This is a genomic window from gamma proteobacterium SS-5, from assembly GCA_009497875.2.
GTDB lineage: Bacteria > Pseudomonadota > Gammaproteobacteria > Chromatiales > Chromatiaceae > Magnetovirga > Magnetovirga frankeli.
On sequence record CP032508.2, the window covers coordinates 2,301,261 to 2,416,603 of the forward strand.

Here is a 115,343-nt window from a genome sequence, read left to right on the forward strand (position 1 = left end):
TGGTCGAGCAATTCGGCGTCCTGCGCTATGGTCACCGCCCCCGCGTGGGCGACACATTCAGCGGCGGCGGCTCCATCCCCTTCGAGGCCGCGCGCATCGGCTGCGATGCCTACGCCTCCGACCTGAACCCCATCGCCTGCATGCTGACCTGGGGCGCGTTCAACATCGTTGGTGCGAGTGTCGAGGCTCGTGCCGAGATTGAAAAGGAGTACAACGCGGTCGCGAATGCGGTTCGGTCCGCCATTGATGCTCTTGCCATTGAAAAAGATGCCAAAGGAAACCAAGCCAAGGCATTCCTCTATTGCCTGGAGACGCGCTGCCCCGAGTCCGGTTGGATGGTCCCGATTTCGCCGTCTTGGGTTATTTCGAAGAATGGCAATGTGATAGCGCAACTGGAGCCTGACACTGCCAACAAGAGATTCAACATTCGGGTCAAGAGCGGGGCCACCGCTGACGAGTTACGGGAGGCCGCTGCCGGGACTGTGCAAGACAGCAACTTGCACTATCAGCTTAATGGCAAGATACACCGCGTCCCTATAAGGACCCTCCGAGGTGACTTCCGGGACTCACACGGCAATTCGGGGAATCGTCTCCGCCCATGGGAAAAATCGGATTTCGCCGCTGCGCCGGGTGACGTTTTTCAGGAGCGGCTGTATGCCATTCACTGGATCGCCAAGGATTCGCTGAAGGATGCGAGGCCCAAGACATACTTCGCTGCGCCAACCGAAGCCGATTTGGAGCGCGAACGCCGTGTCCAAGCCATCGTCGCTAAGAACCTGGCCCGCTGGCAGCATGAAGGCTTGGTGCCGGACATGGCCATAGAGCCGGGCGACAAGACCGATGAGCCGATTCGAACTCGTGGCTGGACGTACTGGCATCACTTATTCAATGCCCGCCAGTTGCTGCTGTACGCCGAATTAAAGAAGCACACCAGCGCTACCATGTCGCTGAGCTTTTGCCAGATGATCAACACCAGTGCACGGCTCACACGCTGGACCGTAGGCGATGGCCCCGGCCGCAGCGGCGGTACCAAGCAGGTCTTCGACAATCAGGCGCTGAATGTCCTGTTCAACTATGGTTGCCGAGCTTCTATATACCTGCTCGACTCACTTGCCGCCAAGGTCAGTGGGTCGCCGATACCGCAAGTCTCACGGCTTGAACAAAGATGTCTTCCAGCCGCAGAAATTTCGAGCGACTGTGACATCTTTATTACCGATCCGCCTTACGCCAATGCGGTGAACTACCACGAGATCACCGAGTTTTTCATCGCGTGGCTGCGCAAGAACCCGCCCAAACCCTTCGACGAGTGGGTGTGGGATTCGCGCCGCGCACTGGCCATCAAGGGCTCGGGTGAGGATTCCCGGCGCGGAATGGTCGCCGCCTACAAGGCGATGGCGGATCACATGCCAGACAACGGCATGCAGTGCGTGATGTTCACCCATCAGGACACGGGTGTTTGGTCGGACATGGTCGGCATCTTCTGGGCTGCTGGCTTGCAGGTCGTTGCAGCCTGGTACATCGCCACCGAGACGACGTCCGAGTTGAAGAAAGGGGGCTACGTACAGGGCACGGTGATCCTGATGCTGAAGAAGCGCACTGCAGGTGATCGTGCAGGCTTCAAGCAACGCATCCTGCCAGCCGTGCGCAGCGAAGTTCAGCGTCAGATCGAAACGATGATGCACCTTAACGATGAGGTGAAGAGCAAACACGGCGAGCCCGTTTTCAACGACTCCGACCTGCAGATGGCAGGTTACGCCGCCGCGCTGAAGGTGCTGACGGCCTACACGCAAATTGGTGGTGAGGACGTGACGGCTTTCGCACTGCGCCCACGCGTGCGCGGCGAGGTCACGGTGGTCGATGAAATCGTGCAGCAGGCGGCAGAAGCAGCCAACAGCCTGCTGGTGCCTGAGGGCCTTACTGCCGACACCTGGGCCAAACTCACGGGTATCGAGCGCTTCATGCTGCGCATGATGGACATGGAAACCACCGGTGCAGCCAAGCTCGACAACTATCAGAACTTTGCCAAGGCCTTCCGCGTGGAGGATTATGCTCGGGTGATGGGCAGCATGACGGCCAACCAGGCCCGTCTGAAGCGCGTGCCCGAGTTCGCCTCCCGTGATCTCACCGACAGTACAGAGCTCGGTGCCACCCGGCTCGGTCGCTTGATCATTGGCGTGCAACAGGTATTGGCGGAAATCGAACCCCAGGCCATCGTTAGCCAACTGCAGGCCGAAATGGCGGACTTCCTCGAGGTGCGCTCACTGCTGGTGGATTTGCTGGCCTTCATCAAGCGCAAGACGCTGGAACCGGAAGTCCGTACAGCGGCAGAGATCCTCGCCGCTCGACTCAAGAATCTACGCTTTGGTGGGTGAAGGCGGCATGCAGATGCAAGAGGACTTTCTGGATGCGCACCGACGTCACTTGAGCGATGCGGGCTATCTGTTTCAAGCAGAACGTTGGGCCAATGCGGATCACCTGTATGGCATTTCAGCCGAGTGCGGATTGAAGGTTTTGATAGAAAAGCTGAAGGGCAGCTCACTCGATAGAGGCGACCGACTACATGTCATGGAAGAGAAGAAGCCAAACAATGCCTGGCTGAAGTATCAGACCTATCTTTCTGGTCACGCGAAGGCCGCCAAGCTTGCTTTGCCAACACTCAACCCATTTGCCGACTGGCTTGTGTCGCAGCGATACGCAAATCAATCGAATTTTGATCACGTTCGGGTTCAGTCTCATCAGGAAGGTGCAAAAGCCGTAGCTGCCTTGCTCAAGAAAGATGCCGTAGAAGGTTTCAAATGATTACTTTTGATCAAATTCTCCCCATCACTCGTGATGTTTTTGAAACGATTCAGAAACCTGTTTTGCAACTGGACTGGTTGATCATCAACCGCGACCTCAACGGACTGGTGCGCTTCATTGTGCCGGAACACTGCATGTCAGACGATGCGCAACGCGCCGAAATTGAAGGGGCATACCGAGTACTGGCTGAACGTATCGCCCCCCACGCCTATCCAGTCAATGTCGGCATACTGTATGAAGTCACCCGCAAGGAAGCTCTCCACGGCGCACAGGCCTTCCTGCTGGAGGGCTTTCAGAATGTTTGGGTTGTTGATCGACTGGCAAACGAAAGCACCTGGGAGTCCATTGCGGAGGTGTCAAGCGGCGTGCCCCGTATTGTGTTTTTTTCCATCAAGGGTGGGGTAGGGCGTTCAACGGCATTGGCGGCCAGTGCCTGGGCATTGGCAAGGGCAGGCAAGCGGGTATTGGTTATGGATCTCGACCTCGAATCGCCGGGGCTTTCCAGTGCCTTGTTGCCGACGGATCGCCTGCCTGAATATGGCATCACCGACTGGCTGGTGGAGGATTTGGTCAATAACGGACACTCTTTGTTGAATGACATCTATGCAACCAGCAATCTAACGACAGCTGGCGAAATCTACCTGGTGCCTGCGCATGGGCGAGATCCGGGTGAATATGTGACCAAACTCGGTCGTGTATGGATGCCCAAGGTTGACGCACAAGTGCACCATGAATCATGGTCGGCACGTTTGAACCGATTGGTCAATGAGCTTGAAGAGAGGGTTCGGCCCGATCTGATTTTTATCGATTCACGCGCTGGTATTGATGAAGTTGCCGCTGCCTGCGTAACTGACCTTGGCGCACATACGGTTTTGATGTTCGCCATTCAGGGGCGACAAACCTGGACAGGTTATCGTGCCTTGTTTGCGTATTGGCAGCAGCGCTCCGTTATTACCAAGATTCGAGATCGTCTGCAACTGGTTGCCGGATTGGTGCCGGATGATGATCGCAGGCTGGACTATCTGGCCGCTTTGCGCGCCGATGCTTATTCCCTCTTCGAAGAGACTTATGACGAAGTGGAGCCAGGTGCGGTTAGTCAATGGAACTTTGACGAGGACGATGACAACGCACCCCACACGCCGTTGTCTATTCGCTGGAGTCGGGGTTGGTATGGCCTGCTGAGCCTGCAACAACGCATGGTGCAGGTCGATGAGAGTGAAATTCAGTCTGTATATGGGGAACTAATCGAGTTTCTTAATCGATCCATTATGGGGGAGTGGCCTTCATGACGAGTCCACAAACCATCAGAGAAGCCATTATTGCTGCTCCGTTTGAGTTGGATAACACAGGGGAGATTCCACGCCCAGGAACACTTTACATCCCGCCTGCGCATCGAAAGGCGCTGTCTCAGGAGGCGGTTCTGGTCGTGGGGGCACGTGGAGTCGGAAAATCATTCTGGACCGCAGCACTGGGTGACAATGATCTGCGTCGCCAGCTCGGGGGGGCTGTCAAGGAACTGGCAAGTACGACAATTCAAATCGGGCATGCTGCAAAATCGAACAGCCGAGCCTACCCGGATAGGGAAACCTTCAAAGGTATTTTAGCGAAAGGGCATGATCCCTACGCTGTTTGGCGAACGGTAGTCGCCCGTTGGCTTGCCGCTATCGTGGGTGAATCAGTCACTGAAGATTCTTGGGTGTCTTCTGTTCGGTGGGCAGAAAACAATCCGGAACAAATTGCCCGAATTGTAGAAAAAGCCAACCAGAAATTACTTCAGAATAATCAGTCTGGACTGATTGTATTCGATGCACTGGACCGAACCAGTGATGATTGGGAGACGATGAATCACATTGTGCGAGACCTGTTGCGTGTGGTCTTGTGGCTTAGGGATTTCTCCAATTTGCGCGCTAAGGTTTTTCTTCGCCCCGATCAGCTTGAGAGAACTGTTACCACCTTCGTTGATGCTTCTAAACTACTGGCAACCCGTGCTGACCTGACCTGGGAGCGTCATGATTTGCACGCCATGATGTGGCAGCGCCTGATCAATGCGCCAAATGAGCATGGTAAGTGCTTGCGTGCCGTGGTGTGCTCCGTATTACCAACAACAGCAAAACTGAATTTTCAAAATGACGCATGGATTTTGCCGTCTGTTATAACATCTGAGCATCCTCATCAACGCCCACTTTTCGAATCCTTGGCTGGGGATAAGATGGGTAAGGATGCCAGGCGAGGCGTTCCTTATGTATGGAGCGTCAGTCACCTTGCCGATGGCCACGGCTGGACTTCACCACGCTCATTTCTGGCGGCGGTTAGTGCAGCGGCTGAAGATAGCCAGCGTTATACGGATTACCCATTGGCCCTGCATTACGAAAGCCTGAAACGAGGCATTCAAAAGGCCTCCCAAATTCGGGTGGCGCAAGTGGCCGAAGATGATCCATGGGTTACAGAGGTTATGCTCCCTTTGAAGGGTAGTAATGTTCCTCGAGAATACGATGGCATTCGTTCGGCATGGGAAGAGGCATTTCCCCAGGGTTCTGGCAGTATCTCAACCGTACACTTACCTCCTCAGCATGCGGGTAGCTGGGAAGGCGTTTGCAAGGATTTGGAGCGATTGGGGGTCTTTGTTAACCGCAAGGATGGCCGCATCGATATGCCGGATCTTTATCGTGTCGGCTTTGGACTGGGCCGCAAGGGCGGCGTAAAGCCGAAAAACTAACGACAATGGGTATCCGGCGCTTTTCTTCGCGTACCCACCGGCTGGATACCAGCATTCTGATGCAGCATCTGGTCGGTGCCAGAAGCTACAAGCGTATTGCCGGCTACTTCACCAGCTCTTTGTTCGAGGTGGCTGGCGAAGCGCTGGAGCACTTACCCGAGGTCAAGATCGTTTGCAATGTCGATATCCATCCCGATGATCTGAAGGTGGCGCAGCTACGCGAAGCCAAGATGATGGGGCGTTGGAATGAGAAGGCTATCGAAGCGGAGGCCTTGCTCAATCGAGATCGTTACCGTCGCCTCGATGCCTTTCTGCAGCAGCACGGTCAGGCGGTGCGAGTTGCGCCTGATAGTATCTGCGGCTTCGTGCATGGCAAGGCGGGTGTCATTGAGTTGGCTGATGGCCGCAAGCTGGGTTTCATCGGCTCAATGAATGAGACCCGCAGCGGCTGGCAGCGGCACTACGAGATCTTGTGGGAAGACGATTCCCCTGAAGGGGTCGCCTGGATCGAGGATGAGTTCTACTTTCTGTGGAATGCTGCGCGGCCACTGCCGCAGGTAGTCATGCGCGAAGTTCATCGGCGGGGCTATCGCCGCGAGGTGCCATTTGATGAGATCGAGGGGGATGAAGATCTCGCACCAGCGGCCCTGATCGAATCGCCTCTTTACCGCGAAGGCTTGTCTCTACAGCCTTGGCAGCAAGGATTTATTACCGAGTGTCTGCGCCACCACCAGCAGCATAAAGTTGTGCGGTTGCTGCTGGCCGATGAGGTGGGGCTCGGAAAGACGTTGTCCCTCGGCACCGCGGCCTTGACACTCTGTCTGCTGGCCGATCGAGACCAGCAGGCCCGCAAGCCGGTGGTGATTTTTGCACCGGCTACACTCTGTGTACAGTGGCAGACGGAGATGATCGATAAGCTGGCCATCCCCTGTGCACGCTGGGATACCTTGCGCAAGGTTTGGTTGGATACGGATGAGCGCGTGATCTCACCGGCAGGTCGAGAGCAGATTGTCAGGTGCCCGTTACGGATTGGTATCGTCTCCACCGGGCTGATGATGCGGGATTCGTTGGAGAAACAGCATATGCTGGGGTTGCGCTTTGGCCTGGTTATCCTCGATGAGGCGCACAAGGCCCGCAGCCGCCAGGGATTTGGCAAGGATGCCGGTACGCCAAATGAACTGCTTGCCTTCATGCGTGAGATTGCCGCACGCTCAGATCACGTTCTTCTGGGTACCGCTACGCCGATTCAGACCCAGCCCGAGGATCTGTGGGACTTGATGGGTATTCTTCACCAAGGAAAAGGTAATTTTGTTCTCGGTAATGACTTTGCGCCGTGGCATCGGCCTCCTGAAGTGCTGCTGATTTTGTCAGGTGAGCAAGAGGTGACAGATATCGCATTTGCTTGGCAGCTGCTGCGTTCACCTTTACCCCTGGTTGACTCTACCCAAGAGCCGCATGCAAGAAAGCTATTCAGCGCCATACGCCAGGACTTGGGGCTGATCAATGGGGAATGGCAAACCACAAAGACGATCACTGAGCTGACAGAGGATACACGGGAGATACTGGGGGATGAGTTGGAGCGCCGTATTTCGGGTGCGACCCTGTTCCAGCGAGAGAATCCATTGGTGCGTCACGTCGTGCTGCGCAAACGCGTCAGCCTTGAAGATGCTGGACTGCTAACCAAGGTCGGTGTTGATGTTCATCCTAATCGCCAGCTTGTCGGCGATCCCCGCTGGTTTGATGCGCTCTTTGAGGCCAACGCGTTGCGGACCCATGAGAATTTCCGTGAAGCCTATCGTGAGGCACGTCTGTTTGGTCAGGCTCTGGGCAAGCGCGGTAAGGGTGGCGGATTCATGAAAAATCTCATGGAGCAACGTATTTGCTCCAGTATTCAGGCAGGACTCAGTACTGCCAGGATGCTTTTGAAAGGCCGGACGATCCACCAAGAGGAAGATGAGCAAGAGGCCGATCTGAAGGTTGAAAGCGGTGAAGAACGTGAGGTCCTGCTCCGCCTGATCAGTCGCCTAGAGCACATTGAGGAAGATCCAAAACTCAACGCCGTTATCCACTACCTGGAAAGAGAAAAGTGGCGAGAGCTCGGGGTCATCATCTTCAGCCAGTACTACGACACGGCCAAGTGGGTCGCCGACGAGCTGGCCTCAAGATACCCTGATGAGGCAATTGGCCTGTACGCGGGTGCAGGACGCAGTCGCTTGTATCAACGTGGCGATAGCGTGACGTGCGAGCGGGAAACGCTCAAAAAAATGGTGGCTGAACATGAAGCCCGTATCATGGTCGCTACCGATGCGGCCTGTGAAGGACTGAACCTGCAAACGCTTGGTGCCTTGATCAATGTCGATTTGCCGTGGAATCCGACACGTCTCGAACAACGAATTGGACGCATTAAGCGCTTCGGCCAAAAGCGTGAAACGGTGGATATGCTCAATCTTGTGAATGAGCAAACCGTGGATGAAAAGATCTATGATCGCCTGTCAGAGCGGATGCACAATCGTTACGACCTATTCGGATCAGTGCCAGACACGATCAAGGACGAATGGATCGAGGAGATCGAAATCCTCGGGGAAAAGATGGATGAGTTTATCAATGCCCAGAAAGAGGCCACAGGTTTTGACCTGCGCTATTTGGGCACGATGGAGCCACCCGCGAAGGACTGGCGCGATTGTTCGGAGGTGCTGTCACGTCGGGACTTCGCGGTGTTAATGACTACAGCCTGGATAGGATAATGATGCTAAACGAGTGCCTAATTGAATAACGTGTGACGCAGATCGTTACAGGCAGGTTCCCCAGAGTCGCATGACCTGTGTATGTGTGGATGCCTCTACGTACGGAACCAGGGATGCCTCGCCTGTTGGGTATGAAGCCACCCCTGGTCAAGGGTCAATAGCTGAATAGCCGAGAGAACGGTCTGAACGGGCCGCAGGCCCTGGCCTTCACAGCAGCCCCCGCAGCCGATAAAGCATCTCCAGGGCCTGGCGTGGGCTCAGGTTGTCCGGGTTGAGCGCTTGCAGCTTGTCGATCACCGGATGCTGGGGCTCGGCCCTGGTCTCGGGGCCGAACAGGGACAGCTGACGGCCACCCTGTTCGGCGTGCTGCTTGGCCGATTGTTCCAGCTCGCGCAGGCGCTGGCGGGCGCGCTGGATCACCTGCGGCGGCACCCCGGCCAGCTGCGCCACCTGCAGGCCGTAGCTTTGGTTGGCCGGGCCTTCCTTGACCGCGTGCAGAAAGACGATGCCCTCGCCGTGCTCCACCGCGTCCAGGTGCAGATTGGCGATGCCGGGGTATTCCTCGGGCAGTGTGGTCAGCTCGAAATAATGGGTGGCGAACAGGGTAAAGGCGCGTATGCGGCTGGCCAGTTCCACGGCGCAGGCCCAGGCCAGGGACAGGCCATCGAAGGTGCTGGTGCCGCGGCCGATCTCGTCCATCAGGATCAACGACTGCTCACTGGCGTTATTGAGGATATTCGCCGTCTCTTCCATCTCTACCATGAAGGTGGAACGACCGCCGGCCAGGTCATCGGAGGCGCCGATGCGGGAGAAAATGCGGTCAATGGGGCCGATCTCGGCGCTCTGCGCCGGGACAAAGCTGCCGGCAAAGGCCAGCAGCACAATCAGCGCCGTTTGCCGCATATAGGTCGATTTTCCCCCCATGTTCGGCCCGGTGATGATGAGGATGCGGCGCTGCTCGTGCAGCTCGATACCGTTGGCGACAAAGGGGCTGGGGCTGAGCTGCTCCACCACCAGATGGCGGCCGGCCTGGATCTGTACGCCCGGTTGCTGCCGCAGCACCGGCTTGACCAGGTCCAGCTTCTGCGCCCGCTCCGCCAGGGCGCAGAGCACATCCAGGGCGGCCAGCCCCTCGGCGCACAGCTGCAGCGGCCCCAGCTGTGCGGCCAGTCCCTCCAGCAGATCCTCGTACAGGGCCTTCTCCCGCGCCAGGGCACGCTCCTTGGCGGAGAGCACCTGATCCTCGAATTGCTTCAGCTCCGGCGTGATGTAGCGCTCGGCCCCCTTCAGGGTCTGGCGCCTTACATAGTCCTCCGGTGCCTGATCTGCCTGGCCACGGCTCAGCTCGATGTAATAGCCGTGTACTCGGTTGTAGCCCACCTTGAGGCCAGCGATGCCGGTGCGCTCGCGCTCACGTTGCTCCAGATCCAGCAGGAACTGGTCGGCATTGGCGGACAGATCGCGCAGCCGATCCAGCTCGGCATCGTAACCTCGCGCCAGCACGCCGCCATCGCGGATCAACAGGGGTGGTTGCTCGATGATGGCGGCCTGCAGCAGCTGCTGGGTCTGCGGGTGTTGGCCGATCTCTGCGGCCAACTGCAGCAGCAGGGCCGATTGCAGTGGCTCTAGCAGGCTTTGCAGATCGGGCAGCAGGGTCAGGGCATCGCGCAGACCGGCCAGATCACGCGGCCGGGCCGACTTCAGCGCCACCCGGGCGAGGATGCGCTGTACATCGCCGATGCCACGCAACTCCTCGCGCAGCGGCTCAAAGGCATAGCCCTGCAACAGCTCCTCAATGGCCAGATGGCGCTGGCCGACGGCCTGGCTATCGCGCAGCGGTCGGTTTAGCCAGCGCCGCAACAGGCGGCTGCCCATGGCGGTGGCTGTGCTATCCAGTACCCCGGCCAGGGTATCCTTGGGTCGGCCACTCAGACTGTGGTCGATCTCCAGGTTGCGCCGGGTAGCGGCGTCGATCAGCACCGCGCTATCGCGCTGTTCCAACGCCAGGCCGCGCAGATGGGGCAGGGCGGTGCGCTGGGTCTCCTGCACGTACTGCAGCAGGGCACCGGCGGCACTGATGGCCAGGCCCTGGTCGGCACAACCGTAGCCGCCCAGGTCCTTGACCTGAAACTGGGTGCAGAGCAGGCGGCGCGCCGTGTCCGGCTCGAAATGCCAGGGTGGTCGCCGGGTCAGGCCAGCACCTTGAGGCAGGCGATCGATCAGATCGCTACTGTCGTCCAACAGCAGCTCAGCCGGATGCAGCCGCTCCAGCTCACTGGCCAGGGCCTCCGCGCCCTCCAGCTCCTGCAGCAGGAAACGGCCACTGCTCAGGTCCAGCCAGGCCAGGCCAAAGCGTTGTGTCCGCTCATCCATGCGGCCCGTCATCTGACCCTCGACCAGGGCCGCCAGCAGGTTGTCCCGGCGCTCCTCCAGCAGGGCATCATCGGTCACTGTGCCGGGTGTAACAATCCGCGCCACCTGGCGCTCAACCGGCCCCTTGCTGGTGGCCGGGTCACCGACCTGCTCGCAGATGGCCACCGACTGCCCCAGCTTGACCAGCTTGGCCAGATAGCCCTCGGCGGCGTGATAGGGGATACCGGCCATGGGGATGGGCCGCCCCGCCGACTTGCCGCGCTTGGTCAGGGTGATATCCAGCAGATCAGCCGCCCGCTCGGCATCCTCGTAGAACAGCTCGTAAAAATCGCCCATGCGGTAGAACAGCAGCATCTGCGGATATTCCGCCTTGATACGCAGGTATTGCTGCATCATTGGGGTGTGTTGCTCTTTTTTTTCTAATGAACTCATGTTGTTATGCTACTCTACTTATTGATTGCTAAGCATTTATCGTTTTTCCATCGTCTCTTGCAGTCTCATCGAGTCTCACGAAATATCATCCAGTCTCAGGAAAAAGTGTAATTTGAAGTGTAACTTTTGTTGGTGTAACTTTTCCTTGAAATGCAAAAGTTACACTTTTTCCGTTGTGTCGGACAAACTGACATCAATTCAAGAGGATGCCAATGGCAACGATACAGGGTACCAAAGCCTTGTCTTCCAGGACAGTGGAGACGATGAAGCCGGGACTCGACACGACTTGGGTCGCAAGACTCAGGTTATTCTCTTGACGCATCACCAGCACTTAGTCGATCTTGCTCGCTCGGTGCTGACGGAGGATGGTGTGCACTTTCATGAGTTAACTTGTCACGTCCCGTTCTCTCACCTTGCTCGCTACGGGCACCCAAACCCGACAGGCTTCAAGGATCCACTCACTCCATGACCGGCTTTGTCCATCTCGACCTGCACACCGAGTACTCACTGGTGGACAGCGTCATCCGCATCAAGCCCCTGGTGAGCCGGGTAGCGGCGGCAGGCATGCCCGCCGTGGCGGTGACCGATCAATCCAATCTGTTCTGTCTGGTGCGTTTTTATCAGGCCGCCAGCGCCGCCAACGTCAAGCCCATCGCCGGGGTGGATCTCTGGCTGCGCAACCCCGAGGACGAACAGAACCCCGACCGCCTGCTGCTGCTGGTGCAAAACCAAACCGGTTACCGCAACCTCACCCGGCTGGTGTCCCTGGGCTATCGCAAGGGCCAGATCCTAGGTCGGCCGCAGGTGGATCGCGCCTGGGTGGCACAGTACGCCGAGGGCCTGATCGCCCTGTCCGGCGGGCGCAGCGGCGATGTGGGCCGCGCCCTGCTGGCGGGCAATCAGGCCCTGGCCGAGCAACGCCTGAGCGGTTGGCAGGCCCTGTTCGGCGACCGCTATTACCTGGCGCTGTCGCGCACGGGCCGTCCCGGCGAGGAAGACTATCTGCATGCTGCGGTAGAGCTGGCGGCGGCCAAGGCGGTGCCGGTGGTGGCCACCAACGAGGTGCGCTTTCTCGATGGCGGCGACTTCAATGCCCACGAGGTGCGCGTCTGCATCCACCAGGGCCGGGTGCTGGACGACAGCCGTCGGCCGCGCCAGTACAGCGAGCAACAGTATCTGCGCTCACCCGAGGAGATGGCCGAGCTGTTCGCCGACCTGCCGGAGGCGCTGGAAAACAGCGTCGAGATCGCCAAGCGCTGCACCCTGGAGCTGAGCCTGGGCAAGAACTATTTGCCGGATTTTCCCATTCCCGACGGCCTGAGTATCGAAGAGTTTTTCCGCCAGGAGTCGGTCAAAGGCCTGGAGCAGCGCCTGGCCAAGATCATCCAGGCAGATGCCGCTGATGCCGAAGCCCAGCGCAAGATCTACGAGGATCGCCTGCATCTGGAGCTGGATGTGATCAACGCCATGGGCTTTCCCGGCTACTTTCTCATCGTCGCCGACTTCATCCAGTGGGCCAAGGATAACGATGTGCCGGTGGGGCCGGGGCGCGGCTCGGGGGCGGGTTCCCTGGTGGCCTATGCGCTTAAAATCACCGATCTGGACCCCATCGAGCACGATCTGCTGTTTGAGCGCTTCCTCAACCCCGAGCGCGTGTCCATGCCCGACTTCGATATCGACTTCTGCATGGAGAAGCGCGACCGGGTGATCGACTACGTGGCGCGTAAGTATGGCCGCGATTCGGTGTCCCAGATCATCACCTACGGCTCCATGGCGGCCAAGGCGGTGGTGCGTGATGTAGGCCGGGTGCTGGGTCATCCTTACGGCTTTGTGGATAAAATCGCCAAGCTGATCCCCTTTGATCTCAAGATGACCCTGGACAAGGCCCTGGAGGAGAGCGAGGAACTCAAGCAGCGCTACGACCGCGAGGACGAGGTGCGCGAGCTGATCGACATGGCCCGCTCCCTGGAGGGCCTGACGCGCAACGCCGGCAAGCACGCCGGCGGCGTGGTCATAGCCCCCGGCGAGCTGACCGACTTCGCCCCGCTCTACTGCGAAGCGGGCGGCGAGGGCCTGGTGACCCAGTTCGACAAGGACGACGTGGAGAAGGTCGGCCTGGTGAAGTTCGACTTTCTCGGCCTGCGCAACCTGACCATCATCGACTGGGCGCTGAAGACGGTGAATGCCGAACGCCAGACCCAGGGCGAGCCGCCCATCGATATCAGTGCCATCCCGATGGACGACCCGGCGGTATTCGCCCTGCTGCAGCGGGCCGAGACCACCGCCATCTTCCAGCTCGAATCCCGTGGCATGAAGGAGCTGATCAAGAAGCTGAGGCCGGACTGCTTTGACGACATCACCGCCCTGGTGGCGCTGTATCGCCCCGGCCCGCTGCAGTCTGGCATGGTGGACAACTTCATCAACCGCAAGCATGGCCGGGAGCGTATCTCCTATCCGGATGAGAGCTATCAGCATCTGTCGCTGAAGGCCACCCTGGAGCCCACCTACGGCATCATCCTCTATCAGGAACAGGTCATGCAGATCGCCCAGGTACTGGCGGGCTACAGCCTGGGCGGTGCCGACCTGCTGCGCCGCGCCATGGGTAAAAAGAAGCCCGAGGAGATGGCCAAGCAGCGCGCCGTGTTCGCCGAAGGGGCGGAAAAGAACGGTATCGACGCCGATCTGGCGATGAAGATCTTCGACCTGGTGGAGAAATTCGCCGGTTACGGCTTCAACAAGTCGCACTCGGCGGCCTACGCCCTGGTGTCCTACCAGACCCTCTGGCTCAAGGCCCATTACCCGGCGGCCTACATGGCAGCGGTGCTGTCGTCGGACATGGACAACACCGACAAGGTGGTGACCTTCATCGAGGAATGCCGCCGCATGGGGCTTAGGGTGCTGCCGCCGCACGTCAATCATTCCGACTTCATGTTCAGCGTGGCGGATGAGCGCAGCATCGTCTATGGCCTGGGCGCGGTAAAGGGGGTAGGGGAGGCGGCTATCGAGGGCCTGGTCCAGGCCCGGCGGGAGCAGGGGCCGTACAAGGATTTGTTCGATTTCTGCCGCCGTATCGACCTGCGCAAGGCCAACCGGCGGGTGCTGGAGGCGCTGATCCGCGCCGGGGCCATGGATGAACTCGGTCCCAACCGCGCCAGCCTGATGCTGCAACTGCCGATGGCAGTCAAGCTGGCGGAGCAGCAGAGCCAGTCGCGCTCGGCAGGCATGGGCGACCTGTTCGCCCTGGATGGCCCCGAGGAGGCCCTGGCACCGCCCAGCCAGGTGCTGCCCGAGCCCAGCGACGAATGGGAAGACGACCTGCGCCTGCAGGGTGAGAAAGAAACCCTGGGCCTTTATCTCACCGGCCATCCGGTGGACCGCCACCGCCCCGAGCTGCAGCAGCTGGGCTGCCGCGAGCTGGGCGGCCTGGACGGCGCGCTGGGGGATGCCGGCCCCGGCCAGCGCGGCGGGGTCAGCGTCATGGTCGGCGGTATGCTGGTAGCGGTGCGCCGCAGCCGTACCCAGCGCGGCGACATGGCCTCGGTGCTGCTGGATGATCGCACCGGCCGGGTCGAGGCCACTTTCTTCGCCGAGGCCTATGAGCAATGCCGCGACCTCCTGGTCAGCGACAGCATAGTGCTGATCACCGGGCGGCTCAGCTTCGATGAATACCGGGGCGGCCTGAGCCTGCGCGCCAGCCATGCCCAGACCCTGGAGGATGCCCGTGCCCAGCGCGCCAGCTGCCTGAGCCTCCGCCTGGATCAGGCCGACCTGGCGCAGCGCGGTATCGGCCCGCAACGCCTGCTGCAAGATCTCAGGGAGATGCTGCAGCCCTTCAGCGGCGGCCATTGTCGGCTGGAGTTTCAGTTCCGGGCCAGCACGGCCAGCGGCCGTGTCCGCCTAGGCCAGGGCTGGCGCGTCAAGCCCAGCGATGAGCTGCTCAAACGCCTGCGCCGCTACTTCGGCAAGGATGCGTTACAGGTAGAGTTCGGCCGTGCCGAGGGCAATGGCCTAGGCTAATCCCGTCATCGGTGTAACGGCTCAGGCCTCTCATTCCCTTTGATCCTAATGCCCATGGGGCGACCCCATACCCATCTGAGCCAGGTGTGGAACACCACGGGATATGAAACGTCCTGGGTGACTGGGCTTGAGGCGCAACCCATTAGCCGCCCCTAAGGCCGACCTACCCGATGGGCTGAACTTTGTGGGCCATCATGCAGTCAATGATTGGGCTTAATCAGCCGTCGAATTTGGCTTTACATTTTCCCTGGTTATGCCAAAATCGACACTGTTAACCAGTTCTAATATACCCGCTTGAGGTGGGTTTTTTCTTACTGCAATTCTGGAGAATGACCGATGAAGAAGCATTTTGCACTCCTCGCTGCTGGCGCACTGTTGGCGGTTTCTGGCATGGCCCAGGCCGAGCGTAGCGGTGAAGAGGTCTATAACGGCCCCTGTCAGGTGTGTCATGTGGCCGGCGTGGCCGGTGCGCCCAAGCTGGATGACAAGGCCGCTTGGGCCCCGCGTATCGCCACCGGTATAGATGCCCTGGTGAACACCGTGAAGACCGGCAAGAACGCCATGCCGCCCAAGGGCACCTGCATGGACTGCTCCGATGCCGAAATCCGCGCCGCCGTGGAATACATGGTCTCCAAGGCTCAGTAAGGGCTATGCGCCGGTGCAGGGAAGCACCTATCCCTTCCTTCTTTCCCCTTCCGCCGACTCCCCTGCATTCTGTTAGAATCACGCCTCTTTGCTCAGAGGTGATTGCATGACCGTTCGTACCCGATTTGCCCCCAGTCCCACCGGCTATCTGCACGTGGGCGGTGCCCGTACCGCGCTGTTCTCCTGGCTCTATGCCCGCAAGCACGGCGGTCGCTTTGTGCTGCGCATTGAGGATACCGATCTGGAGCGCTCTACCCAGGAGTCGATCAACGCCATCCTGGAAAGCATGACCTGGCTGGGGCTGGAGTACGACGAGGGGCCCTTCTACCAGACCCATCACTTCGAGCGTTACAACGAGGTCATCGGCGAGCTGATGAACAAGGGCCTGGCCTACCGCTGCAATTGCAGCAAGGAACGGCTGGATGAACTGCGCCAACAGCAGATGCAGCGCAAGGAGAAGCCCAGATACGACGGCCATTGCCGACATGCCGAGGTATCCCGGGACGAGCCCCATGTGATCCGCTTTAAGAATCCCACCGATGGCGTGGTGCTGGTGGAAGACCTGATCCGTGGTCGCGTGCCCTTCGGCAATGCCGAGCTGGATGACCTGATCATCCGCCGCACCGATGGTGCCCCCACCTACAACCTCAGCGTGGTGGTGGATGACCATGACATGGGCATCACCCACGTCATCCGTGGCGATGATCACCTGAACAACACCCCGCGCCAGATCAACATGCTCAAGGCCCTGGGTTGGGCGGTGCCGCAATACGGCCATGTGCCCATGATCCTGGGCGATGACGGTGCCCGCCTGTCCAAGCGCCATGGCGCGGTCAGCGTCATGCAGTATAAGGAGGCCGGCTTCCTGCCCGAGGCCCTGCTCAATTACCTGGTGCGCCTGGGCTGGTCCCACGGCGATCAGGAGCTGTTCAGCATCGACGAGATGGTCCAGCTGTTTGAGCTCGGCGCGGTGAACAAGTCCGCCTCCAGCTTCAATACCGAAAAGCTTAGCTGGATCAACCAGCAGTACATCAAGAACGCCGACCCCCTGCGCGTGGCCCATCTGCTCTCCAGCCACCTGGGGGATCGCGGCATAGACCCGGCCGAGGGGCCGGAGCTGGCGGCAGTGGTGGAGGCCCAGCGCGAGCGTGCCAGCACCCTGGAAGAACTGGCGCAGATTAGCCTGTTCTACTACCGGGATTTCACCCGCTACGACGAAAAGGCGGCGAAAAAGGCCTTCAAGGGCGCGGCTATCGAACCGCTGGAGCGGATCAAGGGACGACTGGCGCAACTGACGGAGTGGAACCGCCAGGCCATCCACCAGGCCCTGGAGCAGACGGTGGCGGAGCTGGGCATTGGCTTCGGCAAGCTCGGCATGCCCCTGCGTCTGGCAGTTACCGGCGGCGCGCCCTCGCCGGAACTGGACCTCACCCTCTATCTGGTCGGCCAGGGCGCCTGTCTGCGCCGCATCGACCAGGCGATCAACCACATTCAGCAGCAGGAAACCCCCGCATGAGCAGCGAAGCCCCCAAGGCCGGCAGCAACTTCATTCGCCAGATCATCGACCAGGACCTGGCCAGCGGCAAACATGACCAGGTGCATACCCGCTTTCCGCCGGAGCCCAACGGCTACCTGCACATTGGTCACGCCAAATCCATAGTGCTCAACTTCGGCATCGCCCAGGACTATCAGGGCAAGTGCAACCTGCGCTTTGACGATACCAATCCGCACAAGGAGAACCAGGAGTTTGTCGAGGCGATCAAGACCGACGTGCGCTGGCTGGGCTTCGACTGGCAGGATCGTCTTTTCTTCGCCTCCGACTACTTCGAGCAGCTGTATCAATTCGCCCTGGAGCTGATCGATCAGGGCCTGGCCTACGTCTGCGAACTGGACGCCGAGCAGACCCGCCTCTATCGCGGCACCCTCAAGGAGCCGGGGCGCAACAGCCCCTATCGCGAGCGCGGCAGCGGCGAGAATCGCGACCTGTTCCAGCGCATGCGCGCCGGTGAATTCCCCGATGGCAGCAAGGTGCTGCGCGCCAAGATCGACATGGCCTCGCCCAACATCAATCTGCGTGACCCGGTGCTCTACCGCATCCGCCACGGCGTGGTGCATCACCAGACCGGTGCTCAGTGGTGCCTGTATCCCATGTACGACTACACCCACCCCATCTCCGATGCCCTGGAGGGGGTTACCCACTCCCTCTGCACCCTGGAGTTCGAGGACCACCGCCCCTTCTACGACTGGGTGCTGGCGCACCTCAGCGTGCCCTGCCAGCCGCAGCAGATCGAATTCTCCCGCCTCAACCTGGAATACACCGTGGTGAGCAAGCGCAAGCTCACCCAGCTAGTCAGCGAAGGCCATGTCAGCGGCTGGGATGACCCGCGCATGCCCACCCTGGCCGGCCTGCGTCGGCGCGGCTACACCCCGGCGGCGATCCGCGAATTCTGCCAGCGCATCGGTGTCACCAAGGCGGAAAACCGGGTGGAGATGGGCGTGCTGGAAAACTGCATCCGCGATGACCTGGACGCCAAGGCCCCCCGCCGCATGGCGGTGCTGCGCCCGCTCAAGCTGGTGATCGAAAACTACCCGGCAGACCGGCTGGAGCTGCTTGAAGCGGCCAACCACCCCAAGGATGAAGCCCAGGGCAGCCGCCAGATTGCCTTCAGCCGCGAGATCTACATCGACCATGATGACTTCGTCGAAGTGGCCCCCAACAAGAAATGGAAGCGGCTGGTGGCCGGTGGCGAGGTACGCCTGCGCAACGCCTACGTGATCAAATGCGAGCAGGTGATCAAGGACGCCAGCGGCACCATCAGCGAGCTGCGCTGCAGCTACGACCCCGCCACCCTCGGCGCCAATCCTGAGGGCCGCAAGATCAAGGGCGTGATCCACTGGGTATCCGCCAGCCACAGCCTGGAAGCCGAGGTGCGCCTGTACGACCGCCTGTTCAATCGCCCCAACCCGGAGCAGGTGGAGGAGGGCGGTGATTTTCTCGACGCGGTCAACCCCGACTCGCTGCGGATCCTCAGCGGCTGCCGCCTGGAACAAGCCCTGGCCGAGGCCCAGCCCGGCGAACCGGTGCAGTTCGAGCGCGAGGGCTACTTCAACCGCGATCCCGAGCCGGGCCGGCTGGTGTTCAACCGCACCGTCGGCCTGCGCGACAGCTGGGCCAAGATCGAGCAGGAGCAGGCGTCTGCATAGGGCGGCCAGGTGGGAGGGCAGCTTGCTGCGCGACCTGAGAGATACTGCCAAGTCGCCCGGTACGGTCGGCCTCCTATCCCAACCCATCCCCCAAAGGGGCGAGGGGCTAATGGCCTGAGCGGTTACATCAGGAAAATTATTTCACTCTAGGACTAGACAGGAGGCGCAACCCTCTCTAAGATACGCGCTTCCTTGAACGGGGCCATAGCTCAGCTGGGAGAGCGCAACACTGGCAGTGTTGAGGTCGGCGGTTCGATCCCGCCTGGCTCCACCAAGTTTTTTATAAAAAGTCCTAAGTCCCCTTCGTCTAGCGGCCTAGGACCCCGCCCTTTCACGGCGGTAACAGGGGTTCGAACCCCCTAGGGGACGCCAATAAAATCAAGCGCTTAGCGAAAGCTAGGCGCTTTTTTTTGGGTTAAGCAAAGGGTCCTGTTCGAGCCGATTGCCGCCGACCCAGTCAGGGTTGTTGCCGTACAGGGTTAGCTCGGGCGAGAGTTCAATCAGAAAGCGTGGCGTAAAGTCCTTTAGCCAGCCGCTACTGAACCCCGTAGGCATGTTCTTATCGCCGGGCTCAACGGGGAAGGTCGCCGGGGTAGATATCGTTGGTGGCGCTTACCGCGTTGCCGACAAACCAGCAGCCAGCAAAGGCAGCTGCCAGACCAAGCCGTGCTTTCATGATGCCCTCTCGTTCGGCTATAAATTCAGGCCAGGGACTCTACCTCAAACCCCACCAAATTGCGTTGCTCCCTGCTGAATTCGATGCCGATGAGGTGAATCGGCTGCTTGAGGCTCAGATATTTTTCAGCGTAATGCTTGGCCTTCAGCTGTTCCAGCGCCTTGCCCTCCGGCGCCAACTCCACCACCTTGAACTCGAACAGCCAGACCTGACCGTTGAACAGTAGAGCCATGTCCAGTCGGCCCTGATTGGTGGCATCCTCCAGGCGAATATCGAGTCCCAGGGCGGCGAAGTGGCTGTAGAAGACGCTGGCCCAGTAGCCTTCGTACTGGGTGATGGGGTTGTTGCGGTACCAGTCGTGGGGGATGCCGGCATAGAGGCTGTGGAAGTGCTGGCGCAGTTGCTCGAAATCGCCGCTCATCAAGGTATCGTAAAGACGGCTGACTGACTCGCTGGCCAGGCTGGCGTTACCGTAGAGCCTGCTGAGCAGGGCCTCGTTGAGGGCGCTTTCCACCTCCAGATTGGGATAGCCGAGCCGGTATTCGACGCGGGCAGCGCCCACCTGACGCTGACCGTGGATGGTCAAGTACCCGGTCTGCCACAGCAGGGCCTCGGTGGCCATGTCGTCCACATCAAAGCGCGATAGCAGGGCCTCGGTGGCGTGCCAGGCGCTGATCTTGGGGCTGAAGGTCTGGCGCTGGGTGAGTACGTCGATGAGGAAGGTCGGCGTGCCGGTTTCAAACCAGTAGGCGCGAAATTGACGGTTGCGCAGTAACAACAACAGGTCGAAAGGGTTATACACCGCCTCTCCGGTCCAGTTGTAGCCATTGTACCAATCGCGAATTTGTTGCCGGTCCAGGCCTTCCAGCTCCGGGGCGAATACCTCATCCAGGTCATCTTCCGTATAACCGCAGATCGCCGAATAGCCGACATTCAGGGTGATGTCTTCCAGATTGTTCAGGCCGGAGAAGATGCTCACCTTACTGAACTTGGAAACGCCGGTGATGAAGGCGAATTTGATCTGGGCGTCGTTGTCCTTGATTACCGAGTAGAAATTGCGCAGGCCATCGCGCATCTCACGGGCCAGCTCGGGTTGGGTCAGGTTATCCACGATAGGCTTGTCGTACTCGTCCACCAGAATGACCACGCGCTGGCCGTATTTTTGCGCGGCACGCTGGATCAGCTCGGCAAAACAGCCCGGAGCGGTGGGTTGGCGGCAGCTGATGCCCAGCTTGGCCTGGTTGATGTCGAGCAATTCGCGGAACTTGGCCTCTAGCTGCGCCCGATCGCGCATCAGGCCACCGCCAAAGCTCAGGCGAATAACGGGATACTTGATGCCCCAATCCCAGTGCTCATGGGCATAGAGACCGCGAAACAGCGGCTCATTGGCCTGAAACAGCTCGGCCAGGGTATCGAGAAAAAGGGATTTGCCAAAGCGGCGTGGGCGGGATAGGAAGTAATAGCTGCCCTCTTCGATCAACTGCAGGGCAAAGGGGGTTTTGTCCACATAGTAATAGTCCTCGCCACGGATCTTGGCGAAGGTGTAGATGCCGGTAGGGAGTTTTTTGCGTTTCATGGCCCAATCATAGCACCGCATCGCCCGCTGCTGGGCCTAGGCGCCTTGACCAGGACATCTTTACAACGGCACGGCGGCCAGGGGCCGCCCTATGGGTTGTGGCGCTATGGATCGGCTATGTCTGGACTTGCTGTGAAACACCCTTGCCGTTGCAACGCATCCTGGGAGCTCCGAGCGCTGGCTCGGAGGTGAGTGTTAGCCCGGATGGAGTGCAGCGCCGTCCTGAGCCTGTCGAAGGGCGGAATCCGGGGTTGGTCCCAGTCCAGTGCGACTCGCGACGCAGCGCGTCGCCCCTGGGTACCCACGCAGCGCGTGGGCACCAGAAAAGGCCGATAGGGCGGGCCGCGCCCGCCGCTGATCCCACTACTGGTCCTACACCCAGCCGTCGAACTGCATCACGCCAGTGATGGCCGCTGCCGCCTCCTCGGACGCGGCCAACTCCACCGCCAGCCAGCCCCGGTCCAGGCTGCCGTCGGTCAGCTTGGTCTGGTAGGTACTGAGTTCGGCTGTGGTGGCCGCCCGGCCCAGGGTGTTTTGTATCAGCTGCTGGATATAGCCGGCATCGTCCAGGTTTGCCGTGTTGGCCTGCTGCTGGAAGCGGGCCAGCAGGTCGTTGGCATCGGCCTGGTCGCTATGGATATAGGCCCGCTCGGCGCTCCACTCGGCTTCGGTGGCGTTGCGGCCAAGAAAGCCCTGGTAGAGCCGGGCGATGATGGCCTCGACGCCGTTGTGCGCCAGCACCAGGGTATCGCCGTTGCTGAAGCTGAGCATTTCAATGTTGCTCAGCAGGTACATGCTGCCATCGTCCAGTCGGGTCAGTTCCAACTGACCGTTCTTTGCCTCCAGGTGCAGGTTGCTGCGCGGGGCGTTGAGGCCGAGTACGTCATGGCCGCCGCTGCCGTCGATGCGCAGGCCCAGGCCGGTGGGCAGTTCGGCCCGGTCGTCACCTGGGCTGCCGGTGACCGCGCGAATGGCGTCCAGGCGCAGGATGTTGGGGTTGTCCGCCAGCCCGGCAAGCAATTCCTCTTGGCTGAGGGCCTGTACCGACGCCGGGGCCAGATAGCGCAGGAAGGCGTCGATGATGACCTGTCCCTCGCCTTGCCAGTTTTGGATGGCTTCGGCCTCGGCCGCGGTCGGGTCGCGTCCCAGCCAGGTGCTGATCAGGTGCTGGCCCAGGGCCTCGTTGGCGCTGTGGGCCAGGGTCAGGCTATCGCCCTGATCAAACTGGAGGCGTTCGATGTCCCACAGGCGGGTGGTCTCGCCGCTGGTTTGCTGGGTGAGGTTGACCTGTCCGTTGCCGATGAGTTCGATGCTGTAATCGGCACGGTTGCCGCTGAGCAGGGCGGTATCAATGCCCAGGCCGCCGTTGAGCTTGTCTGTCCCACTACCGCCGCTGAGGCTGTCGTTACCGCTGCCGCCGAAGACGGTGTCGTTGCCTGCATCACCGAACAACTGATCCGCACCACCCAGGCTGCCGACGGTGTCCTTGCCGCCGCCGCCGCGCAGGACGTCATCGTCTTCACCCAGGACAATGTACTGGTTGTCGTCATCGGCGACGACGAAGTTGCGGCCCTCGCCCCCCGAAACCCTAACCGCGCCGATGATGATGGCGAACTCGACCTTGTCGAACTCGATCACCGTGCCCGAGGGCAGGTTACTCACGTCGATCACCAGGGCCTCCTGGCGGTTGGGGTTTTGTTCGTCGTCCTCACCGGTGCCGGTGGCACCGGTGACCCGTATCGGCTGAGTGGGTACGCTGCCGTTGGATTCGAACGTTACGGTGCGGACCGTGACCTCTTGCTCGTTCTGCACCGTGGGCACATAGGCGTCGATACCGGCCTGGAGGATCTCGTCAAACACCTGCTCCTCGTCAACCCGTGGATTGGAAGCGGCAATGAGCAGATCACGCAGGGTGCCGGCATTGGTGCCGGTGACCGATTGTGCAGTAACGCCCACGCCCACCGGCAGGCTGACCTGCAGCACGGGTTCACCGTCATTACCCTGCACCAGGGGGATGTCGGCCAGGGGTGTGGCGTCGATCTCTTCCTCGCGCTCCGGCTCGACAATGGGCACCGAGGTGGTGGTCGTGGTGCTGCCGCCGTTGTTGGTGGTGGTTGTGCTGACCGAGGTGCCATCCACGGTCTCGGTTTCCGGCTCAGGCTCGGGCTCAGGCTCAGGCTCAGGCTCAGGCTCAGGCTCGGGCTCTGGTTCCGGCGCCGGAGGGGGTGGTGGCGGTGTTGGCGGGGTTTCATCCACGTCGGTTACCGTTACGGCCAGTGTTTGCACATCGGTGCCGCCGTTGCTATCGCTGGCGGTGACTTCAACGAGGTAGCTGTTGTTGGTATCGCTGTCGGTGGGCGTCTCGAAGTCGGGGGGCTCAGCAAAGGTCAGCACGCCATTGTTGGCATTGATGCTGAACTTGGCCCGGTCTGCGCCGCCGCTGAGGCTGTAGGTGACCGTGTCGCTGTCGGCATCAGTGGCGGTGAGGGTGGTGACGGCGGTGGTGTTTTCGGTGACGTTGAGCGCTGCCGTTTCACCGCCGCCGTTGCTGGTGATTTCGGGGGCGGTGTTGGCGTTCAGGGTCAGGCTGACGGTGGAGGTGGCGGATGTGCCGCCGTCGCCGTCGGTGACGACCACGGCGAACTCTCGTGTGCCGCCGGTGCTGCTGGTGTAGCTGAGGTTTTGCAGCAGGGTGTTGACCTCGGTCGGGGTGGCGCTGGCGTTGAAGGTGATGGTGAGGGTGTTGCCGCCCTGACCGTCATTATCGGTATTGCCAACGGTGCCCACTTCGGTGGCGCCGACAAAGACTTTGTCACCCGCGACGATCGTGCCATTGGCTGTACCCTCAGCATCTCCCGCCTTGGCATTGGTGCCGTCCAGGCTGAGGTTACCATCGGTGGTGCCGCCGCTGGTGGTGGTGACGGTCAGGGTACCGGTGTTGAAATCGGCCGAGTCGATGTCGCTGATGCTGGCATCGCCATCTGCGTCCAGGGCGATGACGGTGTCAATGGCACCACTGGGGGCATCGCCGTTAAGGTTGGCCAGCACAGGAATATCGTTGGCTCCGTTGATGGCGAATTCCAGGTCCTTGGTGGCGGTGCCGCCGTCGCCATCATTGGCGGTGAGGGTGTAGGTCAGAACCAACTGTTCGCCGGCACCAAGGTAGCCGAAGGTGGTGCTGCCAGAGTCGAAACTCCAGTTCAGTGTGCCTTGGGTGCTGCTGTTGTTGATGACCGGGGTGGGGCTGACGGAGAGCATGGCCAGCAGTGTGGCGTTGTCGGGGGTGGAGGCGTGTGAGGCAACGTTGTTGCCGCCGCTGTCTTTCTGTTGCGTGGCCAACGCGGTCACGCTGACGCTGACGGTATCGGTGGTATTGGCATCGGATACCGGGATGCTGTCGTTGGCGGTCAGGGCAGCGCCCGATTGGGTCAGGCTGTAGCCCGACGACAGGTTGGCCGAGTACTGCATGGCCCGTGGGATCATCTCGGTAACCCAGGCGTTGGTGTTCTCGAAACCATCGGACACATCCACGGTGTACTGGGTGTTGTCGATAAAACCCGTTCCCGCAAACCCTGAATCGTAGTAATCGTAGCCGAGGAAGATGACGGTGCCCGAGCCGTAGGTCATGGTGGCGACCGTGGCACTGGCATCAGTGCCGTATATGGGTTTGAAGCTGGATACGGTGCCCTTACCGATGGCGTCCGTGGCACTGGGGTTGTCCAGGCTGGCCGGGCCGCCCGCGAAGGGTGTGCCGGCAGCGTTGGTGGTGTTGAGGCCCCATGTTGTCCCAGTCTCTGTCGTCAGATCCCAGCCAAAGATGCTGTTCAGAAAAGTGGTGTCATCCGAACCGCCAGTAGCAGTCATCATCATAACGCCGCCGCTGCTGACCCAATCACGAATCGTGGTTTGCGCTGAAGTCGGCAGGAACGCCGTGCTGGTTGGGTCGGCTTTCTCCATGTCGGTCATGAAGAAGAAGCCGCTGGCGTTGAGTTTGGTAGAAAAGTCTGTTGCGGCAAAGTCGGTGATGGAGGTGTCGAGGGTGTAGTCACCGCCATCGTTGATGATCTTCTGGACAATACTGGCCAGGTTGGCGTTTTCGTTGCCTGTGCCAGGGGACGAATCGGTGCCATTGAGATCGGGATAGGCGAAGACCGAGACCTGGGTGGAGCCGGTGCCAAACACCGGGTCGTACTTGGTTTCACCGTTCTGGTAGTACCGCACATCGCCGTAATATTCCCCGATGAACAGGTCTAGGTCGCCATCGCCGTCTATGTCTGCAAAGGCGGGGGTAGATTTGGAGCCGACATCGGCCAGGCCGAAGGGGTTGGTAACGGCGGTGCTGCTGAAATCTGGGGTGGTGGCATTGCCGGTATTTTTGAAGAGATACAGGTTGCCATCGTCTGCACCGATCAGGGCATCCAGGAGGCCGTCGCCATCGATGTCGGCAAACGAAGGGGAAGCCGCTTCTCCAGATGCCACGCCGCCGATGTCAGGAATCCCGAACGGCGTGCTGACCGCGGTGGTGGCGAAGGTGGGACTATTGGCATCGCCGGTGTTTTCGTAATACAGCGTAGTACCGGCATCTAGACCAACGAAAAGATCAAGGTCTCCATCCGCATCTATATCCACAAGTTCGGGTTGGCTGTAACTGCTAGAATTCGGCAGGCTAAAGGGGTTGTATGGACTGGCAGTTTCCGGCGCAACAAAGGCGGGGCTGGTCGCCGAGCCGGTATTCTCAAAATAGTGCAACCAGCCGTTGACATCTCCCAGAAAGGCATCCAGATCACCATCGGCGTCGATATCGCCAAAGGTCGGGGAGGCATTGGAGTACAGGGTCGATGAAGACAAACCGAAGACGTTGGAACTGGGCGCCGCAAAGGCCGGGTTGGTAGCGTCACCGATGTTCTCAAAAAACAGGACACGGCCCGTCGTACCCGAAAGACGGCTATCGTTTCCACCAAAGGCATCTAGGTCGCCATCGCCATCGATATCAACGAAGGTCAGATTGGGGAAGTATGCAAAGGCAGTCAAGTCAAAGGGATTGTCTTGCACCGCCTGGTAGGCCGGATTGGCCACCGGCAGGTCATTGTCGGCGATCTGCACCGAGACATTGTCGATACTCAAGCCATTGTAGGCGCCGTCGCTGCTGCTGACGCTGTGGGTAATGGCACCGAAGTGCGGGCCTTCGCCGATGCTGTCATCGACGGCGGTGACGGTGACGGTCTGCGGCGTGTCCCAGTTGGCCGTGGTGAAGGTCAGGGTGCTGTTATCGACACTGACCTGGTTGGTCGTGGTCAGGGTGATGGTGACATCGTCGGTGGGGGCGGTGTCGAGCACCAGGGTATAGCTGTCGGTGGCACCGCCTTCGGTGACCTGTACCGCGTCGCCACCGGTGTTGACCACCGTGGGGGCTGGGCTGACGGTCAGGGTCACCGTCGAGGTGGTCGAGGTGCCGCCATCGCCATCGCTCACCGCTACATCGAATGTGCGTGTCCCGGTCGTCGCGGTGGTGTAGGCCAGGTTCTGCACCAGGGTGCTGATCAGGCTCGGGGTGGCGCTGGCGTTGAAGGTGATGGTCAAGTCCGCGCCGGCCTGACCGGTTTTGGTGCCATCGACAGTGCCAACTGCGGTGGTGCCGACATAGACCGTATCCCCGGCAACCAGTGTGCCGTCTGCAGCGCCCTCCGTAGTCCCCGCCTTGGCGTTGGTACCATCGAGGCTGAGGTTGCCATCGGCGGTGCCGCTGGCGGTAGTGATAGTCAGGGTGCCGGTGTCGAGATCGGCCGAATCTGGATCGCTGATGGCCGCGTTGCCGTCAACATCGAGCGTGGTCGCCACATCGACCCTGCCACTGGGGGCTTCACCGCTGAGATTGCTCACGGTAGGCGCATCGTTGCTGGCCGTTATACTTACGGTGGTACTGCCGGTCGCTTGCGCACTGGTGCCGTCGTCAAAGGTCCAGTCAATTTGCACCGAGGCCGGCGGGGTGTCGTTGCTATTGCTGTAGGCGATGGCCTGCATCGCCTCGTTGACCAGGGCTTGCGTGGCGGAGGTGTTGAAGCTGATTACCAGGGTACCGCCGGTCCAGGTATAGGTGCCAATATCGGTGGAAGAGACGGTGACCGTGCCGCTGGCCTGACCGGCGACCATACCGGCACCCGAGAATTGATCTTCTGCCGCCGCACCGCCGTTGCGGGCCAGGGTCAGGGTTGTGCCGTCAAAGTTAGTGCCGTTGAGGTCGTCATCGGAGATTTCCACATCGGCATCGAGTATGACCGCCGCACCATCTTCGGTGTAACTGGGGGTACCGTCCAGGCTGTTAACGGTGGCGGCTGCGCCAAAGGTGGTGTCCAGGGTACCGTCGGCGTTCAGGCGGGCAATCGCCATGTCAGAACCGTTCGTTGTTGTCGCACTACCGGTGATCAATATTTTTTCACCTGAGACGGTTATATCTTTGAATGTATCCCAATCATTCGCAAAATCAATAGAGGCGATACCATCAGTGCCAAAACTGGTGTCCAGGCTGCCGTCGTTGTAGTTGTACCGCACGATTGCAAAATCGTAAGAATTGTTGCTCCAATCAACAATTATCATGCCGCCAACATAGATATGTCCGTTGGTGGTATCAACGTAGTGGGTAACGTCATCCATCCTGGTGGTTCCGCTAGTTGTAGTCAGGATGCCATCCGTATCAAAGCTTGTATCCAGTGTGCCATTGGCGTTGTATCTGGCCATGGCAAAATCGTATCTTGAAGTAGTAGTATTCAAGGTAAGGCCGGATACAAGCAGCTTGTCATCGGACATTACGGAGATATCTAGGCCGGACTCTATGACACCAAAATCTGTTTGCACTACCCCATTGGTGCCAAATGTTGTTTCTATAGCGCCTGCGCTGGTGTATTTAACGATAGAAAAACCCGGACCTCCCTCATAAGGCGCAGCCACATAGATATTGCCTAAACTATCCAGTGAAACCGCATAAATTCGGTCGCTAGTACTGGTGTTCGTGATGACCTTGCCACCAGTGCCAAACGTGTTATCTAAACTTCCATCCGAGTTGAATCTAGCCATCGCTAGTTCGTAATCACTAGTTCCGTTTTGGGTGTATCCAACAACCAGAATCTTGCCATCCGGCTGAATGACGAGATCGTTAGCGCCGTCTGTGTTAGTCGTATTATTTGTCGTGTCTCCATCAAACGCTATCTGTGCATATCCAGTGGTATTAAATGTGGTATCAAAGCTTCCATCGGCATTAAATCGGGCAACGGTAAAGTCGGTATTGGCGCCATTCGAGCTGATGCCGGAAACGACGATTTTTCCATCGGAATCAAGGGCCATGGCGCGAATCTGGTCATTCCCAAAACCCGAATCAGTAGCAATCAATGGCACGGTGACGCCATTTGTTCCCCAAGTCGTATAAAGCGTGCCGTTTGGCGCATACTTTGCCAGGGCAAAACTGTAAGAACCGCTCCGGGTTGCATTGGCCGTACTGCCTGCCAAAATAATTGAGCCGTCACTGTTGACAACCATTGCCTCAGAAAAATCGGTGGGAGTGGTATGGGTTGAGATGTTTAGTGTTGCTTTACCGGTACCGCTGGTTTTTGAGAATGTGGGGTTGGCCATGGTGATAACCTCCAGGGTTAGTTAGTCTTCAGATAGTTGAACGGATTGCACGGGAATCCCCATGCTTTTCTGTAATTCGTGCAGCAGGCGCTCGGCCACGCCCTGCGCTTGCCACTGGGGCAGCACCGCCAGCGAGCGCAGTTGGGCGCCGTCCGGGGTGCGCTCGGCAATGGCCAGGCCCACCAAGGCACCATCCACGGCGGCGGAGAGACCGAAAAGCTCGCCCTGTGGTGGCTGGCTGGCCCAGCCTTGTAGCAGGCCCGGCTGCAACAGGGCGGCGTAGGGCTTGAGGTTTCCCGGCGTCAGGTGATAGACGCGCTGGTAGAGAAGGCTTGGGGCGGCACTATCGACCGCTGGCTCTGGACGGGGCAGACCGGCCACCGGCACCGGGGTTTGGCCGGGGCGGTGAACGCTGGGTTTGGTGATGACCAGGCCGTTACTGCCTGGGAAGCTCACCAGTCGCTCGATGGCATCGTCCTGCAGGCCCAGGGCGCGGGGCTGGCGGGTGCCGGGGATGACCACCAGGTCAAACAGCTCTTCCACCAGGCTGGCGAACTGCAACCAGTGGACGATCTGCCCGCTGTTGAGGTCGATCACCACCAGGCCGCACTGGGCCGTTTGCTGATCGGCGGCCAGGCGCTGCTCAAGCGACAAGCCACCGAAGCTGGTGGAACGCAGTTGCGACAGCCCGACGATGGCGTAATCGCCGTGAAAGGCCAGGCCGCGCACAAAGCCGGGGGCGTAGGTGACCGGCACGAAGCGCTCATTGTCCAGATAGCCGAATTCGCCGCTGCCGGAGTTGAGCAGCCAGAGCTTGCCCTGATACCAGCGCGGCGAGTGGGGCATGGACAGCCCCGTGGCGACAATCTGGTTGCTGGGGATGTGCAGCACCACGCCGCCATCCTGACGGTGGTTGCGCCAGCCGGCGGCCTCGTCGGTGGCGCTGCAGGCGGTCATCCAGGTGGGCTCGCCCTCCTGCAGCGCCAGGCCGTTGAGGTGGCAGCGATCTTCGGCGACCAGCTTGCTGATGAAGGGCGGTTGCCAGATGGGCGCAAAGCTGTAGTCGGGGTTAAGGCTGGCGAGGCAACTGAAGTCGGTGTTGACGAACAGCAGCCGGCCCTCACGGTCAATCGCCACATCGTGGGCGTTGATGTCGCCGGTGATCCAGCTCTGGCGCGGCACGTAGAGGCGGTCGCCGCCTTCGTGGCTCTGCCCTGCGGGCAGGCGATTGGCCAGTTGCCAGAGTTGGTAGCGGCAGCCCAGCGTCAGGGTGTCGGTCTCGGCCTGCCAGTGCAGGCCCATGGGCTTGTCGAACAGGCGCTCCTGCACGGCCAGCCGCCCTGGCTCGTCCTTACGGCCGATGAGAAACAGACGGTTGCTCTGGTAGGTGGTGAGCGCCAGGCTGATGTTCTGCGCGGCCAGCCAGTGCCACAGGCCGGGATCGGCCTGGATGTTGAGGGCCGGCGGCTGGTGGTTGCCCTGGGGGGCGGTTGTCGGGCTGAAGTCCGATCCGGTTTTATGCCCTGCATGGGCAGCCTTACCTTCCCCAGGCCCGAGAGACTCGGGATATCTAGCACTGGCCACTGAAATTTGGCTCATCAGGGTATCGTTGTCTTAAAAAATGAATTAAACTATCTAAACAATGAGTTACGTCCTTTTTTCCGCATCGGGATAGCCTGAACGGGGCAGAATCCAATTGCCCAAAAAGCAATGTGATTGGAATGTAGCAAAGGAAACAACAGAAAGGCTGACGAAACCTGAGAATAACCGACTGATTTACATGTAAATATTTTTGTTTTACTGCAAATACAGTGGGTTACTGAAAAATATGGCAGATCACTTTAATCAAGAACCTGAGCGATGGGTGTAGCAGCGTCTTTCACTCCCGCACGCCCGATACGCCCGTTGAAACAGGCGGCCTTGCCGTGAACAGACTGGATCAACCCTTTATCGCCACCGAGGTTGCCGCCAGCCAGCCCCATGACGGTCAGGCTGCCAGGGGGCGCGGATCCATTCGCTTGTTGCGTGCTATCGCCAGTGATAGCATGAACCCATGAAGGTGGTGGTGGATACCAATGTGTTTGTCTCCGCGTTGCGTAGCCGTACGGGCGCATCGAGGGCTTTGTTGCGTGCCTGTCTGAGCGGAGGTTTGCACCCCTGCATCTCACTGGCGCTTTTTGCCGAGTATCGGGACGTCATGGGCAGAGCCGCCTTGTTCGTTGGCTGCCCGATCAACGAAGATAAGCGTGCTGCCTTGCTGGATGCGTTCTTGTCGGTGTGTCAGATGACCGAGGTCTATTACCTCTGGCGACCCAACCTCACTGATGAGGCCGACAACCATTTGATTGAACTGGCCGTTGCGGCTCAGGCAGAGGTCGTAGTGACGCATAACCGATCCGATTTCCGCCAAGGCCAATTGCGTTTTCCGGGGATACACATTCGCTCCCCCGCTGAGTTACTGAAGGAGGCTTTCTGATGTCTGTAGTCACCCTGCGCATTGCCGACGATAAACACGCCCGCTTGAAGCAGTTGGCGGCCAGCCGTCACACCAGTGTCAACCGGTTGTTGGATGAACTGGCCACCATTGCCTTGGCCCAGCATGATCTGCTGACCCAATTCAAGGCCGCCGCGCAACGGGGTGACCCGGCGGAAGGTCTGGCGATTCTGGATGAACTTGATGCCCATTTCGTCGGTACTCAGACCTAGGAACCTATCGGATTTAGGATGCACCTACTGCGCCGGTGGGAAGAACGGCCCAGAATTGTTTTAAACATTGGCCCCGATTTTTCGTTGCGGAGTAACTGGGGTCTGACCCCGATTCTCATTCGCAGTCGATACACCCCTTGAACTGGTAGCCCTTGCCGCGTACCGACTGGATCAGCCGCTTGTCGCCGCCGAGTTCGACGAGTTTTTTGCGTAACCGGCTGAGGTTGGCTTCCAGGCGGCGCATATCGTATTCTCAGGGCTGCTCGCCGAGGGCGCGCACCAGGGCATCACGGCTAACGGGTTGGCCGTCCTGCCCGGCGAGGCCCTGCAGGAGTTGGCTTTCGATGAAGGTGATTTCGCCTCCCTGGCCTTGGGGGCTAACCAGCCAGCCTGTCTGTACCTCTAAGCGCCAACAGCCGGACGAGGGTTGCTCGTGCTGCCCCAGGCGTTGCTGCTGGTTGGCCAGCACGACCTGGAGTTCCTTGAAGTACACCGGCTTGGTCAGGTAGGCATGGGCCCCGGCCTCCCAGCCTTCCACGCGCTGATCCGCTTCGCCGCGCGCCGTCAGGATGATGATGATCATGCTCGGGTAGTCCCGGCGCAGCTGTCGGCACAGGTCGAGGCCATCTATATCGGGCAGGCCCAGGTCGAGCAGCAGTATCGGCGGGGCCGGATGGCTGTCGAGCCAGTCGAGCAGGTCTTGACCCTGATCCAGGGCGATCACCTGGTAACCGAGATGGCCCAACTGATAACTGATCTCATCGCGGAAATCGATGTTGTCCTCGACGAACAGGATCTTCATGCCTCACCCCCGCTGTCGATCGGCAGCCAGAGTTCGAAGCAGACGCGATTCGTGCCCGCGTTACGCGCCTTCAGCCAGCCCTGTTGTTGCTCGACGATGCGCCGGGCCAGGTGGAGGCCCAGGCCCAGGCCGGGCTGGTTGGCGTGCTCGTCGATGCGCACAAATTTCTCGAAGATGCGCTCTTCCATGCCCGCTGCCAGGGGTGATGCCGGGTTACAGATACGCAGGCAGACGCCGTCGCGATCGCCCTGGCGCAGGGGGTGCAGGTCGGCCTCGATGCCTTCCGGGGTGAGGCTGTATTTGAGCGCGTTGTCGTAGAGGTTGAGCACGGCAAAGCTCAGCATCTGCGCATCGGCCCGGACCTGGGGGCTCCAGTCCGGCGGCAGGTCGAGCGTGATGCGCTCGGCGCCTTCCACCAGCAGGTCGAGCGCGGAGCGACAGAGCCTTCGCAGGTCAACCGATTCGATCCGTATCTGATACGCGTCCTCCCGCAGGGCACGGGCATTGACACCGACCAGCTGCATCAGGATCTCCATGCGTTGCACGGCGCGTTGGATGCGCTGGTAGCGCAGCGCCTTGTCGGGGTCGTCGTTGGCCTCCTGCTCCATCAGTTGCAGGGATTCGAGGGTGGAGACAATGATGGCGATGGGGGTGCGCACCTCGTGGCCGATCATCTGCAGGAGCTGGTCCTGTTCGCGCCGACGGCTGCGTTCCTCCTCGGCGTCATGACGGGCGATCTCGAGCTTGATGTGGGCCTCGTCGCGCTGGCGTTCCCCGAGGCGGACCTGGTAGTAGAGCGCGAGGTGGAGTGCCAGTACGTGAATCAACTGGCCGATCTGGGCGGAATAGGCCGACCAGAGGCTCGCCGGCAGCAGCGAGAAGGAGGCCAGCACATCGTTCAGTACCATGAAGGCGAACAGCAGGTAGATGCCGCCAAAGATCTGCTCCACCCGCCCCCCGCTGCGGATGAAGCGCACGGCATGGGGGGCCAAGGCCGGAAACGACAGGACCACCGCCGCCATGATCCAGGGCAGTACCCAGTGAAAAAGCCCGAAAAAGACGCTGACACTGCCGACACTTCCGGCCAGATAACAGTACAGCAACAGCATGCGCGAGAAGCGGTGGCGACGCTCCACCTTCAACAGCCGGGCATAGAAGTAAATACTCAACGCGATGTGGAGGCTGAGAAAGCCCCCGAGGAGTTGATTGGCCAGCAGGGGGTTGTCCGGTAGCAGGTACAGTCCCAGCAGGCCGTCGTAACTGAACCAGGAGAGGGTCTGAAGCAGGATGTAGCCGCAGTAGAGCAGGTAGATGGATTGCCGGATCAGCAACGCGATCACGAGGTTGTAGAGCAGGACCAGGACCATGGCACCGAAAAACAGACCGAACACCAGGCTGCTCATTACCTGGGTCTGCTCGAACGCGGCCCGTTGCGAGAGGACCGGGATGGCCGTTACCTGGCTGCTGGTCTTGATGCGTAGCAGCAACAGGGTCTGGCCTTGCTGAAGCTGTAGGGCAAACGCCGGTGTGCGATGAAACAGGGCGCGATGGGCCACCGGCAGGCCATCACCGCTGATCTGTCGCTGCATCTGCTCGCCGTGGAATTGGTAGAGCTCGACCAGGTCCAGGGTGGGGGGCTCGAGGGCGAGAACCCAGTCGGTCGGGGCATCGGCCGGGCGGGTTACTTCGACCGCCAGCCAGACGGCATCGCCGGTGAAGCCGAGGCCGAGGTTGCCGGGAAGGGCCTGGAAGCCTTGTTCCCGGTACGCGGCACGGGCCTCGGCAACCGTCCGCTTTGTCGTCGGGTCGCGGAAATAGCTCAGTTGGCCCTGGTCCAGGTCGATGCGCGGGGTGTCCGCAGAGAGCTCGACCCGGTCGGCATGGGCCGCTTGGCCCCCTAGGATGAGCAGGGCCAGGAGCAAGCCGACTGTTATCCAAGACCGCTTAGGCATGCTCAGGCGGCGCGAGCAGGGTGGTGGGGCCGGTGGTAACGCGCACCCGGCCAGGCCTCACGCCGACCGGCGTCCGAACACAGGGGGCTGGGGATGTGCGTTTCATCCGGTGATGGTATCAGCCTGAAGCTGACCGAACCTGACCAAAGCTGACAGCCCGCGCAGGCGTGTAGGGGCCGTGTTGCCTGGGTAGTTTCCGCTTCAGAAGCCCTTCTGGTAGCGCAGGGCGATCTCCCGCTGGGTGCGAAAGCCGTTTTCGACATCGACTTCCCTGGCAAAGCGCAGGATCAGTTGTTGCTTGCCGGGCAGGAACCAGGTGGCACCGAGGTTGACGCGCTTGTTCTCCGGCGGGTTGTCGAGCGCCGCGCCATTAAGCCTGGCCTCGCCGCCCCAATTCAGCTGGCCGCCTAGGTGCAGGTGAAAGGCCGGCTTGACTCGCCAACGCAGGTAGCCGGTCAGGGCCAGGGCGGGATCCTGCTCCAGCCGATTGCCGCCGTTGTAGTCGTCGTTGTCGCCGTAGAGGGTCAGCTCGGGCGAAAGCTCGAACAACCATTTGGGGGTGAGGTCCTTCTGCCAGCCGCCTGACAAGACGAAGCGCCAACGGTTCTCCGCGTAGTTGAGCAGTTGGCCGCTGTCGTAACGGCCGGTCGGGGCAATGACCATGGCGCTCAGGCCCAGATAGTTGGCGTTGTGACGATCCTTGATCGGCCACACCGTCAGCCCCAGGCGCAGATCGCCGAAGCCGGTGGTGTTGCCGCCGAGGGCATTGGCCAGGGTCACCGGCCTGGCTGACAAGTCGGCCCAGGTCAGAGCCACTACCGAGGTAGCGGTCATGCCGACCAGCTCGAAGGTGTTGACGCCCCGCATTGCAGCGATCTGGCCGGTCAGCTTGCCATCGCCCTGCTTGGTGCCCTTGGCGTAGGGCCCGACGGCGGTGCGGTCGTAGGCATAGAGGCTGAGGATGCGGTCACCCGGTTCGCTGGGGAAGTAGTCGCCGGGGTAGATGTCGTTGGTGGCGCTTACCGCGTTGCCGACAAACCAGCAGCCAGCAAAGGCAGCTGCCAGACCAAGCCGTGCTTTCATGATGCCCTCTCGTTCGGCTATGAATTCAGGCCAGGGACTCTACCTCAAACCCCACCAAATTGCGTTGCTCCCTGCTGAATTCGATGCCGATGAGGTGAATCGGCTGCTTGAGGCTCAGATATTTTTCAGCGTAATGCTTGGCCTTGAGCTGCCCCAGCGCCTTGCCCTCCGGCACCAGCTCCACCACTTTGAATTCAAATAGCCAGACCTGGCCATTGAATAGCAGCGCCATGTCGAGACGGCCCTGATTGGTGGCGTCTTCTAACCGAATATCCAGCCCCAGGGCGGCGAAGTGGCTGTAGAAGACGCTGGCCCAGTAGCCTTCGTACTGGGTGATGGGGTTGTTGCGGTACCAGTCGTGGGGGATGCCGGCATAGAGGCTGTGGAAGTGCTGGCGCAGTTGCTCGAAATCGCCGCTCATCAAGGTATCGTAAAGACGGCTGACTGACTCGCTGGCCAGGCTGGCGTTACCGTAGAGCCTGCTGAGCAGGGCCTCGTTGAGGGCGCTTTCCACCTCCAGATTGGGATAGCCGAGCCGGTATTCGACGCGGGCAGCGCCCACCTGACGCTGACCGTGGATGGTCAAGTACCCGGTCTGCCACAGCAGGGCCTCGGTGGCCATGTCGTCCACATCAAAGCGCGATAGCAGTGCCTCGGTGGCGTGCCAGGCGCTGATCCTGGGGCTGAAGGCGTGGCGCTGGGTGAGGACGTCGATGAGGAAAGTCGGCGTGCCGGTTTCAAACCAGTAGGCGCGAAATTGACGGTTGCGCAGTAACAACAACAGGTCGAAAGGGTTATACACCGCCTCTCCGGTCCAGTTGTAGCCATTGTACCAATCGCGAATTTGTTGCCGGTCCAGGCCTTCCAGCTCCGGGGCGAATACCTCATCCAGGTCATCTTCCGTATAACCGCAGATCGCCGAATAGCCGACATTCAGGGTGATGTCTTCCAGATTGTTCAGGCCGGAGAAGATGCTCACCTTACTGAACTTGGAAACGCCGGTGATGAAGGCGAATTTGATCTGGGCGTCGTTGTCCTTGATTACCGAGTAGAAATTGCGCAGGCCATCGCGCATCTCACGGGCCAGCTCGGGTTGGGTCAGGTTATCCACGATAGGCTTGTCGTACTCGTCCACCAGAATGACCACGCGCTGGCCGTATTTTTGCGCGGCACGCTGGATCAGCTCGGCAAAACAGCCCGGAGCGGTGGGTTGGCGGCAGCTGATGCCCAGCTTGGCCTGGTTGATGTCGAGCAATTCGCGGAACTTGGCCTCTAGCTGCGCCCGATCGCGCATCAGGCCACCGCCAAAGCTCAGGCGAATAACGGGATACTTGATGCCCCAATCCCAGTGCTCATGGGCATAGAGACCGCGAAACAGCGGCTCATTGGCCTGAAACAGCTCGGCCAGGGTATCGAGAAAAAGGGATTTGCCAAAGCGGCGTGGGCGGGATAGGAAGTAATAGCTGCCCTCTTCGATCAACTGCAGGGCAAAGGGGGTTTTGTCCACATAGTAATAGTCCTCGCCACGGATCTTGGCGAAGGTGTAGATGCCAGCAGGGAGTTTTTTGCGTTTCATCGGCCAATCATAGCACCGCATAGGGCGGGCCGCGCCCGCCGCTGGGCCGATTCAGCTGGGCCAGCAGCGCCCCACCTCGTCGGCACGGCGGCCACGGGCCGCCCTATGCACCACGGAATCCGGGGTTGGGTAGCAGAAAACGGGGCAAACGTCGAATCCCTCAGCCTGGCTTTCTGGGCTACACTGATTGGGAGGAGCGGGCCTACCGGTCAGGTGATTGCGGGGCGGTTCCTTGTCCGTGCAGCCGGTGTGCCGCCCCGCTCGCACCGGCCCGATTGCAGATGCCATAAGGCGCATAAATGAATTTTCTGCACGCTGATCTGAAGGATATGAGCTGCCTGATCACCTATCGCATGGTGGTCCCTGGCATCTATCTACTGGCGGCCTTGCTGGCCGGTGTCTCCCTGTATCTGAGCCTGGGCGAGATCGATCGGGATATCCGCAGCATTGCCCGCGAGCGCGGTGCCGTGCTGTTTCAGTTGGTTGAGTTGACCCGTGGCTGGAATGCCGCCCACGGTGGTGTCTATGTGCTGGTGAATGAAGACAATCTGCCCAACGAGTATCTTGAACATCCGAGGCGGGATATCACCGATCAGCACGGCCGAGTGCTGACCATGATCAATCCGGCCTATATGACCCGGCAGATCGCCGAGCTGGCGCAAAAGACCCAGGGAATACGCCTGAACATCACCAGCCTGAAGCCGATACGCCCGGCCAATCGGCCCGATCATTGGGAAGCGGAGACCCTCAGGTTGTTTCAGCATGCAGGCCTGCGCGAACGCATGGCCTATTTTGCCGATGGCGGCGGCGTCTTTCCCGGCCCGGTGCATCGCTACATGGCACCCCTGATGGTCAAGCAGGCCTGTCTGGAATGCCATGAAAAACAGGGCTACGCGCTGGGGGATATACGTGGCGGCATCTCCGTGAGCATGCCGGCGGCGGACCTGATGGCCATTGCCGGTGAACGCAAAACTCAGACCATGCTGTTGTATTTTATCGGCTTTGTGCTGATCTCCGGGCTTGGTCATCTGGTCGCCTGGCGCACCCATCACCACCTGGCCCTGTTGGAGTCGGTCAACCGGGAGCAGGTGCAGACCATCGCCGCGCGTGATCAGGAGCTTTCCGCCGCAGAGAAGGAGCGGCTGATTGCCGATACCGTGTTCCATAACGCCGCCGAGGCGATTATGGTGACCGACCGGGATAACCGCATCATCCGTGTCAACCCGGCCTTTAGCGCCATTACCGGCTATATCCCGGAGCAGGTGATGGGGCGGGACCCGCACCTGCTCAAGTCCGGTCGGCATGAGCCGGATTTTTTCGCCGCCATGTGGCTCCAGCTGGAGACCCAGGGGCGCTGGCAGGGGGAGATATGGAACCGCCGCGGCAACGGCGAGATATACATCGCCTCCATGTCGATTGCGACCATTGACCAGGCCTCGGACCTGGGCCGCTATGTGGCCACCTTTACCGACATCACCCGGCGCAAGGAGGCGGAGGAGATCATTCTGCGTCGGGCCAATTTCGACAAGCTCACCCAATTGCCCAATCGCAGCCTGTTTGATGACCGGCTGGACAGCACCCTGGCCTCGGCGCGGCGGCATGGGCGCAGTTTTGCCCTGCTCTATGTCGATCTTGACTGGTTCAAGGGGGTCAACGACGAACTCGGGCACGCCGCCGGGGATGCCCTGCTGGGCGAGGTGGCAACGCGCATGGAGGGCTGCGTGCGTGAGGCGGATACGGTGGGGCGACTGGGCGGAGACGAGTTTGCCGTGATCCTGGCGGACCTAAACCAGGCGGCGGAGGCCGAGGAGATCGCCGTGCGCATCAACCAGGCCCTGTCCCAGCCGTTCGAGCTGGCCGAGGGCCAGGCGCGTATCTCCGCCAGCATCGGCATTGCCCTCTATCCCGAGGACGGTGGCGATGAGGCCCTGCTCAAGCGGCAGGCCGACAGGGCCCTCTACGCCGCCAAGGCGGCCGGTCGTAACGGCTACAAGATGGCCCGGCAACTGGCCTGAGCCTCAGCCCTCATCGTCCTCACGGGGGGTGAAGGGGGCGCTCTTGCGCTGGTCGTAGAGCTTGAAGAAGCTGGGGCGCTTTTTCTTCTTTTGCAGGCCGATACGCCGTTTCAGCTTGAGGCCCTCACGGCGATTTTCCGGCGGGGACTCGACATCGGCAAGCAGTTGGTTGATACGCTGATCGCCCGGCGTGCGGTTGTGGAACTCGCGTACCTGCACCGGCTGGCCCTTGAATCGACGCCCATCAAGCCGCTGGATAATGCGCCGGGCGGCGTCCGGGTCGGCCAGGGACACCAGGCCATGGGATTCCTCCACGCCTTGCGCTGTATCTTGGATGTCGATGATATCGCAGGAGATCAGCCCGTCGTCCCGCCAGAAGGCGAGGGGACCAAACAGCCCCCTGCGGATAAACCGCCGTAACTCCTGTAGCGAGGTGCTGGGGGGGATATTGAGGACGATGATCTGCATCAGCTGCCTCCCTCGGTCTGGGGTGAGCGGATCTCCTGCTCTGCATTCAAAACCACCTTGGCGCGGCCGGTCTGCTTTGCCTGATACATGCGCTTGTCGGCCAGTTCCAGCAGCTGTGGCCAGTCATTGATGCCGTCGCTGAGGCGCTCGGCCACGCCGATACTGGCGGTCAGGGGTGCGCCATCGGGGCGCTGGCCCAGCCAGTTCTGGCTGAGGCGCTCCAGCACCAGCCTCACCCCGGCCATGTCGGTATTGGGGAAGATCACCAGAAACTCCTCGCCACCCCAGCGGATCACCATGTCCGAGCGGCGAAACTGCTGGCCCAGGGCGTGGGCGGCGTTGCGCAGGGCCTCATCGCCCATTTCGTGACCGTAGTCGTCGTTGATGGATTTGAACCGGTCCAGATCGACAAAGGCCAGGGCGAAGGGGGATTCCTGATCCAGGGAGAGATGAAAGTACAGGTCGATCAACTCGTTGCCTGTGCTGCGGCTGAATACCCGGGTGAGGGGGTCGTAGCTGATGCGGTGCAGCAGGGAGAGCATGAAGTTGAGCTGGATCGAGGTGGCCAGCAGGGTCACGCCAAGGATCAGGACCAGCATCCAGCCGTGGGAGATGAAGCCATATTGGCTGGGATCGCTGACCAGGACGGGGCTGACCAGGGTGGCCAGCAGCGGCAACAGGCCCAGCCCCAGGCTCTCCAGCAGGGTCAGGGGGAAGATGCACAGACCGGCCAGGGCGATAAAGGGCAGCAGGCCGTACACCTCGGCCAGATACTGTCCCCAGCCCGCCACATCCAGCCCCTGCAACTGATTCAATGCGGCCAGATAGAACAGCAGCGGGTTGATGAACAGCAGGGTGAGGCGGAACTGACAGGGCTCGCTCTGTTGTGAGTCGGTCAGGGCGAGAAACAGGAACAGCCCCGCCGAGAGCAGGCGCAGACCGGTCAGCCCCAGGGCGGTCTGGGTCGGCAGCAGGAGCCAGTCGATGGGGATCCAGGCCAGGGTGAGCAGGGCAAACAGGGCAGAGATGACGCGGATGCGCTGGTAAATCAGGATGCGCCGATAACGGCTGAAATAGGCGCTGTGAAAACGGCGGCTGAGCAGGGATGTGAGCCGCTCGGAGGAAAGCTCCGAGGCACCCAGGAGCCATTCCAGCTGTTTAATGATGAGGGCAAGGGGCATAGGGGTCTGCCAGGTCTGGATAAGGTGCTGTGCTGTATAGGGTGAGCCGCGCTCCTGGTTGATTCTAGCGCAAAATGGGCGGGAAAGCTGTTTGGCTGGGTAAAAGGCCGGCGGGACGGGGTCAGTGGCGCAGCGTGCCATGATCAAACCCATGCTCAGAACATGGCGTCAAACGAGGTATCGGTTGTTATCGATTTGACTGGACGCCCCCTATTCAGCAGGCTGCGACTGGTGCCGCAGCTTGCGCCGGGCACGGCGCTGGGCCAGGTCGTTGAGGACGTGCCAGCGCCAGAACAGGCGTACCAGGATGAAGCCGAGGGCACCGCTGATCAGGCCGCAGACCAGGCCGCCCAGCAGCAGGGGCTGCCAGATCTGGCCAAACACGGATTCGATCCATTCCGGGCTCATGCGAAAGCCCTCGATCCGGGTCGGCTCGCCCAGCAGCCAGGCACCGATGCGGTAGCAGGCATAGAAGATGGGGGGGATGGTGAAGGGGTTGGTGATCCACACCAGGCCCACCGAGATGGGCAGGTTGACGCGCAGCACTATGGCCAGGGCGGCGGAGGTGAGCATCTGCGGGAAGATGGGCAGCAGGGCGCAGAGCAGGCCGACAAAGACGCTGCCGGAGACCGAACGGCGGTTGAGGTGAAACAGGTTGGGGTCGTGGATCAGACGGCCGAATACCCGCATGATCCTGTGCCCTTTGAGGGTAACGGGGTCGGGCAGGTATTTGCGGATCAGCTTTTTGGGCATGGGACGATCGCCGGCTCGTAGGACCGACGATTAAAGCCGCTGCAGGATGGATTGGCAAGGGGTGCGGCAAAATTCAGCCATTAGCACGCAAGCCGCAAGGCACCCGTCCGCCCCTCGCCGCCGAGCAGGGCGAAGGAGTGGGGGCGCTCCCTGTCCGATAGGGCGCTACTGCCTGCCCAGCAGCGGCTTGTACTGCATGTCTTCCTGCATTATGTGCGTGTTCCACCAGTCGTTGAGGTAGGCCAGCAGGTGGGGCACGGCGTTGGCACTCTGGCTGTCCACCTCGGCGCAGAGGTGGGAGAACTGGTTGATGAAGCGGTTATGGCCTTCCTTGTGCGCGGCCAGCTGCGGGTAGCGGGCGCTGCCAAGCAGGCGCTCTTCCAGGCCGAAGTGCTCCATGATGTAGCTGTGCATTTCGTTGAGCACCCTGGAGGCGGTGGCGATCTCGCTGTCTGTCCCCAGGCAGTCAGACAATTCATTGATTAGGTGAATGATTTTCTGATGCTGCCGGTCCAGCTCATCCACCCCGACGCTGTACTGCACGGACCAACTGATGATCTTCATTCTGCGTTTTTGCCTCTGTGCCGTGACGGTGAAGCCTGCATTCAATCACTTTATGGGGATCGGTCACAAGCGGTGATGCTAGAATCTCCGAAAAACGACGATCCACAAGAACACTGAACAGGAACACTGAGCATCCATGACTATCCTGGTTACCGGCGGCGCTGGCTTCATCGGCGCCAATTTCGTCCTCGACTGGCTGGCGCAGAGCGACGAGCCCATCGTCAATCTCGACAAGCTGACCTATGCCGGCAACCGGCAGAACCTGGCGGGGCTGGAGGGCGATGGGCGGCATAGATTCATCCAGGGCGATATCGGTGAGGTCGCGGTGGAGCTGCTGCGCCGGCATGAGATTCGCGCTGTGGTCAACTTTGCCGCCGAATCCCATGTGGATCGCTCCATCCACGGCCCGGAGGACTTCATCCAGACCAACATCCTCGGCAGCTTTCGCCTGCTGGAATCGGTGCGCGGCTACTGGAATGAACTGCGCGGCACGGCGCGGGATCAGTTTCGCTTTCTGCACGTGTCCACCGATGAGGTCTATGGCTCCCTGGGGCCGGGCGATCCCCCCTTTGCCGAAGACCATGCCTATCGGCCCAACAGCCCCTACTCGGCGAGCAAGGCGGCCTCGGATCACCTGGTGCGCGCCTATCACCACACCTACGGCCTGCCGGTGCTGACCACCAATTGCTCCAACAACTACGGGCCCTTTCAGTTTCCGGAAAAGCTCATTCCCCTGGTGATCCACCACGCCCTGCAGGGCAAGGATCTGCCGATTTATGGCGATGGCCAGCAGATTCGCGACTGGCTCTATGTCAGCGACCATTGCAGCGCCATCCGCCGCGTGCTGGAGGCCGGACGGCCGGGGCAGGTCTATAACATCGGCGGGCTCAACGAGAAGGCCAACCTGGACATAGTCCAGCTGCTCTGCGACCTGCTGGACGAGCAACGGCCACGCGCCGATGGCCGCCCCTATCGTGAGCAGATCCGCTTTGTCACCGACCGCGCCGGCCATGACCGCCGCTACGCCATAGACGCACGCAAGATCGAGACCGAGCTGAACTGGCGGCCGGCAGAGACCTTCGATACCGGCATCCGCAAAACCCTGAGCTGGTACCTGCAGCATCAGGACTGGGTGGCTAATGTCACCAGCGGCGCTTATCGGGATTGGCTGAGCCAGCAGTATCAGGGTTAGCAAAAAAGGGACGCAGAGGGCGCAAAGGAGCGCAAAGAACGCAAAGGGTTACAAAAGTTGTCCTGATTACCCACAAATCTCAGCCAATCGAATAGGGCGGCCCGTGGCCGCCGAGCAACCACTAGGGGCAGGCTTCATTGCTGTGGCTTGGCGGCGGGCGCGGCCCGCCCTATGCCGCACGGCAAAGTCGACCTCCCACCAGGACGTGCACGACCAGCCAAGATAATGGTTGAGATACATGGGTAATCAGGAAAGTTGTAGCCTGGAAGCAGCACTGAGTCTGGCGAAGGCTGGAGCCCGAGGTGGCCTTGCGTAGTCATCTGGGAGCTCCGAGCGCTGGCTCGGACTTAATACCTCCGAGCCAGCGCTCGGAGCTCCCAATATAACGGGGATACAGCAAGGTTGCTGCGCGGCAACTCTCTGACAAATAAGTTAAAATAAAAAATACAATCGGCGTAATCTGCGGTTTATGAAATGAACATATTACTACTGGGAAAAAACGGCCAGCTAGGCTGGGAGCTGCAACGTGCCCTGGCACCCCTGGGCGAGGTCGTGGCGCTGGATCAGGATCGGGCGGATTTTGCCCAACCCGAGACCCTGGTGCCCCTGCTGGACCAACTCCAGCCGGGGCTGATCGTCAACGCCGCCGCCCACACGGCGGTGGACAAGGCCGAGTCCGAGCCGGAGCTTTCGCAGCGGATCAATGCGGATGCAGTAGCCGAGCTGGCGCGTTGGGCGGCCCAGCACCGGGTCTGGCTGATCCACTATTCCACCGACTATGTGTTCGACGGTAGCGCCGCAGGCTGGTACAGCGAGGAAGACGCCAGCAACCCCCTGTCGGTCTATGGCCGAACCAAGCTGGCCGGAGAGCAGGCGCTGGCCGCCTCCGGCTGTCATCATCTGACCTTGCGCACCAGCTGGGTCTATGCCAGCCGTGGCAAAAACTTCGCCCGCACCATGCTACAGCTGGCGGCCAGCCGGGAAAGTCTGTCCGTGGTGGCAGATCAGTGGGGCGCGCCCACCAGCGCCGAGCTGCTGGCGGATGTCACCGCCCTGTGCCTGTATCGGCTGAGACAGGAGGGCGAGGGGGCAGGGCACCTGTCCGGCCTTTATCATCTGGTGGCCGCAGGCGAGACCAACTGGTGCGACTACGCCCGCTTTGTCCTGCAACAGGCCCAGCAGCGGGGTACCCAGCTCAAGGTCGGCCCCGAGCAGGTCAAGGCGATCAGCACCGCCGAGTACCCCACCCCGGCGCAAAGGCCGCTGAACTCGCGCCTTGCCACGGATAAACTACGCCAAGCCTTCGGCCTGACCCTGCCCGACTGGCGCTACCATGCCGCCCGGCAGATAGATGAGTTGCTCGGTTCGTAATATCAGGACGCAGAGGACGCAAAGAAGCGCAGAGGGCGCAGAGAAGAATGAGGCATTAAGGCGAGTTTCCCTCGGAATATGAAGCCTTGCTTGGTCGCACCGGGACTCGGCGGCCCCGTAGCCCGGATGCAGCGAAGCGGTCCCTATCAGCATCCTGTCTCACGGGACACTCGCACATCCCTGTGCAGCGAAATCCGGGGAGGTGTTGCAAGGCATACGAGTGTCTGCCCAGCAGATCTTTGCACCTCCGAGCCAGCGCTCGGAGCTCCCAGGTTGAGAGGCGGCAGTCAGGTTGTTTCACAGAAATTTTTTCACGTTGCGCTCTCTGCGCTTCTTTGCGACCTCTGCGTCCCATCCAAGTTGGCCGCTCAACAGGAGACAATTGACATGAAACGCAAGGGTATCATCCTCGCCGGTGGCTCCGGCACCCGGCTGTACCCGGTCACCCTGGCGGTGTCCAAACAGCTGCTGCCGGTGTATGACAAGCCGATGATCTACTACCCCCTGAGCACCCTGATGCTGGCAGGGATCAGTGACATCCTGCTCATATCCACACCCCAGGACATTCCGCGCTTCGAGCAACTGCTCGGCGATGGTCGTCAGTGGGGCCTGCAGATTCAATATGCGGTGCAGCCCAGCCCCGATGGTCTGGCCCAGGCCTTTATCATCGGCAAGGCGTTTATCGGCGCCGATCCGGTGGCCCTGATCCTGGGGGATAACCTGTTCCATGGCCACAACTTGCAGCAACTGCTGCGCCAGGCCATGGCTCAGGAGCAGGGCGCTACGGTGTTCGCCTACCCGGTACAGGACCCCCAGCGTTATGGCGTGGTCGAGTTTAACGCCGCCGGCGAGGCCCTGAGCCTGGAGGAAAAGCCGGTCAAGCCCAAGTCCCACTTCGCCGTGCCGGGGCTGTATTTCTACGACAACAGCGTGGTGGCCAAGGCCGAGGCGCTCAAGCCCTCGCCACGGGGCGAGCTGGAGATTACCGATATCAATCGGGACTATCTGGCGGCCGGCCAGCTCAATGTGGTCAACATGGGTCGCGGCATGGCCTGGCTAGACACCGGCACCCACGAGTCGCTGATGCAGGCCTCGGCCTTTATCGAGACCATCGAGCAACGCCAGGGCCTGAAGGTCGCCTGCCCGGAGGAAATCGCCTACAGCCAGGGCCTGATCGACTCGACGCAGCTGCGGGAACTGGCCAGGCCCCTGGAGAAAAACGGCTACGGTCAGTATCTGCTGCGCCTGCTGCAGGAGGGGCCGATTCAATGAAGGTGATAGATACCGCCATCGCCGAGGTGAAGATCATCGAGCCGCGGGTGTTCGGTGATGAGCGCGGCTTTTTCTTCGAGAGCTTCAACCGCCGCCAGTTCGAGCAGGCCATAGGTATCGAGGCCAACTTTGTCCAGGACAACCACTCGCGCTCGGCGCAGCATGTGCTGCGTGGCCTGCATTACCAAATCCAACAACCCCAAGGCAAGCTGGTGCGGGTGGTCAGCGGCCAGGTATTCGATGTGGCGGTGGATATTCGCCAGGGCTCGCCCAGCTTCGGCCAGTGGGTTGGGGTGGAGCTGAACGCGGAGAACCATCGCCAGTTCTGGCTGCCGCCGGGCTTCGCCCACGGTTTTGTCGTGCTCTCGGAAACGGCGGATTTTCTCTACAAGACCACCGACTACTATGCCCCCGAGCACGAGCGCTGCATTATCTGGAACGACCCGCAGATCGGTATAGACTGGCCGCTGCCAGCAGCGCCCCGGCTCTCCGCCAAAGACCAGCAGGGCCTGAGCCTGGAGCAGGCGGAGTTGCCTTCGGCTAAACGCCATTAAGGAGATCGAAGTGAGCATGTTGACCCTGGAACTCCCCGTGGATGGATTGCCTTCAGCAGCAGAACTGCCGGACAACTTTTCCGAAGAGGCCCGTTTTCTGTTGGCAGCGAAGCTTTTTGAGCAGGGCCGTATTTCATCGGGAAAGGCAGGGAGGCTTTGTGGCATGGGACGTGTCGAATTTCTTATGGCGGCTAGCCGAGCCGGTGTGGCAGTTGTCGATTTGAGCGGCGATGAATTAGCTCGGGAATTTGCTTGATGTTGGCTGACTGTGCAGTCATCAACTCTGGGCCATTGGTGGCGCTGTCACTAACGGGGCAACTGGATCTGTTGCCGCACTTGTTTGGCCAGTTCTGGATTCCACAGCAGGTGTTTCATGAGGTGGCCGTTGCAGGCTTGGGTAAGCCAGGCGCAAGTGCTATTGGAGATGCACGCTGGTCAGCCCATGTCTGTGTGGCACCCGAACCTGATCCGTTACTGGTTGCCGAGTTGGATGCCGGTGAAGCTGCTGTCATCGCGCTGGCACGAAGCCTTACGCCCTGTTTGGTCATACTGGATGAGAAACGCGGCCGTAGAATTGCTAACCAAATCTATGGGTTGCCGGTCAAAGGTACGGCGGGGCTGTTGGTTGAGGCCTATCGACGAGGGTTGCTGGACGATGTCCGTGCGCCTTTGCTTGGGCTCAAGCGTGCGGGGTATTTCGTTTCTGACTCGGTGATTGAGGCAGCCTGTAGCGCCGCGGCACGCAAAAACTGAAGCAGCTGGATTTTGAGATCGTTCAGTTACGATTTGGCACTGCTGTCGATCAAGGCTGATTTCGATAGGGTTTGATTAGCGAGGAAAATTGACTTATCCGCCGCCTGTTGTACCATCCCGCACTTTGCCCTTTGTTTGTCCCGCCGGGTTGACAGAGGATTTTCCCTGAAATCAGACACAGAGCGGCTCGGCTGCCGGAGAGAGTATTGATGCAAGTTTCCATTGAAGCAGGTGAAGGCCTGGAACGGCGAATGACGGTTGAACTGCCCAGCGAACAGCTACAGGAGGCGGTGGACAAGAAGTTGCAGGAGCTGTCCGGTACGGTGCGCATGGACGGTTTTCGTCCCGGCAAGGTGCCCATGCGGGTGATTCGCCAGCGTTTTGGCCGTTCGGTGCGCCAGGAGGTGATGGGCGACCTGATCCAATCCAGCTTTTTTGATGCGGCACAGCAGCAAAATGTCTCGCCCGTCGCCATGCCGCGCATCGATGAACTGGACCTGGACGCCGCCCGTTATGTGGCGGTGTTTGAGGTCATGCCCGAGGTGACCCTGGCGGATATGTCCGAGGTCAGCATCAAGCGGCCCCAGGTGGAGATCACCGATGCCGATGTGGATAAGATGGTCGAACAGCTGCGTAAACAGCGCGCCAGCTGGGAGCCGGTAGAACGCCCGGCGCAGGACGGGGATCAGCTGCTTATCAGCTTCACCGGTTATATCGAGGATGAGGCCTTTGAGGGCGGCAGCGCCGAGGACGTACCCCTGGAGCTGGGCTCCGGCAGGATGATCGAGGGCTTTGAGGCAGGCCTGCTGGGTGCCTCGGCAGGGGACAAACCCAGCCTGGAGCTGAAGTTTCCCGAGGACTATCGGGTGGAGCACCTGGCCGGCCGGGATGCCCGCTTTGAGGTGGAGGTCAAGGAGGTGCGTGAGCAGCGGTTGCCAGAGATCAACGAGACCTTTATCAAGGAGTTCGGCATTGAATCAGGTGAGATGACGGACTTTCTCGCCGACATCCGCAAGAGCATGGAGTTCGAGCTGAACAAAAAGCGTAAGCAAATGATCAAGGATCAGGTGATGAACGCCCTGGCCGAGGCCAACCCCATTCAGGTGCCCGAGGCACTGGTGGAGCGGGATGCCGAGGTGCTGAAGAAACAGACCCTGCAAGACATGGCCCGTCAGGGCCAGAGCAGCGCCCTGGACCTGCCGGTCGAGATCTTCAAGGACTCGGCCAGGCGTCGGGTCGTCCTGGGCCTGCTGGTGGGCGAGATCGTCCAGCAAAACCAGTTCAAGCCAGATGCGGAACGGGTCCAGCAGGCCATCGAGGATTACACCCAGGGCTATGAAAACCCCCGGGAGGTGATCGACTACTACCGCAACAACAAGGAGGCGAGGGCCAATGTGGAGAGCATGGTGGTGGAGGATATGGTGACCGATTGGGTCCTGACTCAGGTCAAGGTAGAGGACGAGACCCAGACCTTCGATGCCTTCATGAACCCGGAGAAGGAATAAGACCATGCAGGATCAGGGCAGCAGGGCGGCTATGCCGCAGGTACAGAACCTGGGCCTGGTGCCCATGGTGGTGGAGCAGACCTCACGCGGCGAGCGGGCCTATGACATCTACTCACGCCTGCTCAAGGAGCGGGTCATCTTCCTGATTGGTCCGGTAGAGGACTACATGGCCAATCTGGTGGTGGCCCAGCTACTGTTTCTGGAGTCGGAAAACCCGGACAAGGACGTACATCTGTACATCAATTCCCCCGGTGGTTCGGTGACCGCCGGCATGGCCATCTACGACACCATGCAGTTCATCAAGCCCGATGTCTCCACCATGTGCATAGGTCAGGCCGCCAGCATGGGTGCCCTGTTGCTGGCCGGTGGTGCCAAGGACAAGCGTTTTGCCCTGCCGCACTCGCGCATGATGATCCACCAACCCCTGGGCGGCTATCAGGGCCAGGCCACGGACATCGAGATCCATGCCCGCGAGATCCTCCTGCTGCGCGACAAGCTCAACCGCATCCTGGCCGATCACACCGGTCAGGAACTGAGCGTGATCGAGCGGGATACCGACCGGGACAACTTCATGAGCGCCGAAACCGCCCAGGAATACGGCCTGATCGATCAGGTCATCAGCCAGCGGGCCAGCGTGGAGAAGGATTGAGCCTAAGCGGCGAGGTTGCATCCATAAAGGGACGCAAAGGACGCAAGGCAGCGCGGAGAGCGCAGGGTTGAAAACTGGCTTGCGTCCCGGCTTTTCCATCCAAGGTTTTCGGAAATGCGCGCAGGGTGTCACGGGTTGGATCCGGTCCTGGCGCATACCAAAGGCGGGTCATTTCCTTGCAACAGGCCGGGTAGCATTGTTTGCGGCGCGTGCTCAATGCGATATGATTCGGCCATTCCAATGACCCGGCACCCCTGTTATCGGCCCTGAACCCAGCGGCTGGGTTGGTTGCAGGCCCGGACATCACGAGGCGATCTATGGCAAACGATAAGCGAGGCAAGGAAGATTCCAAGCCGCTGTACTGTTCTTTCTGCGGCAAGAGCCAGCATGAGGTCAAAAAACTGATCGCTGGGCCTTCCGTATTCATCTGCAACGAATGCGTCGATCTGTGTAACGACATCATCCGCGATGAGTTGGAGAACGAAGAGGATACCAGCCAGGGCGCGCTGCCCAATCCGCATGAGATCAAACAGCGCCTGGATCAATACGTCATCGGCCAGTCGGCGGCGAAGAAGGTGCTGGCGGTGGCGGTGTACAACCACTACAAACGCCTGCACACCAAGACCCAGCCGGATGAAGAAATAGAAATCGCCAAGAGCAATATCCTGCTCATCGGCCCCACCGGCTCAGGCAAGACCCTGCTGGCGGAGACCCTGGCGCGGCTACTCAACGTGCCCTTCACCATCGCCGATGCCACCACCCTCACCGAGGCGGGCTACGTCGGCGAGGACGTGGAAAACATCATCCAGAAGCTGCTGCAGAAGTGTGACTACGACGTGGAGCGGGCCGAGACCGGTATCGTCTATATCGACGAGATCGACAAGATCTCGCGCAAGGGGGAGAACGTCTCCATCACCCGTGATGTCTCCGGCGAGGGGGTGCAGCAGGCACTGCTCAAGCTGATCGAGGGCACGGTCGCCTCGGTGCCGCCGCAGGGCGGGCGCAAGCATCCGCAGCAGGAATTCCTGCAGGTGGATACCTCCAACATACTGTTCATCGTCGGCGGTGCCTTTGCCGGTCTCGACCGGGTCATCCGCGACCGCTCCGAGAAGGGCGGCATTGGCTTCTCCGCCGAGGTGCGCAGCAAGGACGAAAAGGCCAATGTGGGCGAGGTGCTGGCCAATGTGGAACCGGAGGACCTGATCAAATACGGCCTGATCCCGGAGTTCATCGGTCGTCTGCCGGTAGTGGCCACCCTGGAGGAGCTGGACGAGGAGGCCCTGGTGCAGATCCTGGTGGAACCCAAGAATGCCCTGAGCAAGCAATACAATCGCCTGTTCCAGATGGAAGGGGTGGAGCTGGAGTTCCGCAAGGATGCCCTGGGTGCCATCGCCCGCAAGGCCATGGAACGCAAGACCGGTGCCCGCGGCCTGCGCACCATCCTCGAACACATCCTGCTGGACACCATGTACGACCTGCCGGCCATGGAGAATGTCAGCAAGGTAGTGGTGGACGGCTCCGTGGTATCCGGTGACTCGGCACCCTTCATCCTCTACAGCTCCAACATGGAACAGCAGGCCACGGGTTCTGACTGACCTGGCTTGAACCCAGACCGCCTGCCCCAATCTTCATGCCAATGCCAGGGCTGCGGGCCGTTCCATCGGAACGGCCTTGCCCTGGACTCATCGCACACTAGGAGTCGTCATGGGCCAATCACATAATTCCCCCCACCCGAATCAGGACGATAGCGGCCTGCTCCCCGTTCTGCCCCTGCGTGACGTGGTGGTCTATCCACACATGGTCATCCCCCTGTTCGTTGGCCGCGAGCGTTCCATCCGCGCCCTGGACTATGCCATGCACAGCCACAAGCAGATCCTGCTGGTGGCGCAGAAGAGCGCCGAGGTGGATGATCCGGCCCTGGGCGACCTGCACCGTATCGGTACCCAGGCGAACATTCTGCAACTGCTCAAGCTGCCCGATGGCACGGTCAAGGTGCTGGTGGAGGGCGGTCAGCGCGTGGGGCTGGACCGGGTGGTGGAGATCGACGGCTACTTCTGCGCCGAGATGAAGCCCCTGCAGGAGAGCCTGCGCTTCGACGAGCGTGAGTCCGAGGTGTTGATGCGCTCGGCCATCGGCCTGTTCGACCAATACGTCAAGCTGAACAAAAAGGTACCGCCGGAGGTGCTCAGCTCATTGGAGAGCATCGATGATCCCAGCCGCCTGGCCGATACCATGGCGGCGCACATGTCGCTCAAGCTGCACGAAAAGCAGCGGGTGCTGGAGATCATGGACGTGGGCGAGCGCTTCGAGCACCTGATGGCGCTGATGGAGGGCGAGAATGACCTGCTGCAGATGGAAAAACGCATCCGGGGCCGGGTGAAGAAGCAGATGGAGAAAAACCAGCGCGAGTACTATCTCAACGAACAGATGAAGGCGATCCAGAAGGAATTGGGCGACCTGGACGATGCCCCCAACGAGATCGAAGACCTGGGCAATAAGATCGAAAAGGCCGGTATGCCGAAGGAGGCCAAGGCCAAGGCGCAGACCGAGCTGAACAAGCTCAAGCTGATGTCGCCCATGTCCGCCGAGGCCACGGTGGTGCGCAACTACATCGATGCCCTGATCAGCGTGCCCTGGAAGAAGCGCTCCAAGATCAGCAATGACCTGGGTATCGCCGAGGAGGTACTGGAGGCCGATCACTATGGCCTGGACAAGGTCAAGGAACGCATCCTTGAATACCTGGCGGTGCAGCAGCGGGTGCGCAAGCTCAAGGGCCCCATCCTCTGTCTGGTGGGCCCGCCGGGGGTGGGCAAGACCTCCCTGGGACAGTCCATCGCGCGGGCCACCAACCGCAAGTTCGTGCGCATGGCCCTGGGCGGCGTGCGCGACGAGGCGGAGATCCGGGGGCACCGGCGTACCTACATCGGTGCCCTGCCGGGCAAGATCGTGCAGAACCTGACCCGGGTGGGCAGCAAGAACCCCTTCTTCCTGCTGGATGAAATCGACAAGATGGCCATGGACTTCCGTGGCGATCCGGCCTCGGCCCTGCTGGAGGTGCTCGATCCGGAGCAGAATCACACCTTCCAGGACCATTACCTGGAGGTGGATTTCGACCTGTCCGAGGTGATGTTCGTCGCCACCGCCAATACCCTCAAGATCCCCCCCGCGCTGCTCGATCGCATGGAGGTAATTCGCCTGTCCGGCTACACCGAGGACGAGAAGGTCAACATCGCGCAACGCTACCTGATCCCCAAGCAGATGAAAAACAACGGCCTCAAGGAGGGCGAGTTGATCATCCGTGAGTCGGTACTGCGCGACATCATCCGCCACTACACCCGCGAGGCCGGGGTGCGCAGCCTGGAGCGCGAGGTGGCAAAGATCTGCCGCAAGGTGGTCAAGGAGATACTGCTCAAGGACAACAAGAACAAGGTCACCCTCACCTCCAAGAACGTGGAGAGCTACCTGGGGGTCAAGCGCTTCCGCTACGGCCGCGCCGAGGAGAACGATCAGGTCGGTCAGGTCACCGGCCTGGCCTGGACCGAGGTGGGCGGCGAGCTGCTGACCATAGAGGCGGCCCTGCTCAAGGGCAAGGGGCGGCTGAATCAGACCGGCCAACTGGGCGATGTGATGAAGGAGTCGATCCAGGCGGCGATGACCGTGGTGCGCAGCCGCTCGGAGATGCTCGGCCTGCTGCCCGATTTCTATCAGGAGCAGGACATACATATCCATGTACCCGAGGGGGCCACGCCCAAGGATGGCCCCAGTGCCGGTATCACCATGTGTACAGCCCTGGTTTCGGCCTTTACCAACATCCCGGTACGCGCCGATGTGGCCATGACCGGTGAGATCACCCTGCGCGGCGAGGTGCTGCCCATCGGCGGGCTCAAGGAAAAACTGCTGGCGGCGGCCAGGGGCGGGATCCAGACCGTGGTGATCCCCCATGAAAACGAAAAGGACCTGGTGGAGATCCCGAAAAACGTCAAGCAGAACCTGGAGATCATCCCGGTGCGCTGGATCGACGAGGTGCTCAATATCGCCCTGACCCGATCGCCCCAGCCCCTGACCCAGGAGCAATTGGCCGAGGCCGAGCGGACCCTGGCGCAAAGGGGCCAGCCCACCCCCAGCGATGGGGATAGTGAAGAGATCGACTCCCTGCGCCATTGATCCCGCTGCGCGTCGGCAGGTCGTCTGTTGGCATGACCCCTGTTGTGCAGGCGCTCGGTACAAGGCCTGTTCAGGCCATAAAGCCGCATTTTCTATTGTCCAGCGGGCCTGAAGTTGTGATAATCTTCGCCTCCAGTCGGACGGCTCGGGGACAAACCCTGGGGGCGCGTTCCCAGGCCCGAGCACAGGGCATGACTGACTGCACAGTTTTTATTCAGGAATCAAAACGAGGGCCTGCGGCACTCACCAATGAACCGTTATGGGGGAAGTTAATGAACAAATCTGAACTGATCGATGCAATGGCCGAAAGCGCGGACATTTCCAAGGCGGCTGCGGGGCGCGCCCTGGATGGTCTTGTCGAGGCCGTTACTCAGGCCATGAAGCAGGGCGACACCGTCTCCCTGATCGGCTTTGGCTCTTTCATGGTGCGCAGGCGGGAGGCCCGTACCGGCCGCAATCCCCAGACCGGCGAACAGATCCAGATCAAGGCCTCGAACACGCCTTCATTTAAAGCTGGCAAAGCGCTGAAGGATGCAGTAAACTGATCTCTTCACTGCTTGGGGTGCTTAGCTCAGCTGGGAGAGCATCGCCCTTACAAGGCGAGGGTCGCAGGTTCGATCCCTGCAGCACCCACCAAGCAACAAGCCACTAGGCTGAAAGAATTCGGAGTGGTAGTTCAGATGGTTAGAATACCGGCCTGTCACGCCGGGGGTCGCGGGTTCGAGCCCCGTCCACTCCGCCATCTTGAAATCGGGGCTTCTCTAAGTAGCCCCGATTTTTTTTGTCCAAAATTCCACTTCTGATCGCGCAAGCCTGGGTCTGGCCCGGCCGGATCGGGATAGAGGTAGATAGATGCTGCAAGCCATTCGTGAAAAGGCCCAGGGCTGGATAGCCTGGGTAATCGTCATTCTTATCAGCGTCCCCTTCGCCCTCTGGGGCGTGCAGGAGTACCTGGGGATCGGGGGCGAGCCCAAGGTGGTCAAGGTCAACAACCGCGAGATCACCGAGCGCGAACTGGACAACGCCTTCCATCGTTTCCGTACGCGCCTGCGTGATCAGCTGGGGGAAAACTACCGCGCCGGCCTGATCGACGACCGCCTGCTCAAGGGCCAGGTGCTCAACAGCCTGATCCAGCAGGAACTGCTCGCCCAGCTGGCCCAGCGCCAGGGCATGAACGTCAGCAAGCAGATGATCCAGCGCGAGATCGCCTCGGTCCCCCTGTATCAGAAGGGCGGACGATTTGACTACGACACCTATCAGCGCGCCCTGCGCCAGCAGGGGATCAGCTCGGAATACCTGGCCCAGCAACTGCGCGTCGGCATGGTCATAGACCAGCTCAGTCAGGGCCTGGAGCAATCCGCCTTCACCACCCAAAGGGAACTGCGCGAGAGCCAGAGGCTGCGCGAGCAAAGGCGTGAACTGGGTTATCTGCTGTTCGCCAAGGACGAATTCATCGACCAGCAGGCGCTGGATGAGGCCGACGTGCAGGCCTATTACGAAGGCCACGCGGCAGACTTCAAGGCCCCCGAGCGGGTCAAGCTGGAATACGTCAGCCTGAGCCTGGAGCAGCTGGCCAAACAGGTGCAGTTCAGCGATGCCGACCTGCAGACCTATCTGGACAACCACAGGAATGAATTCCTCCTGCCCGAGGAGCGCCGCGTATCCCATATCCTCGTCGCACTGGAGGAGGGCGCGGAACAGGCGGCCAAGGCCAAGGCCGAGGACCTGCTCCAGCAATTGCAAAAGGGGGGTGATTTTGCCGCCCTGGCCAAGCAGCATTCCGACGACCCCGGCTCCGCCCCCCAGGGTGGCGATCTGGGCTTTTTTGGCCGGGGCGTGATGGACCCGGCCTTCGAACAGGCCGCCTTTGCCCTGGATACCGACCAAATCAGCCAGCTGGTGCGCAGCAGTTTTGGCTACCACATCATCAAGTTGCACGAGATTCGCGGCAATCGCGAGGCCGATCTGGCCGCCGTGCGTGACCGGGTGCAGAGCGCCTATAGCCGGGAACAGGCCCGAGCGCGGTTTGATGAATACTTCGAGCGGCTGGCCAACCTGGCCTATGAGATACCCGATAGCCTGGTTCCCATAGAGGAAGAGCTGGGCCTGAAGCTGCACAGCAGCGACTGGATCAGCCGCGCCGGTGGCGGGGTGGGGCCGCTGGCCTCGCCCAAGGTGATCAATGCCGCCTTCAGTGACGAGGTGCTGGGGCGCGGCAATAATAGCGAACCCCTGGAGATCGACAACGATCAGGTACTGGTACTGCGCCTGCTGGCCCACGAACCGGCCAGCACCAAACCCCTGGATCAGGTACGGCCCCAGGTAGAGCAGGCCCTGCGGCAACAACAGGCGATCCAGGCGGCGGCCCAGGCCGGTGCCCAGGCGCTGGAACAACTGCGTTCCGGCAAGACCCTGGCCGAACTGGCCGAGACAACAACTGCCCGCCTGGAAACGCCGGGGCTGATCGACCGCTTCGACGCCAAGCTGCCGCCGCGTCTGCGCAATGAGGCCTATCGCCTGCCGCGCCCGGCCGAGGGTCAGGCCAGCCACGGCGGCGTGGAATTGAGCAACGGCGACTATGCCGTCATGGCCCTGACACGGGTGGAGGACGGCAGCCTCGGCGAGCAAGACCCGGCGCTGCGCCAGGGGCTTGACCGCACACGCGCCAATCGCTACTTCGAACTCTTCGTCGCCGCCCTGGAGCGGCAGGCGGATATTGAGGTCCTCGACAAAAAGGCCCTGGCCGGTGACTGAGGCCGGTCCAAGTCCAGCCAGCCTGGATGAAGACATCCGCCGCCTGCTGCGCCAGACCCGCACCATCGCCCTGGTCGGGGCCAGCCACAAGCCTCACCGCGACAGCCATCGGGTGATGGCCTACCTGCAAGGCCAGGGCTATAGGGTGATCCCGGTCAACCCGGGCCGGACCGGGCTGGAGATCCTGGGTGAACAAGTCTATCCCGACCTGGCTGCTATCCCCGAGTCGATCGACCTGGTGGATATCTTCCGCAACAGCGAGGCGGCGGGCGAGGTGGTGGATGAGGCCATAGCCTTGGGTGCCAAGGCCGTCTGGCTGCAGATCGGCGTGATCAACCCGGCCGCCGCCGAACGTGCCCGCGCCGCCGGCCTGCAGGTGGTCATGGACCTTTGCCCCATGCAGGAGATCCCCCGCCTGGGCATGATTAGGTAGTTCAGCCCCAAGCTGGCCTGATTTCTGCATTAAGCCCTCCATCAGAACATGGGTTCAGAGGAGCGGTGATGACAAGTAAAAGCCTGATAACGATCAATGCAGCCCTGGTGCTGCTTGCCCTGCTGTTGATGCTCAGCGGTCTGGGCGGGGGCTGGGGCGGGGCCATAGCCGGCTTCGTCTTCGTGGTTGGCGGCACCTTTTTGGCGTCGGTTTCCAGTCAGTCGGCGGACAAGGTGCTCGGAGTGCTGCTCAAGGCCCCGCAGGCCTTCGATAACGCCGAACAGCGCCGCTACCGGCGCAGGACCCTGGATAGCTTCCTGCCGGTGGCAGAATGGGCGCGGCGTGGCAACGCCCGAGCGGCGGAACGCCTGGCCCGGCAGATCAACGACGACTTCCTGCGCCGTGGCGTCATGCTGGTACTGGACCGCACCCCAGAGCGGGAGATGATGCGCACCCTGCAATGGCGTATCGGCAACGAACGCGAGAACGATCAGCAAGAGATCCGCGTGATTCGCGCCATGGTTGGCTATGCCCCGGCGCTGGGCATGCTCGGCACCCTGCTGGGCCTGGTACAGATGCTGTTTGGCCTGGGCGACAAGGGCATCAACGAGATCGGCGTGGCCATGGGCTTTGCCATGCTCACCACCGTATATGGCCTGATCGGGGCCAACCTCCTGCTCAAGCCCCTGGCGGCGAAGATGGAACAGCAATCGCGGGCACGCATCTCCTGGATGTACGCCCAGCTGGAGGCCGTACTCATGCTGCGTGAACGCAGCCATCCGGTGCATATCCAGGAGGCCCTGGAGACCTACCTGGACGGCAGCCGCGACTACCCCCTGCCCAACCTGCAAGACATGGCCCCGCGCATCCGCCGCCTGATTCAGCGCACCAAGGCCGCCTGATATGAGTGCCCTGTCCCAAGCCAGCCCGGCCGACCTGGAGCAAGACCCAGAACTGGGCCATGACCCCTGGATGAACCTGCAACCTGAAGCCAGCGGCAGCGACAGCTGGATGCTCAGCTACGTCGATGTACTCACCCTGCTGCTGGTGCTGATGGTGGTGCTGCTCATGCTGCAACGGGCCGGAAACCCCGACAGCCCCCTGGACCTGCCCGCCGCACCCAGCCCCCTGACCCAACAGGCCGCAGCGCCGTTGCAGGCGGAACCCCAGCTGGAACAGCCCAAGGCAGCCAGCAGCGGGGTGAGCGACCCGCTGATTCTGGCCACTGACGAGGCCGAGGCCGACTGGCCCCTGCTCACCGAAAGCCTGCCCTTTGCCGAGCAGCCCCTGGCCGAGCCCCTGCTCACCGAAAGCCCTGCGGAGCTGGCCGAGCCGCAGACAAGGGAGCCAGGGGAGAGGCAAGCGGACCCAGCGCAAGGGCAAATCAGCCGCCCCAGCACAGCGGCCGAAGCAAAGGCCGACAGGATGCTGGCGGTACGCCCAGCCATGCAGCAGCCGCCTGGGGTCGATCTTGCCCCCCTGATCGAGGCCCTGCGCTGGAAGGGGCTGGGCAAGGGCGTCACCCTCAGTACCAACGCCACCCAGGTGCGGCTGGAGACCCGCGACAACATCCTGTTTGCCGATGCCAGCGCGGAACTGACCGACAGCGGTGCCGACCTGCTGCTGGAACTGACCAGCCTGCTGTTGCGCTACCCCGGCATCATCTCGGTGGAAGGCCACGCCGACAGCCGCCCCATCACCTCCACCGCCTTCCCCTCCAACTGGGAGCTATCCAGCGCCCGCGCCGCCAGTGTGGTGCGCTATCTGGTGGGCCAAGGGATAGACGCCGAACGCCTGCGCGCCATCGGCTACGGTGATACCCGCCCCCGCGCCGACAACGCCAGCAGCGAAGGCCGCGCCGCCAATCGCCGCGTCAGCCTGGTGCTGGAGCCAAGGCCTGAATCCCGGCTGTAATCAGCCCTCAGCCTTCAGCCTTCAGCCTTCAGCTCGGCCCCAGTCATGGCAGATCCCGCCATTCCCCTTGGATGTAGCCCTGGTTGGGGCGGTATTGGATCTTGTAGGCCATCTTGGGGCTTTGTTCGATCCAGTAACCCAGGTAGAGATAGGGCAGGCCAAGGCGGCTGGTCTCTTGGATCTGCCAGAGCAGGCCGATGACGCCGGGACTCAAGTGCGCCAGCTCGGGTTCATAGAAGCTGTAAACGGCGGACAGCCCGCCCGGCAGGTAGTCGGTAACGGCCACTGCCAGCAGGCGCTGATGCCAGCGCAGTTCCACGAAGCGGGTGGTGCACCAGTCGCTGGTCAGAAAGCGCATGTAGTCCTCGGCGCTGGGGTCGGCCATGTCGCCATCGCCGTGGCGGGCCTCGATATAGCGCCGGTAGAGCTGGAACTGATTGGGGTCGAATCGGGCCGGCAGGGGGTGTATCTCCAGCTCGGCGGCGACCCGGTTCCAGGCACGGCGCTGATTGCGCCGGGGTCGCCAGTGCCGCACCGGTATGCGCAGGGGAATGCAGGCGGCGCAGTCCGGGCATTGGGGGCGATAGACGTAACCGCCGCTGCGGCGAAAACCCTGCTCCAGCAGGGCCTGGTAGAGCCGATCATGCAAGGCTACCCCAGGCTCGATGAATTGGGTGATGGCCTGACGCTCGGCCAGGTAGCTACAGCCATGGCTGGGGGTTTGCAGCAGGGGCAGATGGGGCCTCATCTCAGTCCTGGGCTTGGCCAAGCAGGCTGAGTTCGCGCAGTTGGTTGAGGAAGGCTTGCAGCAATTCCTCCAGTTCCGTCAGACGGGGCCGGGCCTGGGAGGGGGGCAGGGCACAGAGGCTCGCGGCCCGCTGGTGCAGTTCATCGTGCAGGCGTCTGGCCTCGATATAGGTCGGAACCTGGGCGAAGCGCGATTCGCCCTCGCTGCTGAGCCATTGGCCGAAACGGCAGCGTTCGCCCAGCAGGGGCGGGGCCTCGCGGCGTTCCTGCTGGATGTATTCGCGTACCCAGCGCAGCCAGGCCCGATGCTCGGCACCGGCCTGCAGCAGGGGCATGTCGCGCAGGGGCAGTGGGCGCTGCCGGGTCCATTCCGGGAAGGGTCGCCATTGGTCGATCCAGCCGGGCAGCTGGGCCGCAGGCATGGGATGGCCTATGCCATAGCCCTGACCGATCTCGCAGTCCAGCTGCAGCAGCATCTCGCCGTGCTCGCGGGTCTCTACGCCCTCGGCGACCAGGTCCAGGGCAAAGGCGTTGGCCATGCCCAGGATGCCCTCCAGGATGGCCAGGTCGTCCGGGTCTTCGAGCATGTCGCGGACAAAGGTCTGGTCGATCTTGATGCGGCTGGCGGGCAGGCGTTTGAGGTAGGTGAGGGAGGAGTAGCCGGTGCCGAAGTCATCCAGGGCGAAGCCGACCCCCAGCGCCTTGCAGCGGTGGATGATGCGCGATACCTGATGGATGTCCTCCAGGGCACTGGTCTCCACTACCTCCAGCTCCAGCTGGCCGCGGGGTACGCCGGGATGGGCCAGCAGTTGCCGCTCCAGTTGCTCGACGAAGTCGTTCTGTTGCAGTTGCGGGCCGCTGACATTGACGCTCACCGGCAGGTTCAGGCCCTGTTTGGCCCAGCGCTCCATCTGCTCCAGGGCGCTGTCTATCACCCAGTGGCCCAGGTCCAGGCCGAGCTGGTGGTTCTCCGTCAGGGGCAGAAAGCTCAGTGGCGAGAGCAGACCACGCTTGGGGTGGTCCCAGCGCAGCAGGGCCTCGGCCCCAACCACCTCGCCGCTGCGCATGTTCACCTTGGGCTGGTAGTAGAGCAGGAATTCCTGGTTGTCCAGGCTTTGGCGCATGGCCTCCAGTTTTTCGTGCAGGCCACGGGTGTTGCGGTCGGTCTCGGTGTCGAACAGGTGATAGCGGTTCTTGCCGCTGACCTTGGCCTGATACATGGCCTGATCGGCCTGGCGCAGCAGTTGATCCGGGTCCACCTCCTCGTCCTGGGGGTAGAAGGTGACGCCGATGCTGGCGGATACCTGCAGCACCAGGTCATCGATGGCTATGGGTTCGGCGGCGGCCTGTAGCAGGCGCTCCAGCAGGGGGATGCTGTCCTCGTTGCGCTGGATGTCGATGAGTACGGCAACGAATTCATCGCCGCCCAGGCGGCCGATGGTGTCGCCCTCGCGCAGGGCGGCGCGCATGCGCTCGGCCAGGTGAATGAGGAGCTGATCACCGATGTCGTGGCCGTGGCGGTCGTTGATCGCCTTGAAGCCGTCCAGGTCGAGGAACACCACCGCCAGTTGCAGCTCGCGCCGGACCATCTGGAGCATACCCTGCTGCAAGCGGTCGGCCAGGAGTACGCGGTTGGGCAGTTGGGTCAGGGAGTCGTAGTGGGCGATCTGCTCCAGCTGGCTCTGGTAGGCCTTCTGCTCGCTGATCTCGGTGAACAGGGCGACATAGTGGCTGACCTCGCCGCGGTGGTCGCTGATGGCGCTGATGGTGAGCAGTTGGGGGTAGAGGTCACCGTTCTTGCGCCGGTTCCATACCTCGCCGGCCCAGCTGCCTTGTTGCAGCAGCTGACGCCACATGTCCTCGTAGAACTCGGCGTCGTGGCGGCCGGATTTGAACAGCCGGGTATGCTGGCCCACCGCCTCGTCGCGGCGGTAACCGGTGATCTGGCTGAAGGCCTCATTGACATCGACGATGATGCCATCGGGTTGGGTGATGTAAATACCCTCCTGGGCGTAGGTGAAGACGCTGGCGGCTAGTTTGAGCTTTTCCTCGGCCTGGATCCGTTCGCTGATGTCGTGGCCTATGGCCAGCACCCCAACCACCTCGCCGTTGCTGTCCTTGAGGGTCTTGTTGTACCACTCCACCAGGCATTTACGGCCATCGCGCAGCAGCAGGGGGTTGACCTGGCCGCTGACGTCTATGTCCGTCACCGCCAGCTGGAACACGCGCTTGATGCGCTGTATCTCGGTCTCGGGCAGGAAGGTGCTGAACCAGTCGCGGCCCTTGATCTCGTCCAGGCTGTAGCCGGTGAGTTGCTCGGCGTAGGGGTTGAGGTGGACCACGCAGCCCTGGGGGTCGAGCACTATGATGATGACCTGGGCGGTGTTGATGATGGTCTTGGCCAGGTCCTGCTCCTGCCGCAGGCGCTCCTCGGCGCGTTTGCGCTGGGTGATGTCGCGGATTGCGCCCTCATAGCCGATCAGCCGGTCGTCCTGTTCCACGCCTCGGCAGTTGATCGACAGCCAGCGTTCCTCGGCATCGGCATTCAGGCCTTGGGTCTCGAAGTTGTGCAGCTTGCCCCCGGCGCTGGTGAGCAGGCGGACAAAACGCTGGAAGGAGATCTCGCTGCTGATCAGGCGGCCTATGGGCTGGCCCAAAAGGTCCGCGGCATCCTGGCCGAAGACCTGGCGCACCGAGGGGGATATCTCCAGGATCAGGCCCTGGCGGTCGGTGCGGTAGTACACGTCTTGCAGGTTTTCGATGATATCCCGGTAATGCCCTTCGGACGCCTTGAGACGCTGCTCGGTGACACGGCGTTGGCCAATCTCCCGTTGCAGGCGCAGGTTGAAACGCCACAGCACCAGAGCCACCAGGGCCACCAGCAAGACCAGCAGGCCAATACCCAGGGTGGCGCGGAAGAACAGGCTGCGGGTGACCTTGGGGTCGGGGTCGTAGATGAAGCCACTTAGATCGAAGTCGGCCTCGGCCATGTCGAACTGGGTCATCAGCCTGGCCATGTGTTCCAGCCGACTGGGGTTGATCTGACCCACAGGCACCAGCTCGGGCAGGATCAACCGCTGCATGGTCTGGGCCTCGTACTCCAGGTGGGCGCGGCTTTTGTCCGGTTGATACTGGCTCAGGATCAGATCAATGATCTCCTCCTTGTGGCGCATGGCGTATTGCCAGCCCTGGATGCTGGCACGGCGAAAGGCCTTGACCCGTTCCGGGTATCTGCGCGCTTCCTCCCGGCTGGTGAACAGGATATCGCTGTAGAAGTCGATGCCGTAGCGGGACGGCTCCAGGGTGTGGCCCTGCAGACCACGCTCCTGCAGGTAAAAGGGCTCATTGCTGAGATAGGCATTGATGGCATCGGTACGGCCCTCGATCAGGTCGTCGATGTCAAAGCTGCTGGGCAGGATGCGGACCTCATCGGCCTCCACCCCCTCGTTGCGCAGCATGGCGAGAAAGTCCAGGTCCTCGACATCGCCCAGCATCATCACCCGCTTGCCGATCAGGTCCTTGGGCGAGCGCAGGCCGGAGTCGGCCAGGGTCAGCAGGACGTAGGGGGAGTGCTGAAAGATGGCGGCCAGGGCCAGCAGGGGGTCGCCCTTGAGGTAACGCTGCAACAGCTCGGTGTTGGCTACGCCGTACTGGGCGCGGCCCTGGAGTACCTCGTTGACCGGGCTGCGCCCCGGTACGTTGGGCAGGATGCGCACATCCAGCCCGCGCAGGCGGTAAAAGCCCTTGTGCAGGGCGGCATAGTAGCCGGCGAACTGAAACTGGTGCCGCCAGGGCAGTTGCAGGCTCACCTGCTGCTGGTGTGGGTCTTGGTGGGCAGCTAAGGCCGATGCGGCCAGGCCGAACAGCAGCAGGAGCACGGCCAAGGGCCCGGTCAGGCCGGTTGCCAATAGTGATTTCATCCGATGAGCATCCCCCGGTCGGGCCGGAACCTGAAAGTCCAGAAACATTGACTGAATGGGCCGCCAGTATAGCCTTGCGCGGGGCAAAGGTTAATCCCAAATCGACGGGTCAGGTATCCTCGGGCGGCCCCTTGTCGCGCTGGCGGCGGGTGCGCCGCCGGGGTTCGCGGTATTCGGCCAACTGTTGGATGATGCGCGCAAAGGGTAGCCGCTGGATGCCGCCAAAATGGCCGATGCAGTCGTTGAGCAGGCCATGCACGTTGGCGATCAGCACGGGGGTGGGGTCGCCGGGGTAACGGATGCGATGCAGGCCAAGCAGACCGCCCATCAGCAGGCGCATGGCCTTGGCGTGGGGCAGGGGGGTCTCTGGGCTGCGCGATTTCAGGGCGAAGCGGGCGTTCTCGCGCAGGCTGTCAAGAAACTCCCGGCATTGCTGCTGGGCCGATAGCGAGCGGCACTCCACCCCTTCGCGCTCGGCGATGCAGAAACGCGCTGCCTGAGGGCAGTGGCAGCGGTTCATCAGGATGGGTTTTTCGTAGATGCAGAAGCATTCGTTGATCTCGCGGTAGGTCTCGCGAAAGGCGTCCTGGTCCATCACTGCACCTGCTTGAAGCGGTGGATCAGACGTCGGTCGCGCTTGTTCGGCTTGCCCTGGGCCTGGGCCGGCAGGGCCTGGCGCTCGGCGCGCAGCTCTTCCCGGCGGGCCTGGCGGCTGGCCTGGCTGGCCTCGTCCTCGCTGTAGGAAAGGGCGGCCTCGGCGGCCGGGCGGCGTTGTTTGGGCAGTTGTTCCACGCGGATGTCCCAGTGCAGACCGGCCTTGCTGATCTGCAGACGGCTGCCCAGCTGCACCTCCTTGCCCGGTTTGCTGCGCTGCCCATTGAGGTGTACATGACCGCCATTGATGGCCTCCACCGCCAGCTGACGGGTCTTGTAAAACCGCGCGGCCCAAAGCCACTTATCCAGGCGCATCGTACACTCTCCAGACAGAAGACGGAGGACAGGGGACGGAAGACAGAACTTTGCGTCGCTACGCGACAGATTAGGTAAACCTGGCGCGAAGCGCCTCAGCACTCTGTCCTCTGTCTTCTGTCTTCTGTCCCTCAGGTCGGCTCTTCCCAGTCATCGTGATCGGCATTTATGCCGAGCAGCGGGTCCAGCTTGCCCAGGGAGTCCAGCTCAGCCAGCTCATCATAGCCGCCTACATGGTAGTCGTCGATGAAGATCTGCGGCACGGTGCGGCGCTGGCTGCGCTCCAGCATCTCGCGCATCAGACCCCGGTCCTGGTCGATCATTTTCTCCGCGTAGGTTACTCCCTTGTGTTGCAGCAGCTGTTTGGCGCGGATGCAGTAGGGGCAGATCTGGGTGCTGTAGATGATGACTTGGGGCATTGTTGTTATCTCCTTGGGAACTGATTGGCGAATCCTATTACCCACAGGCACAGGATTCAATCGGCTTTCAATGCGGTTATACTCGGGGCCTTTGCCAGAGGGTACGGAAGATGAGCCAGATTGCCAGCCCAAAGACCCATTACCTCAAGGACTACCAGCCCCCGGCCTACCTGATCGACCGGGTGGAGCTGAGCTTCCGGTTGGACGAGCAGTCCACCCAGGTGCATTCCGTCCTGCATCTGCGGCGCAACCCCCAGGGGCCGGGCGGGCCGCTGCGGCTAGATGGCGAGGGCCTGAACACCCTGGAGCTGCGCCTGGACGGTCGGCCATTGGTGCCTGGCGAGTATGGCATGGAGGACGGCCAGCTGAGCATCGAACAGGTACCGCAGCGCTGCCGGCTGGAGAGCCGGGTGGAGATCAACCCAGCGGCCAACACCGCCCTGGAGGGGCTGTATCTGTCTTCTGGGCTGTTCTGCACCCAGTGCGAGGCGGAGGGCTTTCGCCGCATCAGCTGGTTTATCGACCGGCCCGATGTCATGGCCTGCTACCGGGTGCGCATCGAGGCCGAGCGCCAGCGCTATCCGGTGCTGTTGAGCAATGGCAATCCCATCGAGCAAGGCGAGCTGGCGGGTGGCCGCCACTATGCCGTCTGGGATGACCCCTTTCCCAAGCCCTGCTACCTGTTCGCCCTGGTGGCGGGCGATTTGAGCCATATCGAGGCATCGCATCAGACCCCCTCGGGGCGGCGCGTGCGTCTGCGCATCTACAGCGAGGCGGAGAACATAGCCCGCTGTCAACACGCCATGGATAGCCTGATCAAGGCCATGCTCTGGGATGAGCGGACCTATGGCCGCGAGTGTGACCTGGATGTGTATAACATCGTCGCGGTGAACGACTTCAACATGGGCGCCATGGAAAACAAGGGGCTGAACATCTTCAACGCCAAGTTTGTCCTCGCCAGCCCGGAGAGCGCCACCGATGCCGACTTTCAGGCGGTCGAGGGGGTGATTGCCCATGAGTATTTCCACAACTGGAGCGGCAACCGCGTCACCTGCCGCGACTGGTTCCAGCTGTCGCTGAAGGAGGGCTTCACCGTATTCCGTGATCAGGAGTTCTCCGCCGACATGAACTCACGCGGGGTCAAGCGCATCGAGGATGTGCGCCTGCTGCGCACCCATCAGTTCGCCGAGGACGCCGGACCCATGGCCCACCCGGTGCGGCCCGAGTCCTATGTGGAGATCAATAACTTCTACACCCTGACGGTGTATGAAAAGGGTGCCGAGCTGGTGCGCATGCAGGCCCTGCTGCTGGGGCCGGAGCGCTTTCGTCAGGCCACGGATCTGTATTTTCAGCGTCACGATGGTCAGGCGGTGACCATTGACGACTTCGTCGCCTGCATGGCCGAGGTCTCGGGCCGTGACCTGGGCCAGTTCAAACGCTGGTATGCGCAGGCCGGCACGCCAGAGGTCCGGGTAGAGGCGGCATACGAGCCCCAGGCCCGGCGTTATCGGCTGCGCCTCAGTCAGGACCGGCAGCCGCCGCTGCATATCCCCCTGGTGCTGGGCCTGCTCGGGCCTGAGGGCGAGGAACTGCTGGCCGAGGGCAGCCGCCTGCTGGAGCTGACCGAGGCCAGCCAGGAGTTTGTGTTCGAGCAGATAGCGCGGCCGCCGCTGATCTCCCTCAACCGGGGCTTCTCCGCGCCGGTGAAGATCCGGCTTGACTACAGCGATGAACAACTGGGCCGGCTCATGGCCCAGGACAGCGACGGCTTCAACCGCTGGGATGCCGCCCAGACCCTGTCCCAGCGGCTCCTGCTGGGCCTGGTCGCCGAGGCCGCAGCAGGGCGGCAGGGGGCGATCCCCGCCGCCTTCATCCAGGGTCTTGCCGACAACCTGGCAGACCAGGCAACGGACCCGGCCCTGCTGGCGGAGACCCTGAGCCTGCCCAGCGAGGGCTATCTGGCGGAGCAGATGGAATGCGTGGATGTGGATGGCATACACCAGGCCCGCGAGCGCCTGCGCCAGCACATCGGCAGCCAGCTGCACGGACCGCTGTTGGCGCTGTATGAGCGCTGCGGCGGCAGCGCCGGGGCCGATCTCTCACCCCAGGCCATGGGCCGGCGCCAGCTGCGCAACCTGACCCTGGGTTATCTCATGGCCAGCCAGACCCCAGAGGCCCTGGCGCTCTGTCTGCGCCAGTTCGAGCAGGCCGACAACATGACCGAGCGCCTGGCCGCCCTGGCCCTGCTGGCGGCCTCCGACGCCCCGCAGCGCTCTGAGGCCCTGGAGCAATTCCAGCGTCACTGGCAGGGCGATGCCCTGGTGATGGATAAGTGGTTCGGGGTACAGGCCAGCGCGTCCCGGCCTGAGACCCTGCAACAGGTACGCCGTCTGATGCGCCATCCCGCCTTCAGTCTGCGCAATCCCAACCGGGTGCGCGCCCTGATCAGTACCTTTTGTAACGCCAACCCGGTCTGCTTTCATGCCGCCGATGGCAGCGGCTATGCCTTCTGCCGCGAGCAGGTGCTGGCCCTGGATGGCCTCAACCCCCAGGTTGCGGCCCGCCTGGTGCGCGCCCTGGTCCGCTGGCGGCGCTACCCCGAACCCCGCCGTGGCCTGATGCAGCGGCAGCTGCAGCAGATCCTGGCCCAGCCGGGGCTATCGGGCGATGTGCATGAGCTGGTGTCAAAGGGCCTGGGGTGAACGGGAAAGTTTGAGGTTTAAAGTTTGCAGGGCAAGGGCGCGGATTAAAGAAATCCTGTGCCAACCCGCTAAGAAAGCAATGCTTTTTATCACAGGGAGCAGGGGCGCGGATTCAGCATTGGACCCGATTTGCCCAAGTAGGGATAATGCCCTGTTCCAGACCAACCTAGCCTAGAAGAATGTCTAATGGATATAGCCACAGTTGTTGGCATACTCGCCGCCATCGGGGTCATCATTGGTGCCATCGCCAGCGGTGGCGATGTCATGCTGTTTGTCAACGTGCCCTCCATCCTCATCGTGGTGGGCGGCACCTTTGGCGCGACCCTGGCCCAGGTCACCCTGAAGGACTTTCTCGGCTCCTTCGGCCTGGGTCTCAAATCCATCCTGTACAAGGTGGACGACCCCAATGAGCTGATCGAAAAGGCGGTGGAACTGTCTGACCTGGCACGCAAGAATGGCCTTTTGGCCCTGGAGGGGGTGGAGATCGATAACGCCTTTCTGAAAAAGGGCATCACCCTCTGCGTCGATGGCCATGACCCGGCCCTGGTGCAGAAGATGATGAGCCGGGACATAGCCCTCACCATTCAACGCCACGAGACCGGGCAGAACATGTTCAAGAACATGGGGGCCATGGCCCCGGCCATGGGCATGATCGGCACCCTGGTGGGGCTGGTGCAGATGCTGGCCAATATGTCCGACCCGGCCAGCATAGGCCCGGCCATGGCGGTAGCCCTGCTCACCACCCTGTACGGTGCCATCATCGCCAACGGTTTCGCCATCCCGGTGGCGCAGAAACTGGCCCGCGCCTCTGAGCTGGAAAAGCTCAACCGCTCCCTGATCATGGAGACCATCTCCGGTATCCAGGAGGGCATGAACCCCCGCGTACTCCAGCAGATGCTGCAGAACTATCTGCCGGAAAGCCGTCGGCCGGTGGAGGAATAGCGGGTGGAAGAGGAAGACTGCCCCAAATGCGAGGAAGGCTCGCCGGCCTGGATGGCCACCTTTGCCGATCTAATGTCCCTGCTGATGTGCTTTTTCGTGCTGCTGCTGTCCTTTGCCACCCTGGATCAGATCCGCTTCAAGAAGATGGCCGAGACCCTCAAGGATGCCTTTGGCGTACAGCGTGAGATCCCGGCATCGGAGGTGGTCAAGGGGGTCAGCGTGATCAAGCAGGAGTTCTCCCCCTCCACCATTCCCGAGCCGTCGCAGATCGATGAGATCCGCCAGATCACCCAGGATGAACGCCAGGAGCTAAAGGTAGAGGAGCAGTTCACCAAGGAGGAATCCAGGCAGGACGGCAAGGATGAACAGCTCGGCGACAAGACCCAGGAGAAGACCCAGGATGCCGTTGCCCAGCAGCAGACGCAGGTGGACCCCCTGCAGACCCAGCTGGAGGCGGCGCGCCAGCGTATCCTGGCGGAGGTGGAGGCGGATGCCGAGTACATCAAGAAGCTGCTGCAAAACGAGGTGGAGCAGGGCGCTATCGTGGTGGAGACCAAGGAGGCGAATATCATCATTCGGATCAAAGAGCGGGCCTCCTTCCCGTCGGGTCAGGCGGAGCTGAATCAGGGCTTTCTGGATGTCATCGACCGCATCAGCGTGGCGCTGGTATCCATGCCTGGCCGCATCGTGGTTGCTGGACATACCGACAGCATACCTATCTCCAACGCCCGTTTTCGCTCCAACTGGGAGCTGTCCGCCTCCCGCGCCGTATCCGTGGTGCATGAGATCCTGCGCAACGGCAGCATAGACGCCAGTCGGCTGGTGGTGGAGGGACGGGCCGATACCGTACCCCTGGCACCCAACGACAACCCCATGGATCGGGCCGAAAATCGCCGCGTGGAGATCGTCATCTCCCGTGGCGAGGATATACTGCAAGGCATGCGCGGCCTGATCCGCAATACCCCCAGACCCTGATTGCCGGGCAGGGCAAAAAAGCATTTAGCCACGGAACCACAGAGCAGACAGAGAATAATCATCAGCGATCTCTGTGTCTCTGTGGCCCCTGGGAACTCACCGCTGAATTCAGGACCACCATGGATACCGACGAAAATCGCCGCACCTTCTTTCGCATCGAAGACAGGCTGCAGATCAGCTACAAGCGGATTGGCCCCGATGAGCTATCCGAGTTGGTCGATAAGCTGTATCGGGATGAGTTGGACCACTTCTCGGTGGCCAGCGAGATCATGGCCCTGCGTACCGAGGCCGCCCCCCTGATGCGTCAGATCAGCAGCCAGTCAGCGGATATCGCCAATTACCTCAGCTCCCTTGACCAGCGTTTGGAGTTGCTTGCCCGCACGGTCGCTGCCAGGGACAGCGACCTCACCGAACACCCGCCCAGGGACTGCAATCTCAGCGCCAGCGGCATCGCCATCGGCGTGGACCAACCCCTGCAGGCGGGCGAGATGCTGGAGGTGAGCCTGTTGCTGCTGCCCTCCTACGCCGGGGTGCGGGCCATCGCCGAGGTGGTGGACTGCACCCCCAGCACGGCGCAGCAGACCGAGGCCGCCTATCAGCTGCGACTGAACTTCAGCCACATGCGCGAGAAGGACCGGGACCTGTTGATCAAGCACATCATCCAGCGCCAGGGCGAGATGCTGCGCAAACGCCGCGAGGATCAATACAGCTGACCGGGAGACCTTGGCAGGGTGGCGTTGATCGCGTTGCAACTGGGTCGAAGCATCGCGTGACAGCCTGTACCCCTGTCCGGACTGTGTCCAGCTGCGCAAGGTACATGAAACCCCCAGGATTTACCCCGGTTCCGCTGCGCCCCATCCGGGCTACACTCAGCTGACGGCTGACGGCTGACGGCTGACGGCTGACGGCTTTCAATGGCAATGCCCGCCGATGGCCTCGAACAGGCTGCAGCAGACCGAGGGGTTGTCTCGGTACCACTCGAACACCCCCCGCGCCGGGTCCTGTTGCGCTTGCAGGCGGGCGGTGGCGGAGAGCTGGGAGTCGCCGAGGCGGCGAAAGCCCATGCTCCAATCCATGAACAGGCGCTCCTGGATCGAACCCTCGGCGAGCAGGCGGACCTCGCTGTGGCGGTGATCTGCGGCGATGCGCCGGTACAGCTCCTGGACCTTGGAGCCCTGCCCCTCCAGGTACTGCATGCAGGCCCCGTCGAGCAGGATCATGTAGCCGGTGACGCCCAGCTTGCGGTTGGCCTGCACCGCGTGATCGGCTATGCCCTGAAAGGCCAGTGTGTCAAGATCGGGGGAGGGGCGGCTGATGTAGAGGATGAAGCGCAGGGGCTCCTCGTCGGGTTCCAGGCTGTGCTCCCGCTCGGCCAGCAGCTGGCTGAGGTCGGCTTCGCTCATGGGGCGGTGGAAGTAATAGCCCTGGATGTAGTGGATGCCATAGGCCCGCACCAGATTGCGCTGGGCCTCGGTCTCCACACCCTCGGCCACCAGCTGCATCTTCAGGCCCCGGCCCATGCGGCTGATGGCGGCCACCACCGCCTGATTCTCCTGGCTGTGCTCCAGCTGGTCGATAAAGGCGCGGTCGATCTTCAGGCTGTGGGCGCGCAGGTTGAGTAGCTGGGCGAGGGAGGAGTAGCCGGTGCCGAAGTCGTCCACCGCCAGGCGCAGGCCCATGTCGGTAAAGCGCTCCAGCATCACCCGATTGCTGCCTACATCGGCCATCAGCGAGGTCTCGGTGATCTCCAGCACCAGATTTTGCGGCCTGGCGCCGGTGCGCTTGAGGATCGCCTGAAAGCTCTCCACCAGCTCCTCATCGAGCATCTGCCGGGTGGAGAGGTTGACCGTGATGTAGGGGCTGAAAGCGCCAAAGCGCTGGCGCAGGCGGCGCTCGGCGAGGCAGGCCTGCTCAAACACCCAGCGGCCGATGCCGATGATGATGTTGCTGGTCTCCGCCACCGGGATGAACAGGGCGGGGGAGATGGGCCCCTTGGGCGAGTGCCAGCGCAGCAGCATCTCGGCACCCCGGATACTGCCGCTGTCGCTGCCAACTATGGGTTGCAGCACCACCTGAAATTCCCCCTGTTCCAGGGCGCGGCGCAGCCCGGCGGCGATTTCCAGGCGTTGGCTGGTCTCCTGCTGCACCGCCTGGCTGAAGAACTGCCAGCCATCGCGGCCCTTTTGTTTGACCGCGTACATGGCGGTGTCGGCATGGCGCAACAGGTCATCGGCGGTGTGGGTGGTGGCGTGACCCACGGCGATGCCGATGCTGGCGCTGACCGACAGCTCGGCCTGGCGGTAATGCACCACCCGGCGCGAGGCCTCGCTCAGGCGCTGGGCGATCTGGGCGACCTGGTCCGCCTCCTCGATGCCCTCACAGAGGGCAACAAATTCATCACCCGCCAGTCGGCCCAGGGTGTCACCCGGTCGCAGGCTCTGCATCAGGCGCTCGGCCAGGGTGGTGAGCAGGACGTCACCCGCCTCGTGGCCGTAGCTGTCGTTGACCTGCTTGAAGCCATCCAGATCGATGAATAGCAGGGCGACATTGGTATCCCGGCGGCGGCCACGCTCCAGGGCGTGCTGCAGGCGCTCCATGATCAGGGCGCGGTTGGGCAGGCCGGTGAGCACGTCATGGCTGGCCTGCCAGGCCAGCTCCTCCTGGGCCTCCTTGACCTGGGTCAGGTCGCGAATGGTGGCCACCAGCACCCAGCCGTTCTCGCCACGAAACTTGGCGATGGAGGCCTCCATGGGGAAATAGCTGCCGTCCTTGCGGTAGCCGGAGATCTCGGCGCGCTGATTCATCCGCCGCTGGGTCTCCGGACCTTCAAGAAAGTGGCGCATCATCTCGCTGTGGCGGGCGCGAAACTGGGGCGGCAGCAGCTGATTGACCGACAGCCCCACCAGCTCGCTTTCGCTGTAGCCAAACAGCTCGCAGGCACCGCTGTTGACCTCGGTGATCTGGCCGTCGGCATCGGTGGCGATCACCGCCACATCGGCAATGGAGAGGATCTTGCCCGCCTCGCCACCGCGCTGCTGGTTGATGGCCGCCTCCGTGGCAAACAGCGCCGCCGCCTCAGGGGAATCGCTACCGCTGCTAAAAAAGGCGCGGCGGAAGGCATCCCGGTACAGCGGTGGAATCTCCGGGGCGAGGCTGCCAAAGCGCTGGATGATCTCGAATTGGCCCGCAGCGGTGCAGCGGGAGAGATAGCTGTTGACCTCGGCATGGTGGGTCAGGGGGTCCATGCGCACCCGCCCCTGGGGTGCCTGTATCTCGATCCGCTCCAGGGCTTGCACCAGGGCTTCGGCATCCAGGCTGCCGCTCTGGCGCACCGCCTCGGCAAAGGCCTGCACGCAGACATAGGTGCCCTCGCCAAAATTGGTCAGCACGCCGTTGCCCTCGGGCCAGATGCCGTTCACCTCCGGCAGTTGCGCCAGCTGCCGCAGATAGGCCCGGTTCTCGGCGCTGTCGATGGACATGAAATAGGTGTTGCTGGAGTAGAGCCCCTCGCGCACCTGCTCGCTGAGGTGGGAGACCATGACCTCGTCATAATGGCCCATGACCACCGCCATGCGCTGCTTCAGGCCCATCTCGGTGAAGCGGTTGAGCAGGTTGATCTGGTCGATGCCGGCAAAGTAGGGCACGAAGACATCGGCGCCGGAGCGGGCGACGCCGTCGAGCATCCAGTTAATCTCATCCAGGCTGGTGCCTATGGGCAGGTACTGCTCGCCTACCACCTCGCCACCCAGGGGCAGCAGGGCGCGCTTGGCGGCGTCGATGGAGCCGCGGGGCCACTCGTAGTTGTTGCCGGCAAAGTAGAACTTGGGGCCGAACTTGTCCGCCATGTAGGGGATCATGCGCTCGATCTGCTGATTCGGCAGGGCGGCGAAGTGGAAGAAATAGCGCCCGGCGATGCTGCCCTCATAGAAGGAGAAGTTGAGGTAGGGGATCTGGCGCACCTCTGCCACCTCGCTGGCCACGGCGATGCGCGAGTTGGACAGCAGGTTGCCGATGATGGCGCTGCAGCCGTGCTCATCCACCAGACGTTTGGCCGCAGGCACGGCGGTCTCCGGCAGACTGCCGTCGTCCTCGATGATCAGCTGCAGCGGGCGGCCGAGCAGGCCGCCGGCGCGGTTGATCTGATCCACGGCGATGCGCGCCGCCCAGCTGATCTCCTGACCGTAAATCTGCACCAGCCCGCTAAGCGGCGGCATCAGGCCCAGGCGGATGGGGTTTTCGGCGTCTGACACAAGGTGGCTCCGGCAACGGGGGGTGCCGGGCATTCTAACGGAAGACGGGGGGCAGGGGACAGCGTGAAGACCTTGGTTGGGCTGTTCACCTCGACGGCATGGCGGCCACGGGCCGCCCTATGCGCCACGGGCTACGGCTGAAGGCTGGCGGCTGACCGCTGAAGGTGGCAAACTGCGCCGCATCAGCCTTTAATCCGTGCAGGAGTTTCGCCGTGAGCCATGCCACTTCCCTTGAATTTCATCTGCAACCCGGCGGTGGCCTGCAGGGCCGTCTGCGCGTGCCGGGGGATAAGTCCATTTCCCACCGCGCCATCATGCTCGGCGCCCTGGCCGAGGGCAGCACCCAGATCAGCGGCTTTCTGGAGGGCGAGGACAGTCTGGCCACCCTCAAGGCCTTCCGCCAGATGGGGGTGGATATTCAAGGCCCGCAGCAGGGTAGGGTGCGTATTCAGGGCCTGGGCATGAATGGCCTCTGTAGCCCCGATGCCCCCTTGGATTTGGGCAACTCCGGCACCTCCATGCGTCTGCTGTCTGGTCTGCTGGCCGGGCAGGGCTTTGAGGTCACCCTGGTGGGGGATGATTCCCTGTCCAAGCGGCCCATGCAGCGGGTCACCGAGCCCCTGGCGCTGATGGGGGCCGAGATCAACAGCACCCCCAAGGGCACGGCGCCCCTGGTGATCCGTCCGGTGGATGGGCTGCGCGGTCTGGATTATGCCCTGCCCATGGCCAGCGCCCAGGTCAAGTCCTGTCTGCTGCTGGCCGGACTCTATGCCGATGGCGAGACCTGCGTCACCGAACCGGTACCTACGCGGGATCACACCGAGCGTATGCTGCGCAGCTTTGGCTATGAGGTGCGGCAAGCGGGGCGGCGCGTTTGTCTCAGCGGGGGTGGGCGGCTCAAGGCCTGTGCTATCGATGTGCCGGCGGACATCTCCTCGGCCGCCTTCTTTTTGGTCGGCGCCAGCATAGCGCCGGGCTCGGACCTGATCCTGGAGCACGTCGGCGTCAATCCGACCCGGGATGGGGTGATCAATATCCTGCGTCTGATGGGGGCGGATATCGAACTGCTCAACCCGCGTGACGTGGGCGGCGAGCCGGTGGCCGATCTGCGCGTGCGCTCGGCGCCGCTGAAGGGCATTCGCATCCCCGAAAATCAGGTGCCCCTGGCAATCGACGAGTTCCCTGCGCTGTTTATTGCCGCCGCCTGCGCCGAGGGCGAGACCCTGCTCACCGGCGCCGAGGAGCTGCGGGTAAAGGAAAGTGACCGCATTCAGGTGATGGCCGATGGCCTGCAGACCCTGGGCATAGAGGCCCAGCCGACGGTCGATGGTATGCGCATTCGTGGCGGCCAGCTGGGTGCTGGCCGCATCCAGAGCCAGGGCGATCACCGCATCGCCATGGCCTTTGCCCTGGCCGCCCTGCGTGCCAGTGGCGAGATCCAGATAGCCGACTGTGCCAACGTGAACACATCCTTTCCCGGCTTTGTCGGCCTGGCTGCAGGGGTTGGGCTGAATATCGCGGAGGTTTAGATGAATAACGGCACGCCCATCATCACCATCGACGGCCCCAGCGGCTCGGGCAAGGGCACCATTGCTAAGCTCCTGGCCGAGCGGCTGGGCTGGCATCTGCTGGATAGCGGCGCCCTGTACCGGGTGGTCGGCCTGCTGGCGCGGCGCCAGGGGATATCCGAGGACGCGGCGGAGCAACTGGCCGCCCTGGCCCGGGAGATGCCGTTGCGCTTCGATGCCGAGGGGCGGGCGTTGCTGGCCGACGAGGATGTGAGCCTGGAGATTCGCAGCGAAACGGCCGGCAATCAGGCCTCCAAGGTGGCCGCCGTGCCCGCCGTGCGTCAGGCCCTGCTGGATTGGCAGCGTGGCTACGCCCGCCCGCCAGGGCTGGTGGCAGATGGCCGTGACATGGGCTCGGTGGTGTTTCCCAACGCCGAAATCAAGGTGTTTTTGACCGCCAGCGCCGAGGAGCGCGCAAATAGACGGTATAAGCAGTTGATAGAAAAGGGGTTGGATGTTAATGTTGCCGACCTTGCTGCAGACATACGCGAACGCGATGAGCGTGACCGTAACCGGAGCCTGGCCCCACTCGTAGCGCCCGTCGCAGCGCTGGAGCTGGATTCCACCCATCTGAGCATAGAGCAAGTCGTGCAGCAGGTACTGGAGCGGGTCGCGCAGACCTTTCCTGATCTGCTGTAATAAGGGCCTGCAAGCCCTTGAATTAGTTGACCGGCCATGGCCGGTTGTTTTTATTAACCCTGAACCGTCAAGCCCTTGCGGGTGAGACGTGCGGCACTCCACTAGGAATCCTTCTCACATGTCCGAAAGTTTTGCACAACTGCTTGAAGAAAGCCTTGCCAACACCCAACTGCGTCCCGGCTCCATCGTTACCGGTACCGTGGTGGCCATCGACAGCGAAAACGTCATCGTCAACGCCGGCCTCAAATCCGAGGGTGTCATCTCCAAAGATCAATTCCTCAATGCCGATGGCGAGCTGGAAGTCGCCGTCGGTGATCAGATCGAAGTGGCCCTGGATGCCGTCGAGGACGGCTTCGGTGCCACCCGCCTGTCGCGCGAAAAGGCCAAGCGTCACCACGCCTGGCTGGAGCTGGACAAGGCCTTCGAGGACGAGGAAATAGTCACCGGCCGCATCAATGGCAAGGTCAAGGGCGGTTTCACCGTCGAACTGGGCGAGATCCGCGCCTTCCTGCCCGGCTCCCTGGTGGATGTGCGCCCGGTGCGCGACACCGCCTACCTGGAAGGCAAGGAACTGGAGTTCAAGGTCATCAAGCTTGACCAGAAGCGCAACAACGTAGTGGTATCCCGCCGCGCCGTGGTGGAGCAGGAGTACAGCGAAGAGCGCGAAAAGCTGCTGGAAAACCTGCAGGAAGGCCAGGAGGTCGCCGGCGTGGTGAAGAACCTCACCGATTACGGTGCCTTCGTCGATCTGGGCGGCATCGACGGCCTGCTGCACATCACCGACATGGCCTGGAAGCGGGTCAAGCATCCCTCTGAAGTGGTTGAAATCGGTGACGAAATACAGGTCAAGGTGCTCAAGTTTGACCGCGAGCGCAACCGCGTCTCCCTGGGTCTCAAGCAGCTGGGTGACGATCCCTGGATCAACATCGCCCGCCGTTACCCGGAACACACCCGCATGTTCGGCAAGGTCACCAACATCGCCGACTACGGCTGCTTCGTCGAGATTGAAGAAGGCGTCGAAGGCCTGGTACACGTCTCCGAAATGGACTGGACCAACAAGAACATCCATCCCTCCAAGGTCGTCAGCCTGGGCGATGAGGTGGAGGTCATGGTGCTGGACATCGACGAAGAGCGTCGCCGCATCTCCCTGGGCATGAAGCAGTGCCAGGAAAACCCCTGGGACGCCTTTGCCGGCAAGTTCAACAAGGGCGATCACATCAGCGGCAAGATCAAGTCCATCACCGACTTCGGCATCTTCATCGGCCTGGATGGCAACATCGACGGCCTGGTGCACCTGTCAGACATCTCGTGGGACGACACCGGCGAAGACGTCATCCGCAACTACAAGAAGGGCGACGAGATCGAGACCGTGGTACTGGCCGTCGATCCCGAGCGCGAGCGCATTTCCCTGGGCATCAAGCAGCTGGACAAGGACCCCTTCTCCAACTACATCGCCACCCACGGCAAGGGCAGCATAGTCACCGGCACGGTCAAGGAGGTGGACGCCAAGGGTGCCGTGATCACCCTGGAAGACACCATCGAGGGCTATGTGCGCGTGTCTGACATCTCCCGTGAACGGGTGGAGGATGCCCGCACCGAGCTGAAGGTGGGGGAGAGCATCGAGGCCAAGTTCATGGGCGTGGACCGCAAAAACCGCACTATCTCCCTGTCCGTCAAGGCCAAGGATCAGGACGAGGAAAGCGCCGTGATCAAGAAGTTCTCCAGTGATTCCCAGGCCGGCACCGCCACCCTGGGTGATCTGCTCAAGGCGCAGATGCAGCAAAACGAAGAATAAGACCGGATTTCGCCCACGGCAGAGGCTGTGGGCGAATTTTTAGAGGGCATGACATAGATGACAAAATCAGAACTCATAGATGTGATTTCGCGCAGCCAGAATCTTTTGGGATTCAAAGATGTGGAGCTGGCAGTGAAAGGGATTATAGAGCACATGAGCCAGGCCCTGGCCTCGGGTGAGCGGATCGAGATTCGCGGCTTCGGCAGCTTTTCGCTGCACTATCGGCCACCGCGTATCGGGCGTAATCCCAAGACCGGCGAGTCCGTGGCCCTGCCCGGTAAGTACGTTCCCCACTTCAAGCCCGGCAAGGAATTGCGTGACCGGGTTGATCTCGTGGATGGCCAGTGAAGTCCGCCTGCATTTGCCACCCGCCCTGCAAGCCGTGGTCAAACGCGGCTTTTTTTTGCCATGCAGCACTCCAAACGGGTTGAGTACAGCATCGAGCGCCTCTGCCACAAGGGCTGCAAGGCCGTGTGGGGGGTGATCCATGCCCTGGAACAGGGCCAGTCGCTGGAGGAAACCCAAGGGCTAAGCCCGGAAGAACTCAGCCTGGTACTGGCAGAACTCAAACAGATCATGGCGGTATATGAAGGCAGCTGCAGCACGGATTGAGGGGCCAGCCTTAGGGACGCAGAGGGCGCAGAGGAGACGCAGAGGACGCAGAGATTTCAAACAGTGAAATAACTCGGGCGCTGGCTCGGAGGTATAAAGTTGTAGCCCGGATGAAATGCAACGGGATCCGGGGTTGCCGCTGGTCTTAGTAGGGACGCAGAGGGCGCAAACGACTGCATGGATGCAGGAGGTAGAACGAAGCAGGATGCCAGAGTCGAGGAGACGCAAAGGACGCAGAGATTTCAAACAGTGAAATAACTCGGGTGCTGGCTCGGAGGTGTAAGGGTGTAGCCCACCAGGCGGGCGAGGCACGCCCTATGCCTCGCGGCAAGCCAACGCCAGACGAGGGCTGAGATACATGGGTAATCAGGATTAACGTTACAACCTTTGCGTTTACTTGGCGTTCTTTGCTATCCGGCTACGGCTTACGGCCATGCCCTCTAGGTTAATCTGTGACATCTGTGGTTAAACACCCCGCCAAGCCTGACCGCATCTATGCCGAACCCCTGGCCGAGGTGACCGACTTTGTGTTTGACGAGCGGGTGGCTGCGGTGTTTCCCGATATGATCAACCGTTCGGTGCCCGGCTATGCCACCATCATCCGCATGATTGGCCTGTTGGCCGCCGAGCGCGTGCCTGTGGGCGGGCGTTGCTATGACCTGGGCTGCTCCCTGGGTGCTGCGGCCTTGGCCATGTCCCGGGGCGGGGCAGGGCGGCAGATCGAGGTGATTGCGGTGGATAACTCAGCGGCCATGATTCGGCGTGCCGGTCAGTTGCTGCAAGAAGATCAGTCGGCGTCGAAAATACAGCTGCATTGCGCTGATATCCAGGACTTTCCCCTCAAGCCTGCGGCCATGGTGGTGCTCAATTTCACCCTGCAGTTCATCCCCCTGCCGAAGCGGGTCGAGTTGCTAGAGCGCATCCATCAGGCCCTGGACCCCGGTGGTCTGCTGCTGTTGTCGGAGAAGATCACCTTTGAGCAGGCCGAGTTTGAGCAGCTATTCAGCGCCATGCACCACCAGTTCAAACGCGATCAGGGCTACAGCCAGCTGGAGATCAGCCAAAAACGCACGGCCCTGGAGCGGGTCTTGCTGCCAGAGACCCTGCACAGCCACAGGCAACGCCTGCTGCAAGCGGGGTTCCGACAGGTAGAGACCTGGTTTCAATGCTTCAATTTTGTCTCTTTGATTGCACTTAAACCTAACAATCATGGGGCGAGCGGCGACACCCCGGAACATGAAACATCTCATGGCGGTTCCGGGACTCGGGATTAGCCACAGGGGTGGGCTTAACTGAGGAATTTAGATTGAATGACGGGTTTTTTATTCAGTCCGCTGCGGATACCCCACTGGCCCCCTTTGTCGGTGCCTTGCTGGACAGCGCCGCCCAGGCCTGGCGGCGGGGGCATGGTGACCTGCCGCGTTGGCAGGCGGCGATTGATAGCCTGCCGACCCTGAGCGCCGAACACATCGAGCTGGACCGGCCAACGGTCGGCGTCCAGGGCGCGCCGCTTGGGGCAGGGCAGCGGGAGGCCCTGCATCAGGCCTTGCAACAGCTGCATCCCTGGCGCAAGGGGCCCTTCCGGTTGCATGGTGTCACCATCGACAGCGAGTGGCGCTCCGACCTCAAGTGGGCGCGGGTGGCCCCCCACCTGGATGATCTGCGTGGGCGGCTGGTGCTGGATGTGGGCTGCGGCAACGGCTATTACGCCTGGCGTATGCTCGGTGCCGGGGCCAGACTGGTTCTGGGTATAGACCCCACTTTGCTGTTTATCAAGCAGTTTGAGGTGGTAGAGCACTTTCTTGGAAGCGGGCATCCGCTGTTTCTGCTGCCCCTGGGTATAGAGGATCTGCCCGCGCGCATGGGCCTGTTCGACACCCTGTTCAGCATGGGCGTGTTTTACCACCGCCGTTCGCCCTTTGATCACCTGCTGGAACTGCATGGGCTGCTGCGCCCTGGTGGCCAACTGGTGCTGGAGACCCTGCTCATCCCAGGCCAGGCCGGGGAGGTGCTGGTGCCCCAGGGGCGCTATGCCAAGATGCGCAATGTCTGGTTCATCCCCAGCGCCGCGACCCTGCTTGACTGGCTGCAACGGGCCGGTTTTCGACAGGCGCGCCTGCTGGAACAGACCCCGACGACCTCGCAGGAACAGCGTCGCACCGAATGGATGCGGTTTGAATCCCTGGCGGATTTTCTCGACCCCGAGCACCCCGGCCGTACCATCGAGGGCCATCCGGCCCCCATGCGTGGCCTGTTTCTGGCGCAAAAATGAGGCTACGCATCCAGCCCCTGGACTATCCCGAGGACGCGGCAGACCTGTTCGCCCCCTTCGCCGCCGAGCCTTGGGCGGTATTTCTCGATAGCGCCGGGCAGGACAGGTTCGACATCATCGCCGCCCGGCCCAGCCTGACCCTGACGACCTGGGGCCGAATCAGCCAAATCAGCCAGCTTGGCGGTCCTGCCGTTGTCCGTGAATCCCGCGACTCGCCCTTCGAGCTGTTGCGCTCCTGTCTGCCCCGGCCGCCCCTGGAGCCTGGCGAGCTGCCCTTGCCCGGCTGTCTGATTGGCTATTTTGGCTATGACCTGGCCCGTCCTCTGATGGGTCTGCCCGAGGGCGGCTCAGGGCATGGATTCCCGGACCTGGCCTTTGGCCGCTACGACTGGCTGATTCTGGTGGATCACCAGCAGCGCCGCGCCGAGTTGCGCGGCCATGCCCAGGCCCTGAGCGAGGCGCAATGGCAGGGCTTGCTCAGGCAATTGCAAGGCCCCCTGGCGCGAACCGGCGATGGCCCCCTGCGGGCCCTGGGGCAGATCCAGGCCAACCTGGACGAAACCGGTTATGCCCAGGCCTTTGCCGCCGTCCAGGGCTATATCCGTGAGGGGGATTGCTATCAGATCAATCTGGCGCGCCGCTTCCAGGCCCAGGTCAGGGGCGATGCCTGGCTGGCCTATAAACAGCTGCGAGGCTGCTCGCCGGCCCCTTTTGGGGCCTACCTCAACCTGCCCTGGGGGCAATTGTTGAGCAACTCCCCCGAGGCCTTTCTGCGGCTACGCGCCAACCGGGTCAGTACCAGCCCGATCAAGGGCACCCGACCACGCCGGGCCGAGGCCGAACAGGATAGGGCGGCGCTGGCCGAGTTAGAGGCCAGCGCCAAGGACCGTGCCGAGAACCTGATGATTGTCGATCTGCTGCGCAACGACCTGGGCCGCAGCTGCGCCTTTGGTTCGATCCGCGTGGATCGCTTATTTCGCCCCGCCAGCTTCGCCAATGTGCATCACCTGGTCAGCGATATCAGCGGCCGCCTGCGCCCCGGCGAGGATGCCCTGAGCCTGATGGCCAACTGCTTCCCTGGCGGCTCCATCACCGGCGCGCCCAAGCGGCGGGCGATGCAGATCATCGCTCAGCTGGAACCCGCCCGGCGCGGCCCCTACTGCGGCAGCCTGGCCTATCTGGGACCAGACGGCAGCATGACCTCCAATATCCTCATCCGCAGCCTGCTGCGCCAGGGCGAGCAGGCCTGGTTCTGGGCCGGCGGCGGCCTGGTGGCGGACTCCCTGCTGGCCGATGAGCTGGCCGAGACCGAGCAAAAGGCATCGATACTGAAGCGGCTGTTGCTTGGCGAATTGCAACCCGGTTAACCTGGGGAGCAGCAGCCAAGCCACAAACCCATCCTGACGGCGCAAAGCCGCCAGCCATCAGCTGCCAGCCGGGTGTAGCCCGGAAGGGCGCAGCGGAATCCGGGGTTAATGCTGGGTGGGCGTGCCAGGCAAACAGACTGATAACTCCTCGCTCCCTCTTACCTTCAAGGAGAGTGACTCACCCCCACCTTTTTGCAAAGGGGGAGGCCAACTCCCCCCCCTTTTTCAAAGGGGGAAGCCAACTTTCCCCCTTTTACAAAGGGGAAGGCCAACTCTCTACCCAATAAGCTCCCTTCGGTTACGGGCAAAAAACCGGTCGTCAAGGGCTGAGACGGTCTCGACAGCTGTTCTACCTCCTGTATCCCTGCCCTGGCTCAGCGTTCAGGTAATCCTCCAGCACCTGGCAGACGGCCTGGGTGAGGAAGGTCAGATCCGTCTCCTGCATGATCAGCGGCGGCATCAGATAGACCAGCCTGCCGAAGGGGCGTACCCAGACCCCGGCCTCGACCAGGGCGGGCTGGATTCGGCGCATATCCACTGGCTGCTCCAATTCCACCACGCCAATGGCACCCAGTACCCGCACCTCGCGCACCCCTGCCAGCTGGCAGCAAGGGGCCAGGCCCTGTTGCAGGCCCTGTTCGATGCACGCTACCCGCTGCTGCCAGGGGGATTCCAGCAGCAGATCGATGCTGGCATTGGCCAGGGCGCAGGCCAGGGGGTTGGCCATGAAGGTAGGGCCGTGCATGAACAGCCCCGGTTCACCCTGACCGATCACCTGACTGACCTCAGTGCTGGTCAACACCGCCGCCAGGGTCAGGTAGCCGCCGGTGAGGGCCTTGCCCAGGCAGAGGATATCCGGGCAGACAGCGGCGTGTTCCAGGGCAAACAGCCGACCGGTGCGGCCAAAACCGGTGGCGATTTCGTCAAAGATCAGCAGCACCTGATGCCGGTCACACAGGCGGCGCAGGTGAACCAGGTAATCCGCCGAGTAGAAGCGCATGCCGCCGGCCCCCTGCACCACGGGCTCGATGATCACGGCCGCAATCTCATGGCCGTGCCGCTGCAGGATCTCGGCCAGGGGGGCCAGATCGGCCTCATTGCAGACCTGACCGAAGGGACGCTGTGGGGCAGGGACGAAGAACTGCCGTGGCAGCACCCCATTGAACAGACTGTGCATGCCGTTGATCGGGTCGCATACCGACATGGCACCGAAGGTATCACCGTGGTAGCCGTTGCGTACGCTGAGAAAGCGCTGTTTCTGCCCCTGGCCACGGCTGTGCCAGTACTGGATCGCCATCTTCAGCGCCGCCTCCACCGAGACCGAGCCAGAATCGGCAAAGAATACCTTCTGCAGGGGTTCCGGGGTGAGCCGGATCAGGCGCTCGGCCAGGCCCACGGCCGGGGCATGGGTGAGGCCGCCGAACATGATGTGGGCCATGTGGCCAAGCTGATCGGTGATGGCCTGATTCAGGCGCGGGTGGTTGTAACCGTGGATCACGCACCACCAGGAGGCCATGCCGTCGATCAGTTCACGACCATCGGCAAGGCGCAGCCGCACTCCCTGGGCCGAGACCACGGGAAACACCGGCAGACCACTACCGATGGCGCTGTAGGGGTGCCAGATGTGTTCGGCGTCAAAGGCCAGTAGTTTGTCTGTCATCGGGTCAAGTCTGCTCCAGCCGGATCCGCTCCAGCCTTTGGGTCTGTTGTGCCAGTTCGTGCAGCAGTGGGGTCATGACCTCGCCCTGGCGGGAGAGGGCGGCGGCCTCCAGGCGTCCGGCCAGCTCCTCCAGGGTCGGGGCGCAGCACAGGCGGCTGCTGCCCCTGAGTTTGTGCGCCAAGGCCAGCATGGCCTCCCAGTCATCCCCTTGCAGGTGCTGCTCCAGCTCCCGTTGCGCCAGGGCCAGCCCCTCCACCAACATATCGAACAGGCGCTTGGCAGCGGAGGCATCATTGGCCATGGCGCGGGCGGCGGCGGCGCGGTCCCAATCTTGCAATTCAGGCGGATTCATCCGGGCCGACTCCAGCTGGTATGATAAGGCTTTGGTTCACGGCGGATTGACCCCAGAGGCGGAAGATGCAATACCCTACCATTGAAGACTGTATTGGCAATACCCCCTTGGTGCGCTTGCAGCGTCTGCCCGGCACAACATCCAACACCCTGTTGCTCAAACTGGAGGGCAACAACCCGGCAGGCTCGGTCAAGGACCGGCCGGCCCTGAGCATGATAAAACGCGCCGAGGCGCGGGGTCAGATCAAGCCCGGCGATACCCTGATCGAGGCCACCAGCGGCAACACCGGCATCGCCCTGGCCATGGCCGCTGCCATCCGTGGCTATCGTCTGCTGCTGGTGATGCCCGAGCACATGAGCCTGGAGCGACGTCAGGTGATGAAAGCCTACGGTGCCGAGCTGATCCTGACCCCGGCCCAGGCCAGCATGGAGGGGGCCATAGACAAGGCGCGCAGCCTGGAGGCGGCAGGCGAGGGGCTGATCCTGGACCAGTTCAGCAACGAGGACAACCCCGAGGCCCATGTCGAAGGCACCGGCGTGGAGCTGTGGCGCGATACCCAGGGGCAGATCACCCATTTCGTCAGCGCCATGGGCACCACGGGCACCATCATGGGCGTCAGCCGTTATCTGAAACAGCGCAACCCGGCGATTCAAATCATCGGCGTACAGCCCCAGGAGGGCAGTTCCATCCCCGGCATCCGCCGTTGGCCAGTGGACTACCTGCCCAGGATCTACCACCCGGAGCAGGTGGACCGCATTATCGATGTTAGCCAGCAGGAGGCGGAGGAGACCACCCGCGCCCTGGCCGCGCAAGAGGGCATATTCTGCGGCATCTCCTCCGGCGGGGCCCTGGCGGCGGCGCTGAAACTCAGTGCCGAGGTGAGGGATGCGACCCTTGTCAGCATCGTTTGCGACCGGGGCGATCGCTACCTGTCCACCGGCGTGTTTCCCGCCTGATGGGCAGAAAAAACCGCAGACGCTACCCCGAGGGCGAGTTCGAGATCACCATCGAAAACCTCAGCCACGATGGCCGGGGCGTGGCCCACAGGGACGGCAAGACCCTGTTCATCCCCGGCACCCTGGTCGGCGAACGGGTGCGCTTTCGCTACAGCGCGCGGCATCGACGCTTTGACCTGGGCTGCCTGTTGGAGGTACTGGATGCCAGTCCGGACCGGGTCGAGCCGCGTTGTCCCCATGTAGCAATCTGCGGCGGCTGTAGCCTGCAACACCAATCCGTAGCGGCGCAGATTCGGGACAAGCAGCAGGTGCTGCTGGAGGCCTGCAAGCGCATCGGCAAGGTGGAGCCGGGGCAGGTTCTGCCGCCCCTGATCCCGGACCAACACTGGGGCTACCGCAAGAAGGCCCGGCTGGGGGTGAAATGGGTGGCGAAGAAGGGCAGGGTGCTGGTGGGCTTTCGGGAAAAGGGCAGCGGCCTGATTGCCGATATCCACTCCTGCGCCGTGCTGGATGCGCGCATCGGCCAGCGCCTGGATGCGCTCTCGGAACTGATCGGCGGCCTGTCGATACCCCATCGCATCGCCCAGATCGAGGTGGCCATAGGGGATGGCGAGCCGGTGCTGGTGTTGCGCAATCTGGAGCCCCTGACGGACTCGGACCAGCAGCGGCTCTGCGCCTTTGCCCAGCAACAGGGGCTACGCATGGGTATGCAACCGGCCGGGCCGGAGAGCATCCTGCCCCTGTGCGGCGCTGGTGACCTGGGCCTGGATTATTGCATCCCGCAGGCGGATGTGCGCATCCGCTTCCAGCCCTCTGATTTCACCCAGGTAAACAGCGACATCAACCGGCAGATGATCGCCCAGGCCCTGGCGCTGCTCGACCCCGGCGCGGAAGATCGGGTACTGGACCTGTTCTGCGGTCTGGGCAACTTCAGCCTGCCGCTGGCGCGCCGGGCTGGCCAGGTGGTCGGGGTCGAGGGCGATGCCGGCCTGGTGCAACGGGCACGGCAGAACGCGCAGGACAATGGCCTGGCGAACGTCGCCTTCTACAGCGCCGATCTCTACGCCCCCCTGGGGCAGGCCCCCTGGCTGGAGCAGCGCTTCAGCAAGGCCCTGCTCGATCCCCCGCGCAGCGGGGCAGCCGAGGTGCTGGAGCTGCTGCCCCGGCTGGGGGTGGAGCGGTTGGTCTATGTGTCCTGCTATCCCGCCACCTTGGCGCGGGACGCAGGTGTCTTGGTACATCAGTTGGGCTATCGTCTGGTGAGTGCCGGGGTGATGGATATGTTTCCCCATACCGCCCATGTCGAATCCATTGCCCTGTTTCAACGGGAGGGCTGATTTTGGCCATAGAAATCGAACGTAAATTCCGCGTCCAGGGGGATGGCTGGCGCAGTGACGTGATCTCCAGCAGCCCCATGCGTCAGGGCTATCTGAACAACGGCGGCAATACCTCGCTACGGGTACGCATCAGCGGTGATCGGGCCAATATCAACATCAAGAGCGGCGGTATCGGTATCCGTCGGCTGGAGTACGAGTACGAGATCCCCCTGCAGGATGGCCTGGAGATGCTGGCCGAACTGGCTCAGGGCGCGCTGGTGGAAAAGACCCGCCACAAGGTGCGCTGCGGCAACCATATCTGGGACCTGGACGTGTTCGAGGGGGCCAACGCCGGCCTGGTGGTGGCCGAGGTGGAGTTGGATGCCGAGGATGAGGTCTTCCACAAACCCGATTGGGCAGGGCAGGAGGTCTCCGACGATCCGCGCTATTACAACGTCAACCTGATTGAGAATCCCTACTGCAATTGGAAGACCGATTGATCCACATATCGATTCAAGAGCAGCGCCTGCGTCTGTTGCAGGGGGATCAGGCACTGCTGGACTGCGCCATCTCCACCGCCCGCAACGGCCCGGGGGAGGAAAACGGCAGCGGGTGCACTCCCCGTGGCTGGCATCGGATCCGCATCAAGATAGGCGAGGGCTGCCCGGCGGGCACGGTGTTTATCGGCCGACGCCCCACCGGCGAGGTCTATTCCAGCGACCTGGCCGCAGCCAATCCCCAGCGTGACTGGATCCTCACCCGCATTCTCTGGCTCAGTGGCATGGAGCCCGGACGCAACCGGGGTGGCATGCGGGACAGCCTGCGCCGCTTCATCTATATCCACGGCACCCCGGCGAGTGAACCCATGGGGCTGGCCCGCTCCCACGGCTGTATCCGTATGCGCGATGCCGACCTGTTGTACCTGTTTGAGCGGGTACGGGCCGGCGATCCGGTGCTGATCGAGGCCTGAGCCGCATCGGTCTGGGCGGCTCGTCCGGTCGGCTCAGTGTACGAAAAAGGTGGTGAAAAACAGGTCGCGCAGGGGCTGCTCTATGCGCGTCAGCTCTGTAAGCACTTGATTGCAGGCCTCCAGGGCCTTTTGCCGAAAGGCCTCCTTGCCCTTGGCGGTCTTCAGCACGGCACCATCCTCTTCGGACATGAGCATGATCAGCTCATTGCTCAACGCCGCCTGGTGCAGGCGTATATCCGACAGCTTTTCCTTGTCGTGAATCATCAACTGTACCTCGAAGCGGGAATGCCTGGCCCCCTTGTTCATGTTTACCACTATGGACGGCAGGGCCAGATAGGCCGGGGTGGGCAATGGCTTGGCCTCTTCTTCTTTCTCCTTTTCATCTGCCGCCCAGGCCGGCAGGGCCAGACTCAAGGCCAGGCCAAGCAAGAGCGCCAGGGCGGTCCTGGTCAGTGACTTTTCTAATGGTTTCATTATATATTTCTCCCTACCTTTTGATTATCCTGAAAACGGAACCTGACCGTCTTCAGCCGTAATTGAGTTTGCCTTGGCCAGTATTGGCCTGTTCAAAAACCATGAGAACCCTGCCACCATGAGCCACGGCCCCGTCATGTTTGATCTTACCGGTCTTTCGCTGACCGATGAAGAACGCCAAATGCTACAACATCCTGCCACCGGCGGGGTGATTCTGTTCAGCCGCAACTACGCATCCCCCGAGCAATTGATCGAACTGACCGGGCAGATCCATCAGGCGCGCCGGCCCAGGCTGCTGATCGCCGTCGATCAGGAAGGGGGTAGGGTACAGCGCTTTCAGGCGGGTTTCACCCGCCTGCCGCCTGCCGCCTATCTGGGTCAGGCGCATGATATCCATCCCCAGCAGGCACGTGACTGGGCCGAGCATCTGGGCTGGCTGATGGCGGCGGAACTGCGCGCCTGTGGGGTGGACTTCAGCTTTGCCCCGGTGCTCGATCTGGGCAAGCCGGAGAGCCGGGTGATTGCCGACCGTGGCCTGCACCTCAGGCCCGATGTGGTAAGCGACCTGGCCATGCACTGGATGCACGGCGTGCGCGAGGCGGGCATGGCCAATGTGGGCAAGCATTTTCCCGGCCACGGTAGCCTGGTGGAGGATTCCCACCTGGAACTGCCGGTGGATGGGCGCAGCCTGGAGGATCTGCTGATGGAGGACCTGATCCCCTTCGAGCGGGCCATCGCCAATAACCTGGAGGCGATCATGCCGGCCCATGTCATCTATCGCCGGGTAGATCCCCAACCGGCGGGCTTTTCCCGCTTCTGGCTACAGGATATCCTGCGTCAGCGGTTTGGTTTTCAGGGGGTGATCTTCAGCGATGACCTCAACATGGCCGCCGCTGCCGAGGCGGGTGATTACCGGCAACGGGCCAGGGTGGCAGTCGAAGCGGGTTGCGATATGGTGCTGATCTGCAATAATCGCCCGGCAGCCCTGCAAGTGTTGGACGAGATGCGCGATTACGCCAACCCCATCGCCCAGACCCGTATCCTGCGCATGCACGGACGCAAGGAGATAACCCTGAAAAAGCTGCACCTGGACCCACGCTGGCGCAAGGCGGTGCAGATCGCCGATGACGCCCTTTTGGCCAACGCCAATCCCCAACTGGATTTATAAGCCATGGTATTTAGCCCCAGTCAGGCCCGCGAGGCCCTCAGCACCGCCGATTGTCTGTTCACCCTGCAACAGGTGGAAGAGGCCCTGGACGCCATGGCCCAGCGTATCAGCGAAAAGATCAGCAAGTCAGACCCCCTGGTGCTGGCGGTGATGAACGGCGGCCTGATCCCCGCCGCGCGCCTGCTCAGCCGGTTTGATTTCCCCTTGCGCCAGGACTATGTCCACGTCACCCGTTACCGCGAGAACATTCGCGGACAGACCCTGACCTGGGTGCGCAAACCGGTGGCACCCATGCGCGGCCGCACGGTATTGATCATTGACGACATCCTCGACGAGGGCTTCACCCTTGATGCCCTGGTCAAGGCCTGCAAGGATCAGGGGGCCTCCTCGGTGCAGACGGCCTTGCTGTGCGAGAAGGTGCATGATCGCGGCTGTGACTTCCAGGGGGATTTCATCGCCCTGCAGGTGCCTGATCGCTACGTCTTCGGCTACGGCATGGACTACAGGGGCTATCTGCGCAACGCGCCGGGCATCTTCGCCATTGCCGACTGAAGACCTCTCCGGCCCGGCCCAGCTGCGGCAAACACAACAAGGAAGGCAAATCGGCGGTTGAACCCAAAGTGTCATTCGGCATAGGATTGCCGCTCAAAATTCACATCCAATCGATAACCGGAGATTATTCATGGGCGTACTGGTAGGTAGAGCAGCACCGGATTTCACCGCAGCCGCCGTGCTTGGCGATGGCCGCATCGTGGAAGACTTCAATCTGAGCAAGCACATCACCGGCAAATATGCCGTCATCTTCTTCTACCCGCTGGACTTCACCTTCGTCTGTCCCTCGGAACTGATCGCCTTTGATCACCGGCTGGAGGAGTTCGACAAGCGCAATACCGCCGTTATCGGCATCTCCATCGACTCCCAGTACGCCCACAATGCCTGGCGCAACACCCCGGTAAACGCCGGCGGGGTAGGGCCGCTGCGCTATCCCCTGGTGGCCGATGTCACCCACAACATCTGTCGCGCCTATGACGTGGAGACGCCCAACGGTGCCGTCGCCTTCCGTGGCTCCTTCCTCATCGACACCCAGGGCATAGTGCGCCACCAACTGGTCAACGACCTGCCCCTGGGGCGCAACGTGGATGAAATGCTGCGCATGGTGGACGCCCTGCAATTCACCGAAGAACACGGCGACGAGGTCTGCCCGGCCGGCTGGAGCAAGGGCGATAGCGGCATGAACGCTACCCTGGATGGCGTGGCCACCTACCTGGCCCAGCACGCCGATAAGCTCTGATCCGGGATGCTGGGTATCATCGGCGGCAGTGGCCTGGACCGGATGCCAGGCCTGAGTCTGCACCAGGAGATCCACTGCGACACCCCGTTTGGTGCCCCATCCGGGCCGCTGCTCAAGGGCGAGCGGGCAGGGCGCTCCTTGCTGTTTCTGCCCCGGCACGGTGCCGAGCACCGTATCCCGCCGCACAAAATCAACTACCGGGCCAACATCTGGGCCCTCAGCCAGCAGGGCGTAGATCGACTGGTGGGCATGGCCGCCGTGGGTGGCATCAACCGCGCCATGCCCCCCGGCAGCCTGGTCATCCCCGACCAGATCATCGATTACACCTACGGCCGAGAACAGACCTTTTTTGACGGCGAGTTCCAACCGGTCGAGCACCTGGAGTTTGCCCAGCCCTACTGCCCCAGGCTTCGCCAGCAACTGCTACAGGCGGCACGGCAAGCCGATCAAAATGTCATCAATGGCGGCTGTTACGCCGCCGTGCAAGGCCCGCGACTGGAGACCGCCGCCGAGATCAGTCGGCTGGCCCGGGATGGTGCCGACCTCGTGGGCATGACCGCCATGCCCGAGGCGGCCCTGGCCCGCGAACTGGGCCTGAGCTACGCCAATTGCGCCTTGGTGGCCAACTGGGCTGCGGGCCTGGAGGCCGAACCCATCAGCATGGCCCAGATCGAACGGCAACTGGCCGCCAGCATGGAGCAGGCCCTGCAACTGCTCATGCAGTTGGATTAGGATCATTCCAATAGTCGATGGGCTCCTGGGGCCAGCAGGCCCCATCCAAATTTTGCCTAAACTCAGGGATTCAACGACAATGGGCACTCGAACAGCTAGCGACATCCTCGGGGGGTAACCTAAATGGTCGATGAAAACACAACAAATGCAGACGCTTCCGATGCGGCGGATGAGGGGCAAGGGGCGCAGAATACAAGGAAAACCGCAGCAAAAAAGACGGCGGCAAAGAAAACCACAAGCAAAAAGGCCCCGGCCAAGAAGGCCGCCAGCAAAAAGACCAGCACAAAAAAGACCGCCAGCAAGGCTGCCAGCAGCAAGGCCAGCAGTAAAAAAACCGCCAGCAAAACCGCTGTCCAGGCCCAGGCCCAGAGTGAGCCCCAGTCCACAGCCGACAGCACCAGCGGCCCCAACACCGATCAGCCGGTGCCTCAGGCAAGGCCAGCGGACACAGAGGGTGATAGACTAGACCCAGCGGCATCCACCACAGATGCCCCAGCCAATAACAAACCAAACCAACCAGAGGGGAGTGACAGCATGACCAGTGAAAACAATAACCACGACAAAGGGTTCTGGATACAGATTACCCTCGGCATCGCGGTAGTGATCCTGATCTTCATGTACATAAGATCCATATCAGACAAACCCAACCTGGAGCCCAACAAGGCCCAGGCCGCGCCTGCCAGCATGCAGCAGCACCAGCCCAGCAAGGCCGCAGCCCAACCTATGCCACAGGTGGAAATGGCCCCGATCAGCAGTACAGACAGCACCCAGACCGAACAGCCGGCGGCCGGCGAGCCCGCTCAGGAGCAAGCCAGCAGCCTGCCTGAAGTGCCTGAAGTCCTCGAAGTGGTAGAAACAACCATTGAAGAGGCCAAGCAAGCAGCAAGCCAGGCCGCAGCGCAAATCCTCCCGGACAGTGTCACAGAAGAGGTCCCGCAGGTTTCAGCGGCCGCAAAGCCTGAATCAGCGCCTGAGTCAGCACCTGAGTCAGCCGCCACAGAAGAGACCAAATCCAGCCAGGCCGAGGCAGAGGTGGCAGAGGCAACAGAACAGGCCACAGCGGAACAGGCCAGTGCAGGGATCAGCGCAGAGGCAGAAACGGCAGCAGCCCAAGAGACGGCGACCGAGGCCGAGACAGCAACAGAGACAGCGGCGGAAACCGCCAGCGCAGAACAGAGCGAGGCCGAGGCTGACGCCGCCCAGGTTGCCGAAGGCCAGGCAATCGCGGAAGAACCCCTGCAGAAAAAGGCCGTTGACTGGCTGAGCAGGCTGGGTTTCAACAGCGAAAAACAGGCAGCCACGGATGAAACCGAGCAGTCAGCCGCAGAGCAAGACGGGCAGGGCAGCAGCGCCGATCAAGCAACCGAGCAACAGCCTGAACCCGCCAAGGCCGAAGCCGAGGCGCAGGTAGCCGTACCGGCAGAGGCCATTGATCTGCAACAGGCCGCCGAGCAGGCGGACAGCGCAACCCAAGCCGACGCCCAGGCCAAAGCACAGCCCGACAGCCAGATGGCCGCCACACCAGCCAGCAGCCCATACTACGCTCCCGTCATTCGGCAAATGCCAAGCAGCTCAGCCCCCCAGGCCAGCGAAGCGCCGGAATGGGCCCAGGAACGCATCCAACGGGTGGAACAACTGCGTAATGAATTGCGCAGCACCATGCAGGAAATGCGCAGTGAAGCCATGCAGCGCATGGCCGAAGAACGCCGCCAACGCAAGGAACAGATGCAGCAGGAAATGCCTGAATGGATGCGTGAGCACATGAGCCGTGCAGAACAACTGCGCGATCAACTGCGCAGTGAAATGACGGCCCTGCGGGAAGAAATGCACAAAAAACGCGGCGACAAGCCCGCCATGCCCACAGAAGAAATGGACGCCCCCCCGGCCTACTACCCACCGGCAGCCTACGCACCCTGGGGCGGCAGAGGCTACGCCCCGCACATGCCCCAAGGCAACTACGGCTACCCCGAACCCCAGTATCCCGCCTATCCCTACTACATGGGGCGCTAAGACCCGTGGGAGGGCGGCTTGCTGCGCGACATGGCAGTTGCCCGGCAGAGCCTGCCTCCCACCCCAGGCCCTGTGCTGGGTAATCAGGAACCCTTGTGCAAGACCAATCGAAACCGGGCCAAGGCCCGGTTTTTTTCGCCCGACGCTCAGCCAATCAGCCAATCGGGTAGGTCGGCCTATGGCAGGGCGGTAGGAAGGCAGCTTGCTGCGCGACGTGCCAGGGCTGCTTGCAACGCGATCAAAGCCAAGAATGCAGGAACAGGTTCCGACCAGACCGATTATCATCCGCAAGGACGACTCCTGAGACACCCCCACCTGAATACGGATGATTTAACATAATATACATTATGCGAACCTAGAGATAGGCCTTGAAGCCCCCAAACCCGCACCCTGTCTGCCTTGAGGCCGATGACCTGGAAGCGGCCTTTCAGAGCGATCTGGGCAGATTGCCCAGAGTGCTTTAGTCGTCCTTGAGGATCCACGTCGGTTTCTCAGCGAAACTGACGCAGATACCACCACTCAAAGCCGCGCTTGAGCCAGTGAAAGACCGGGTTGGCCGGTAGCACCAGGTTATGCTTGGTGGTGCGCGCCACCAGCATGCCCTTGTCGTGGCTATCGACAATGCACAAAAGCTCGATCTTGAAGCCCTGGCTGGGTTCGCGTCCGGCCAGCTCGGCGAGCATATTGTCCGCCGCCGCCTTGGCCTGCAGGTCGGCCATGTGCGCCTGCTTGGGCATCCAGTCAGGGCCGGGAAAGCTGCCGGAGTCCCCTGCCACATAGACCCGCGACCAGCCCGATACGCGGCACTGGGCATCGGCCTGCAAGAGACCGCCCGGAGAGCGCGGCAGCTGGGTATTGTCGAACCACGCATTGCCGGTCATACCGGGCATGAAAAGGATCAGATCGGCCGGAAAGGTCTCCCCCTCGGTAATCACGGCATGGTTAGTGAACTGCTTGAGCTTGTGACCCAGGTGGGTCTGGATACCGCGTTTGGCCATCTCCCTGAGCAGGCCGTTGACCGCCTTGGGGCCGAGTCGGTTGCCAGGCTTGGGCGCGGGGCTGAAGAAGTGAATGTTGAAGCGCTCGCGCCGACCCTGCTGGCGCAGCATACTGTCGGTGCCGAACAGGAACTCAAACATGGGTCCGCCGCGCATGGCCGCAGGCTCGTTGGGGTTACCGGCAAAGCCCATGGCGATATGGCCGCCATCCATCTGCGCCAGACGATCACGGATCTGCTCAGCTGCGGCTATGCCCTCACAGGGGGTAATGGCGTGCTCAATGCCGGGCAGTTTCTTGATAAAACGACCGCCGCTGGCGATCAGCAGGGCATCATTTTCCACCTCGCCCTGGTCAGTGAGCAGCAGGCGACCGCCCTGCTCCAGGCCGATGGCGCTGGCCTGATGGTAGTTGATCCGGTGCTTGCCAAGGAAATGGCGCAGATCGATGCGCAGATCCTCAGCCTTGCGCTTGCCGCTGGGGATCCAGATGATCCCCGGCAGATAGACAAACTCCGGTTTGGGCGCGATCAGGCTGATCTCGACCGATGGGTCGGTCCGGCGCAGCCGGGCAGCGGCGGTAAGGGCGGCAAAGCCGGCACCAACAATACTGATTCGATTCATGCTTGGGTTCCTTGGCTGAGAAGATCGGGGTTCAGGATTTGGGGTTGGTGGGCGGGCAGCCTGCTGCGTGACCTGCCAGAGAGCCCGTGGCCGCCGCACCCGCGCCAGGGGAAGCCTCATGGCAGTGGCTTGGCGGTGGGCACGGCCCGCCCTTGTATGCGCGTTCGCTGCCAGGAGTTTCACAGTAAAATAAAAGTCTGCTCGTAACGACCTGCCCACTTTCATCTCTCATAGCCCATGAGGATTAGCCCATCTGGCGCAGCAAGTTACCTGGGCACGATCACCGATGAGGATCGGCTGGAGCTTTACAAGCTGATGGCGGTGCGGGTTGAGGTGGAGGGTTAGGCGGCTTTGCTCTGATTCGGTCGCAGCAACACGTCCGGATTGTATCCTTTCAGGCCAAATTCAGCCGGATCAAGCCCAAACAACTCGGCCTGTTCTAGGGCAACGGTCAGCACGTCATAGTAAGCAGCTTTAAGTCCAACGTTAAACTCTCCGCTCTCATCCTGTGCCTGTTCGGCTGCACGCCTGGAAGCCAGCAAAACCTCTTCAAGTACGGCCAATGCTGCATCATTCTTTGTCAATTCGCTCATTTATGACCCCCTCAATGATGTTTATTTGTTCTTTCTGCCGACGAATATCATTTGGCCATTTCTTAAATTGATGATAGCGCACGTTTGCTGTTTCTGCGTCCGTTGGAAACTTAATATACGGATTTGCAATCCACTCCTCATGTTTTGCGATGGTTCGCTTGAGCGTCCTGATTGACTTTTCAAGCGTGACTGTTTTCAGTTTTCGCTGTTTCTCCAGCCAACCACGATGCGGTCCTCCCGCGTCCAGTGCCGTTTCATACGCCGACTTTTGCATCTGACCGATTGTAGCATTGACCACATTCCGCCCCAACCGATACGGCTCCGGCCGGTACGGGTTCACCAAATCCTCGGTCTTCGCCCCCTGTCGAGTCCCCTCGGTTACGGGCAGCGTGCCGCTCAGGGCCTGAATGGATCGGGCCAGGCATTGTTTTGCTCTTGGCCCGCTGGCGGGCTGGAACCCGTGCCGGAGTAGATCACCTCGGCCAGGCAGTTGATGGAGAACACCTCGTCCGGGTGGAGCAGGTTGAAGCGGGCCTGGGTTGGCCGGTCCTGAAAGAACTTGTCCAGGCTCTCCCGGCCGAGCAGGGAGAGCACTACCCCACCCTCGCGCAACTCCGCCGACAACTGGGTCTTGGGTAGGGCCACAGGTGTGATATCGCCCGCCTCATCGCTCACCAGCAGCACGGCGTTCCAGCGTGTCTGTTGCAGTAATTCATCCAGGCCGCCGTCCTGCTGCAGGGCCCCTGCCCCCTTGGCCAAATAGATGCCGAAGACAAAACCGGGCCGGTCCGCCGGCAGCATCACCTCCCAGGCATATTCCAGCTGATCTTCGGGGCTTTCCTTGCGATACCAGCGCCACTCGTCCAGGTCCAGGATGGGGAACAGGAACTCGGCCCGGTCGGCATAGACCGTCACCTCGCACAGGGGCGGGTGCTCCAAATCCAGCGCCTCCTCTGCCCCCAGACCCGGCGCGATCAGGACAAGCAACAGCAGGATCAGTGGAGCAGAAGGGTTCAGTGCAGACACAAAGGGCTGTTTCCTCTTAAGTGGGTTTATCCGGCCTGCTGCAGGGCGCGGATACGCTCATCCAGCGGCGGGTGGCTCATAAACAGCCGTTTCCAGCCCTGGGAACGGTTACCCGAGATACCAAAGGCGGCCATTTCATCGGGCAGGGCCTGGGGCTCGTGGGCCGCCTGCAGGCGCTGCAGGGCGGCGATCATCTTCTGCCGACCGGCCAGCTCCGCGCCGCCGATATCGGCACGGAACTCGCGCCGCCGGGAGAACCACATGACGATGACACTGGCCAGCACGGCCAGCACCAGTTCGGCAACAATAGTGGCGACAAAATAGCCAATACCGTGGCCGTTTTCGTTTTTCAACACCACCCGATCGACGAAGTGACCGAACAGGCGGGCGAGGAAGACCACAAAGGTATTCACCACGCCCTGGATCAGGGTCAGGGTCACCATATCACCATTGGCGACGTGACTCACCTCATGGCCGAGCACGGCCTCCACCTCATCCCGATTCATGCCACGCAGCAGGCCGGTGCTCACCGCCACCAGGGCGGCATTGCGGTTCCAACCCGTGGCGAAGGCGTTGGGGTCGGGGGAGTCGAAAATCCCCACCTCGGGCATCTGGATACCGGCCCGCTGCGCCTGCTGGCGCACGGTCTCCAGCAGCCAGTGCTCCTCGGCGCTGGCGGGGTGCTCGATCAGCCGCACCCCCATGCTGCGCTTGGCCATCCATTTGGATAAGAACAAGGAGATGAAGGCACCGCCAAAGCCGATCACCGCCGACATCACCAGCAGGGCCTGCATGTCCATGCCGCCGCTCTGCTCCAGCAGGCCATCTATGCCGAGCAGGCGGAAGGTCAGACTGATCAGAACCAGAATGGCCGCGTTGGTGGCCAGAAAGAGAAGGATGCGCATCTTTGGGTTTCTCCGATTGGAATCCAAGGGTTCGACGGCCGCAGCGGAAGGTCCGCTAAGGCCGTCCGGGAATATTTTGCAAGCCTAAGATCATGGCAAGGCGGCGGAGGTTCAATGCCGACCGACCGCTTTTATCGGCCTCATTTGATCTTCAGGTTTTTCTTGGTCTTTGCCTGGTCCTCAACCTGCCAGCTGATGCGCAGGTTGAGGCGCTGACGGCCTTCCTCCTTGCTGGCGGTCAGTTTCAGGTTGAGCAGGCCATTGGGGTCGAGATGGATCTCGCCCTCCTCGTCGGAAAAGCTCAGGCGATTCTTCTCCAGCCCCCGGCCCAGGGCCTGCAGGATGGCCTGGATGCCCTCGGCATCGTGCAGGGATTCGTGCCGAAAGCTGCGTTTTTCATGTTGCATGACAAGTACCTAGGTCTGTGGCAAATGGGGTTGGAACAGCTTGGCAAGCGGATAGTCGTTGCTGATGCCAAGCACAAAGCCCTGTGGGTCGATCAGGGTGGCGGCGGCACCTGGACCTTGCAGGCCCTCATGTCGGCGCGAGTGGCAGTCCAGGGTGGTATCGCACTCGAAATGGGGCAGGCCTTGACGCAACATCAGGCGCTGGCCATTCAGGCGATTGCGGTGGCCATGCACCACGGCGCTGATGCCCAGCCGGTGCAGGCGCTTCACCCCATGGGCGGTGAGCGGCATGTCGGTATTGCGGTATTTGGTGCGCAGTGCGTTGGCCAGGGGGCCATAGTAAAACTCAAAGGGGTCGTTGACCACCTGCTCGCTGAACTGATGGTTGATGTAGTCCAGGCCGCTGCGTTCGATCAGGCCGGCCAGGCGATCATCCACCCCGGCATGGACGAACAGAAAAGACCCCTCCCGATGGGCCAGTTGCATGGCCTGATAGAACCAGTGGTAGGCCCCGCCCTCGCGCAGAAAAAGCTGCCGACACCGGTGCGCTGCGGCATACACCTGGCGCATGCCCAGCCCTTGCTGCTGGCAGGCCTGCTCGAAACGCTGTAGTTTCTTCTCCATGCGGTCCAATTCCTTATGTACCGTCGCCTCCGGCATCACCCACTGGGCCAGGCCGGGAAAATCGCGAAACCACTTGTCGCTGGGATAGAGGCGACGACGGCACTCGGCGTGACTGGGCACGCCCTTCAAGGCCCCCTTGTGCTGCAGAAAGGTATCGCTGACCTCTTTCAGGAAGGGTACTATCTTTGGCCCCATGCGCAGGAAGAAGTGCTCGGTGCGCCGGTCGCGGGGACGGTCCAGTATGCCTATACCCATCAGCAGACGCAGGTCATGGTTGCCCGCCAACAGGATCAGCTCGGGGCTCTGGGCGCGCAGTTGCTGCAATACATCCAGCAGGCGCAGCAGGCTTGGCCCCTTGTCGAGAAAATCCCCGCCCAGAATCAGCAGTGACGCCCTACCCCGCCGGGTCAGCCTGAACGCCTGAGTGCCCGCTCCGGTCTTCTTCGCCACCCCGGCGGCGACCAGTGAGTTGACCAGGGCATCGGCATCGGCATGGGGGTCGCCAAAGAAGTACACCGGCCGCTTGGGCCAGGCCCAGGGGGCCTGTCTCAGGGCCTTCTCCAGGCCATGACCCAGGGATTTATGGTCCGAGCGGTCCTTGCCCACGGCACCCCGCCCGGCCTCAAGCCAGTCGATGGTCTGATCGGGCAAGTGCAGCTCCGACGGCAGCCAACGCCGACCCGGATAGTTCAACAGCTTGCCCGGATGTGTCTTTTTATTCATCTTGCTGACCTGAGGATCATGGGGCCCGCCAGCTGCCACGAGGTTTCACGGGAAGAATGCCGCCCAGGCCAGTGTCACGCCCAGGGGTTTGCCTGAATATCTTGAAAAAACATCAACTCCTGCTAGTATTGCCGGACTCGGCGGCAAACAGCACCGTCAAATCCAAATCGGGAAACCAGGCAACGGCATCCGGGCCAGGTTTCGACCTAGCCTCGCAAGCAATCCCGAGGTCCTTCACCCCTCCTTGGACCCAGGGCCATGCCGTTGCCAGAAATTCGTATCATGGCACGCATTGTGCTTTTTTGATCCAATCAACCCAAAATCCAGGATGGCGAGCCCTGTCCGTGCATCCCGGAGCGGATGATGGGCGCTTCTACCCTATTTAGCTAGGCAGTATTATGACTAAATATTCTTTGCTTTTTGTGCTTGTCCTCGGCCTTACCGGACTCAACATCCACTACTTCGGCCTGAAGGACGGCAACACAGCTAAGCCCCCCCTACCGAACCCGATAGCCCAACTCCCCGACCCGCCGAGACTGGCCCGACAGGATGCCCCGGCCACCCTCAACAACCGCACCGCGCCAGACCTTGAGCAGACCACAGAGGATGCGTTTGAACTGCGCACCTGGAAGGAAACCGAATACGATAACTACCGGATTGTAAAAGCAAAACCGATAAAGCCAGAGACCCCGGACAGCCCCCGACAAAAACGCCCGGAGCGCGCCACGGCGAGTGCGCCAAAGGGCGATTTTATCGTCACCAACGGCATCAAGTACGTCAAGATCCCCTTTAATGGCAAGCATATCTATGTCTCCAGCGATTATTACATGGTGGACGGCAAGCGTACCCCGTTGACCCTGAAACAGGCACAGAGAATTGCCCGTAAGCATGGCGCTGTCCTGCCCACCAAGGAGATGGTGGACGCCATCTGGCGCCATGCCGACCTGAAACTGAAGCCCCAACCCCTCAAGCCCGGCCCGCTGATGACCCAGCCGGTGTATTTCAACAAGCACGACCGTATGATCGAACAACAGATCAACAACCGCTCCTACCGCCTGGTTGCCGGTCACAAGAAGGATATCATCCGCCCCCAGCGTCAAGGCCGCGTCACCATCTACGGCTGGCACCGCCCCAACGGCCAACCCATCCAACCGCCATCCAACGTGCACCACGACGAATACACCGACTATTCCAACTGCCTGAGGCTGGTCAAGCTGCATTCCTGAGGCCTCCAGGCCCGACAATTCATTGACATCCAGCCCTTGGCAACGGCTGCCGGGTTGGAGTGCATAGGGCGGCCCCTGGCCGCCGAGCGCTGGCTCGGAGGTGCTATGAGATAGGGGTGGCCATGCCCAGCGGCAACCCCGAACCCCGGAGCAGCCGAGAGATGTTTCATGTTCCGGAGTGATGCCGCCCGCTCCATGTCCGTTAGGCAGATGCAGGCTGCAGCAGCTCGCGCAGCAGGGCCGTGGCGTAGGCCCCTGGGGGCAGCTCGAAGCCCAGCTGCAGATCCTTCTCCGACCATTCACTGACCAGGTCCTTCACCACGCAGACCAGGGCACGGCGGTCGCTTGCCATGCGCTGGCGCTGTAGGCCCTGGGTCCACAGGCCCTGCCCCGCCAGCACCTCGGCCTCCAACTGCGCTGCCTGCAACCTGGGCCTGGGCTCTCCGCCGCCGTAGAGTGGCCCGGTGGGACACAGCTCGCCCCTGGCGCAGCGCTGGATCAGGCCCTCATCCGGCTCGGAGATGGGGAAGCAATGGCCGGATTCGGCCACCTCCAGCAGATCACCAGCCAGGGGCCGATTCCAACTGCCCTGCTCCAGCCGTCGCGCCAGCACCTGGTTGAACAGATAGGCGCGCACCGCCGACAGATAAAACCCCTGCTCCTTGCGTTGTGGTCGGGTCTCGCCACTGAACCAGCGCCGGGCGGCGCTGAGGTTGCCGTTGTCTATGCCAAAGCGCTGTTCGCCAAAGTAGTTGGGAAAGCCCTGCTGGCCGATCTGCTGCACAATCCGCTCGGCCAGCGCCCGATCCCCGCTGAAATCCCGCAGGCGGAGCAGAAAGCGGTTGGCCCGATGATCCCCCCGCCGCAGCCTGTGCGGATGACGGCATTGCGTGAGGATGCGCAGCTCAGTGGGATCGAGGGCAGAGACATCCAGCTCCCTGCCCTGTGCCAACGGCAGGCAGAACCACTGGCGGGTGATGGCATGACGGTCCTTGAGCCCGGCATAGCTCACCTGCCCCCGCGCCACCCCGGCCAGTTGCGCCAGCCGGGCGGCCACCCAGTCGGTATTGGCACCTCGCTTCTCCACCCAGAGCCAGACAAACTGACCCTGCCCCTCGGGCGCAAAGCCGAGTTGCTCCTCGACAATGAAATCCTCGGCACAGGTCTTCACCAGCGCCTTACCGGCAGGCCCGGCAAAGGCCCGCGGCCAGTTGGGCAGAGTGTCGTTTGGCACTAGGGTCATCCTGTATCAAAAAAGCCAGAAAGGCCGGGCGATCATCTTCTCAGCAACCGCATCCAATACCAGAAATTGAGCAGATTGGCCGCGGCCGCCGCCACATAGGACAGGGCGCAGGCGCGCAGAATGCTGCGCACCGCAGGTTCCTGCTGCGGGCTGATGTAGTTGCCCTGCAGCAACATCGGCAGCGCCCGCTGAAAGCTGGCGTTCAGCTCCACCGGCAAGGTCAGCAGGTGCACGGCGAGATTGGCCGTCATCACCAGCAAGGCACCGAGGGCGGTGAGCAACCCCACCACCGGCGCGCGCGATAGCACCGCCAGCAGCGGCGCGATGAACAGCATAAAGGAGCCCAGCTGTTGCGCCAGCAAGGCCAGAGTCACCAGCCGCTGCCTGAGCCGGAACGGGGTATAGCCCGCCGCATCCTGCAGCGCATGGCCCACCTCATGGGCCGCAGTGGCTATGGCGGTCAGCGTTCGGCCGGAGAGATTGTCGGCACTCAGGCGCACCGCCTTGCTCGCGGGATCATAGTGATCTCCCCGATCCGTCACCTCCACCGCCACCTGATCCAGCTGAAACCGCCCGAGCAAATGCCGCGCCAGCTCGCCGCCACTGCCGGGAAAATTAGGCTCAGGCCGCTGGTTATAGCGATTCAACACCCAGCGCACCCAAAGCTGCGGCCCCAGAATCAGCAGGCCAAGCAGCCCAAGCAGGACAAGCCAAAGCATTATTCAGGTCCCAAATACACTAACGGACATGGAGCGAGCAGCACCACCCCGGAACATGAAACATCTCCTGGCCGCTTCGGGACTCGGGGTTCGGGACTCGACAGCCCCGTAGCCCGGATGCAGCGAAGCGGAATCCGGGGTTGCCGCTGGGCAGGGCTACCCCGTTGCACCTCCGAGCCAGCGCTCGGAGCTCCCAGGAAGAGTGGCAAACCCCAGTGTTGTTTCACAGTAATTATGTGGCCAACTGCTCTGCACGGCCAGTTTTGCTGGGCGAAGGCTGCGGCGATCCAAGGTAGAATTCGCCGATGAAAAAATCCAGCCTGATCAGCCAAGCCAATCAACTGCTCGATAGCGGTCAGTATTTTCTGGCCCTGGACCTGCTGCTGCCAGCGCTGGATAGCTGGCCGAAGGATCGCCTGCTGCAACAACTGGCGGCCAAGGGCCTGATTCGGGTCGGGGCTGAGCGCCGTGCCGAGCAGTTGCTGGGGCCGCTGGCCGGGCAAAATCCCAGCGATGAGGAGAGCATCGGCCTGCTGGCGCGCATCTACAAGAATCGCTGGCTGCAGACCGGCGATCCTGCCGATGCCCGGCGTGCCCGTGATGCCTATTTGCGCGGTCAGGCCAGCGGCGGCTATTACACCCTGATCAATGCCGCCACCCTGTCGCGCATCCTCGGCGAGCATGTGCTGGCGGAGAGTCTGGCGCAACAGGTGGTGGCCCTCTGCCGTCAGGCGCAGGAGGCCAATCCTTACTGGGCGCTGGCCTCTCTGGGTGAGGCGTTGTTGCTGCTCGATCAGCCCGAAGCGGCCCTGGCGGCCTATGGCGAGGCCATCGCCCATGCCGGTCGGCGCTATTCCCTGCGCGTGTCTTCGCTGCAACAGCTGCAGTTGATGGCGAACCATGGCATCGAGGTGCCCGCTGAGCTGTTTGACTGGCTCAAACCGCCGACCCTGCTGATCTTTACCGGTCACATGATCGATGCCCCGGAGCGGCAGCCGCCGCGATTTCCCGCCGCGCTGGAGCCTGCAGTCAGCGCGGCGATGGACGCCGAGCTTGAGCGCCTGGATGCGCGCATCGGCTTTGGCTCGGCCGCCTGCGGTGCCGACATCCTGTTTGCCGAGCGCCTGCTGGCCCGGGGTGGCGAGCTCAATCTGGTGCTGCCGTTCAATCTCGATGAGTTCATCCGCACCAGTGTCGCCTTCGCCGGTGATCACTGGGTGGAGCGTCTGCAGCGGCTGCTGCCCCAGGCCAATCTGCGCTATGCCACCCGCGAGCTGTATCTGCAGGATGACCTGCTGTTTGCCTATACCAATCGGATCATCTCCGGCTACGCCCTGCTGCGCGCCGAACTGCTCGCCACCCAGCCCAGCCTGCTCGCCCTGGTGGATGGGGCGAGCAGGAGCAAAACCGGCGGCGCCCTGAGCTTTGTCAGCAGCTGGCCCTTTGCCGAGCGCCTGCATCGGATCGACCTGGCGACTCTGCGCGCCAGCACCCCACTGCCGGCCATCTCGACAATTCCGACCCAGGTGCCAGAGACCCCAGCCGCCCAGCCAGAAAGACAGGGTTACAGCCGCCAGATCAAGGCCCTGCTGTTTGCCGATTTCGTCGGCTTCAGCAAGCTGCGCGATGAACAGGCGCCGGTCTTCGTCAACCAACTGCTCGCCGAGGTCAGCCAGCGCCTGCGGCCGGTGACCCCAGCCGATGCCTTTCTCAACACCTGGGGCGATGCCATCTTCGCGGTGATGGACAATGCCTGCCAGATTGCCACCTACGCCCTGACCCTGAGCGATGCGGTGCGGGAGGAGTCCGACAACTGTACCGAGCTGGATACGCCCATCGGCATCCGCATTGCCCTCAACGCCGGCCCGGTTTTCGAGATGCAGGACCAGATCACCGGCAAGCAAAATTTTTATGGTTTTCACGTCAACCGCACCGCCCGCCTGGAGCCCATCACCGAGGGCGGCCGGGTGTTCGCCACCGAGCAATTTGCCGCCCTGCTGATTGCCGAGCAGGCCGAACAGGGCCAGAGCGAGTTCCACTGCGAATACCTCGGCGCCCTCTCCTTCGCCAAGGCCTTCGGCAGCGAGCCGGTCTATGCCATCCGGCGTAAGTCCGAGCAGCAGCGATGAAGGCGGATAGACTACAACGATCATGGGGCGAGGCGGCCACCCCGGAACATGAAACATCTTCTAATCAATGGGACGCAGAGGACGCAAAGAAGCGCAAAGGACGCAGAGAAGAATGAGGAAGAAGTAGCCTGGATGCAGCGAAGCGATGTCCTGAGCGGCGTCCTGAGCCTGCCGAAGGGCCAGTCGAAGGGCGGAATCCGGGGTTGCTGCTGGGCAGGGCCACGGCTACCCTTTGCCCCTCCGAGCATCAGATCGGAATTTCCGGGGCTCGGAGCTCCCAGATTGACAGGCGGCCATGTTGTTTCACAGTAAAAGCAGGACGCAGAGGGCGCAAAGGAGCGCAAAGAACGCGGAGTAGAGAAAAGTTCTCCTGATTACCTACGAAGCTCAGCCGGTCGGCTAGGTCGGCCCGTGACCGGGTGGTGGAAGGGCAGCTTGCTGCACGGCCAACCAAGATCATGGCTGAGATACATGGGTAATCAGCAAAGTTCTAGACGGAAAAGCGCAGTGATATTCCTCCCTCGTAATAGCGGAACTCGACAGCAATCATCGACCCACAAAAATAAACTCTGCGTCCTTTGCGCTTCTTTGCGTCCTCTGCGTCCTGAATTTTCGATCATGAATATCCCATGACCCCCACTAACAAACAGGCAAACCCGCGTATCCTGCGGCTGTTTATCTCCTCCACCTTTCGCGACATGGCCGCCGAGCGGGAGGAGCTGATCAAGCAGGTGTTTCCCGAGCTGCAGCGGCGCCTGAGCGACCGCCAGGTGCAGCTGTTGCCCATCGATCTGCGTTGGGGCATTACTGCCGAAGAGGCCCAGCGCGGCGATGTGCTGCGGCTCTGTCTGGAGCAGATCGACCGCTGCCGGCCCTTTTTCATCGGCCTGCTCGGCGAGCGCTACGGCTGGGTGCCTGAGATCGGCCCGGGGCAGATCGACGAGGCCGCCCTGCAGCGGGATTTCGGCCTGAGCCAGGTCGCCGGCAAGAGTGCCACCGAGCTGGAGATGGAATACGCCGCCCTGGGCCAGCCCTTGGTGGAAGAGACCGCCCTGTTCTACTTCCGCAGTGCCGCCGCCTCCGCCCAGGTCGAACAGGCCCTGGCGGCGGAACCGTGCTATTGCCCGGAACCACCCGAGCACCAAGCCAAGCTGGCGCAGCTGAAGCAGCGCATCCAGCAACGGGGCTATGCCCTGCGCCAGGACTACGCGGATGCCCAGAGCCTGGGGCAGATGATCCTCGCCGATCTCTGGCGGCTGTGCGACCAGCGCTTTCCCGAGCAGCAGACCCTAAGCCCCGCGCAGCGCCAGGAGCTGGCGCACCAGGCCTTTGCCGAACAGCGCCTCACCAGCCATGTGCCACGGCCCGAGCTGCTGCAGCGGCTGGACGGTTTTCTCGCCGGTGACCAGCCGATCCTGCTGCTGAGCGGTGCCAGCGGCAGCGGCAAATCTGCCCTGCTGGCACACTGGGCCCAGCAAGTCCAGTGGCCGCAAGCCGCCAGTAACCCCCGGCAGCTGTTCCACTATGTCGGTGCCACGCCGGAGAGCAGCCAACCCCTGGCGCTGATGCAGCGGCTCATCGGCTTCATCCACGAGCGTTTTCTGAGCGAGGAAGAGCGGCAGAACCAGCCCGTGCCGGAGACCGCCGAGGCGATTCGCCAAGGTCTGAGCCAGTGGCTGGCGCGGGTGGAGGGGCGCGGCCAGCTGCTCTGGGTGATCGACGGCATCGAACGGCTGCAGGCGGAGGCGGATCAGCTGCCTCTGGATTGGCTGCCCGCGCAACTACCACCCAGTGTCCAGCTGCTGCTTTCCACCAGCAGCGCCGATCTGGAGCCCCTGCAAGACAGGCCGGACCTGCAGCGTCTTGAGCTTGGTCCGCTCGAACCAGCGGAGATGACGCAGCTGATTCAGCGCCACCTGGCCAGCTTCGGCAAGAAGCTGGATGCGGCCCAGACCGAACGCATCCTCCAGCACCCACCGGCACGCAACCCCTTGTTTCTGCGCATCCTGCTGGATGAGCTGCGCCTGTTCGGAACCTTTGAATTGCTTAACCGCAAAATGGCCGACTACCTGGCCTGCCAGAGCCACGACTGCCTCTATGACCAACTGCTGCAGCGGCTGGAGCAGGACTATGCCCAGCCACGTCCCGAATTGGTAGCGGACCTGATGCGCGCCCTCTGGGCCGCACGTCAGGGCCTGAGCGAGCTGGAATTGCTCGAACTGCTGGGCGAGGCCGGCGAACCCCTGGCCTACAGCCACTGGGCACCCCTGGCCAGCGCCCTCAGCGGTTCCTTGGTCAATCGCGCCGGCCTGCTGGATTTTGCCCAGGATGCCCTGCGTCAAGCGGTGCAGCAGCGCTATCTGGCCGATGCCGCCGACCAAGGCCAGGATCAGGATCAGAACCAGACCCAGGACCAGCGCCAGGCCCATGCCCGGCTGGCGGCCTATTTTGCCCGCCAGAAGCACAGCCAGCGCCAGCTGGAAGAACTCAGCTGGCAACTCTGGCAAGGGGGCGATTGGCTTGGGCTTGCACAACTGCTCGCCCAACCCAGGGCCCTGGCTGCGCTGTGGCGGCGCAATCCCCTGGAAGTCAAGGCCTGCTGGGCGCAGATCGAGGCCCACAGCGACCAGCGCCTGCTGCCCAGCTACCAGCCCTTGCTGGCGGATGTGGAGCGCTGCGGCCCGGCCAAGGCCGAGCTGGCGCAACTGCTGCTGGAGTCCGGTTACGCCCAGGAGGCCGCGCCCCTGCTGCAGGCCCTGGTGGCGGAGTATCGCCAGACCAATGATTGGCGCAATCTCGCCCGCGCCCTGGGCAATCAGGCCAATCTGCTCGCCAGCCAGGGCGATCTGGACGGGGCACTGGCGCAGTATCAGGAGCTGGAACAGCTGGCCCGACAGCAGCAGGACCTGGATAGCCTGCAGCGTGCCCTGGGCAACCGGGCGCACCTGCTCGAACAGCAGGCGCAACTGAGCCAGGCCATGGTGCTGTACCAGGAGAAGGAACAACTCTGCCGCCAGCTGCAGCAGCGCGACGGCCTGCAGCTGGCCCTGGGCAATCAGGCGGCGATCCTGCAACAGCAGGGACGCCTGACCGAGGCAATGGCCCTGTATCAGCAACAGGAGCAGCTCTGCCGTCAGTTGCAGTATCCCGATGCCCTGCAGCTGGCCCTGGCCCATCAGGCGGGCATCTGTTTCCAGCAGGCCCAATTCGATCAAGCCAAAACCCGCTATGCCGAGGCCGAGGCCATCGCCCGGCGCCTGGGTAACCGCGATGCCCTGCAAAACATTCTCGGCCAGCAGGCCCTGTTGGCGCTTGCCGCCGGTGAGCAAGGCCAGGCCGCCGCCCTGCTGGCCAGCGCCCGCGAGCTGTGTGAAGAAATCCACAGTCTGGATGGCCTGCAGCGGGTGCTCGGCGGCGAGGCCAACCTCGCCATCCAGCAAGGTGATTTGGCCAAAGCCAAGGCCCTGGTGCTGCAACAGATTGGCCTCTGCCGACAACTGCAGCACAGCCTCAGCCTGGCCGATGCCCTCTCCAGCTTCGCCCTGATCTGCCGCCAGATGGCCGAGCCTGCGCAGGCAGCGGCGGCGCTGCGAGAAGCCCTGGAGATCCGCCGCCGTCAGGCCGATCCGCAGTCCCTCTACAGCGCCCTGAGCAATCTGGCGGCGGTGGAGATCGACCTGGGCGAATTTGCAGTGGCCGCAGGCCATCTGCAGGAGGCCGAGCCCCTGCTGCGCCAACAGCAACAACCGGCCGAGCTGCAAAAACTCCTTGCCAGCCGAGGCCAGCTCTGCCGCCGCCTGGGCGACCCGCGCCAGGCACTCAGGCTGCTCAGGGAGCAAGAACGCCTGTGCCACCAGCTGGGCGAGGAAACCGCCCTGCTGCATTGCCAGCAACAGCAGGCCCAGTGCCTGCTGGCGCTGGGGCATGGCTGGCGTGCCCGTTGGAAGCTCCAGCGCAGCCAGGCCCTGGCGCGCCGGCTGGGTGAGCCCCAGGGGATGCTGCTGGCCATCGCCAATCACGCCATCCTGCTGGTCAACAGCAAACGCCCCAGCCAATGGCGGCGCGCCCGGCCCCTGCTGCGCGAGGCCCTGGGCCTGGCGCAAGGACTCGGCCTCAAGGCCTCAGAACAGCACCTGCAGCGGGTGCTGGATTTTCTGCAGGAGCGGCGGTGATGGTTCTGGGCCAAAGGGGGACGCAGAGATCGCAAAGTAGCGCAGAGGGCGCAGAGTTGAAAAAAGATTCGCGAGGAAAGAGAAAATCCAAACTCCGCGTTTCTCGACTTGGGCATCCTGCTTTGTTCTACCTCCTGCATATATGCAGCCCCCTTGCCCGGATGGAGTGCAACGGAATCCGGGGTTGCCTCTGGGCAATGCTTCCCCGGATTCCGCCCTTCGACAGGCTCAGGACAGCGCTTCGCTTCATCCGGGTTACAACCTTTCCCCTCCGCGCCAGCGGCTTCATCCTGTGCCTGTGCCTCGGCTGGCTGCCGGCGGCAAGGGCGGCGCAGCCGGGTGATGTGCTGATCCTGTTCGATCAATCCCAATCCATGACCGCCTACAACGCCAAGGCGGTGGCCGAGCACCTGCTGTTCACCCTGATCAACACCTTCGGCCTGAGCAACCCCATCCTGCTGGCGGGCTTCGATGAGCGGGTGATCGAGCATCTGCATCTGCAGGTGGGTGAACAGCCCGAGCGCAGCGCCCTGCGCCAACTCATCGAGCAGATCCCCCTGCGCGGCAAGGTCACCGACTTTGAACCGGCCCTGCGCTACCTGGCCGATTACCCGCGCCCCCTCGCCCTGGCGCTGATGGTCAGCGACGGCAAGGAGGACATCTGGGACCGCAAGCTGCGCTACCTCAACCCGGAGATCCTCGCCGATGACCGCTACGCCGAACTAAACGCCGAATACGCCCGCCTCAAGACCAGCGGTCTGAGTGATTTTCGCCTGCACGATCGGCTCAACCCCGCCTATGAGGCGCGCAACCGTGAGCTGATCCAACAGGCCCTGGCGCGGCTGGCGCAACAGGGCGGCGAGCGCCTGACCTTCGTCGATCTGGGCGAAGCGGCCAGCCTGCTGCCCCAGTTGGCCAAGCAGGCCCAGGCCAGCAGTCTGAGCATTGCGGCGCTGGATCAGGCATCGGAGCCAGCGCAGATGCAGGAGAATATTCGCCAGGCCCTGCTGCGCCTGCAGCAACGCGCCAGCGAAATCCTGCAACAGGGCCTGCCGGAGGACCACGCCAGCCGGGTGGACCTGCTGGAGGAAGCGGCGCCAGTGCTGGAACCATTGCCGGAACCCGAGCCCTTGCCAGAACCCGAACCTGAACCCAAGCCCGAACCTCCGCCAGAACCAGAGCCTGAGCCAGAACCAGAGCCGCTGCCTGAACCGGAGCCGGAACCAGAGCCTTCGCCAGCCCCTGAGCCAATGAAGCCGCCGCCCTTGGTGCTGGAGCCCGCCCCAGCGCCCGAGCCCCTGCGCCTAATCGACCTGCTGCAGCGCAACCTGCTCGGCCTGCCGCCAACGCAATTCTGGCCCCTGGCCCTGCTGCTGCTCTTGAGCCTGGCACTGGCCCAGCGCATCCAGCGCCGCCGCGTCTGGGAGCGGAAGCAACCCCGCTTCAGCCTGCTCGACGAACCCCTCTATCTGGACTCGGTGCGCCAACAGATGGGCCTGCTCGCCAGCAGCTCCCTGGAAAGCGCCAAGCACTACATCGAGCGGGAAATCCGCATCGCCACGGCCTCAGGCGACAGGCTCAAACTCAAGCTGCTGGAGCTGGAGAAGTTCAAATACCGCTTCGATCGCCGCATCGAACTGCGCGTACCCGTACCGCCGGGGCAAATGGATATTTTCTATCTCGATGCCACTAGCCAGCCAGGCAGCCAGGAGGCCAGCAGCGCGCCGGTGCTGGACATCTCCCTGCACGCCCTGCGCTTTGCCCAGCCGGGATTTAGCGGCGGTCAGATGCAACAGATTCGGCTAAACCCCAGCCATGAGGTGTTTTTGCTCCGGCGGTGCAGAATCCGCAAGCGGGATGAGGGCCAGTTCGTCGTCCTGCTGGACGAGTTCAGCGATGAAATCAGCAGCCGCATGCGCTGGGTCGAACTGCTCACCCGTATAGAGCAGAATCAAGAAAGCCACCAGCAGCCAAGTCAGGCTTAGAAACCCGCCTGGCCCGGTAAAGCCAGAAAACCGGATCGCAAAGAACACGAAGGAAACGCAAAGCCGGAGAGATTGGCCTTTACCTGCACCTGACAGCACATAGGGCGGCCCGTGGCCGCCGCACCCTCGCAAAGTGCAACCCCATTGCAAGCGGCTTGGCGGCGGGCACGGCCCGCCCTATGCCTCGCGGCAAGCCAATGCCAGACCAGGGCTGAGATACATGGTTGATCAAGTCGAGTTTTTGCCTCCGGCCTTGCCGGGTCAGGACAACAGCGAAAACAAGAGCCCGGTGGCCGCACAGCTGCCGATGACCGCAATAACGCCCATCTTGTAACGCCAGAGCGCGATAAAGGCAGCAATGCTGATCAGCAGGGAAAACCACTCGAAACGACCGGCAAAGGGCGCCGCCGCCGAGGCCTCCGGCCACCACACATGCCAGGCAAAGAATACCGCCAGATTGATGACCACCCCCACCACCGCCGCAGTGATCGCGGTCAGCGGTGCGGTGAACTTAACATTCTGACGGGTGGTTTCTATGGCGGGCGCACCGACCAGGATAAAAATAAAAGAGGGCAAAAAGGTAAACACTGTGGCTACCGTGGCACCTGCCATGCCGGCCAGTGCCAGGCTATCCGGGCCAAAGATCTCCTTGCCCCAACCACCGACAAAGCCAATGAGGGCAATACAAACAGCACGCCGGCCATGATTCCGCCCAGGGTGCCGTGCATCAGCCAGCCGATATAGGTCGCCAGCTGTTGGGCCTCAGGACCCGGCAAGACCATGGTGTAATTCAAGGCATGCAGAAAGCGGTGTTCACTGATCCAGCGGCGCTGCTCCACCAGCTCGGTATGCATCAGGGAGATCTGGCCGGCCGGGCCGCCGAAACTGACAAAGCCCAGCTTCAACCAGTAGAAAAACGCATCATGTAAGGAGACGGGGGCTGGCGGTACCTGCTCCGCCGTCGGTGTTGCAGAGGGTGTTGACATGCTGTAATCCTGATTAGGTGTCATTCAATTAAATCCGACCTTGGCTTATCTCTGGCCAAAAAATGCTGACGCAGGGCATCCAATACCGGGGTGGTCGCCGCCAGTAGTTCATCATCATCGGTCTGGGCCTCGCGTAATCCGGACAATACGGCCTCAAAGCCCGCTGCCTCGGCCACCGGTTCACCCCGACATCCAGGTAATGCACCAGCCGCCCCAGCGCCGCCAGACCGGCATCCGTCTCCAGTCCAAAGCTGGCCAGCAGCACCTCAAAGGTCACCAGTTCATCGACGTAACTGAAGGTTGCGCCGTCAAAGTCGAACCGAGGCATGCCCATGCTGTCTGGACAAATGGACATCCCTTATCTCGAATTAACCCCAGCAATGAGGCGTTTTTGCTCCAGCGGTGTAGAATCCGCAAGCAAGACGTAACAGCTAAAGACTGGAGTCGTCACGAAGAGAACGAAGCATGGTCTCACCTGCAGTAGGCTCTGTTGTTCTTCCCTCAAGGCCCCAACGATAAAACACCATGACAACCCTTCTCGTCCTTCTGCTCCTGCTGTTTTTCCCCTTCGCCCGCTATCTCTGCGCTCGGCAGACCCAGCGCCAGCTGCAGCGGGCCATGCTCAAGCTGGAAGGCGAATTGGGCCAGCGAGCGGCCGAGCTGCAACAGCAAATCGCTGAGTTGGAGGCGCAACTGGCACAGAGGCGTGCCCAGGCCGAGACGGAGATTGCCGCACGCAAGGCCGAGGCGCTCAAAGAGATCGAGCGCTGGACAGCGGAAGAATCCGCTCGCCTGACTCAACGGCTGGAAGAGGAATACCAGCGTCAGGTGGAAGAGATTCAGCGCAAGCTGGCGGACTGATGGAAAATCAGGACCGGCATGGCCCCTTCCTACAGGCTGAAGCCCTGGTTGAGAGACCTGGGTGGCTAAGGCTCTTTCTTCTTCAGCATCTTGGCCACATCAGACCAGCCCACGCGCAGGGGTGAGTCGAGCCAGAGGTTGAGTCTTTGGTACAGGCCTGGGGCCTGGGTTTCAGGCCTTGGACTCTGGGCTGTCGGCTGTTCTTCCTGTCCTGCGGGCGAGTGTGCCGATGCTGGCGGCGGGTTCAGGCCCTGGCGTAGCTCCGACAGGATCAGTTCATCATCCCCCAGGTCCACCTGCTCCATCGCCATGGGCAGGTCGGTGAGGCGGCCCTGGTTGTCGATGTGCCGCAGGCTTTGCTCCAGCTCCGCCTGCATCTGCTGCAGACCGGCGCGCATCTGTGGGTCTGTCGGATCGGCCGTGCGCAGAAAGAAGTCCACTTCCTCCTGCATCTGCAGCACAGATTCCCGCACCCGTTTGCGGTACTGGCGCTCCTTCTCTTCCAGCCGCTTGATGCGGGTGGCGATGGCGCGGGGATCGGCCCCCAGTTCCAGCCGGGGGGCCGGTGTACCACGCTTGAACAAGAGTACCCAGAGCCCCACCAGCAACTCGGCGCGGTCGGCAAAGTTGGTGACAAAGTCCATCAGGTTGTTGCTGCTCTTGGGTAGATCGAAGGTCTCTTTGGAGCCGCTGACAATGCAGGTGAGCTTGAGGATCAGGTGCAGGTTGTCGCGAATCCCCGGCTGCAGGTCCCTCACCAGGGTCTCCGCCTTGCGGCTGGAGATATTGCGAAAATAGCCCGAGAGCCGGTCGTAATAGATCTCGGCGTAAATCGGCAGTTCCGCGCCCATGGCCTCGGCCCCCATGACCGAATCCAGGCACTGATTGAGGTTTTCGATCAGTGTGGCCAGGCGCAGCACCTTTTTCAGGGCATCGCGGCGTCGGTAGAGTTCATCCAGCAGTTGTCTGGCCACTAGTCAGCCTGTCGGGTTTGGGTGCCCGTAGCGAGCAAGGTAGGAGCCAGTAAATGCCACCCCTGGATGGCCTCAGGTTGGTTGCTGGCGGCGGGCACATTCACTATCGCCAGGCCCGATTGAAAGACATAGGTGCAGGCCTGGCAATTGCGCAGGATAGCGATCACCAGAATGCGTTGGGGTGTGTCTGCCTCGTCCTGAGCGGGATGGCCAAGGGCAGCAGTCATAGCAGGATTGGATTCAAATCAGCCCATCGAAAAAGCAAAAGGCCGGCCAAGGCTGACCGGCCAAGGGATAGCGAGGTCGGATCAGGATTCGATCAGTTCGCTGGCTTGACGCTTGCTGCGCCAGTAGCCGTAGGCGGCGCTGGCACCAATGCCCGCCACCAGCACCGGACCCCAGGCACCCAGACCCAAGCCCAGACCCAGGCTCAAGCCCGTGCCTTTCCAGATGGTGCCGCCGGTGGCGACGCCCTTGACCGTGGCACTGGTGGCGGCTGCGGTCTGGGCAGCCGTAGCGCTACCGGCTGTAGCCGCAGGTGCCGCATTAAAGGCAATGGTCTGGGCCTTGACCAGGGGTGCGGATGCCTTGGCAATGGCGGCACCAGAGGCCTTGGCGCTGGCTGCGGAACTGGCCACCTTGGCGGTGGTGGTAGAGGCCGCGACCTTGGCCGCCGTGGCGCTGCCTGCCGGTTTGAGCACCAGCCAGGTGGAGGTGTTGCCGCCGGCAATGGCTGGGGCCTTGCCGATGATGAAGCTCTTGCCCACCAGGTTGGAGGACATGGCAGTGCCATTGGCCATCTTCAGGGCAATCATTTCACCGCCGCCATTGGGCTGCAGGAACAGGGTGGAACCCGCGCCCTTGCCTGCCATCATCGGCTGTACCAGGGTCACCTTCTGTCCGCTCAGGGAGGCCGCCTGCATGCCTTGGCGCACTCCCTCCAGCTTGATCAGGGTGGCCGATCCGGCCGCCGTCTGCGCCGCACCGGCAGTCACCGGCTGAAAGATCAGCCAGTTGTTCATCAGCCCAGCGCCGGCCATCATGGACGGCTTGCCCACTGCAACCGTCTTGCCCACCAGACCGGACAGCTCGGCGGCCTGGCGCATACCCTCCAGCTTGACGGCAACGGCAGAGCCGCCACCACTGGGGGTCAGGGTAATGATGGCGTTATTGCCCGCGCCAGCGGCGGTGGCCACCTTGCCGACGGTAAAGGTTTTGCTACCTGAGGCAGCCAGCAGCTGGCTTACCTGGTTTGCCCCATCCACCTGAGCCATTACGAGATTGGTGGCCATAACGCCCTCCGAATTTGAGATAATTGATTAAGGCCAACAGGGCAAATAAGCCGTTGGGATTGACAATCTGCAATGAATTGTCGCCCAATAGGAACGGACAGGGCAAGTGATTTTTAGCAATTCTCAGATAACTGATAATTATTATCATCTGGACCCTGAGAACGATGATTCAGGGACTGAAACGCATGGGTGGTGCGTCCCAGATAGCCTCACTAGCAACTTAACCGGCATGGCCCGCTCCAAGGGTTGACGCCCTGGCTTAGAGTGAAACAGGCCCGCATTGCCACTGCCCGTCATCCTGGGGACTCCGAGCGCGGGCCTGGAGATGTAAAGTTCCCAGCTGAGCTGTGGCGCTTGGCGGCCCTTTAGTGCTCGACCCTCATTTTGAAAACCAGGCAGGCATAGCATGTCCAACTCACACAATCTGATCACTCTACCACCGGACGAGGCCCTCAGGCTGTGCGCCCCGACCAAGCTCAGGCTGCTGCAACCGCAGGCGGCCGGCGGCAAGGCCCTGCTGACGACGCCCCAGATGCCCATGGCACCGGCCTCGCCATCGGCCGCCGCAGCGGGCAAGGCCAAGATTGGTGCCCTTGCGCCAAACAGCGCCCCTGCCCTGCCCACCTTGGCCGGCAAGGCGGCAGCCCCGGTTCAGCACGCGCCCGGCCTGTTCACCGGCGCTGGCCCCAAGGCAGGGGCATTGGCCAAGAGCGCCACCGGCATGGGCGGCAAACTGGCCAAGGGCTCCAGTGGCCTGGCCCAGGGTGCCGCCGGTCTGAGCAAGGCCGTCGCCATCCCCGGTATCGCCTCGGCTGGGGGTTTGCCCATGGGTTCTCTGAGCAAATTGCTTCTGGGTACTGGCGGTGCCAGCATCGGCCTGGGCTCAAGCGCCTTTGTGCTCACCCCCCTGCTGACCCTGGCAGGTGTCGGCCTGGGCGCGTTCGTGATCTACCGGCGCTCCCGCGCCATGACGCTCAAGGCGGAATCGAGCAAACTCAAGCAAAAGGCCAAGATCCTGGACCAGCAGAGTGAAAAACTCTGGCCTATAGGTTTCTAGGGCCCTGTCTAGATGTCACGTCCCGCTGCATCGGTTAGCGGCATCCAACAGCACCACGGCGAAGGCGGCTATGCCCTCGCCGCGTCCGGTGAAGCCCATGCGCTCGGTGGTGGTGGCCTTGAGGTTGATGGCGGCAGTTTCTACCTGTAGATCGGCGGCGATGTTGCTGATCATCGCCGGGATGTAGGCTGCCAGGCGCGGCCGTTGCGCCACCAGGGTAAGGTCGGCGT

General features: G+C 61.9%; 89 protein-coding genes, 4 tRNA genes and 2 pseudogenes (2 of these 95 cut by a window edge). 58 read left to right on the forward strand and 37 right to left on the reverse strand.

Going from position 1 to position 115,343, the window contains the following annotated elements:
* The 5 genes in view from D5125_15750 to D5125_15770 are tightly spaced (at most 13 nt apart) and all read left to right on the forward strand, a layout consistent with a single transcriptional unit that may run on beyond the window.
* Positions 1–2,372 carry the 3' portion of a DUF1156 domain-containing protein gene (locus D5125_15750; protein QFY90796.1) on the forward strand. It extends 586 nt beyond the left edge of the window, so the window shows 2,372 of its 2,958 coding nt (coding positions 587–2,958); its start codon lies beyond the left edge, outside the window; its stop codon occupies positions 2,370–2,372.
* Between the two features lie 13 nt (positions 2,373–2,385).
* Complete coding sequence (locus tag D5125_15755) at positions 2,386–2,799, forward strand: SAM-dependent methyltransferase (GenBank protein QFY91198.1); 414 nt, start codon at positions 2,386–2,388, stop codon at positions 2,797–2,799.
* Positions 2,796–4,088, forward strand: a complete 1,293-nt coding sequence (locus D5125_15760; GenBank protein QFY90797.1) for an AAA family ATPase — start codon at positions 2,796–2,798, stop codon at positions 4,086–4,088. Before D5125_15755 ends, D5125_15760 begins: the two co-directional genes overlap by 4 nt.
* Positions 4,085–5,515: a hypothetical protein gene (locus tag D5125_15765; GenBank protein ID QFY90798.1), complete on the forward strand. Its 1,431-nt coding sequence runs from the start codon at positions 4,085–4,087 to the stop codon at positions 5,513–5,515. Before D5125_15760 ends, D5125_15765 begins: the two co-directional genes overlap by 4 nt.
* Positions 5,516–5,520: 5 nt before the next feature.
* On the forward strand, positions 5,521–8,259 hold the full coding sequence (locus D5125_15770) for a DEAD/DEAH box helicase family protein (protein ID QFY90799.1): 2,739 nt from the start codon (positions 5,521–5,523) through the stop codon (positions 8,257–8,259).
* Positions 8,260–8,466: 207 nt separating this feature from the next.
* Here D5125_15770 and mutS read toward each other — a convergent pair whose 3' ends face one another.
* On the reverse strand, positions 8,467–11,028 hold the full coding sequence (gene mutS / locus D5125_15775) for a DNA mismatch repair protein MutS (protein ID QFY90800.1): 2,562 nt from the start codon (positions 11,026–11,028) through the stop codon (positions 8,467–8,469).
* A 501-nt stretch (positions 11,029–11,529) separates the two neighbouring features.
* Between mutS and dnaE the strand changes: the two genes are divergently transcribed.
* The 6 genes from dnaE (at position 11,530) to D5125_15805 (ending at position 19,302) form a co-directional block, all read left to right on the forward strand.
* Entirely contained in the window at positions 11,530–15,081 is a 3,552-nt protein-coding gene (gene dnaE, locus D5125_15780) for a DNA polymerase III subunit alpha (protein ID QFY90801.1), read from the forward strand.
* A 336-nt stretch (positions 15,082–15,417) separates the two neighbouring features.
* The gene (locus tag D5125_15785) at positions 15,418–15,726 is read left to right on the forward strand and encodes a cytochrome c5 family protein (GenBank protein ID QFY90802.1); all 309 of its coding nucleotides are present in this window, start codon (positions 15,418–15,420) and stop codon (positions 15,724–15,726) included.
* A gap of 106 nt (positions 15,727–15,832) precedes the next feature.
* Positions 15,833–17,242, forward strand: a complete 1,410-nt coding sequence (gltX, locus tag D5125_15790; protein ID QFY90803.1) for a glutamate--tRNA ligase — start codon at positions 15,833–15,835, stop codon at positions 17,240–17,242.
* Complete coding sequence (locus tag D5125_15795; GenBank protein ID QFY90804.1) at positions 17,239–18,930, forward strand: glutamine--tRNA ligase/YqeY domain fusion protein; 1,692 nt, start codon at positions 17,239–17,241, stop codon at positions 18,928–18,930. Before gltX ends, D5125_15795 begins: the two co-directional genes overlap by 4 nt.
* A gap of 198 nt (positions 18,931–19,128) precedes the next feature.
* Positions 19,129–19,204: transfer RNA gene (locus D5125_15800), tRNA-Ala, on the forward strand.
* A gap of 22 nt (positions 19,205–19,226) precedes the next feature.
* A tRNA-Glu gene (locus D5125_15805) sits at positions 19,227–19,302 on the forward strand.
* 329 nt (positions 19,303–19,631) lie between these two features.
* On the opposite strand, the gene D5125_15810 is transcribed toward D5125_15805, so the two are convergent.
* The 3 genes from D5125_15810 to D5125_15820 all read right to left on the reverse strand — a co-directional run bounded on the left by D5125_15810 (position 19,632) and on the right by D5125_15820 (position 30,404).
* Complete coding sequence (locus tag D5125_15810) at positions 19,632–21,182, reverse strand: ATP-binding protein (protein QFY91199.1); 1,551 nt, start codon at positions 21,180–21,182, stop codon at positions 19,632–19,634.
* A gap of 372 nt (positions 21,183–21,554) precedes the next feature.
* Positions 21,555–28,805, reverse strand: coding sequence for a VCBS repeat-containing protein (locus D5125_15815; protein QFY90805.1), 7,251 nt, complete (start codon positions 28,803–28,805; stop codon positions 21,555–21,557).
* A gap of 21 nt (positions 28,806–28,826) precedes the next feature.
* Entirely contained in the window at positions 28,827–30,404 is a 1,578-nt protein-coding gene (locus D5125_15820) for a TIGR03032 family protein (protein ID QFY90806.1), read from the reverse strand.
* A 454-nt stretch (positions 30,405–30,858) separates the two neighbouring features.
* Between D5125_15820 and D5125_15825 the strand changes: the two genes are divergently transcribed.
* A complete protein-coding gene (locus D5125_15825; GenBank protein QFY90807.1) occupies positions 30,859–31,281 on the forward strand; it encodes a putative toxin-antitoxin system toxin component, PIN family in 423 nt (140 codons plus the stop codon).
* On the forward strand, positions 31,281–31,511 hold the full coding sequence (locus tag D5125_15830; GenBank protein ID QFY90808.1) for a toxin-antitoxin system HicB family antitoxin: 231 nt from the start codon (positions 31,281–31,283) through the stop codon (positions 31,509–31,511). Before D5125_15825 ends, D5125_15830 begins: the two co-directional genes overlap by 1 nt.
* Before the next feature lie 115 nt (positions 31,512–31,626).
* Here the strand turns inward: D5125_15830 and D5125_15835 are convergent, their stop codons facing one another.
* The 5 genes from D5125_15835 to D5125_15855 all read right to left on the reverse strand — a co-directional run bounded on the left by D5125_15835 (position 31,627) and on the right by D5125_15855 (position 36,924).
* Positions 31,627–31,755 carry a winged helix-turn-helix domain-containing protein gene (locus tag D5125_15835; protein ID QFY90809.1) on the reverse strand — a complete coding sequence of 43 codons (129 nt, stop codon included), beginning with the start codon at positions 31,753–31,755 and terminating at the stop codon, positions 31,627–31,629.
* Between the two features lie 9 nt (positions 31,756–31,764).
* Positions 31,765–32,313: a response regulator transcription factor gene (locus D5125_15840; GenBank protein ID QFY90810.1), complete on the reverse strand. Its 549-nt coding sequence runs from the start codon at positions 32,311–32,313 to the stop codon at positions 31,765–31,767.
* Positions 32,310–34,235: a sensor histidine kinase gene (locus D5125_15845; GenBank protein QFY90811.2), complete on the reverse strand. Its 1,926-nt coding sequence runs from the start codon at positions 34,233–34,235 to the stop codon at positions 32,310–32,312. The genes D5125_15840 and D5125_15845 overlap by 4 nt, the downstream gene beginning before the upstream one ends.
* Before the next feature lie 231 nt (positions 34,236–34,466).
* Positions 34,467–35,348, reverse strand: a complete 882-nt coding sequence (locus tag D5125_15850) for a transporter (GenBank protein ID QFY90812.1) — start codon at positions 35,346–35,348, stop codon at positions 34,467–34,469.
* A gap of 25 nt (positions 35,349–35,373) precedes the next feature.
* Complete coding sequence (locus tag D5125_15855) at positions 35,374–36,924, reverse strand: ATP-binding protein (protein QFY90813.1); 1,551 nt, start codon at positions 36,922–36,924, stop codon at positions 35,374–35,376.
* A gap of 299 nt (positions 36,925–37,223) precedes the next feature.
* Between D5125_15855 and D5125_15860 the strand changes: the two genes are divergently transcribed.
* Positions 37,224–38,939: a diguanylate cyclase gene (locus D5125_15860; protein ID QFY90814.1), complete on the forward strand. Its 1,716-nt coding sequence runs from the start codon at positions 37,224–37,226 to the stop codon at positions 38,937–38,939.
* Positions 38,940–38,942: 3 nt separating this feature from the next.
* Here D5125_15860 and D5125_15865 read toward each other — a convergent pair whose 3' ends face one another.
* The 4 genes from D5125_15865 to D5125_15880 form a co-directional block, all read right to left on the reverse strand.
* Positions 38,943–39,407 carry an RNA-binding protein gene (locus D5125_15865; GenBank protein ID QFY90815.1) on the reverse strand — a complete coding sequence of 155 codons (465 nt, stop codon included), beginning with the start codon at positions 39,405–39,407 and terminating at the stop codon, positions 38,943–38,945.
* A complete protein-coding gene (locus D5125_15870; protein QFY90816.2) occupies positions 39,407–40,588 on the reverse strand; it encodes a GGDEF domain-containing protein in 1,182 nt (393 codons plus the stop codon). The genes D5125_15865 and D5125_15870 overlap by 1 nt, the downstream gene beginning before the upstream one ends.
* Positions 40,589–40,798: 210 nt before the next feature.
* On the reverse strand, positions 40,799–41,341 hold the full coding sequence (locus tag D5125_15875; protein ID QFY90817.1) for a DUF2062 domain-containing protein: 543 nt from the start codon (positions 41,339–41,341) through the stop codon (positions 40,799–40,801).
* Between the two features lie 165 nt (positions 41,342–41,506).
* A complete protein-coding gene (locus D5125_15880) occupies positions 41,507–41,905 on the reverse strand; it encodes a hemerythrin family protein (protein QFY90818.1) in 399 nt (132 codons plus the stop codon).
* Between the two features lie 136 nt (positions 41,906–42,041).
* Between D5125_15880 and rfbB the strand changes: the two genes are divergently transcribed.
* The 17 genes from rfbB (at position 42,042) to D5125_15965 (ending at position 58,466) form a co-directional block, all read left to right on the forward strand.
* Positions 42,042–43,097, forward strand: coding sequence for a dTDP-glucose 4,6-dehydratase (gene rfbB, locus D5125_15885; GenBank protein QFY90819.1), 1,056 nt, complete (start codon positions 42,042–42,044; stop codon positions 43,095–43,097).
* 474 nt (positions 43,098–43,571) lie between these two features.
* A complete protein-coding gene (gene rfbD, locus D5125_15890; protein ID QFY90820.1) occupies positions 43,572–44,468 on the forward strand; it encodes a dTDP-4-dehydrorhamnose reductase in 897 nt (298 codons plus the stop codon).
* Between the two features lie 387 nt (positions 44,469–44,855).
* Positions 44,856–45,740, forward strand: a complete 885-nt coding sequence (gene rfbA / locus D5125_15895; GenBank protein ID QFY90821.1) for a glucose-1-phosphate thymidylyltransferase RfbA — start codon at positions 44,856–44,858, stop codon at positions 45,738–45,740.
* Positions 45,737–46,294: a dTDP-4-dehydrorhamnose 3,5-epimerase gene (rfbC, locus tag D5125_15900; protein QFY90822.1), complete on the forward strand. Its 558-nt coding sequence runs from the start codon at positions 45,737–45,739 to the stop codon at positions 46,292–46,294. The genes rfbA and rfbC overlap by 4 nt, the downstream gene beginning before the upstream one ends.
* A gap of 16 nt (positions 46,295–46,310) precedes the next feature.
* On the forward strand, positions 46,311–46,550 hold the full coding sequence (locus D5125_15905) for a UPF0175 family protein (protein QFY91200.1): 240 nt from the start codon (positions 46,311–46,313) through the stop codon (positions 46,548–46,550).
* Positions 46,550–47,047, forward strand: coding sequence for a DUF3368 domain-containing protein (locus D5125_15910; GenBank protein ID QFY90823.1), 498 nt, complete (start codon positions 46,550–46,552; stop codon positions 47,045–47,047). Before D5125_15905 ends, D5125_15910 begins: the two co-directional genes overlap by 1 nt.
* A gap of 209 nt (positions 47,048–47,256) precedes the next feature.
* The gene (locus D5125_15915) at positions 47,257–48,552 is read left to right on the forward strand and encodes a trigger factor (protein QFY90824.1); all 1,296 of its coding nucleotides are present in this window, start codon (positions 47,257–47,259) and stop codon (positions 48,550–48,552) included.
* A 31-nt stretch (positions 48,553–48,583) separates the two neighbouring features.
* Positions 48,584–49,201 (forward strand): ATP-dependent Clp endopeptidase proteolytic subunit ClpP, encoded by a 618-nt coding sequence (clpP, locus tag D5125_15920; protein QFY91201.1) that lies wholly within the window; start codon positions 48,584–48,586, stop codon positions 49,199–49,201.
* A gap of 317 nt (positions 49,202–49,518) precedes the next feature.
* On the forward strand, positions 49,519–50,796 hold the full coding sequence (gene clpX, locus D5125_15925) for an ATP-dependent Clp protease ATP-binding subunit ClpX (GenBank protein ID QFY90825.1): 1,278 nt from the start codon (positions 49,519–49,521) through the stop codon (positions 50,794–50,796).
* A gap of 109 nt (positions 50,797–50,905) precedes the next feature.
* Positions 50,906–53,365, forward strand: a complete 2,460-nt coding sequence (gene lon, locus D5125_15930; protein ID QFY90826.1) for an endopeptidase La — start codon at positions 50,906–50,908, stop codon at positions 53,363–53,365.
* Positions 53,366–53,637: 272 nt separating this feature from the next.
* Positions 53,638–53,910: an HU family DNA-binding protein gene (locus D5125_15935; GenBank protein ID QFY90827.1), complete on the forward strand. Its 273-nt coding sequence runs from the start codon at positions 53,638–53,640 to the stop codon at positions 53,908–53,910.
* Between the two features lie 15 nt (positions 53,911–53,925).
* Positions 53,926–54,001 (forward strand) — tRNA-Val (locus D5125_15940).
* A 29-nt stretch (positions 54,002–54,030) separates the two neighbouring features.
* Positions 54,031–54,107, forward strand: a tRNA-Asp gene (locus D5125_15945).
* 110 nt (positions 54,108–54,217) lie between these two features.
* Entirely contained in the window at positions 54,218–56,119 is a 1,902-nt protein-coding gene (locus tag D5125_15950) for a SurA N-terminal domain-containing protein (GenBank protein QFY90828.1), read from the forward strand.
* Positions 56,112–56,552 carry a CoA-binding protein gene (locus tag D5125_15955; protein QFY91202.2) on the forward strand — a complete coding sequence of 147 codons (441 nt, stop codon included), beginning with the start codon at positions 56,112–56,114 and terminating at the stop codon, positions 56,550–56,552. Before D5125_15950 ends, D5125_15955 begins: the two co-directional genes overlap by 8 nt.
* 68 nt (positions 56,553–56,620) lie before the next feature.
* A complete protein-coding gene (locus tag D5125_15960) occupies positions 56,621–57,454 on the forward strand; it encodes a MotA/TolQ/ExbB proton channel family protein (protein QFY90829.1) in 834 nt (277 codons plus the stop codon).
* 151 nt (positions 57,455–57,605) lie between these two features.
* The gene (locus D5125_15965) at positions 57,606–58,466 is read left to right on the forward strand and encodes an OmpA family protein (GenBank protein QFY91203.1); all 861 of its coding nucleotides are present in this window, start codon (positions 57,606–57,608) and stop codon (positions 58,464–58,466) included.
* Between the two features lie 43 nt (positions 58,467–58,509).
* On the opposite strand, the gene D5125_15970 is transcribed toward D5125_15965, so the two are convergent.
* The 5 genes from D5125_15970 to grxC form a co-directional block, all read right to left on the reverse strand.
* Complete coding sequence (locus D5125_15970) at positions 58,510–59,214, reverse strand: arginyltransferase (GenBank protein QFY90830.1); 705 nt, start codon at positions 59,212–59,214, stop codon at positions 58,510–58,512.
* A gap of 1 nt (position 59,215) precedes the next feature.
* Positions 59,216–63,133 carry an EAL domain-containing protein gene (locus D5125_15975; GenBank protein QFY90831.2) on the reverse strand — a complete coding sequence of 1,306 codons (3,918 nt, stop codon included), beginning with the start codon at positions 63,131–63,133 and terminating at the stop codon, positions 59,216–59,218.
* Between the two features lie 109 nt (positions 63,134–63,242).
* The gene (locus D5125_15980; GenBank protein QFY90832.1) at positions 63,243–63,728 is read right to left on the reverse strand and encodes a hypothetical protein; all 486 of its coding nucleotides are present in this window, start codon (positions 63,726–63,728) and stop codon (positions 63,243–63,245) included.
* Positions 63,728–64,102 (reverse strand): RNA-binding S4 domain-containing protein, encoded by a 375-nt coding sequence (locus D5125_15985; GenBank protein QFY90833.1) that lies wholly within the window; start codon positions 64,100–64,102, stop codon positions 63,728–63,730. The genes D5125_15980 and D5125_15985 overlap by 1 nt, the downstream gene beginning before the upstream one ends.
* A 131-nt stretch (positions 64,103–64,233) precedes the next feature.
* Positions 64,234–64,521, reverse strand: a complete 288-nt coding sequence (gene grxC / locus D5125_15990) for a glutaredoxin 3 (protein ID QFY90834.1) — start codon at positions 64,519–64,521, stop codon at positions 64,234–64,236.
* Positions 64,522–64,631: 110 nt separating this feature from the next.
* Here grxC and pepN point away from each other — a divergent pair, with 110 nt between their 5' ends.
* The 4 genes from pepN (at position 64,632) to D5125_16010 (ending at position 69,853) form a co-directional block, all read left to right on the forward strand.
* Positions 64,632–67,223: an aminopeptidase N gene (gene pepN / locus D5125_15995; protein QFY90835.1), complete on the forward strand. Its 2,592-nt coding sequence runs from the start codon at positions 64,632–64,634 to the stop codon at positions 67,221–67,223.
* 186 nt (positions 67,224–67,409) lie between these two features.
* Positions 67,410–68,165 carry a flagellar motor protein PomA gene (gene pomA, locus D5125_16000; protein QFY90836.1) on the forward strand — a complete coding sequence of 252 codons (756 nt, stop codon included), beginning with the start codon at positions 67,410–67,412 and terminating at the stop codon, positions 68,163–68,165.
* A 3-nt stretch (positions 68,166–68,168) separates the two neighbouring features.
* The gene (locus tag D5125_16005; protein ID QFY90837.1) at positions 68,169–69,140 is read left to right on the forward strand and encodes an OmpA family protein; all 972 of its coding nucleotides are present in this window, start codon (positions 68,169–68,171) and stop codon (positions 69,138–69,140) included.
* Between the two features lie 119 nt (positions 69,141–69,259).
* Positions 69,260–69,853 (forward strand): PilZ domain-containing protein, encoded by a 594-nt coding sequence (locus tag D5125_16010; protein ID QFY90838.1) that lies wholly within the window; start codon positions 69,260–69,262, stop codon positions 69,851–69,853.
* Positions 69,854–70,051: 198 nt separating this feature from the next.
* Here D5125_16010 and D5125_16015 read toward each other — a convergent pair whose 3' ends face one another.
* A complete protein-coding gene (locus D5125_16015; GenBank protein ID QFY90839.1) occupies positions 70,052–73,423 on the reverse strand; it encodes an EAL domain-containing protein in 3,372 nt (1,123 codons plus the stop codon).
* 179 nt (positions 73,424–73,602) lie between these two features.
* Here D5125_16015 and aroA point away from each other — a divergent pair, with 179 nt between their 5' ends.
* The 8 genes from aroA (at position 73,603) to pabB (ending at position 81,643) form a co-directional block, all read left to right on the forward strand.
* Positions 73,603–74,919: a 3-phosphoshikimate 1-carboxyvinyltransferase gene (gene aroA / locus D5125_16020; GenBank protein ID QFY90840.1), complete on the forward strand. Its 1,317-nt coding sequence runs from the start codon at positions 73,603–73,605 to the stop codon at positions 74,917–74,919.
* Positions 74,920–75,597, forward strand: coding sequence for a (d)CMP kinase (locus tag D5125_16025; protein ID QFY90841.1), 678 nt, complete (start codon positions 74,920–74,922; stop codon positions 75,595–75,597).
* A 118-nt stretch (positions 75,598–75,715) separates the two neighbouring features.
* The gene (gene rpsA, locus D5125_16030; protein QFY90842.1) at positions 75,716–77,392 is read left to right on the forward strand and encodes a 30S ribosomal protein S1; all 1,677 of its coding nucleotides are present in this window, start codon (positions 75,716–75,718) and stop codon (positions 77,390–77,392) included.
* A gap of 57 nt (positions 77,393–77,449) precedes the next feature.
* Positions 77,450–77,740 carry an integration host factor subunit beta gene (locus D5125_16035; GenBank protein ID QFY90843.1) on the forward strand — a complete coding sequence of 97 codons (291 nt, stop codon included), beginning with the start codon at positions 77,450–77,452 and terminating at the stop codon, positions 77,738–77,740.
* Between the two features lie 60 nt (positions 77,741–77,800).
* Positions 77,801–78,004: a hypothetical protein gene (locus D5125_16040; protein ID QFY90844.1), complete on the forward strand. Its 204-nt coding sequence runs from the start codon at positions 77,801–77,803 to the stop codon at positions 78,002–78,004.
* A gap of 461 nt (positions 78,005–78,465) precedes the next feature.
* Positions 78,466–79,278 carry a carboxy-S-adenosyl-L-methionine synthase CmoA gene (gene cmoA / locus D5125_16045; GenBank protein ID QFY90845.1) on the forward strand — a complete coding sequence of 271 codons (813 nt, stop codon included), beginning with the start codon at positions 78,466–78,468 and terminating at the stop codon, positions 79,276–79,278.
* Positions 79,279–79,310: 32 nt separating this feature from the next.
* Positions 79,311–80,276: a tRNA 5-methoxyuridine(34)/uridine 5-oxyacetic acid(34) synthase CmoB gene (gene cmoB / locus D5125_16050; GenBank protein QFY90846.1), complete on the forward strand. Its 966-nt coding sequence runs from the start codon at positions 79,311–79,313 to the stop codon at positions 80,274–80,276.
* On the forward strand, positions 80,273–81,643 hold the full coding sequence (gene pabB, locus D5125_16055) for an aminodeoxychorismate synthase component I (protein QFY90847.1): 1,371 nt from the start codon (positions 80,273–80,275) through the stop codon (positions 81,641–81,643). Before cmoB ends, pabB begins: the two co-directional genes overlap by 4 nt.
* A gap of 349 nt (positions 81,644–81,992) precedes the next feature.
* Here pabB and bioA read toward each other — a convergent pair whose 3' ends face one another.
* Together bioA and D5125_16065 are read right to left on the reverse strand one after the other, a co-directional pair.
* Complete coding sequence (bioA, locus tag D5125_16060) at positions 81,993–83,303, reverse strand: adenosylmethionine--8-amino-7-oxononanoate transaminase (protein ID QFY90848.1); 1,311 nt, start codon at positions 83,301–83,303, stop codon at positions 81,993–81,995.
* Between the two features lie 4 nt (positions 83,304–83,307).
* Positions 83,308–83,655: an Hpt domain-containing protein gene (locus tag D5125_16065; protein ID QFY90849.1), complete on the reverse strand. Its 348-nt coding sequence runs from the start codon at positions 83,653–83,655 to the stop codon at positions 83,308–83,310.
* A 65-nt stretch (positions 83,656–83,720) separates the two neighbouring features.
* Here D5125_16065 and cysM point away from each other — a divergent pair, with 65 nt between their 5' ends.
* From cysM to D5125_16085, 4 genes are read left to right on the forward strand one after another with little or no spacing between them, the layout of a single operon-like run.
* Positions 83,721–84,611 carry a cysteine synthase CysM gene (gene cysM / locus D5125_16070; protein ID QFY90850.1) on the forward strand — a complete coding sequence of 297 codons (891 nt, stop codon included), beginning with the start codon at positions 83,721–83,723 and terminating at the stop codon, positions 84,609–84,611.
* Positions 84,611–85,948, forward strand: coding sequence for a 23S rRNA (uracil(1939)-C(5))-methyltransferase RlmD (rlmD, locus tag D5125_16075; GenBank protein ID QFY90851.1), 1,338 nt, complete (start codon positions 84,611–84,613; stop codon positions 85,946–85,948). Before cysM ends, rlmD begins: the two co-directional genes overlap by 1 nt.
* Before the next feature lie 2 nt (positions 85,949–85,950).
* Positions 85,951–86,427 carry a CYTH domain-containing protein gene (locus tag D5125_16080; protein ID QFY90852.1) on the forward strand — a complete coding sequence of 159 codons (477 nt, stop codon included), beginning with the start codon at positions 85,951–85,953 and terminating at the stop codon, positions 86,425–86,427.
* A complete protein-coding gene (locus D5125_16085) occupies positions 86,412–86,897 on the forward strand; it encodes a L,D-transpeptidase (protein ID QFY90853.1) in 486 nt (161 codons plus the stop codon). The genes D5125_16080 and D5125_16085 overlap by 16 nt, the downstream gene beginning before the upstream one ends.
* A 33-nt stretch (positions 86,898–86,930) precedes the next feature.
* On the opposite strand, the gene D5125_16090 is transcribed toward D5125_16085, so the two are convergent.
* Positions 86,931–87,371, reverse strand: a complete 441-nt coding sequence (locus D5125_16090; protein QFY90854.1) for a flagellar basal body-associated FliL family protein — start codon at positions 87,369–87,371, stop codon at positions 86,931–86,933.
* Between the two features lie 118 nt (positions 87,372–87,489).
* On the opposite strand from D5125_16090, the gene nagZ reads away from it, so the two are divergent.
* The 4 genes from nagZ (at position 87,490) to D5125_16110 (ending at position 90,562) form a co-directional block, all read left to right on the forward strand.
* On the forward strand, positions 87,490–88,539 hold the full coding sequence (gene nagZ, locus D5125_16095; protein ID QFY91204.1) for a beta-N-acetylhexosaminidase: 1,050 nt from the start codon (positions 87,490–87,492) through the stop codon (positions 88,537–88,539).
* 3 nt (positions 88,540–88,542) lie between these two features.
* Positions 88,543–89,091: a hypoxanthine-guanine phosphoribosyltransferase gene (locus D5125_16100; protein ID QFY90855.1), complete on the forward strand. Its 549-nt coding sequence runs from the start codon at positions 88,543–88,545 to the stop codon at positions 89,089–89,091.
* A 130-nt stretch (positions 89,092–89,221) separates the two neighbouring features.
* Positions 89,222–89,830 (forward strand): peroxiredoxin C, encoded by a 609-nt coding sequence (locus D5125_16105; GenBank protein QFY90856.1) that lies wholly within the window; start codon positions 89,222–89,224, stop codon positions 89,828–89,830.
* A gap of 6 nt (positions 89,831–89,836) precedes the next feature.
* Positions 89,837–90,562 carry an S-methyl-5'-thioinosine phosphorylase gene (locus D5125_16110; protein QFY90857.1) on the forward strand — a complete coding sequence of 242 codons (726 nt, stop codon included), beginning with the start codon at positions 89,837–89,839 and terminating at the stop codon, positions 90,560–90,562.
* A gap of 119 nt (positions 90,563–90,681) precedes the next feature.
* On the opposite strand, the gene D5125_16115 is transcribed toward D5125_16110, so the two are convergent.
* The gene (locus D5125_16115) at positions 90,682–90,975 is read right to left on the reverse strand and encodes a hypothetical protein (protein QFY90858.1); all 294 of its coding nucleotides are present in this window, start codon (positions 90,973–90,975) and stop codon (positions 90,682–90,684) included.
* Positions 90,976–91,096: 121 nt separating this feature from the next.
* On the opposite strand from D5125_16115, the gene D5125_16120 reads away from it, so the two are divergent.
* Positions 91,097–92,572: a hypothetical protein gene (locus tag D5125_16120; GenBank protein ID QFY90859.1), complete on the forward strand. Its 1,476-nt coding sequence runs from the start codon at positions 91,097–91,099 to the stop codon at positions 92,570–92,572.
* 491 nt (positions 92,573–93,063) lie between these two features.
* On the opposite strand, the gene D5125_16125 is transcribed toward D5125_16120, so the two are convergent.
* From D5125_16125 to D5125_16150, 7 genes are all read right to left on the reverse strand, one after another.
* Positions 93,064–94,191, reverse strand: coding sequence for an FAD-dependent oxidoreductase (locus D5125_16125; protein QFY90860.1), 1,128 nt, complete (start codon positions 94,189–94,191; stop codon positions 93,064–93,066).
* 341 nt (positions 94,192–94,532) lie between these two features.
* Positions 94,533–94,784 carry a hypothetical protein gene (locus D5125_16130; protein ID QFY90861.1) on the reverse strand — a complete coding sequence of 84 codons (252 nt, stop codon included), beginning with the start codon at positions 94,782–94,784 and terminating at the stop codon, positions 94,533–94,535.
* Positions 94,762–95,124 (reverse strand): hypothetical protein, encoded by a 363-nt coding sequence (locus tag D5125_17210; GenBank protein QPB72181.1) that lies wholly within the window; start codon positions 95,122–95,124, stop codon positions 94,762–94,764. The genes D5125_16130 and D5125_17210 overlap by 23 nt, the downstream gene beginning before the upstream one ends.
* 56 nt (positions 95,125–95,180) lie before the next feature.
* The gene (locus D5125_16135; GenBank protein ID QFY90862.1) at positions 95,181–95,810 is read right to left on the reverse strand and encodes a hypothetical protein; all 630 of its coding nucleotides are present in this window, start codon (positions 95,808–95,810) and stop codon (positions 95,181–95,183) included.
* Positions 95,811–95,836: 26 nt separating this feature from the next.
* Positions 95,837–96,715, reverse strand: a complete 879-nt coding sequence (gene htpX, locus D5125_16140) for a protease HtpX (GenBank protein QFY90863.1) — start codon at positions 96,713–96,715, stop codon at positions 95,837–95,839.
* Positions 96,716–96,855: 140 nt separating this feature from the next.
* On the reverse strand, positions 96,856–97,122 hold the full coding sequence (locus tag D5125_16145) for an amphi-Trp domain-containing protein (GenBank protein QFY90864.1): 267 nt from the start codon (positions 97,120–97,122) through the stop codon (positions 96,856–96,858).
* 9 nt (positions 97,123–97,131) lie between these two features.
* Positions 97,132–98,469 (reverse strand): metallophosphoesterase, encoded by a 1,338-nt coding sequence (locus D5125_16150; protein QFY90865.1) that lies wholly within the window; start codon positions 98,467–98,469, stop codon positions 97,132–97,134.
* 398 nt (positions 98,470–98,867) lie between these two features.
* Here D5125_16150 and D5125_16155 point away from each other — a divergent pair, with 398 nt between their 5' ends.
* Entirely contained in the window at positions 98,868–99,695 is an 828-nt protein-coding gene (locus tag D5125_16155; protein QFY90866.2) for a hypothetical protein, read from the forward strand.
* Positions 99,696–99,897: 202 nt separating this feature from the next.
* Here D5125_16155 and D5125_16160 read toward each other — a convergent pair whose 3' ends face one another.
* Both D5125_16160 and D5125_16165 read right to left on the reverse strand, forming a co-directional pair.
* Positions 99,898–100,929, reverse strand: a complete 1,032-nt coding sequence (locus D5125_16160; protein ID QFY90867.2) for a tRNA pseudouridine(13) synthase TruD — start codon at positions 100,927–100,929, stop codon at positions 99,898–99,900.
* A gap of 41 nt (positions 100,930–100,970) precedes the next feature.
* Positions 100,971–101,657 (reverse strand): zinc metallopeptidase, encoded by a 687-nt coding sequence (locus tag D5125_16165; GenBank protein QFY90868.1) that lies wholly within the window; start codon positions 101,655–101,657, stop codon positions 100,971–100,973.
* A 305-nt stretch (positions 101,658–101,962) separates the two neighbouring features.
* Here D5125_16165 and D5125_16170 point away from each other — a divergent pair, with 305 nt between their 5' ends.
* The 3 genes from D5125_16170 (at position 101,963) to D5125_16180 (ending at position 109,943) form a co-directional block, all read left to right on the forward strand.
* Complete coding sequence (locus D5125_16170) at positions 101,963–103,786, forward strand: hypothetical protein (protein QFY90869.1); 1,824 nt, start codon at positions 101,963–101,965, stop codon at positions 103,784–103,786.
* Between the two features lie 629 nt (positions 103,787–104,415).
* Positions 104,416–107,958, forward strand: coding sequence for a DUF4062 domain-containing protein (locus tag D5125_16175; GenBank protein QFY90870.1), 3,543 nt, complete (start codon positions 104,416–104,418; stop codon positions 107,956–107,958).
* A 197-nt stretch (positions 107,959–108,155) separates the two neighbouring features.
* On the forward strand, positions 108,156–109,943 hold the full coding sequence (locus tag D5125_16180; protein QFY90871.1) for a VWA domain-containing protein: 1,788 nt from the start codon (positions 108,156–108,158) through the stop codon (positions 109,941–109,943).
* A 261-nt stretch (positions 109,944–110,204) separates the two neighbouring features.
* Here D5125_16180 and D5125_16185 read toward each other — a convergent pair.
* Positions 110,205–110,929 (reverse strand): annotated as a pseudogene (locus D5125_16185) (chromate transporter).
* Between the two features lie 20 nt (positions 110,930–110,949).
* Positions 110,950–111,284, reverse strand: a pseudogene (locus D5125_16190) (chromate resistance protein).
* A gap of 170 nt (positions 111,285–111,454) precedes the next feature.
* Between D5125_16190 and D5125_16195 the strand changes: the two are divergent.
* Positions 111,455–111,790 carry a hypothetical protein gene (locus D5125_16195; GenBank protein QFY90872.1) on the forward strand — a complete coding sequence of 112 codons (336 nt, stop codon included), beginning with the start codon at positions 111,455–111,457 and terminating at the stop codon, positions 111,788–111,790.
* Positions 111,791–111,855: 65 nt separating this feature from the next.
* Here the strand turns inward: D5125_16195 and D5125_16200 are convergent, their stop codons facing one another.
* Both D5125_16200 and D5125_16210 read right to left on the reverse strand, forming a co-directional pair.
* Positions 111,856–112,764 (reverse strand): hypothetical protein, encoded by a 909-nt coding sequence (locus D5125_16200; GenBank protein QFY90873.1) that lies wholly within the window; start codon positions 112,762–112,764, stop codon positions 111,856–111,858.
* 308 nt (positions 112,765–113,072) lie between these two features.
* A complete protein-coding gene (locus D5125_16210; protein QFY90875.1) occupies positions 113,073–114,056 on the reverse strand; it encodes a hypothetical protein in 984 nt (327 codons plus the stop codon).
* Between the two features lie 406 nt (positions 114,057–114,462).
* Here D5125_16210 and D5125_16215 point away from each other — a divergent pair, with 406 nt between their 5' ends.
* Entirely contained in the window at positions 114,463–115,113 is a 651-nt protein-coding gene (locus D5125_16215; GenBank protein ID QFY90876.1) for a hypothetical protein, read from the forward strand.
* 15 nt (positions 115,114–115,128) lie between these two features.
* Here D5125_16215 and ispF read toward each other — a convergent pair whose 3' ends face one another.
* On the reverse strand, positions 115,129–115,343 hold the final stretch of the coding sequence (ispF, locus tag D5125_16220; GenBank protein ID QFY90877.1) for a 2-C-methyl-D-erythritol 2,4-cyclodiphosphate synthase. It continues 277 nt past the right edge of the window; 215 of the gene's 492 nt are visible here — the last part of the coding sequence; its start codon lies beyond the right edge, outside the window; it ends in the stop codon at positions 115,129–115,131.

What these genes read in the sequence shown, in the direction of transcription:
- D5125_15755 (QFY91198.1), top strand. Translation starts at nt 2,386, where the DNA reads ATGCAAGAGGACTTTCTGGATGCGCACCGACGTCACTTGAGCGATGCG.
- D5125_15760 (QFY90797.1), top strand. Translation starts at nt 2,796, where the DNA reads ATGATTACTTTTGATCAAATTCTCCCCATCACTCGTGATGTTTTTGAA.
- D5125_15765 (QFY90798.1), top strand. Translation starts at nt 4,085, where the DNA reads ATGACGAGTCCACAAACCATCAGAGAAGCCATTATTGCTGCTCCGTTT.
- D5125_15770 (QFY90799.1), top strand. Translation starts at nt 5,521, where the DNA reads ATGGGTATCCGGCGCTTTTCTTCGCGTACCCACCGGCTGGATACCAGC.
- mutS (QFY90800.1), bottom strand. Translation starts at nt 11,028, where the DNA reads ATGATGCAGCAATACCTGCGTATCAAGGCGGAATATCCGCAGATGCTG.
- dnaE (QFY90801.1), top strand. Translation starts at nt 11,530, where the DNA reads ATGACCGGCTTTGTCCATCTCGACCTGCACACCGAGTACTCACTGGTG.
- D5125_15785 (QFY90802.1), top strand. Translation starts at nt 15,418, where the DNA reads ATGAAGAAGCATTTTGCACTCCTCGCTGCTGGCGCACTGTTGGCGGTT.
- gltX (QFY90803.1), top strand. Translation starts at nt 15,833, where the DNA reads ATGACCGTTCGTACCCGATTTGCCCCCAGTCCCACCGGCTATCTGCAC.
- D5125_15795 (QFY90804.1), top strand. Translation starts at nt 17,239, where the DNA reads ATGAGCAGCGAAGCCCCCAAGGCCGGCAGCAACTTCATTCGCCAGATC.
- D5125_15810 (QFY91199.1), bottom strand. Translation starts at nt 21,182, where the DNA reads ATGAAACGCAAAAAACTCCCTACCGGCATCTACACCTTCGCCAAGATC.
- D5125_15815 (QFY90805.1), bottom strand. Translation starts at nt 28,805, where the DNA reads ATGGCCAACCCCACATTCTCAAAAACCAGCGGTACCGGTAAAGCAACA.
- D5125_15820 (QFY90806.1), bottom strand. Translation starts at nt 30,404, where the DNA reads ATGAGCCAAATTTCAGTGGCCAGTGCTAGATATCCCGAGTCTCTCGGG.
- D5125_15825 (QFY90807.1), top strand. Translation starts at nt 30,859, where the DNA reads ATGAAGGTGGTGGTGGATACCAATGTGTTTGTCTCCGCGTTGCGTAGC.
- D5125_15830 (QFY90808.1), top strand. Translation starts at nt 31,281, where the DNA reads ATGTCTGTAGTCACCCTGCGCATTGCCGACGATAAACACGCCCGCTTG.
- D5125_15835 (QFY90809.1), bottom strand. Translation starts at nt 31,755, where the DNA reads ATGCGCCGCCTGGAAGCCAACCTCAGCCGGTTACGCAAAAAACTCGTC.
- D5125_15840 (QFY90810.1), bottom strand. Translation starts at nt 32,313, where the DNA reads ATGAAGATCCTGTTCGTCGAGGACAACATCGATTTCCGCGATGAGATC.
- D5125_15850 (QFY90812.1), bottom strand. Translation starts at nt 35,348, where the DNA reads ATGAAAGCACGGCTTGGTCTGGCAGCTGCCTTTGCTGGCTGCTGGTTT.
- D5125_15855 (QFY90813.1), bottom strand. Translation starts at nt 36,924, where the DNA reads ATGAAACGCAAAAAACTCCCTGCTGGCATCTACACCTTCGCCAAGATC.
- D5125_15860 (QFY90814.1), top strand. Translation starts at nt 37,224, where the DNA reads ATGAATTTTCTGCACGCTGATCTGAAGGATATGAGCTGCCTGATCACC.
- D5125_15865 (QFY90815.1), bottom strand. Translation starts at nt 39,407, where the DNA reads ATGCAGATCATCGTCCTCAATATCCCCCCCAGCACCTCGCTACAGGAG.
- D5125_15870 (QFY90816.2), bottom strand. Translation starts at nt 40,588, where the DNA reads ATGCCCCTTGCCCTCATCATTAAACAGCTGGAATGGCTCCTGGGTGCC.
- D5125_15875 (QFY90817.1), bottom strand. Translation starts at nt 41,341, where the DNA reads ATGCCCAAAAAGCTGATCCGCAAATACCTGCCCGACCCCGTTACCCTC.
- D5125_15880 (QFY90818.1), bottom strand. Translation starts at nt 41,905, where the DNA reads ATGAAGATCATCAGTTGGTCCGTGCAGTACAGCGTCGGGGTGGATGAG.
- rfbB (QFY90819.1), top strand. Translation starts at nt 42,042, where the DNA reads ATGACTATCCTGGTTACCGGCGGCGCTGGCTTCATCGGCGCCAATTTC.
- rfbD (QFY90820.1), top strand. Translation starts at nt 43,572, where the DNA reads ATGAACATATTACTACTGGGAAAAAACGGCCAGCTAGGCTGGGAGCTG.
- rfbA (QFY90821.1), top strand. Translation starts at nt 44,856, where the DNA reads ATGAAACGCAAGGGTATCATCCTCGCCGGTGGCTCCGGCACCCGGCTG.
- rfbC (QFY90822.1), top strand. Translation starts at nt 45,737, where the DNA reads ATGAAGGTGATAGATACCGCCATCGCCGAGGTGAAGATCATCGAGCCG.
- D5125_15905 (QFY91200.1), top strand. Translation starts at nt 46,311, where the DNA reads ATGTTGACCCTGGAACTCCCCGTGGATGGATTGCCTTCAGCAGCAGAA.
- D5125_15910 (QFY90823.1), top strand. Translation starts at nt 46,550, where the DNA reads ATGTTGGCTGACTGTGCAGTCATCAACTCTGGGCCATTGGTGGCGCTG.
- D5125_15915 (QFY90824.1), top strand. Translation starts at nt 47,257, where the DNA reads ATGCAAGTTTCCATTGAAGCAGGTGAAGGCCTGGAACGGCGAATGACG.
- clpP (QFY91201.1), top strand. Translation starts at nt 48,584, where the DNA reads ATGCCGCAGGTACAGAACCTGGGCCTGGTGCCCATGGTGGTGGAGCAG.
- clpX (QFY90825.1), top strand. Translation starts at nt 49,519, where the DNA reads ATGGCAAACGATAAGCGAGGCAAGGAAGATTCCAAGCCGCTGTACTGT.
- lon (QFY90826.1), top strand. Translation starts at nt 50,906, where the DNA reads ATGGGCCAATCACATAATTCCCCCCACCCGAATCAGGACGATAGCGGC.
- D5125_15935 (QFY90827.1), top strand. Translation starts at nt 53,638, where the DNA reads ATGAACAAATCTGAACTGATCGATGCAATGGCCGAAAGCGCGGACATT.
- D5125_15950 (QFY90828.1), top strand. Translation starts at nt 54,218, where the DNA reads ATGCTGCAAGCCATTCGTGAAAAGGCCCAGGGCTGGATAGCCTGGGTA.
- D5125_15960 (QFY90829.1), top strand. Translation starts at nt 56,621, where the DNA reads ATGACAAGTAAAAGCCTGATAACGATCAATGCAGCCCTGGTGCTGCTT.
- D5125_15965 (QFY91203.1), top strand. Translation starts at nt 57,606, where the DNA reads ATGGTGGTGCTGCTCATGCTGCAACGGGCCGGAAACCCCGACAGCCCC.
- D5125_15970 (QFY90830.1), bottom strand. Translation starts at nt 59,214, where the DNA reads ATGAGGCCCCATCTGCCCCTGCTGCAAACCCCCAGCCATGGCTGTAGC.
- D5125_15975 (QFY90831.2), bottom strand. Translation starts at nt 63,133, where the DNA reads ATGAAATCACTATTGGCAACCGGCCTGACCGGGCCCTTGGCCGTGCTC.
- D5125_15980 (QFY90832.1), bottom strand. Translation starts at nt 63,728, where the DNA reads ATGGACCAGGACGCCTTTCGCGAGACCTACCGCGAGATCAACGAATGC.
- D5125_15985 (QFY90833.1), bottom strand. Translation starts at nt 64,102, where the DNA reads ATGCGCCTGGATAAGTGGCTTTGGGCCGCGCGGTTTTACAAGACCCGT.
- grxC (QFY90834.1), bottom strand. Translation starts at nt 64,521, where the DNA reads ATGCCCCAAGTCATCATCTACAGCACCCAGATCTGCCCCTACTGCATC.
- pepN (QFY90835.1), top strand. Translation starts at nt 64,632, where the DNA reads ATGAGCCAGATTGCCAGCCCAAAGACCCATTACCTCAAGGACTACCAG.
- pomA (QFY90836.1), top strand. Translation starts at nt 67,410, where the DNA reads ATGGATATAGCCACAGTTGTTGGCATACTCGCCGCCATCGGGGTCATC.
- D5125_16010 (QFY90838.1), top strand. Translation starts at nt 69,260, where the DNA reads ATGGATACCGACGAAAATCGCCGCACCTTCTTTCGCATCGAAGACAGG.
- D5125_16015 (QFY90839.1), bottom strand. Translation starts at nt 73,423, where the DNA reads ATGCCCGGCACCCCCCGTTGCCGGAGCCACCTTGTGTCAGACGCCGAA.
- D5125_16025 (QFY90841.1), top strand. Translation starts at nt 74,920, where the DNA reads ATGAATAACGGCACGCCCATCATCACCATCGACGGCCCCAGCGGCTCG.
- rpsA (QFY90842.1), top strand. Translation starts at nt 75,716, where the DNA reads ATGTCCGAAAGTTTTGCACAACTGCTTGAAGAAAGCCTTGCCAACACC.
- D5125_16035 (QFY90843.1), top strand. Translation starts at nt 77,450, where the DNA reads ATGACAAAATCAGAACTCATAGATGTGATTTCGCGCAGCCAGAATCTT.
- D5125_16040 (QFY90844.1), top strand. Translation starts at nt 77,801, where the DNA reads ATGCAGCACTCCAAACGGGTTGAGTACAGCATCGAGCGCCTCTGCCAC.
- pabB (QFY90847.1), top strand. Translation starts at nt 80,273, where the DNA reads ATGAGGCTACGCATCCAGCCCCTGGACTATCCCGAGGACGCGGCAGAC.
- bioA (QFY90848.1), bottom strand. Translation starts at nt 83,303, where the DNA reads ATGACAGACAAACTACTGGCCTTTGACGCCGAACACATCTGGCACCCC.
- D5125_16065 (QFY90849.1), bottom strand. Translation starts at nt 83,655, where the DNA reads ATGAATCCGCCTGAATTGCAAGATTGGGACCGCGCCGCCGCCGCCCGC.
- cysM (QFY90850.1), top strand. Translation starts at nt 83,721, where the DNA reads ATGCAATACCCTACCATTGAAGACTGTATTGGCAATACCCCCTTGGTG.
- rlmD (QFY90851.1), top strand. Translation starts at nt 84,611, where the DNA reads ATGGGCAGAAAAAACCGCAGACGCTACCCCGAGGGCGAGTTCGAGATC.
- D5125_16090 (QFY90854.1), bottom strand. Translation starts at nt 87,371, where the DNA reads ATGAAACCATTAGAAAAGTCACTGACCAGGACCGCCCTGGCGCTCTTG.
- nagZ (QFY91204.1), top strand. Translation starts at nt 87,490, where the DNA reads ATGAGCCACGGCCCCGTCATGTTTGATCTTACCGGTCTTTCGCTGACC.
- D5125_16100 (QFY90855.1), top strand. Translation starts at nt 88,543, where the DNA reads ATGGTATTTAGCCCCAGTCAGGCCCGCGAGGCCCTCAGCACCGCCGAT.
- D5125_16105 (QFY90856.1), top strand. Translation starts at nt 89,222, where the DNA reads ATGGGCGTACTGGTAGGTAGAGCAGCACCGGATTTCACCGCAGCCGCC.
- D5125_16110 (QFY90857.1), top strand. Translation starts at nt 89,837, where the DNA reads ATGCTGGGTATCATCGGCGGCAGTGGCCTGGACCGGATGCCAGGCCTG.
- D5125_16120 (QFY90859.1), top strand. Translation starts at nt 91,097, where the DNA reads ATGACCAGTGAAAACAATAACCACGACAAAGGGTTCTGGATACAGATT.
- D5125_16125 (QFY90860.1), bottom strand. Translation starts at nt 94,191, where the DNA reads ATGAATCGAATCAGTATTGTTGGTGCCGGCTTTGCCGCCCTTACCGCC.
- D5125_16130 (QFY90861.1), bottom strand. Translation starts at nt 94,784, where the DNA reads ATGAGCGAATTGACAAAGAATGATGCAGCATTGGCCGTACTTGAAGAG.
- htpX (QFY90863.1), bottom strand. Translation starts at nt 96,715, where the DNA reads ATGCGCATCCTTCTCTTTCTGGCCACCAACGCGGCCATTCTGGTTCTG.
- D5125_16145 (QFY90864.1), bottom strand. Translation starts at nt 97,122, where the DNA reads ATGCAACATGAAAAACGCAGCTTTCGGCACGAATCCCTGCACGATGCC.
- D5125_16150 (QFY90865.1), bottom strand. Translation starts at nt 98,469, where the DNA reads ATGAATAAAAAGACACATCCGGGCAAGCTGTTGAACTATCCGGGTCGG.
- D5125_16155 (QFY90866.2), top strand. Translation starts at nt 98,868, where the DNA reads ATGACTAAATATTCTTTGCTTTTTGTGCTTGTCCTCGGCCTTACCGGA.
- D5125_16165 (QFY90868.1), bottom strand. Translation starts at nt 101,657, where the DNA reads ATGCTTTGGCTTGTCCTGCTTGGGCTGCTTGGCCTGCTGATTCTGGGG.
- D5125_16170 (QFY90869.1), top strand. Translation starts at nt 101,963, where the DNA reads ATGAAAAAATCCAGCCTGATCAGCCAAGCCAATCAACTGCTCGATAGC.
- D5125_16175 (QFY90870.1), top strand. Translation starts at nt 104,416, where the DNA reads ATGACCCCCACTAACAAACAGGCAAACCCGCGTATCCTGCGGCTGTTT.
- D5125_16180 (QFY90871.1), top strand. Translation starts at nt 108,156, where the DNA reads ATGCTTCCCCGGATTCCGCCCTTCGACAGGCTCAGGACAGCGCTTCGC.
- D5125_16195 (QFY90872.1), top strand. Translation starts at nt 111,455, where the DNA reads ATGACAACCCTTCTCGTCCTTCTGCTCCTGCTGTTTTTCCCCTTCGCC.
- D5125_16210 (QFY90875.1), bottom strand. Translation starts at nt 114,056, where the DNA reads ATGGCCACCAATCTCGTAATGGCTCAGGTGGATGGGGCAAACCAGGTA.
- D5125_16215 (QFY90876.1), top strand. Translation starts at nt 114,463, where the DNA reads ATGTCCAACTCACACAATCTGATCACTCTACCACCGGACGAGGCCCTC.